General features: G+C 71.1%; 94 protein-coding genes, 1 tRNA gene and 2 pseudogenes (2 of these 97 only partly in view). 58 read left to right on the forward strand and 39 right to left on the reverse strand.

What is annotated here, in order from left to right; translation table 11 throughout:
- Both ACH4SP_RS17585 and ACH4SP_RS17590 read left to right on the forward strand, forming a co-directional pair.
- Positions 1-84, forward strand: a pseudogene (locus tag ACH4SP_RS17585) (TIR domain-containing protein); its annotated part reaches 3,567 nt to the left of the window's first position; the annotation flags it as partial.
- A gap of 199 nt (positions 85-283) precedes the next feature.
- On the forward strand, positions 284-2,446 hold the full coding sequence (locus ACH4SP_RS17590; protein ID WP_398415712.1) for a WD40 repeat domain-containing protein: 2,163 nt from the start codon (positions 284-286) through the stop codon (positions 2,444-2,446).
- On the opposite strand, the gene ACH4SP_RS17595 is transcribed toward ACH4SP_RS17590, so the two are convergent.
- Positions 2,370-3,185 (reverse strand): hypothetical protein, encoded by an 816-nt coding sequence (locus ACH4SP_RS17595; RefSeq protein WP_398415714.1) that lies wholly within the window; start codon positions 3,183-3,185, stop codon positions 2,370-2,372. The genes ACH4SP_RS17590 and ACH4SP_RS17595 overlap by 77 nt on opposite strands.
- On the opposite strand from ACH4SP_RS17595, the gene ACH4SP_RS17600 reads away from it, so the two are divergent.
- From ACH4SP_RS17600 to ACH4SP_RS17610, 3 genes are all read left to right on the forward strand, one after another.
- The gene (locus ACH4SP_RS17600) at positions 3,124-4,275 is read left to right on the forward strand and encodes an RNA-guided endonuclease InsQ/TnpB family protein (protein ID WP_398415716.1); all 1,152 of its coding nucleotides are present in this window, start codon (positions 3,124-3,126) and stop codon (positions 4,273-4,275) included. The genes ACH4SP_RS17595 and ACH4SP_RS17600 overlap by 62 nt on opposite strands.
- Positions 4,276-4,376: 101 nt before the next feature.
- Positions 4,377-5,486 carry a hypothetical protein gene (locus tag ACH4SP_RS17605; protein WP_398415718.1) on the forward strand — a complete coding sequence of 370 codons (1,110 nt, stop codon included), beginning with the start codon at positions 4,377-4,379 and terminating at the stop codon, positions 5,484-5,486.
- 197 nt (positions 5,487-5,683) lie between these two features.
- Positions 5,684-6,145 carry a GNAT family N-acetyltransferase gene (locus tag ACH4SP_RS17610; protein WP_398415720.1) on the forward strand — a complete coding sequence of 154 codons (462 nt, stop codon included), beginning with the start codon at positions 5,684-5,686 and terminating at the stop codon, positions 6,143-6,145.
- Between the two features lie 99 nt (positions 6,146-6,244).
- On the opposite strand, the gene ACH4SP_RS17615 is transcribed toward ACH4SP_RS17610, so the two are convergent.
- Together ACH4SP_RS17615 and ACH4SP_RS17620 are read right to left on the reverse strand one after the other, a co-directional pair.
- On the reverse strand, positions 6,245-6,979 hold the full coding sequence (locus ACH4SP_RS17615; RefSeq protein WP_398415723.1) for an SDR family NAD(P)-dependent oxidoreductase: 735 nt from the start codon (positions 6,977-6,979) through the stop codon (positions 6,245-6,247).
- Positions 6,976-8,100, reverse strand: a complete 1,125-nt coding sequence (locus ACH4SP_RS17620) for an LLM class flavin-dependent oxidoreductase (protein WP_398415725.1) — start codon at positions 8,098-8,100, stop codon at positions 6,976-6,978. The genes ACH4SP_RS17615 and ACH4SP_RS17620 overlap by 4 nt, the downstream gene beginning before the upstream one ends.
- 101 nt (positions 8,101-8,201) lie before the next feature.
- On the opposite strand from ACH4SP_RS17620, the gene ACH4SP_RS17625 reads away from it, so the two are divergent.
- A complete protein-coding gene (locus ACH4SP_RS17625; protein WP_398415727.1) occupies positions 8,202-8,822 on the forward strand; it encodes a PadR family transcriptional regulator in 621 nt (206 codons plus the stop codon).
- Positions 8,823-9,027: 205 nt separating this feature from the next.
- Here the strand turns inward: ACH4SP_RS17625 and ACH4SP_RS17630 are convergent, their stop codons facing one another.
- Positions 9,028-9,543 (reverse strand): flavin reductase family protein, encoded by a 516-nt coding sequence (locus tag ACH4SP_RS17630; protein WP_398415729.1) that lies wholly within the window; start codon positions 9,541-9,543, stop codon positions 9,028-9,030.
- Positions 9,544-9,646: 103 nt separating this feature from the next.
- Between ACH4SP_RS17630 and ACH4SP_RS17635 the strand changes: the two genes are divergently transcribed.
- From ACH4SP_RS17635 to ACH4SP_RS17650, 4 genes are read left to right on the forward strand one after another with little or no spacing between them, the layout of a single operon-like run.
- On the forward strand, positions 9,647-11,266 hold the full coding sequence (locus tag ACH4SP_RS17635) for a FadD3 family acyl-CoA ligase (RefSeq protein ID WP_398415731.1): 1,620 nt from the start codon (positions 9,647-9,649) through the stop codon (positions 11,264-11,266).
- Positions 11,263-12,426: an acyl-CoA dehydrogenase family protein gene (locus tag ACH4SP_RS17640; RefSeq protein WP_398415733.1), complete on the forward strand. Its 1,164-nt coding sequence runs from the start codon at positions 11,263-11,265 to the stop codon at positions 12,424-12,426. The genes ACH4SP_RS17635 and ACH4SP_RS17640 overlap by 4 nt, the downstream gene beginning before the upstream one ends.
- A gap of 42 nt (positions 12,427-12,468) precedes the next feature.
- Positions 12,469-13,185 (forward strand): vWA domain-containing protein, encoded by a 717-nt coding sequence (locus ACH4SP_RS17645; RefSeq protein ID WP_398415735.1) that lies wholly within the window; start codon positions 12,469-12,471, stop codon positions 13,183-13,185.
- A complete protein-coding gene (locus tag ACH4SP_RS17650; protein ID WP_398415737.1) occupies positions 13,182-13,748 on the forward strand; it encodes a HutD family protein in 567 nt (188 codons plus the stop codon). The genes ACH4SP_RS17645 and ACH4SP_RS17650 overlap by 4 nt, the downstream gene beginning before the upstream one ends.
- Before the next feature lie 75 nt (positions 13,749-13,823).
- On the opposite strand, the gene ACH4SP_RS17655 is transcribed toward ACH4SP_RS17650, so the two are convergent.
- From ACH4SP_RS17655 to ACH4SP_RS17675, 5 genes are all read right to left on the reverse strand, one after another.
- Positions 13,824-14,048, reverse strand: a complete 225-nt coding sequence (locus ACH4SP_RS17655) for a hypothetical protein (RefSeq protein WP_398415739.1) — start codon at positions 14,046-14,048, stop codon at positions 13,824-13,826.
- A gap of 117 nt (positions 14,049-14,165) precedes the next feature.
- On the reverse strand, positions 14,166-14,543 hold the full coding sequence (locus tag ACH4SP_RS17660; RefSeq protein ID WP_398415741.1) for a VOC family protein: 378 nt from the start codon (positions 14,541-14,543) through the stop codon (positions 14,166-14,168).
- Between the two features lie 45 nt (positions 14,544-14,588).
- The gene (locus tag ACH4SP_RS17665; protein ID WP_398415743.1) at positions 14,589-15,533 is read right to left on the reverse strand and encodes an acyl-CoA dehydrogenase family protein; all 945 of its coding nucleotides are present in this window, start codon (positions 15,531-15,533) and stop codon (positions 14,589-14,591) included.
- A complete protein-coding gene (locus ACH4SP_RS17670) occupies positions 15,533-16,678 on the reverse strand; it encodes an acyl-CoA dehydrogenase family protein (RefSeq protein ID WP_398415746.1) in 1,146 nt (381 codons plus the stop codon). Before ACH4SP_RS17670 ends, ACH4SP_RS17665 begins: the two co-directional genes overlap by 1 nt.
- 5 nt (positions 16,679-16,683) lie before the next feature.
- Positions 16,684-17,559: an enoyl-CoA hydratase gene (locus ACH4SP_RS17675; RefSeq protein ID WP_398415748.1), complete on the reverse strand. Its 876-nt coding sequence runs from the start codon at positions 17,557-17,559 to the stop codon at positions 16,684-16,686.
- Positions 17,560-17,608: 49 nt separating this feature from the next.
- Between ACH4SP_RS17675 and ACH4SP_RS17680 the strand changes: the two genes are divergently transcribed.
- The 6 genes from ACH4SP_RS17680 (at position 17,609) to ACH4SP_RS17705 (ending at position 23,687) form a co-directional block, all read left to right on the forward strand.
- Positions 17,609-18,754 (forward strand): acyl-CoA dehydrogenase family protein, encoded by a 1,146-nt coding sequence (locus ACH4SP_RS17680; protein ID WP_398415751.1) that lies wholly within the window; start codon positions 17,609-17,611, stop codon positions 18,752-18,754.
- Positions 18,751-19,536 (forward strand): SDR family oxidoreductase, encoded by a 786-nt coding sequence (locus tag ACH4SP_RS17685; protein WP_398415753.1) that lies wholly within the window; start codon positions 18,751-18,753, stop codon positions 19,534-19,536. The genes ACH4SP_RS17680 and ACH4SP_RS17685 overlap by 4 nt, the downstream gene beginning before the upstream one ends.
- 21 nt (positions 19,537-19,557) lie before the next feature.
- Positions 19,558-20,172, forward strand: coding sequence for a TetR/AcrR family transcriptional regulator (locus ACH4SP_RS17690; protein WP_398415755.1), 615 nt, complete (start codon positions 19,558-19,560; stop codon positions 20,170-20,172).
- Between the two features lie 23 nt (positions 20,173-20,195).
- Positions 20,196-21,353 (forward strand): acetyl-CoA C-acetyltransferase, encoded by a 1,158-nt coding sequence (locus tag ACH4SP_RS17695; RefSeq protein ID WP_398415757.1) that lies wholly within the window; start codon positions 20,196-20,198, stop codon positions 21,351-21,353.
- A 274-nt stretch (positions 21,354-21,627) separates the two neighbouring features.
- A complete protein-coding gene (locus tag ACH4SP_RS17700; RefSeq protein WP_003969786.1) occupies positions 21,628-21,831 on the forward strand; it encodes a cold-shock protein in 204 nt (67 codons plus the stop codon).
- 149 nt (positions 21,832-21,980) lie between these two features.
- On the forward strand, positions 21,981-23,687 hold the full coding sequence (locus ACH4SP_RS17705; RefSeq protein WP_398415760.1) for a DEAD/DEAH box helicase: 1,707 nt from the start codon (positions 21,981-21,983) through the stop codon (positions 23,685-23,687).
- Positions 23,688-23,715: 28 nt separating this feature from the next.
- On the opposite strand, the gene ACH4SP_RS17710 is transcribed toward ACH4SP_RS17705, so the two are convergent.
- The 5 genes from ACH4SP_RS17710 to ACH4SP_RS17730 are packed head-to-tail and all read right to left on the reverse strand — an operon-like array spanning position 23,716 to position 28,182.
- Positions 23,716-24,645, reverse strand: coding sequence for a tyrosine-protein phosphatase (locus ACH4SP_RS17710; protein ID WP_398415762.1), 930 nt, complete (start codon positions 24,643-24,645; stop codon positions 23,716-23,718).
- A gap of 30 nt (positions 24,646-24,675) precedes the next feature.
- Positions 24,676-25,743 carry an NAD(P)H-dependent flavin oxidoreductase gene (locus ACH4SP_RS17715; RefSeq protein ID WP_398416308.1) on the reverse strand — a complete coding sequence of 356 codons (1,068 nt, stop codon included), beginning with the start codon at positions 25,741-25,743 and terminating at the stop codon, positions 24,676-24,678.
- Positions 25,744-25,763: 20 nt separating this feature from the next.
- Positions 25,764-26,519, reverse strand: coding sequence for a CoA-transferase subunit beta (locus tag ACH4SP_RS17720; RefSeq protein WP_398415764.1), 756 nt, complete (start codon positions 26,517-26,519; stop codon positions 25,764-25,766).
- Positions 26,516-27,370: a CoA transferase subunit A gene (locus ACH4SP_RS17725; protein ID WP_398415766.1), complete on the reverse strand. Its 855-nt coding sequence runs from the start codon at positions 27,368-27,370 to the stop codon at positions 26,516-26,518. Before ACH4SP_RS17725 ends, ACH4SP_RS17720 begins: the two co-directional genes overlap by 4 nt.
- A complete protein-coding gene (locus ACH4SP_RS17730; protein WP_398415768.1) occupies positions 27,367-28,182 on the reverse strand; it encodes an enoyl-CoA hydratase family protein in 816 nt (271 codons plus the stop codon). The genes ACH4SP_RS17725 and ACH4SP_RS17730 overlap by 4 nt, the downstream gene beginning before the upstream one ends.
- Positions 28,183-28,249: 67 nt before the next feature.
- Between ACH4SP_RS17730 and ACH4SP_RS17735 the strand changes: the two genes are divergently transcribed.
- From ACH4SP_RS17735 to ACH4SP_RS17785, 11 genes are all read left to right on the forward strand, one after another.
- Positions 28,250-29,020: an SDR family oxidoreductase gene (locus tag ACH4SP_RS17735; protein WP_398415770.1), complete on the forward strand. Its 771-nt coding sequence runs from the start codon at positions 28,250-28,252 to the stop codon at positions 29,018-29,020.
- A 1-nt stretch (position 29,021) separates the two neighbouring features.
- Entirely contained in the window at positions 29,022-29,930 is a 909-nt protein-coding gene (locus ACH4SP_RS17740; RefSeq protein WP_398415772.1) for an SDR family oxidoreductase, read from the forward strand.
- Between the two features lie 107 nt (positions 29,931-30,037).
- Positions 30,038-30,817, forward strand: a complete 780-nt coding sequence (locus ACH4SP_RS17745; RefSeq protein WP_398415774.1) for a class I SAM-dependent methyltransferase — start codon at positions 30,038-30,040, stop codon at positions 30,815-30,817.
- A gap of 256 nt (positions 30,818-31,073) precedes the next feature.
- Positions 31,074-32,099: an aminoglycoside phosphotransferase family protein gene (locus ACH4SP_RS17750; protein WP_398415776.1), complete on the forward strand. Its 1,026-nt coding sequence runs from the start codon at positions 31,074-31,076 to the stop codon at positions 32,097-32,099.
- Positions 32,100-32,255: 156 nt separating this feature from the next.
- On the forward strand, positions 32,256-33,044 hold the full coding sequence (locus ACH4SP_RS17755) for a 2-keto-4-pentenoate hydratase (protein WP_398415778.1): 789 nt from the start codon (positions 32,256-32,258) through the stop codon (positions 33,042-33,044).
- Between the two features lie 11 nt (positions 33,045-33,055).
- Complete coding sequence (locus tag ACH4SP_RS17760) at positions 33,056-33,994, forward strand: acetaldehyde dehydrogenase (acetylating) (protein WP_398415780.1); 939 nt, start codon at positions 33,056-33,058, stop codon at positions 33,992-33,994.
- On the forward strand, positions 33,994-35,043 hold the full coding sequence (gene dmpG / locus ACH4SP_RS17765) for a 4-hydroxy-2-oxovalerate aldolase (protein ID WP_398415782.1): 1,050 nt from the start codon (positions 33,994-33,996) through the stop codon (positions 35,041-35,043). The genes ACH4SP_RS17760 and dmpG overlap by 1 nt, the downstream gene beginning before the upstream one ends.
- A gap of 10 nt (positions 35,044-35,053) precedes the next feature.
- On the forward strand, positions 35,054-36,259 hold the full coding sequence (locus ACH4SP_RS17770) for a Rieske 2Fe-2S domain-containing protein (RefSeq protein ID WP_398415784.1): 1,206 nt from the start codon (positions 35,054-35,056) through the stop codon (positions 36,257-36,259).
- Positions 36,259-36,486, forward strand: coding sequence for a hypothetical protein (locus ACH4SP_RS17775; protein WP_398415786.1), 228 nt, complete (start codon positions 36,259-36,261; stop codon positions 36,484-36,486). The genes ACH4SP_RS17770 and ACH4SP_RS17775 overlap by 1 nt, the downstream gene beginning before the upstream one ends.
- Entirely contained in the window at positions 36,483-37,553 is a 1,071-nt protein-coding gene (locus ACH4SP_RS17780; protein ID WP_398415788.1) for a 2Fe-2S iron-sulfur cluster-binding protein, read from the forward strand. Before ACH4SP_RS17775 ends, ACH4SP_RS17780 begins: the two co-directional genes overlap by 4 nt.
- Before the next feature lie 111 nt (positions 37,554-37,664).
- Positions 37,665-38,084 carry a ribonuclease domain-containing protein gene (locus tag ACH4SP_RS17785; RefSeq protein WP_398415790.1) on the forward strand — a complete coding sequence of 140 codons (420 nt, stop codon included), beginning with the start codon at positions 37,665-37,667 and terminating at the stop codon, positions 38,082-38,084.
- Positions 38,085-38,139: 55 nt separating this feature from the next.
- Here ACH4SP_RS17785 and ACH4SP_RS17790 read toward each other — a convergent pair whose 3' ends face one another.
- A complete protein-coding gene (locus ACH4SP_RS17790; RefSeq protein ID WP_398415792.1) occupies positions 38,140-39,084 on the reverse strand; it encodes an IclR family transcriptional regulator in 945 nt (314 codons plus the stop codon).
- Between the two features lie 323 nt (positions 39,085-39,407).
- On the opposite strand from ACH4SP_RS17790, the gene hsaA reads away from it, so the two are divergent.
- From hsaA to ACH4SP_RS17815, 5 genes are all read left to right on the forward strand, one after another.
- Positions 39,408-40,589, forward strand: a complete 1,182-nt coding sequence (gene hsaA, locus ACH4SP_RS17795) for a 3-hydroxy-9,10-secoandrosta-1,3,5(10)-triene-9,17-dione monooxygenase oxygenase subunit (RefSeq protein ID WP_398415794.1) — start codon at positions 39,408-39,410, stop codon at positions 40,587-40,589.
- Positions 40,586-41,470, forward strand: coding sequence for a 4,5:9,10-diseco-3-hydroxy-5,9,17-trioxoandrosta-1(10),2-diene-4-oate hydrolase (gene hsaD / locus ACH4SP_RS17800; RefSeq protein WP_398415797.1), 885 nt, complete (start codon positions 40,586-40,588; stop codon positions 41,468-41,470). The genes hsaA and hsaD overlap by 4 nt, the downstream gene beginning before the upstream one ends.
- A gap of 158 nt (positions 41,471-41,628) precedes the next feature.
- The gene (locus ACH4SP_RS17805; protein WP_398415799.1) at positions 41,629-42,537 is read left to right on the forward strand and encodes a VOC family protein; all 909 of its coding nucleotides are present in this window, start codon (positions 41,629-41,631) and stop codon (positions 42,535-42,537) included.
- The gene (locus tag ACH4SP_RS17810; RefSeq protein WP_398415801.1) at positions 42,525-43,142 is read left to right on the forward strand and encodes a flavin reductase family protein; all 618 of its coding nucleotides are present in this window, start codon (positions 42,525-42,527) and stop codon (positions 43,140-43,142) included. The genes ACH4SP_RS17805 and ACH4SP_RS17810 overlap by 13 nt, the downstream gene beginning before the upstream one ends.
- Positions 43,139-44,866 (forward strand): FAD-dependent oxidoreductase, encoded by a 1,728-nt coding sequence (locus ACH4SP_RS17815; RefSeq protein ID WP_398415803.1) that lies wholly within the window; start codon positions 43,139-43,141, stop codon positions 44,864-44,866. The genes ACH4SP_RS17810 and ACH4SP_RS17815 overlap by 4 nt, the downstream gene beginning before the upstream one ends.
- Here ACH4SP_RS17815 and ACH4SP_RS17820 read toward each other — a convergent pair.
- Positions 44,849-46,567, reverse strand: a complete 1,719-nt coding sequence (locus tag ACH4SP_RS17820) for an ankyrin repeat domain-containing protein (RefSeq protein WP_398415805.1) — start codon at positions 46,565-46,567, stop codon at positions 44,849-44,851. The two genes, ACH4SP_RS17815 and ACH4SP_RS17820, sit on opposite strands and share 18 nt — an antisense overlap.
- A 132-nt stretch (positions 46,568-46,699) precedes the next feature.
- The gene (locus tag ACH4SP_RS17825) at positions 46,700-47,596 is read right to left on the reverse strand and encodes a hypothetical protein (RefSeq protein ID WP_398415807.1); all 897 of its coding nucleotides are present in this window, start codon (positions 47,594-47,596) and stop codon (positions 46,700-46,702) included.
- A gap of 203 nt (positions 47,597-47,799) precedes the next feature.
- On the opposite strand from ACH4SP_RS17825, the gene ACH4SP_RS17830 reads away from it, so the two are divergent.
- Complete coding sequence (locus tag ACH4SP_RS17830; RefSeq protein WP_398415809.1) at positions 47,800-48,609, forward strand: S1 family peptidase; 810 nt, start codon at positions 47,800-47,802, stop codon at positions 48,607-48,609.
- A 322-nt stretch (positions 48,610-48,931) separates the two neighbouring features.
- Here ACH4SP_RS17830 and ACH4SP_RS17835 read toward each other — a convergent pair whose 3' ends face one another.
- Positions 48,932-50,713 carry a beta-galactosidase family protein gene (locus ACH4SP_RS17835; protein WP_398415811.1) on the reverse strand — a complete coding sequence of 594 codons (1,782 nt, stop codon included), beginning with the start codon at positions 50,711-50,713 and terminating at the stop codon, positions 48,932-48,934.
- A 208-nt stretch (positions 50,714-50,921) separates the two neighbouring features.
- On the opposite strand from ACH4SP_RS17835, the gene ACH4SP_RS17840 reads away from it, so the two are divergent.
- From ACH4SP_RS17840 to ACH4SP_RS17875, 8 genes and pseudogenes are all read left to right on the forward strand, one after another.
- Entirely contained in the window at positions 50,922-51,800 is an 879-nt protein-coding gene (locus ACH4SP_RS17840) for a helix-turn-helix domain-containing protein (protein ID WP_398415813.1), read from the forward strand.
- Between the two features lie 20 nt (positions 51,801-51,820).
- Positions 51,821-52,207, forward strand: a complete 387-nt coding sequence (locus ACH4SP_RS17845) for a chorismate mutase (RefSeq protein ID WP_398415815.1) — start codon at positions 51,821-51,823, stop codon at positions 52,205-52,207.
- Between the two features lie 312 nt (positions 52,208-52,519).
- Positions 52,520-55,201: an aminopeptidase N gene (gene pepN / locus ACH4SP_RS17850; RefSeq protein WP_398415817.1), complete on the forward strand. Its 2,682-nt coding sequence runs from the start codon at positions 52,520-52,522 to the stop codon at positions 55,199-55,201.
- A 1,254-nt stretch (positions 55,202-56,455) separates the two neighbouring features.
- Positions 56,456-57,856: pseudogene (locus tag ACH4SP_RS17855) on the forward strand (pyridoxal phosphate-dependent decarboxylase family protein); the annotation flags it as partial.
- 221 nt (positions 57,857-58,077) lie between these two features.
- The gene (locus ACH4SP_RS17860) at positions 58,078-59,493 is read left to right on the forward strand and encodes a lysine N(6)-hydroxylase/L-ornithine N(5)-oxygenase family protein (RefSeq protein ID WP_398415819.1); all 1,416 of its coding nucleotides are present in this window, start codon (positions 58,078-58,080) and stop codon (positions 59,491-59,493) included.
- A gap of 190 nt (positions 59,494-59,683) precedes the next feature.
- The gene (locus tag ACH4SP_RS17865) at positions 59,684-60,064 is read left to right on the forward strand and encodes a hypothetical protein (RefSeq protein WP_398415821.1); all 381 of its coding nucleotides are present in this window, start codon (positions 59,684-59,686) and stop codon (positions 60,062-60,064) included.
- 4 nt (positions 60,065-60,068) lie between these two features.
- Complete coding sequence (locus ACH4SP_RS17870) at positions 60,069-61,961, forward strand: alpha/beta hydrolase (RefSeq protein ID WP_398415823.1); 1,893 nt, start codon at positions 60,069-60,071, stop codon at positions 61,959-61,961.
- A 14-nt stretch (positions 61,962-61,975) separates the two neighbouring features.
- Positions 61,976-62,503 carry a hypothetical protein gene (locus ACH4SP_RS17875; RefSeq protein ID WP_398415825.1) on the forward strand — a complete coding sequence of 176 codons (528 nt, stop codon included), beginning with the start codon at positions 61,976-61,978 and terminating at the stop codon, positions 62,501-62,503.
- Between the two features lie 81 nt (positions 62,504-62,584).
- Here ACH4SP_RS17875 and ACH4SP_RS17880 read toward each other — a convergent pair whose 3' ends face one another.
- The gene (locus ACH4SP_RS17880) at positions 62,585-64,402 is read right to left on the reverse strand and encodes a 5'-nucleotidase C-terminal domain-containing protein (protein WP_398415827.1); all 1,818 of its coding nucleotides are present in this window, start codon (positions 64,400-64,402) and stop codon (positions 62,585-62,587) included.
- A gap of 237 nt (positions 64,403-64,639) precedes the next feature.
- On the opposite strand from ACH4SP_RS17880, the gene ACH4SP_RS17885 reads away from it, so the two are divergent.
- Both ACH4SP_RS17885 and pyk read left to right on the forward strand, forming a co-directional pair.
- Positions 64,640-65,350 carry an SIMPL domain-containing protein gene (locus ACH4SP_RS17885; protein WP_398415829.1) on the forward strand — a complete coding sequence of 237 codons (711 nt, stop codon included), beginning with the start codon at positions 64,640-64,642 and terminating at the stop codon, positions 65,348-65,350.
- A 175-nt stretch (positions 65,351-65,525) separates the two neighbouring features.
- Entirely contained in the window at positions 65,526-66,959 is a 1,434-nt protein-coding gene (gene pyk / locus ACH4SP_RS17890) for a pyruvate kinase (protein ID WP_398415831.1), read from the forward strand.
- Between the two features lie 10 nt (positions 66,960-66,969).
- Here the strand turns inward: pyk and ACH4SP_RS17895 are convergent, their stop codons facing one another.
- Both ACH4SP_RS17895 and ACH4SP_RS17900 read right to left on the reverse strand, forming a co-directional pair.
- Positions 66,970-67,731 (reverse strand): transcriptional regulator, encoded by a 762-nt coding sequence (locus ACH4SP_RS17895; RefSeq protein WP_398415833.1) that lies wholly within the window; start codon positions 67,729-67,731, stop codon positions 66,970-66,972.
- Positions 67,732-67,840: 109 nt separating this feature from the next.
- A tRNA-Leu gene (locus ACH4SP_RS17900) sits at positions 67,841-67,913 on the reverse strand.
- 99 nt (positions 67,914-68,012) lie between these two features.
- Here ACH4SP_RS17900 and ACH4SP_RS17905 point away from each other — a divergent pair.
- On the forward strand, positions 68,013-68,669 hold the full coding sequence (locus ACH4SP_RS17905; protein ID WP_398415835.1) for an ANTAR domain-containing response regulator: 657 nt from the start codon (positions 68,013-68,015) through the stop codon (positions 68,667-68,669).
- A 97-nt stretch (positions 68,670-68,766) separates the two neighbouring features.
- Here ACH4SP_RS17905 and ACH4SP_RS17910 read toward each other — a convergent pair whose 3' ends face one another.
- The 6 genes from ACH4SP_RS17910 to ACH4SP_RS17935 form a co-directional block, all read right to left on the reverse strand.
- A complete protein-coding gene (locus tag ACH4SP_RS17910) occupies positions 68,767-69,483 on the reverse strand; it encodes an ABC transporter ATP-binding protein (RefSeq protein WP_398415838.1) in 717 nt (238 codons plus the stop codon).
- The gene (locus ACH4SP_RS17915; RefSeq protein ID WP_398415840.1) at positions 69,480-70,370 is read right to left on the reverse strand and encodes an ABC transporter ATP-binding protein; all 891 of its coding nucleotides are present in this window, start codon (positions 70,368-70,370) and stop codon (positions 69,480-69,482) included. The genes ACH4SP_RS17910 and ACH4SP_RS17915 overlap by 4 nt, the downstream gene beginning before the upstream one ends.
- A gap of 5 nt (positions 70,371-70,375) precedes the next feature.
- Positions 70,376-72,169, reverse strand: a complete 1,794-nt coding sequence (locus tag ACH4SP_RS17920) for a branched-chain amino acid ABC transporter permease (RefSeq protein ID WP_398416310.1) — start codon at positions 72,167-72,169, stop codon at positions 70,376-70,378.
- Positions 72,170-72,174: 5 nt separating this feature from the next.
- Positions 72,175-73,104 (reverse strand): branched-chain amino acid ABC transporter permease, encoded by a 930-nt coding sequence (locus ACH4SP_RS17925; protein WP_398415842.1) that lies wholly within the window; start codon positions 73,102-73,104, stop codon positions 72,175-72,177.
- A 99-nt stretch (positions 73,105-73,203) separates the two neighbouring features.
- A complete protein-coding gene (locus tag ACH4SP_RS17930; RefSeq protein ID WP_398416312.1) occupies positions 73,204-74,430 on the reverse strand; it encodes a branched-chain amino acid ABC transporter substrate-binding protein in 1,227 nt (408 codons plus the stop codon).
- Positions 74,431-74,913: 483 nt separating this feature from the next.
- Positions 74,914-75,312: a hypothetical protein gene (locus ACH4SP_RS17935; RefSeq protein WP_398415845.1), complete on the reverse strand. Its 399-nt coding sequence runs from the start codon at positions 75,310-75,312 to the stop codon at positions 74,914-74,916.
- Between the two features lie 283 nt (positions 75,313-75,595).
- Between ACH4SP_RS17935 and ACH4SP_RS17940 the strand changes: the two genes are divergently transcribed.
- Positions 75,596-77,560 (forward strand): Xaa-Pro dipeptidyl-peptidase, encoded by a 1,965-nt coding sequence (locus ACH4SP_RS17940; RefSeq protein ID WP_398415847.1) that lies wholly within the window; start codon positions 75,596-75,598, stop codon positions 77,558-77,560.
- Here ACH4SP_RS17940 and ACH4SP_RS17945 read toward each other — a convergent pair.
- Both ACH4SP_RS17945 and ACH4SP_RS17950 read right to left on the reverse strand, forming a co-directional pair.
- On the reverse strand, positions 77,550-78,023 hold the full coding sequence (locus ACH4SP_RS17945; protein WP_398415849.1) for a PaaI family thioesterase: 474 nt from the start codon (positions 78,021-78,023) through the stop codon (positions 77,550-77,552). The two genes, ACH4SP_RS17940 and ACH4SP_RS17945, sit on opposite strands and share 11 nt — an antisense overlap.
- 43 nt (positions 78,024-78,066) lie before the next feature.
- On the reverse strand, positions 78,067-80,358 hold the full coding sequence (locus tag ACH4SP_RS17950; protein ID WP_398415851.1) for an FdhF/YdeP family oxidoreductase: 2,292 nt from the start codon (positions 80,356-80,358) through the stop codon (positions 78,067-78,069).
- A gap of 147 nt (positions 80,359-80,505) precedes the next feature.
- Here ACH4SP_RS17950 and polA point away from each other — a divergent pair, with 147 nt between their 5' ends.
- Positions 80,506-83,244: a DNA polymerase I gene (gene polA, locus ACH4SP_RS17955; RefSeq protein ID WP_398415854.1), complete on the forward strand. Its 2,739-nt coding sequence runs from the start codon at positions 80,506-80,508 to the stop codon at positions 83,242-83,244.
- A gap of 57 nt (positions 83,245-83,301) precedes the next feature.
- On the opposite strand, the gene ACH4SP_RS17960 is transcribed toward polA, so the two are convergent.
- Positions 83,302-84,180: a DUF4184 family protein gene (locus ACH4SP_RS17960; RefSeq protein WP_398415856.1), complete on the reverse strand. Its 879-nt coding sequence runs from the start codon at positions 84,178-84,180 to the stop codon at positions 83,302-83,304.
- A 246-nt stretch (positions 84,181-84,426) separates the two neighbouring features.
- Here ACH4SP_RS17960 and ACH4SP_RS17965 point away from each other — a divergent pair, with 246 nt between their 5' ends.
- The 3 genes from ACH4SP_RS17965 to ACH4SP_RS17975 all read left to right on the forward strand — a co-directional run bounded on the left by ACH4SP_RS17965 (position 84,427) and on the right by ACH4SP_RS17975 (position 87,644).
- Positions 84,427-86,199, forward strand: a complete 1,773-nt coding sequence (locus ACH4SP_RS17965; protein WP_398415858.1) for a lytic murein transglycosylase — start codon at positions 84,427-84,429, stop codon at positions 86,197-86,199.
- Positions 86,200-86,455: 256 nt separating this feature from the next.
- On the forward strand, positions 86,456-86,593 hold the full coding sequence (locus ACH4SP_RS17970) for an SPW_0924 family protein (RefSeq protein ID WP_398415860.1): 138 nt from the start codon (positions 86,456-86,458) through the stop codon (positions 86,591-86,593).
- Between the two features lie 16 nt (positions 86,594-86,609).
- Positions 86,610-87,644 (forward strand): DUF3068 domain-containing protein, encoded by a 1,035-nt coding sequence (locus tag ACH4SP_RS17975; RefSeq protein ID WP_398415862.1) that lies wholly within the window; start codon positions 86,610-86,612, stop codon positions 87,642-87,644.
- Between the two features lie 174 nt (positions 87,645-87,818).
- Here ACH4SP_RS17975 and hrpB read toward each other — a convergent pair whose 3' ends face one another.
- Positions 87,819-90,341 carry an ATP-dependent helicase HrpB gene (gene hrpB / locus ACH4SP_RS17980; RefSeq protein WP_398415864.1) on the reverse strand — a complete coding sequence of 841 codons (2,523 nt, stop codon included), beginning with the start codon at positions 90,339-90,341 and terminating at the stop codon, positions 87,819-87,821.
- 57 nt (positions 90,342-90,398) lie between these two features.
- A complete protein-coding gene (locus tag ACH4SP_RS17985) occupies positions 90,399-91,271 on the reverse strand; it encodes a class I SAM-dependent methyltransferase (RefSeq protein ID WP_398416314.1) in 873 nt (290 codons plus the stop codon).
- A 398-nt stretch (positions 91,272-91,669) separates the two neighbouring features.
- Between ACH4SP_RS17985 and rpsA the strand changes: the two genes are divergently transcribed.
- From rpsA to coaE, 3 genes are all read left to right on the forward strand, one after another.
- Positions 91,670-93,184, forward strand: coding sequence for a 30S ribosomal protein S1 (rpsA, locus tag ACH4SP_RS17990; RefSeq protein WP_398415866.1), 1,515 nt, complete (start codon positions 91,670-91,672; stop codon positions 93,182-93,184).
- A gap of 244 nt (positions 93,185-93,428) precedes the next feature.
- Complete coding sequence (locus ACH4SP_RS17995; protein WP_398415868.1) at positions 93,429-94,367, forward strand: PAC2 family protein; 939 nt, start codon at positions 93,429-93,431, stop codon at positions 94,365-94,367.
- 31 nt (positions 94,368-94,398) lie between these two features.
- The gene (gene coaE, locus ACH4SP_RS18000) at positions 94,399-95,004 is read left to right on the forward strand and encodes a dephospho-CoA kinase (protein ID WP_398415871.1); all 606 of its coding nucleotides are present in this window, start codon (positions 94,399-94,401) and stop codon (positions 95,002-95,004) included.
- Between the two features lie 64 nt (positions 95,005-95,068).
- Here the strand turns inward: coaE and ACH4SP_RS18005 are convergent, their stop codons facing one another.
- From ACH4SP_RS18005 to ACH4SP_RS18020, 4 genes are all read right to left on the reverse strand, one after another.
- Positions 95,069-95,842 carry an ABC transporter ATP-binding protein gene (locus ACH4SP_RS18005; protein WP_398416315.1) on the reverse strand — a complete coding sequence of 258 codons (774 nt, stop codon included), beginning with the start codon at positions 95,840-95,842 and terminating at the stop codon, positions 95,069-95,071.
- A gap of 145 nt (positions 95,843-95,987) precedes the next feature.
- Entirely contained in the window at positions 95,988-97,037 is a 1,050-nt protein-coding gene (locus ACH4SP_RS18010) for a glycine betaine ABC transporter substrate-binding protein (RefSeq protein ID WP_398415873.1), read from the reverse strand.
- Positions 97,038-97,162: 125 nt separating this feature from the next.
- A complete protein-coding gene (locus ACH4SP_RS18015; protein WP_398415875.1) occupies positions 97,163-98,029 on the reverse strand; it encodes an ABC transporter permease in 867 nt (288 codons plus the stop codon).
- On the reverse strand, positions 98,026-99,234 hold the full coding sequence (locus tag ACH4SP_RS18020; RefSeq protein WP_398415877.1) for an LLM class flavin-dependent oxidoreductase: 1,209 nt from the start codon (positions 99,232-99,234) through the stop codon (positions 98,026-98,028). The genes ACH4SP_RS18015 and ACH4SP_RS18020 overlap by 4 nt, the downstream gene beginning before the upstream one ends.
- Positions 99,235-99,843: 609 nt before the next feature.
- Here ACH4SP_RS18020 and ACH4SP_RS18025 point away from each other — a divergent pair.
- From ACH4SP_RS18025 to ACH4SP_RS18045, 5 genes are all read left to right on the forward strand, one after another.
- Complete coding sequence (locus ACH4SP_RS18025; RefSeq protein WP_398416318.1) at positions 99,844-100,743, forward strand: acyltransferase domain-containing protein; 900 nt, start codon at positions 99,844-99,846, stop codon at positions 100,741-100,743.
- Positions 100,744-100,842: 99 nt separating this feature from the next.
- The gene (locus ACH4SP_RS18030) at positions 100,843-101,283 is read left to right on the forward strand and encodes a hypothetical protein (RefSeq protein WP_398415879.1); all 441 of its coding nucleotides are present in this window, start codon (positions 100,843-100,845) and stop codon (positions 101,281-101,283) included.
- A gap of 247 nt (positions 101,284-101,530) precedes the next feature.
- Complete coding sequence (locus tag ACH4SP_RS18035) at positions 101,531-104,503, forward strand: DEAD/DEAH box helicase (RefSeq protein WP_398415881.1); 2,973 nt, start codon at positions 101,531-101,533, stop codon at positions 104,501-104,503.
- A 140-nt stretch (positions 104,504-104,643) separates the two neighbouring features.
- The gene (locus ACH4SP_RS18040; RefSeq protein ID WP_398415883.1) at positions 104,644-105,798 is read left to right on the forward strand and encodes an SWIM zinc finger family protein; all 1,155 of its coding nucleotides are present in this window, start codon (positions 104,644-104,646) and stop codon (positions 105,796-105,798) included.
- A gap of 527 nt (positions 105,799-106,325) precedes the next feature.
- On the forward strand, positions 106,326-108,317 hold the full coding sequence (locus ACH4SP_RS18045) for an NB-ARC domain-containing protein (RefSeq protein ID WP_398415885.1): 1,992 nt from the start codon (positions 106,326-106,328) through the stop codon (positions 108,315-108,317).
- Between the two features lie 13 nt (positions 108,318-108,330).
- On the opposite strand, the gene ACH4SP_RS18050 is transcribed toward ACH4SP_RS18045, so the two are convergent.
- From ACH4SP_RS18050 to ACH4SP_RS18060, 3 genes are all read right to left on the reverse strand, one after another.
- Positions 108,331-109,980, reverse strand: a complete 1,650-nt coding sequence (locus ACH4SP_RS18050) for a translation initiation factor 2 (protein ID WP_398415887.1) — start codon at positions 109,978-109,980, stop codon at positions 108,331-108,333.
- 214 nt (positions 109,981-110,194) lie between these two features.
- Positions 110,195-110,785: a hypothetical protein gene (locus ACH4SP_RS18055; RefSeq protein WP_398415889.1), complete on the reverse strand. Its 591-nt coding sequence runs from the start codon at positions 110,783-110,785 to the stop codon at positions 110,195-110,197.
- 166 nt (positions 110,786-110,951) lie between these two features.
- On the reverse strand, positions 110,952-113,153 hold the full coding sequence (locus ACH4SP_RS18060) for a UvrD-helicase domain-containing protein (protein WP_398415891.1): 2,202 nt from the start codon (positions 113,151-113,153) through the stop codon (positions 110,952-110,954).
- Between the two features lie 101 nt (positions 113,154-113,254).
- Between ACH4SP_RS18060 and ACH4SP_RS18065 the strand changes: the two genes are divergently transcribed.
- On the forward strand, positions 113,255-115,343 hold the 5' portion of the coding sequence (locus ACH4SP_RS18065; RefSeq protein WP_398415893.1) for a DUF262 domain-containing protein. Its footprint extends 503 nt past the window's final position; the window shows 2,089 of its 2,592 coding nt (coding positions 1-2,089); it begins with the start codon at positions 113,255-113,257; its stop codon lies beyond the right edge, outside the window.

Here is a 115,343-nt window from a genome sequence, read left to right on the forward strand (position 1 = left end):
GACCTCACGGATGCGACCCTCGTCGGCGCCCGCCTCGACCGCGCCGACCTCACGGGCGCGAACCTCTCCCGCGCCGACCTCTCCCGCGCCCGCCTCACCCGCACCCGCCTCGAAGGCGCCCGGCTGACCGGCAGCAGGTGGCCGCGCGCCGCCCTCATCGACGTCCGGATGGACGAGGCCGTGCGCACCGCCCCCCCAACTGCGGCGCGCGGCCGTCGCGCCCGGCATGCCGGTGGAGGCCGGTTTCCGGCCGTCCGCCGTGGGCGTCCCGTACGGCTTCGACATGCGCACGAGCCGACTCCCCGAGCCCATCGCGTACAGCCCCGACGGCGAACTCCTCGCCGTCGGCAGCGAGGACGGCGGCGTCCTGCTGTGCGGCACCGACAACGGCCTCGCGCTGCGCACCCTCCAGGGTCACGTCGGCCGGGTGTACGCGGTGAAGTTCCGCCCCGACACCATCGCGACGGGCGGCGCGGACGGCACCGTACGCCTGTGGGACCCGGTCTCCGGGCGCATCAGGCACCGCCTCGACGTCCACCCCGACGGGGTGTGGCCCGTCTCCCTCGACACGGCGGGCGGCCGCCTCGCCACCGGCGACCGGGAGGGCCTGGTCACCGTCTGGGACACCGCCACAGGACAGCCCCTGCACCGGCTGCCGGGGCACACCGCACCCGTCTACACGACGGTCTTCAGCCCGGACGGCAGGCTCCTGGTCACCGGCGACGCGGGAGCCCGGGTCCGGATCTGGGACCTGGCCACCGGCCGCTGCGTCCAGGAGGCCCCGGGCCACCAGGGGGCCGTCTACCGGGCCAGGTTCAGCCCGGACGGCTCCCTCCTCGCCACCGCCGACATGGGCGCGGAAGAAGCGGGCGGGCACGGCACGGTCCGTATCTGGGCCACCGAGGGAATCCGCCTCCTGCACGAACTCAACGGCCACGCCGGACGCGTCTACACCCTCGACTTCCACCCCTCGGGAACCCTCCTCGCCAGCGGCGACACCGAAGGCCGGATCCGCCTCTGGGACCCCGTCGTCGGCACCCCGGCCGGGGCCCTGGAGAGCTTCACCGGAGCCGTCTACCAGGTCCTCTTCGGCGACGATGGCAGGCTCCTCGCCGCCTGCGACAGCGACGGCGCCGTCCGGGTGTGGACGGTCGCCGACCGCCGCAGCGGCGGCCACACCGTCACGCTGCGCCCCCGCCAGCCCGCCGAGCACCGGGGCGCCGCCTGGGCGTGCGCGTTCCGCCCCGGCGACAGCCAGCTCCTCACCGTCGGCAACGACGGCGGCGCGCGCATCTGGGACGCAGCGACGGGGCAGGGCAAGCGCATCCTGCGCGGTCACGGCCGCCGGGTCGCCGGGGTCGCGTTCAGCGCGGACGGCGGCCAGCTCGCCGCCACCGGCAACGACGGCGTCGTACGCCTGTGGGACACCCGCACCGGGCAGCGCAGCCACGAACTCACCGGCCGCGGCGACCGGTTGGTGTCCGCCGCCTTCAGCCCCGCCGAAGCCGTGCTCGCCACCGCGAGCAACGACGGCGACATGTACCTGTGGAACCCGGCGGGCGGCGAGTACCTCCGCGAGTTCGACGCGGAGACCGAGCACATCTGGGCGGTCGCCTTCAGCAGCGACGGCGTCCTGCTCGCCACCGCCAACGACGACGACTCCGTACGCCTCTGGTACCGCTCCACCGGCGCCCACGTCTCCCACCTCGACCAGCACCGGGGCCGGGTCCGCTCGATCGCCTTCCGGCCCGGCGGCGGAATCCTCGCCACCGGCTGCGACGACAGCCACGTACGGATCTGCGACGGTACGAACGGCGAGCTGCTCGCCGACCTGGCCGGGCACACGGACCGGGTGTACGGGGTGGCGTTCGGGCAGGGCGGCCGGGGCTCGGGTGCTCGGGGCCCGGATGCTCAGGGCTCGGGTGCTCAGGGCGAGTGGCTGGTCAGTGCGGGCTGGGACGGCACGGCCCTGATCTGGCGGGACGGCGAGGTGGCCCACCGGCTCGAAGGGCTCGGCGGCCGGTTCTGGACGGTCGCCGCCCATCCCACCCGCCCGCTCGTCGCGGCGGCCGGCGACGACCGCCGCATCCTGCTCTGGGACGCCGACACCGGGGAGCAGGTCGCCGACCTGGCCGGGCACACCGGCCGGGTGCTGTCGGTCGAGTTCTCCCCGGACGGTACGACGATGGCCAGCGGCGGCGAGGACGGCACGGTCCGGCTGTGGAACCTGCGGCCCGACGGCTCCGCCACGCTGCGGGCCATCCTCGTCGGCGTACCCGACGCGTGGGCGGCGCTCACTCCGGGCGGCGGGTACAAGAGCGAGGGGGACGTGGACGGCGAGTTCTGGCACGCGGTCGGCATGGCCCGCTTCACCCCCGGTGAGCTGGACGAGTTCCTGCCAGGGGTGCACCGGCTGCCGCTGGGCGAGGAGCTGCCGGGACGGTGAGCGGCTCTGCGTCGAGGGGCCGGGCGGCGAGCGGCCGGGAGTCGAGCGGCCGGGTGGTGAGCGGCTGGGTGGTGAGCGACTGAGGGGTGAGCGGCTGGGCGTCGATCGGCTCGGGTACGGGGCGGAGCATCCACCGCACGAGGAGCGCGGCTCCCGTCATGACGACCGCCACCACGGCCAGCGCGAGCTTCCACGCGTAGGTGAACTCGGCTGCCAGCACGGCCTGTCGGGCCCCTTCCAGCTTGCCCGCCGCCACGTCCGCCGCGAGCTTCCCGTCACCGAGCCGCGTTCCGAGCAGCCCGATCAGGGCCGCCCCGAAGACGGCCAGCATCAGCGAGTTCGAGCCGGCCCGGACCGTGCTGAGGAGGCCGGACGCCATCCCGATGCGGGACTGGTCGACCATGCTCATCGCCTGGCCGTCGACCAGCCCCATGGCGAGTCCGTTCGCGATGCCGATCAGGGCGAGGGGCGCGGCCAGCTGCGCCGCCCCGATGCCCGGGTGCAGGAACGCGACGAGGAGCGCGTTGCCGGTGGCGGACAGCGAGAGGGCGGTGACCAGCAGGTGGCGGGTGCGGTTAGGCGGCAGTATTGCGGCCCGGCGAATGTTCGAATTCCGTTCCCCTCGCGGTGCCCCACGGTGCGTTGTTAGCGTGCGGGGCGTGAAGCTGGTGGTGCGGGTGAAGCTGCTGCCAACGCCCGCACAGGCGTTGGCTCTTGAGGCGACCCTGCGCGCCTGCAATGAGGCGGCGATCTGGCTGGCCGCCCAGGCTTTCGAGTGCAAGGTGACGTCCCGGGCCGGGTTGCAGGTGCTGGCGTACGTGGAGTTGAAGGCGCGCGGTCTGTCCGCGCAGCCCGCGCTGCATGTGCTGCGCAAGGTTGCCGACGCCTACACCACGCTGCGGGCGAACGTGAAGGCCGGGAACCTTGGCAAGCCCGGCTCGAAGCGGCGCGCCAAGGCGACCGGCAAGCCGGTGACCTTTCGGGCGGGTGCGGCCCAGCCTTTTGACGATCGCTGCCTGTCCTGGCAGCACCAGGACCGCACGGTGTCCATCTGGACCACCACCGGCCGCATGAAGAACGTGGCCTTCACCGGCCGGGCCGAGCAGCTCGCCGTCCTCGCCGCACACCGCAGGGGCGAGACGGACCTGCTGTGCCAGGACGGGCAGTGGTATCTGGTCGCCACCTGCGAGATTCCCGAAGCCGAGCTGAACACCGAGCCCGACGGGTTCGTCGGGGTGGACCTGGGGATCGTGAACATCGCCTCCACCTCCACCGGGAAACGGTTCTCGGGTCGGCGTCTGAACCGGCGGCGGGAGGCGGACCGCAGGCTGCGGTCCAAGCTGCAGAAGAAGGGCACGAAGTCCGCGAAGCGGCGGGCGAAGCGGCATGCGGGCAAGGAGGCCCGGCGGGCCCGCGACATCAACCACAAGATCAGCAAGCAGATCGTGGCGGAGGCTCAACGCACCGCACAAGGGGTCGCCCTGGAGAACCTCACGGGCATCCGCGAGCGGGCACGGCTACGCAAGCCCCAACGCGTCACGCTGCACTCCTGGACCTTCCACCAGCTCGGGACCTTCCTCGCCTACAAGGCGCGGCGTGCCGGGGTTCCGGTGGTGTACGTGAACCCTGCGTATTCCAGCCAGGAATGCTCCCAGTGCCATCACATCGACAGACGCAACCGGCCCGCACAGGCCCGGTTCGCGTGCAGGTCCTGCGGCTTCGTTGAGCACGCGGACCTGAACTCGTCCCGGATCCTCAGCCAACGCGGCTGGGCAGCCTGGGTCTGCGGGGCCGAGTCACAGGCCCCTGCCGTCACGCTCATCGCGTGACGGCTGGACGCAGCCGGGCCTCGCCGAAGCCATCGACGACCCGAGCAGCAAACCCGGGACTTCAGCCCCGGGCAGTTGACGTGAGACGGAGTTCCGACACCATGGACAAGCTCCGCAACCGGGCCGAGGCCCAGAAGATCGCCGCCCTGCTCGGCCTGGGCGAGGACCCCGACAGCCTCGCCTTCCTGTACGCCCTGCCCTCCGCCGACGTACGAAAGCTGCGCGAGCAGACCGCGGCCGCCCTCTTCGACGGGCAGCCGGAGATGCTCGACCGCATCGCGAAGGCCACCAAGCTCGTCCCCGCGGGCGTCGCCGCCGCCATCTCCCAGAAGGCGCTCGGCCCCCGCCTGGCCGCCGCCGTCGCGGGCCGCCTCGAACCCCACCGGGCCGCCGACATCATCGAGAAGCTGCCGGTCCCCTTCGCCGCCGAGTCCTGCCCGCACCTGGACCCGCGCCGCATCGCCGGCATCGTCGACAGCCTCGACGAGAACCTCCTCGTCCGCATCGCCGTCGCCCTCGCCGAACGCGGCGACCACCTCACCATGGGCCGCTTCGTCGGCGACATCCGCGACTCCGCCCTGGAGCGCATCCTTCCGCAGATCTCCGACGACCTCGTCCTGCGCACCGGAGTCGTCGTCGACCGCCCCGAACGCCTCGGCCAGATCATCGAGTTGATGGGCGAGGAGCGCCTCGCCAAGGTCGTCGGTGCCGCCTCCGCGAGCGGTCTGTGGCCCGAAGCCCTCGCCGTCGCGGGTCTGGTCACCGGTGAACAGCGCGTCCGCATCGCCCAGTTGGCCGCCGCCCAGCCGCCCGACGCACTGGACTCCCTGGTGCGGGCCACGGCCGAGCAGGACCTCTGGGAGTCCCTGCTGCCGCTGGTCGCCCTCCTCGACGAGAAGGAGCGCCGCGCCGTCGCGGTCCTGCCCTCGCTGCGCTCGCCCGAAGTGCTCGCCCAGGTCGTACGCGCCGTGGTCGCGACCGGTCTGTGGAGCGAGTTCCTTCCTCTGGTGGAAGTGCTCCCCGACGACTCCCGCAAGGTCGTCGCCGACGCGGCGAGCGCCCTCGACGGCACGGAGCTCGACGCGCTCGCCCGCGAGGTCGGCCGGCACGACCTGTGGGAGACGGTGCTGCCGCTGGTCGAGCTGATGGACGACGGAGCGAAGCAGCGCATCTTCGAACTCCCGGCGTTCCAGGAGCAGTCGGCCCCCTGACGCCGCCCCTGATTCCACCCCTTGATTCCACCCCCTGATTCCACCCCCGACCCCGGTGCTGGAGCTGGACAGAACGTCCGTCGGCGAGTACACCCAGTGACAAGGTTCGTGCACAGTCACTGGGGGGCGAGGGGAATGAGGACGGAATGTGGCCTCAAAAGGAGAGTTTCTTACCGAAGTGCGCCGAATCGGCGGAAGTGCGATCCGCTACGGAACGTGACCTCCCCCGGCTGGCGGCGCTGGACTGCGCGGCCTACGGTGCCGAGGCCTACGGGTATCCCGTACTGCGCCAGCTCCTCGACGTGCACGGCGGCGGGCTGCTGGTGCTCGACGGCGGTACCGAGAGCAACGGCCTGGCCGGATACGTACTGATCGCCAACGCGGCCCGCTCCTGGGAGAGCTGGCTCCTCAGCCTGGTCGTCGACAAGCGCTACCAGGGGTGCGGCCACGGCCGCAGGCTGCTGTCCGAGGCGGTACGGCTGGCCGAGCGCAGCGGAGTGAGCGAGATCCGGGGGAGCGTGGAGCCGGGCAACCGTGCGGCTGTCGGGCTCCTCCGCTCCCTCGACTTCGTCGTGGAGGCCGACGTGGCGGACTACTCGGGCCCCGGTGAGCACCGGCTGGTGATGTGCCGGTCGATCAGCCGGTACCCGATGAGGTGAGCGGGGGCGGCGTCCTCGTGCGGCCGTGCGCCAGGATCGTACGGCCGCGCACCCGCGTCATCGGGCCGCGCACCCGCGTCGTCGGGCCGTGCGCCCGCGTCATCCGGCCGTGGATCCGCCGTCGACGGTGAACTCCGTTCCCGTGATGTACGACGACGCGTCCGACACCAGGAACCGCACCAGCTCGCCGACCTCCTCCGGGCGCCCGATCCGGCCCAGCGGCAGGTGCGACCAGTCCCGGCCGGCCGTGGACGCGATCATCGGGGTGTCGATCGCCCCGGGATGCACGGAGTTGACCCGGACCCGGTACTTCGCCAGGTCCAGCGCGGACGAGCGGGTCAGCCCGCGCAGGCCGAACTTCGTCGACCCGTACGCCGCGTGGCCGGGGATGCCGACCAGGCCCGCCGTCGACGACACGTTGACGATCGAGCCGCCGCCCGCCTCCTTGAGTGCGGGCAGCACCGCCTGGATGCCGAGGAAGGGGCCGAGGAGGTTGACCCGGATCAGGGCCTCGAAGTTCTCCCGCGTCTCCGTCTCGACGGACGCGGTGCGCCACAGGGCGGCGTTGTTGACCAGGGCGTCGATCCGGCCGAAGGTCTCCCGCGCGGCCGCCGTCACCTCCGCCCAGCTCGCCGCGTCCGCCACGTCGTGCCGTACGAAAAGGCCTTGCCCGTCAAGGGACTTGACGACCTCGCGGCCCTCCGCCTCCCGGATGTCCGTGACGACCACCCGCGCCCCTGCCTCGGCGAACAGCCGGGCCTCGGCCGCACCCTGGCCGCGACCGGCACCGGTGACGACGACGACCTTGCCCTCCAGCGTGATGCCCGTGCTCACTTGCCCTCCAAAGCCCTGAAGTGGGGAATCACGGTCTCGCCCCACTGGCGGATGGTCTCCATGCACGCCTCCTGCGGGACCGTGCCCATCTGGATCAGGCACATCACCTCGTCGACGCCGATCTCGCGCAGCTGCTCGACGTAGCCGATCGCGGTCTGCGCGTCGCCGTACGCGTGCTCGGCGTTGAACGTGCCGGTGTCGACCGGGCGGGCCGGGATGTTCGCCTCGTGCAGCCTGGCGACCAGCTCGTCACGGTTCTTGGCGAGGGCGGCGACGTGGTCCTCGTGCTCCGCGTGACCGGTGGGCGCGGGCCCGTTTCCGTACCAGTGCGCGATCGACTCGGCGAAGAAGCGCTGGCCGCGCGTACCGATGCGCAGGGCCCGCTCGGCGTCGTCCAGGACGATCGTCGGGCAGAGCGCGGAGAGGTGGTCGTTGACCTCGGTGGAGACGGAGCGCTCCCCGCTGCGGGTCGCGATCGCCTCGTCGTACACCTTGCGCATCTCGCGCACGTCGTCGGCACCGGCGAAGCCCATCACCAGTGCGCCGATGCCGAGTTCGGCCGCCAGCTTGAGGGTGTCGTGCTTCGAGCAGGCCATGAAGAGGGGAGGGTGCGGGTCCTGCACCGGGCGGGGCAGGACCGCGCCGGGGCCGATGTCGATCGAGCCGTGCCACTCGAACCGCTCCTCGCGCCAGGCGCCGGAGAAGATCCGCAGGGCCTCCTCCATCTGCGGGTAGGTGTCCTCCGGCCGGACGCCGTACATGGACATCTCCTGGCGGGTGGCCCCGCGCCCCGCGCCGATGTCGACCCGGCCGCCGGAGAGCACGTCGAGCATCGCCGCCCGCTCGGCGACGCGCACCGGGTGCTGGTAGCCGAACGGCATGGTGACCACGCCGTGGCCGATGCGGATCCTCGACGTACGGGCGGCGACCCAGGTCAGGAAGATCTCGGAGGCACTCATGTGCGCGTACTGGGAGAGCGAGTGGTGCTCGACCGCCCAGATGCGGTCGAAGCCCATCTCCTCGGCGAACACGGCCTGTTCGACGCAGTCGTTGATGACCTGGCGCTCGCGTTCGGGGGTGGGGTCGGCGAGCTGGGCCTCGAAGATCATCGAGAACTTCATGCTGTGATCCTCCCTCGGTTATTTCGAATAGGAATACTTCTAGCAGGCATACACCGGCCTGAGGAAGAGGGCGTGCGGGGTCCGCCCGTAGACTGCCGGGCGTGGCGAAGAAGGAAGCGGCAGACGACGGCGTGCGCGACGGCGGGGCGGAGACGGCCCTCCCGGGGCTGCCCGCGACGAGCTGGGCGGTGCTGGGACTGCTCTCCTTCGGTGAGGAGCTGTCCGGCTACGACCTGAAGAAGTGGTCGGACTGGTCGCTGCGGTTCTTCTACTGGAGCCCGTCGTTCAGCCAGATCTACAGTGAGCTGAAGCGGCTGGAGAAGGCCGGTTACGCCTCCTCGCGCCTGGTCGCGCAGGAGACCGGGACGCGCGACAAGCGGGTCTACCGGATCACCGGCTCGGGCCTGGACGCGGTGCGCCGCTGGGCCCGCGAGGCCCCGGTCGACCCGCCGGTCCTCAAGCACGGCCCGATGCTGCGGCTCTGGCTCGGCCATCTGCTGGAACCCGAGCAGATGCGCGAAGTCCTCGCTCAGCACCGGGAGTTCGCGGAGAAGATGCGCCGCCGCGCGGTCGCGGACGTGGAGGGCGCGAAGGGCGAGGCGGCCTGGGCGTACCCGACGCTGACCCTGAAATGGGCCGAGCGCTACTACGCGTCGGAACGCGACCTGGCCGACGAGATGCTCACCGACATCGAAAACCTGGAACGCGACACCCGGTCATAGGGGGCGCTCCAGAAGGGGCGCCCTCCAGGGGCGCGGGGCTGTGTTGACTGTGCGGCTCCGCTGCGTGGGCGCGCCCAGCCACGAACAACCCGCACATCCCCAACCACCCGCTAAGGGGCGCGGGGCTGTGCTGACCGTGCGGCTCCGCCGCGTGGGCGCAACCAGCCACACTCAACCCGCACATCCTGCCCCCCCCCGGCAGGGGTCACCGCACCACCCGCCCGTACCCCCGCCGAAAGTAGACCAACGGCTCACCTTCCCGCCGCACGGCGAGATCCGTGACCCGCCCCAGCACCACCGCATGGTCGCCCCCGTCGAGCACGTCCCCCAGCTCGCACTCGATCGTCGCCAGCGCCCCCTCGATCAACGGCGCCCCGTACGCCCCCGGCGTCCACCGCACCCCGGCGAACTTGTCCCCGCCCGTCACCGCGAAGCGCACGCACAGCGACTGCTGGTCATGGCCGAGGATGTTCACCGCGAAGCGCCCCGCCGCCCGGATCCTCGGCCAGGTCGACGACGTGTGCGCCGGGCAGAAGCAGATCAGCGGCGGGTCGAGCGAGACCGAGGAGAAGGACTGCACGGCCATGCCGACCGGCCGCCCGTCCGGTCCGAGTGCGGTGACGAGGGCGACCCCCGTGCAGAAGGCGCTCATCGCGGTCCGCATGTCGATTCCCTCGACTGTGCGGTGCGGGTCGGCGAGGGTGGGCGTTGCGGTGGCCATGATGAACCTCCGGTTTATGTCTACTAGGTATATGCCTAACCGAAACACCTGTGATTGGATACCGGCCACGCTCGCACGTCAAGTAGGCACGTAGGAGGGTTCCTTGAGCAGCTCCCCGCATCAGCAACCCCGGCCCCCCTCGACACTCGCGGCCCTCCCGCAGTACGCCGCCGACGCGTACGGGCAGCGCGAGGCGCTCGCCGACGGAGAGGTCCGCTGGACCTTCGCCCGGCTGAACGAGGAGATCGCCGCGGCCGCCCGTGCCGCCGTCGCCCACGGCGTCCGCCCCGGCGACCGCGTCGCGGTCTGGGCCCCCAACAGCCGCCAGTGGATCACTGCCGCACTCGGCGCGGTCGGCGCGGGCGCCGCCCTCGTCCCCGTCAACACCCGGTACAAGACCGCCGAGGCGGCCGACATCGTCCGCCGCAGCGGTGCCACCGTCCTGTTCGCCGAACGCGGCTTCCTCGGCACCGACTACGTCGCCGCCCTCCACGGCTCGGGCGAGGACCTGGGCGCCCTGCGCTCCACCGTCGTCCTGCGCGGCGAGCCCGGCCCACGGACCACCGGCCGGACCACCGCCTGGGCCGACTACCTCGCCGCGGGCGAGCGCGTCGACGACGCCGAGCGCCTCGCCCGTATCGCCGCCGTCGCCCCCGACGACCTCTCCGACATCCTCTACACCTCGGGAACCACCGGGCGCCCCAAGGGAGTCACCACCACCCACGCCCAGACCGTCCGCCTCTACGACGACTGGTCGCGCCTGGTCACCCTCCGCGAAGGTGACCGCTACCTCCTGGTCAACCCCTTCTTCCACGCCTTCGGCTACAAGGCCGGTGTCATCGCCTGCCTGCTGAGGGGCGTGACGATGCTCCCCGAGACCGTGTACGACGCCGACCGCATCCTGCACCGCATGGCCGCCGAACAGGTCAGCTGTCTGATGGGCCCGCCGACCGTCTTCCACGGCCTGCTGAGCCACCCCGAACGCGCCTCCCACGACCTGTCCGCGCTGCGCCTGGCCGGCACGGGCGCCGCAGCCGTCCCCACCGAACTCGTCGAGCGGATCCGGAACTCCCTCGGAGCGCCGGACGTTTTCACGGCATACGGACTCACGGAGTCGGGCGGCGTCGTCTCCGTCTGCCCCACGGACGCCGACGCCCGGACCGTCGCACACACGGTCGGGCTGCCCGTCCCCGGCACGGAGGTGCGCATCACCTCGCCGCTGGGCGATGCGCTGCCCCCGGGCGAGCCCGGCGAAGTACAGGTGCGCGGGTATCACGTCACCCACGGCTACCTGGACGACGAGGCCGCCACCGCGGAGGCCGTCCTGCCCGACGGCTGGCTGCGCACCGGCGACATCGGCGTCCTCGACGCGCGCGGCTACCTCACGATCACCGACCGCCTCAAGGACATGTACGTCGTCGGAGGCTTCAACGCCTACCCGGCCGAGGTGGAGAACGTCCTCCTCGGCCACGAGGCCATCACCGACGTCGCCGTGGTCGGCGCCCCCGACGACCGCCTCGGCGAGGTCGGCGTCGCCTTCCTCGTCACGACCGCACCCCTCACCCCGGAAGCACTGACCGCGTGGACGCGCGAGCGCCTCGCCAACTTCAAGGTCCCGCGCCGCTTCGTCACCGTCGAGTCCCTGCCGCGCAACGCGGGCGGCAAGCTCCTCAAGGGCGAACTGCGGCGCGCAGCAAGAGGAGAAGGAGACCGGATCGCATGAACTCTCACACCCCGAAAGCCCACAGCCCGAAAGCCCACACCCCGAAAGCCGACACCCACACTCTGAACCCCGGCGCCGAGCAGGAAGAACTGCGGACGGCCGTGCGCTCCGTCCTCGCCCGGCACGAGGGCCACGCCGCCTGGGCGCCCCTCACCCGCGACATCGGCGTCGCCGCCCTCACCGTCCCCGAGGAGTACGGCGGCCTGGGCTGCACCGGCCGCACCGAGGTCCACGTCGTGATGGAGGAACTGGGCCGGGCCCTGAGCCCCGTCCCCTACCTGGGCTCGGCGGTCCTCGCCACGGAAGCGCTCCTCGCCTCCGGCAACGAGGACGCCTGCGCCCGTCTCCTGCCGTCCCTCGCCGACGGCACCTCCGTCGCCGCGCTCGCCTGGGCGGAAGCGGCGGGGGAGGGCGACGGCAGCCGCGGCAGCTGGGCGGCCGCCGACCTCGCCACGACCGCCGAGGAGTCCCGGACCAGCGGCGACTGGCTGCTGACGGGCACCAAGGAGTACGTCCCCGCCGCGGAGCGCCCGGACGTCCTCCTCGCCTTCGCCCGCACCCCGGCCGGCCCGGCGCTCTTCGAACTCCTGCCGGGTGCGGGGGAGTTCACCGCGCTGCCCGCCATGGACCGCACCCGCCCGCTCGCCCGGATCACCCTGGACCGGGCCCCCGCCCGCCTCCTGTCCACCGACGGCGCCCGCATCCTCGCCCGGGTCCGCGACCTGGGCTGCACCGCGCTCGCCGCCGAGCAGGTCGGTGCGGCGGCCCGCGCACTGGAGATCACCGTCCAGTACGCCAAGGACCGCGTTCAGTTCGGCCGCCCCATCGGATCCTTCCAGGCGGTCAAGCACCGACTGGCCGACCTGTACGTCCTCGTCGAGGCGGCCCGCTCGCTGGCCCTCGCCGCCGCGGACTCGGGAGCCGCCGCCGCACCTGCCGCGGCCGCCAAGGCCGCGTGCTCCGAGGCGTACGAGAAGGTCGCGGGCGAGATGATCCAGCTGCACGGCGGCATCGGCATCACCTGGGAGCACCCGGCCCACGACTTCTTCAAACGGGCCCACGGCACTGCCCACTTCCTCGGCTCGGCAGCCGGTCACCGCCGCCGCCTGGCCAGGCTCCTGGGTTTCGACGCCCCGGCCCGCCCCACCGTGATCGCGTAACCTCGGCAGCCGGGAACGTACGCAAGGAAAGCGGGTCCGCGCATGCCCATCGACCTCCGCAAGATGGAGGCGACCGCCCCCGCGCTCGTCAGCCTCTACAAGAGCGCCGGCGTCAGCCTGCACAAGCACCGGCTGGCCGGGCAGCGCGCGGCGGTCTACCTCGTCGTCGACCACTCGGGCTCCATGAAGCCGTACTACAAGGACGGCAGCGTGCAGGCCCTCGCCGACCGGGTCCTCGGCCTGGCGGCGCACTTCGACGACGACGGCACCGTCCCCGTCGTCTTCTTCTCCACGGAGGTCGACGCGGTCACCGACATCGGCCTCGCCAACCACCGGGGCCGCGTCGAGGAGATCGCCGCGGGCCTCGGCCACATGGGGAGGACCAGCTACCACCTGGCCATGGACGCGGTCATCGACCACTACCTGGACAGCGGGTCCGCCCACCCCGCCCTGGTGATCTTCCAGACGGACGGCGGGCCGATCAACAAGCTCGCCGCCGAACGGTACGTCTGCAAGGCGGCAGGGCTCCCGCTCTTCTGGCAGTTCGTCGGCTTCGGCAACACCCGCAGCAACCAGTTCGACTTCCTCCGCAAGCTCGACGAACTCGCCGTCCCCGAGAAGCGGTTGGTCGACAACGCGGGCTACTTCCACGCCGGCGAGAACCCGTCAGAGGTCCCCGAAGCGGACCTCTACGACCGGCTGCTGGGCGAGTTCCCGGCCTGGCTGACGGCGGCCCGCGCACAAGGGGTGCTCCGATGAGGGTCCTGCGCGCCGCCGACCGCACCGCCGTCCCCTGGAAGAACGGCGGCGGCATCACCCGTGAGATCACCGGCTTCCCCGCGGGCGCGTCGGCAGCCGCCTTCGAGTGGCGCGTCAGCCTCGCCGAGGTCGCCGCCGACGGCCCGTTCTCCGTGTTCCCCGACGTCGACCGCATCCTGACGATGGTCGAGGGCGCGGGCATGGCCCTCACCCTGAACGGCACCGAACCCCGTCTCGTCGAAACGCGCCACGTCCCCCAGCACTTCCCCGGCGACGTCCCCACCGACTGCCGCCTCCTCGAAGGCCCGGTGGCCAACCTCAACGTCATGTACCGCAGGGGCACGGACGTCACGGCGCACGTGGAGGTCGCAGGCGGGCGGGTCCGGCCGGTGACGCTCCCGCCGCACGGCGGCACCGTGGTGATCGTGGCGCTGGACGCCCCGGCGGCCCTCCCCGGAGCGGGCCTCACCCTCGGCCCGTACGACGCGGTGGTGTGCACGGAGGACCCGGGCGTCCTGCACACGGACGGCCGTGCGGCGGTCATCACGGTGCGGCACGGCTGAACACGGCTGCGCCCCCGCACCAGGGGTCCTGGAGTGCGGGGGCGCAGAGGCGAGTTGCGGACCAGCCGGTACGGACTACTGGTTCCCGGCGGCGGACTGTCCCGCCCGGGCGACGTCCGTCGCGGCCTGGGCGGCGGTCTGGGTGACGGTCTGCGTCGTGGAGCCCGTCACCTCGTCGAACAGCTCGCCCGAGACCGGCAGCGAACCGAGCTGGTCGGCGGGCTCGGCGGCGTGCGCACCCGGGGCGGGGGAGACCAGGGCGGCGACAAAACCGGCGGCGAGGGAGGCAACGGCAGCCACGCTTCGTTTCTTCATGCCCTGCCCAACGCGCGGCGGGCCGAACGGTCACGCCCTCGGTGGGCGACCAGGCGGAACGGTCACGCCCTCAGTGGGCGACCAGGCCGAACGGTCACGCCCTCAGTGGGCGACCAGGCAGAACGGGTGCCCCGCCGGGTCCGCGTACACGTGGAACCCGCGGCCGGACGCGACACGGTCCAGCACCGTCGCACCCAGCGCCACCACCTCCGCGTGCGCGGCGCCCAGGTCCTCGACCGCCAGGTCCAGGTGGAACTGCTGGGGAGACTCCGGGTCCGGCCAGCGCGGCGGGCGGAAGTCCGCGGCACGCTGGAAGGCGAGGACCTGGCCGTCCGGGGTGTGGACGGTCGACCAGTCGTCGTCCAGGGACCACTGCGGGTCCGGGCGGTTGACCGCTCCGCCCGTCAACGCCGCGTAGAAGCGCGCGAGTCCGAGCGGGTCGGGACAGTCGAGAACGGTGCACTGAAGTCTGGCGATCATGCGCCGAGGATAGGGGCTCGCGCGGCGCGATCCGCGGGGCAGGTCCTACCCCGCCACCACCCGTCCCCTGCACCGCGCAGGCGTCCCCCACGCGTCCCGCAGGGGCCTGGCCTTGCGCAGCCACAGCGAGAGGTCCAGCTCCTGGGTGTAGCCGACCGCCCCGTGCAGCTGGAGCGCCGTGCGGGCCGCCGCGTACGCCGCCTCGCCCGCCGTCACCTTCGCCGCCGCGATGTCGGCGGGGGCCATGCTCAGCGCCGCCCCGTACAGCAGCGGCCGGGCGAATTCGAGCCCGACCAGGGTGTCCGCCAGCCGGTGCTTCACCGCCTGGAACGCGCCGATCGGCGTCCCGAACTGGGTGCGCTGCTTCGTGTACGAGACCGTCTGCGCCAGCAGCGCGTCACCGACGCCGAGCACCTGCGCGGCGGTCAGGAAACACGCGAAGTCCCGTGCGGCGGCGGTCGTTTCGGGCGTCACGGAGACCGGCTCACCCGCCGCCGGACGGTACAGCCGCCGCGCCGGGTCGGCCGACACGTGCGGCTCCCCGCCCGGCGGGGCGAGGGCGGGCTCCGGCGACAGTACGAACACGGCGTCGGCGGCGTCCGCGTCCAGCGCGTACCCACCCTCCTCCGCCAGCGACACCATCGCCGAGCCCGCCGCGATCCGCGGCAGCCACTCCTTCGCCAGGGCGGGGCTGTCGGCGAGCAGCACCGCCGCCGCAGCCGTCTCCACGTACGGTCCCGGCACGGCGTGCCTGCCCAACTCCAGGAAGGCAACGGCGAGTTCGACAGGCAGCACGCCCATTCCTTCGTGCGTCTCCGGCACGGCCAGCGCGAAGACGCCCGCCTCCGCGACCCGCGCCCACAGCTCGCGGCCGGGGCCGTGGTCCCCGGCCTCCCAGGCCCGTACGGCCGCCGGGGTGTCGGCCGAGGTCAGCATCGCGTCGAGCGAGCGGGCGAAGTCCTTCTGTTCACGGCTCTGCAGGAAGCGCATCAGCGGCGGCCCTTCGGGAGGCCGAGCAGGCGCTCGGCGATGATGTCGCGCTGGATCTCGTTCGTACCGGCGTAGATCGGGCCGGCGAGCGAGAACACATACCCCTCCGCCCACTCGCCCTCGGCCAACTCGCCGTCAGGACCCAGGAGTTCGAGCGCGGTCTCGTGCAGGGCGATGTCGTACTCGGACCAGAAGACCTTGTTCAGGCTGGACTCGGCGCCGACGGTCTCCCCGGTGGCGAAGCGCGAGGCGGCCCCCCAGGTGAACAGCTGGTACGCGCGCGCCCCGATCAGCGCGTCCGCGACCCGGTCGCGCAGCGCGGTGTCGGACGGGTCGGCCCGCGTGCGCCAGTCGGCGGCCAGCCGGTCGGCGGCGGCCAGGAAACGGCCGGGGGAGCGGAGCATGAGACCGCGTTCGTTGCCGGTGGTCGACATGGCGATCCGCCAGCCCTGGCCGACCTCGCCGATGACGTCCTCGTCCGGTACGAAGACCTCGTCGAGGAAGAGCTCCGCGAAGGCGGGCCTGCCGTCGAGCCGCCCGATGGGACGGACGGTGACCCCGGGCGCCCGCAGGTCGAACATCAGATAGGTCAGCCCCCGGTGCGGCCGGTCCGCGTGCGGGTCGGTGCGGAAGATGCCGAAGGCCCGGTCGGCGAACGCGGCGCGCGAGGACCAGGTCTTCTGGCCCGAGAGCAGCCAGCCGCCCTTCGTCCGCACGGCAGTCGAGCGAAGGGACGCCAGGTCGGAGCCGGACTCGGGTTCGGACCAGGCCTGCGCCCAGACGACCTCACCGGTCGCCATCGACGGCAGCACCCGCGCCCGCTGCTCCTCCGTCGCGTGGTCGAAGAGGGTCGGCGCGAGGAGGTTGATGCCGTTCTGCGAGACCCGCCCCGGCGCGCCCGCCGCGAAGTACTCCTCCTCGAAGATCAGCCACTGGAAGATGTCCGCGCCCCGGCCGCCGTACTCCTCGGGCCACGACACGACCGACCAGCGGTCGGCGGCCAGGCGGGCCTCCCACGCGCGGTGGGCGGCGAAACCCTCCTCGGTTTCGAGGGAGGGGAGCGGGGCGGCCGGGACGTGGGCCGCGAGCCACTCCCTGGCCTCGGTGCGGAAGGCGTTCTGCTCGGCGCTGAAGTCCAGGTCCATGGGGGTCAGTTGCCCGCCTTCTTCTTCATGGCGGCCACGTCCATGCCGCCCAGCGAGTCCTTCGCGGTCTCCGCGTTGTGCGCGTGCGCGAGGTGGTGCAGGCCGAAGACGGAGTCCATGCCGGTGTGCAGGCCCTGGAGGTCCTCGGCCTGGTTGACGGCACGCTTGGTGAGGGCGAGACCGAGGCGCGGCATCTCGGCGATCCGCTCCGCCAGTTCACTTGTACGTACGGCCAGTTCGGACCGCTCCACGACCCGGTTGACCATCCCGACCTCGTACGCCCGGCGTGCGCTCATCCGGTCGCCGGTGAACAGGAACTCCTTCGCGATGCGCGGCGGCATCACCCACGGGTGTGCGAAGTACTCGACGCCCGGAATCCCCATCCGTACGACGGGATCGGCGAAGAACGCGTCGTCCGACGCCACGATCAGGTCGCACACCCACGCCAGCATCAGCCCGCCCGCCACGCACGCCCCCTGCACGGACGCCACGACCGGCTTCGGCAGCTCGCGCCAGCGCCTGCACATCCCCAGGTACACCTCGGACTCGCGGGCGAACCTGCTCTCCGCCCCCGCCTTGTCCGAGTGGTCCCACCACAGGCCCGCCCTCCGCTCGAAGGGGAGGTGGGCGTCGCGCTCGGGGGTGCCGATGTCGTGCCCCGCGGAGAAGTGCTCGCCCGCGCCGGCCAGGACGACCACCTTGACCTCGTTGTCCTCCGACGCCCGGTAGAAGGCGGCGTCGAGGGCGTACGTCATCGCGGAGTTCTGGGCGTTGCGGTAGCGGGGCCGGTTGAGGGTGACGTACGCGACCGGGCCCCGGCGCTCGTACAGAACGGGCTCGGAAGCGGGGGTACCGGATGTGTCGGGCGTCTCGGCTGTCATGGTGGAACCATCCTTCCCTAACAAGTGTTTGGTAGGTTAACGTACGGCCATGAGCAGCGTCGAGGAGTTCCGCACCGAGATCCGGAACTGGCTACGGGACCAACTCGGCGGCGAATTCGCCGAGTTGAAGGGCCGGGGAGGCCCCGGAAGGGAACACGAGGCGTTCGCCGAGCGCCTCGCCTGGGAGCGGCACATGGCCGCCCACGGCTGGACCTGCGTCGGCTGGCCCGAGGAGTACGGCGGCCGGGGCGCGAGCGTGGCGGAACAGATCGCCTTCCACGAGGAGTACGCCCTCGCGGACGCTCCCGCCCGCGTCAACCACATCGGTGAACAGCTCCTCGGCCCGACCCTCATCGCGTACGGCACCGAGGAGCAGAAGGCCCGCTTCCTGCCGCCGATCGTGGCGGTGGAGGAACTGTGGTGCCAGGGCTACAGCGAACCCGACGCGGGCTCCGACCTCGCGAACGTCCGCACCAGGGCGGCGCTTTCGCCCGAGGGGGACGCGTGGGTGGTCAACGGCCAGAAGATCTGGACGTCCCTGGCCCACGAGTCGCAGTGGTGCTTCGTCGTCGCCCGCAGCGAACCGGGTTCGCGCCGGCACGCGGGGCTCTCGTACCTCCTGGTCCCCATGGACCAGCCGGGCGTCGAGGTCCGGCCGATCGTCCAGCTGACCGGGACGTCCGAATTCAACGAGGTCTTCTTCGACGACGCCCGCACCGACGCCTCGCACGTCGTGGGGGAGCCCGGCGACGGCTGGAGCGTCGCGATGGCCACGCTGGGCTTCGAGCGCGGCGTCTCCACCCTCGGCCAACAGGTCGGATTCCGCCGGGAGCTGGAGTCACTGGTCGAAGTGGCCAGGCGCAACGGCGCCCTCGCCGAACCCCGCGTGCAGGAAGGCCTCGTACGCGCCTGGACGGGGCTCGAAGCGATGCGCGCCCACTTCAGGCGCGGCGACGTCGAGCCTTCGGTGGCCAAGACGTACTGGGCGACCTGGCACCGCGACCTCGGCGAACTCGCCATGGAGATACGCGGCGCGGCCTCGCTGCTGGCCGAGTCGGCGCCGTACGAACTCGACGACTGGCAACGGCTGTTCCTCTTCTCCCGCGCCGACACCATCTACGCGGGATCGGACGAGATCCAGCGCAACATCATCGCCGAGCGCGTGCTCGGACTTCCCAAGGAGGCACGGGCGTGAGCACAGCACCCGCATACGTGAAGGGGCACGGGCTCCTGGCCGGCCGCAGCGCCGTCATCACCGCGGCGGCCGGCGCCGGGATCGGCGGCGCCACCGCGCGCCGCTTCCTGGAGGAGGGCGCCCGGGTCGTCATCGGCGACGCGCACGCACGGCGGCTGAAGGAGTCGGAACAGGCGCTCACCGAGGAGTTCGGGGCCGACAGGGTCACCTCCCTGCCGTGCGACGTCACCGACGAGACCCAGGTCCAGGCACTCTTCACCCGGGCCGCCGAGATCCACGGCGGCCTCGACCTCGTCGTCAACAACGCCGGGCTCGGCGGCACCGCCGACCTCGTCGACATGACCGACGACCAGTGGTCGAAGGTCCTGGACGTCACCCTCAACGGCACCTTCCGGTGCACCAGGGCCGCCCTGCGCGCCATGAAGGAGGCCGGCAACGGCGGCGTGATCGTCAACAACGCCTCCGTCATCGGCTGGCGCGCCCAGGCAGGACAGGCCCACTACGCCGCCGCGAAGGCGGGCGTCATGGCGCTCACCCGGTGCGCGGCGGTCGAGGCGGCCGACTTCGGCGTACGCGTCAACGCCGTCGCCCCCAGCCTGGCCATGCACCCGCACCTGGTGAAGGTGACCACCCCCGAACTCCTGGCGGAGCTGACCGCGCGCGAAGCCTTCGGCCGGTACGCCGAGCCCTGGGAGGTCGCCAACGTCATCGTCTTCCTCGCCAGCGGCTACTCCTCGTACATGACGGGGGAGACGGTCTCGGTCAGCAGCCGGCATGCGTGAGCGCTCGACCACAATGAGCGGGTGCCTACCAAGAAGAAGCCCCAGGTGACCGCATCCCCCGAGCGCCGTCGCGAACTCCTCGACACGGCGGCCGAGGTGTTCGCCGCGCAGGGCTACAACGCCACCACCGTCCGCAAGATCGCCGACGCGGCGGGGATGCTCGCCGGCAGCCTCTACTACCACTTCGATTCCAAGGAATCGATGCTCGACGAGATCCTCTCGACCTTCCTGACCGAGCTGTGGGAGGGCTACGACACCGTACTCGCCTCCTCGCTCGGCCCCAGGGAGACCATCGAGGCCCTCGTCACCGAGTCCTTCCGGGAGATCGACCGGCACCGCGCCGCCGTCGCCATCTACCAGAAGGAGTCCCGGCACCTGTCCGCGCAGCCCCGCTTCCACTACCTCGCCGACTCGCAGACCAAGTTCGAGAAGGCCTGGCTGGGGACGCTGGAGCGCGGCGTCGCCGACGGGGCCTTCCGGGACGACCTCGACATCCGCCTCACGTACCGCTTCGTGCGCGACACGGTGTGGGTGGCGGCGTCCTGGTACCGGCCCGGCGGCCAGCACAGCCCCGAGGAGATCGCCCGCCAGTACCTGTCGATGGTGCTGGACGGAATCGCCGTACGCACCGAATGAACCCCTGAAACGGAGACCCCGTCATGGCCGAGGCCTACATAGTCGAAGCGGTACGCACCCCCGTCGGCCGGCGGAAGGGCGGACTCGGCGCCGTCCACCCCGCCGACCTCGGCGCACACGTCCTGAAGGCCCTGGTCGAGCGCTCCGGCATCGACCCGTCCGCCGTCGAGGACGTCGTCTTCGGCTGCCTGGACACGGTCGGCCCGCAGGCCGGCGACATCGCGCGCACGGCCTGGCTGGCGGCCGGGCTCCCCGAGGAGGTGCCGGGCGTGACCGTCGACCGCCAGTGCGGCTCCTCGCAGCAGGCGGTCCACTTCGCCGCGCAGGGAGTCCTCTCCGGCACCCAGGACCTGGTCGTCGCGGGCGGCACCCAGAACATGACGCAGATCCCGATCGCCTTCGCCTCGCGGCAGGCCGCCGAACCGCTGGGGCTGACGCAGGGCCCGTACGCCGGGTCCGAGGGTTGGCGCGCCCGGTACGGCGACGCTCCGGTCAACCAGTTCCACGGCGCGCAGCTGATCGCCGAGAAGTGGGGGATCTCGCGCCGCGACATGGAGGAGTTCGCGCTCCGCTCGCACCTGAGGGCGCTGCGGGCGATCGACGAGGGCCGCTTCGCGCGGGAGACGGTGGCGTACGGGGACGTGACGGTCGACGAGGGCCCGCGCCGGGACACCTCGCTGGAGAAGATGGCGGGACTCAAGCCGGTGATGGAGGGCGGCACGATCACCGCCGCGTGCTCCTCGCAGGTGTCCGACGGCGCGGCGGCGATGCTGATCGCCTCCGAGCGGGCCGTACGGGAACACGGGCTGACCCCGCGCGCCCGCATCCACCACCTCTCCGTACGGGGCGAGGACCCCATCCGCATGCTGTCGGCGCCGATCCCCGCGACGGCGTACGCGCTGAAGAAGACCGGGATGTCGATCCAGGACATGGACCTGGTCGAGATCAACGAGGCGTTCGCACCGGTCGCCCTGGCGTGGCTGAAGGAGACGGGCGCGGACCCGGAGCGGGTGAACGTGAACGGCGGAGCGATCGCCCTCGGTCACCCGCTGGGCGCGACCGGCGTCCGGCTGATGACGACGCTGCTGCACGAGCTGGAGCGCACGGGCGGGCGGTACGGCCTCCAGACGATGTGCGAGGGCGGCGGGCAGGCGAACGTGACGATCATCGAGCGGGTATAGCGGCGGAATTCCGGGCGAACGACCGGAGACCGGCCATGTGGCGCCTGACTTGGCAAGTTCCACCGCGCGCCTGCCGCGGGGGCGTGCTACGGTAGACGAGTTGCAGTTTTGGTACCCATGAACTTTATGTGCGCCTGACGAGAACGCTTCGACAGGTGCACATTTGTTTTTCCGGTCATTGCCGGTTTCCGGCTCTCCGGATGGGGTCATTGCGGCGACGAGGAATTCGTAAAGTGCGGATTTCCGGCTCTGCCCCTGTTTTAGGAGATTTAAAATGGCTACTGGCACCGTGAAGTGGTTCAACTCGGAAAAGGGCTTCGGCTTCATTGAGCAGGACGGCGGCGGCGCCGACGTCTTCGCCCACTACTCCAACATCGCCACCTCGGGCTTCCGCGAGCTCCAGGAAGGCCAGAAGGTTTCCTTCGACGTCACGCAGGGCCAGAAGGGCCCGCAGGCGGAGAACATCGTCCCGGCCTAATCGCCCGGACGCGAACCTCTAGCCGGGGCCCGCACCGTGAAGGTGCGGGCCCCGGCTTGTTGTTGTGTTCGCAAGGCCCCGTGCCGAGCGCGTCGCGGGCCGCGACGCAGCCGTTCCCAGGCTGTCCCCAGGAAGAAGGCAATTACTGCATGACCCGTTTCGAACGATCCTCCTCCGAGCGCACCGGCCGTCCGGCGCGCAACCGACCGTCGAGTGCCGCCCCGTCCCGGGGCCGCGGCAAGGCTTCGACGAAGAATTCCGGAAAGGGCCCTGCCCGCCGGTCCACGCCGCCCCAGGGTGAATTCGCACTGCCGGAGACCATCACCCCCGCGCTGCCGTCGGTCGAGGCTTTCGAAGCGCTGGACATGCCTGCCGCACTCCTTAAGACGCTCGCCGCGCAGGGGGTGACGGAGCCGTTCCCGATCCAGGGCGCGACGCTGCCGAACTCGCTCGCCGGCCGGGACATCCTGGGCCGCGGCCGGACCGGCTCCGGCAAGACGCTGGCCTTCGGCCTGGCGCTGCTGGCCCGTACCGCAGGACGACGCTCCGAGCCGCACGCGCCGCTCGCGCTCGTCCTCGTACCGACGCGTGAACTCGCCCAGCAGGTCACGGACGCGCTGACGCCGTACGCGACCGCCGTCAACCTGCGGCTGACCACGGTCGTCGGCGGCATGTCGCTCACCAAGCAGGCGAACGCGCTGCGCCGGGGCGCCGAGGTGCTCGTCGCCACGCCCGGCCGCCTGAAGGACCTCATCGAGCGGGGCGACGCCCGGCTCGACCAGGTCGCCATCACCGTCCTCGACGAGGCCGACCAGATGGCCGACATGGGCTTCATGCCGCAGGTCGTCGCGCTGCTCAAGCAGGTCGAGCCGGGCGGGCAGCGGATGCTGTTCTCGGCGACGCTGGACAAGAACATCGACAAGCTCGTGAAGATGTTCCTGACCGACCCGGTCGTGCACTCGGTGGACCCGTCCGCCGGCGCGGTCACGACGATGGAGCACCACGTGCTCTACGTCATGGACGAGACCGAGAAGAAGGCCGTCGCGGCCCGGATCGCCGCCCGCGAGGGCCGCGTGATCATGTTCGTGGACACCAAGAGGGCAGCCGACCGCTTCGCGAAGCGCCTCCTCGCCGCCGGTGTGTACGCGGCCGCGCTGCACGGCGGGCGCTCCCAGCCGCAGCGCAACCGCACGCTGGAGCAGTTCAAGACCGGCAAGGTCACCGCGCTCGTCGCGACCAACGTGGCGGCCCGCGGCATCCACATCGACGACCTCGACCTGGTCGTCAACGTGGACCCGCCGACCGACCACAAGGACTACCTGCACCGCGGCGGCCGTACCGCCCGTGCCGGTGAGTCCGGCTCCGTCGTCACGCTCGTCCTCCCCGAGGAGAAGCGCGAGATGACCCGGCTGATGAGCGACGCGGGCATCGCGCCGCACACCGCCCGGGTCAAGTCCACCGACGAGGAGCTGGCGACCATCACGGGCGCGCGCGAGCCGTCCGGTGTCGCCGTGGTCGTCGAGGTGCCGGTACCGGTGCAGCAGCAGCCCGCGAAGCGCCGTCCGTCCGGCTCCGGCGGCGGCTCCGGCCGTCCGTCGTCCGACGGACGCAGCCGGACCCGCGGCCGTCGTGGCGGCGGCGGTGGCACCGGCGCCCCTGCCGGTGGCGGCGGTACGGCGACGGGCGGGCGTCCGTCCCGTCCGGCGCGTGCCGGATCCGCCTCCGGCGGCGGCCAGGGCCAGTCGCGCGGCACGGGTCAGCCCCGTACCGGCGGCGGCCAGTCCCGCACCGGCGGCGGACAGGGCCAGTCGCAGCGGCGGCAGGGCGGCGGCCAGGGCGGCCGCCGCGCCGCCTGAGGACGTGGGACAGGGGGCTGACGGTTAGTCAGCCGACCAGCTGGGCCTGGAGCTTCGCCAATGTGCGGAGGTCCAGGCCCAGCCCCTTCTGCAGATACCCGTGCAGGCTGCCGTAGCGTGCCTCGACCTCCGCGAGGGCGGTGTCCAGGTATCCGTCGCGGACCTCCTGGAGGGGGATCAGCAGGTCCGGGTTCTGCATCAGGCCGGCCTGCTTGAGGCCGTCGCGGACCTTCTTGTCTGCCGCGGCCCGGATGGCGTTCGAGGCGAGGTAGTCGCCGCGGGCCGTCGCCTCCGGCACACCCAGGGCGCGCAGCAGTACGTAGGTGGTCCAGCCCGTACGGTCCTTGCCCGACGTGCAGTGGAAGAGGACCGCGCTCCTCGACGTGCTGTTCGCGATGTCGCGGAAGGTGGCCGCGAACTGCGCGGTGTTCGCCGGGTCCGAGATCAGCGTGCCGTAGACCCGCTTCATCAGGTCCGAGCCCTTGCTGCCGCCGAGCGCCTCCTCCTGCTTCACCGGGTCCCTGGTGGCGATCGCCGCCATCATCTGCCCGTACAGACCACTGTCGTTGACCGGGCGCGCGGTGACCGTGAGGCCCGGCGGGAGGCGGTCCTGGCCGTCGTACTGGATCTCGACCGGCACCCGGTAGTCGATCACCCTGCCCAGCCGCAGGCCCGCCAGGGTCACCAGGTCCTGGTCGGTGAGCCTGCCGAGGGCGTCCGCACGGTAGACACGGCCGTGGCGGACGGTGTCGCCGCCGTAGGTGCGGTAGCCGCCGACGTCGCGGACATTGACCGCGCCCTGCAGGGGTATCTGGCGGGCGGTGCTGCCGTGCTGGCGGGCCTGCGCGGCGGCGGCCGGCTGCGCGGGTGCCCCGGCGAGGGCCGTCGCGGGCAGTGCGCCGAGAGCGAGAGCGGAAACGACCGCGCCTGTGGCCAGCCGGACTCGGTTGCGGCTCATCGGGTCAACTCCTGTGAGGGGAAAGGGCGATCACCCTGGTGATGGCAGGGCGTGGAGCGCGTGCAGCTCTGCGAGTGCGGCCTCGGCCTCACTCATGACACGTGCCACTAGCTCGGCACAGCTCGGCAGGTCCTCGATCAGACCCGCGACCTGCCCCGATGCCATGACGCCGAGATCGGTACGACCGTCGACCATCGAAGCCTTCAGCAGCATGGGGGTGTTGGCGGCCAACAGGACCTGACCCCAGGACAAACTCTTGCCGTGCTTCATGGCGAGCCCGTCGCGGACCATCTGCGACCAGGTCAGTCCGGAGAGCTTCTTGAAGGAGGCCGCGCGCAGCACCGCCTGCGCGAGCGCTCTCGTCCGCCCCGACCGCTCCAGGGACTCGACGAGCTCCGAGCGGAGCATCCGGTGCGGGAGGCCGTCGACGGCGGTGGTGACGGTGACGTCCTTGACCGTCGCCGCCAGGTACTTCGCCTTCACGGCGTCCGGCACGGTGGAGTCCGAGGTGAGCAGGAAGCGGGTGCCCATGGCGACGCCGGCCGCGCCGTACGCGAGGGCCGCCACCAGGCCGCGTCCGTCGTGGAAGCCGCCCGCCGCGACGACGGGGATGTCGACCGCGTCCACCACCTGCGGCAGCAGCACGGTCGTTGCCACCTCCCCGGTGTGCCCGCCGCCCTCGCCACCCTGCACGAGCACCGCGTCCGCACCCCACGCGGCGACCTTCTCCGCGTGGCGGCGCGCCCCGATCGACGGAATCACGACGACGCCCGCGTCCTTCAGCTCGGCGATCAGCTCCTTGGACGGGGCGAGCGCGAAGGACGCCACCTTCACGCCCTCGTCGATGATGATCCGCACCCGGTCGCGGGCGTCCCCCGCGTCCGCCCGCAGGTTCACGCCGAAGGGCGCGTCGGTGCGGGACTTGACCTCCTTGACGGCCTGCCCCAGCTGCTCGACGGTCATCGTCGCGGAGGCGAGGATGCCGAGCGCCCCCGCGTTCGCGGTCGCGGAGACCAGGCGGGGGCCCGCCACCCACCCCATGCCGGTCTGGACGAGGGGATGGCGGACACCGACGAGGCGGGTGAGCGCGGTCTCCATGACGGGCGCCGGCTGCTCGCTCATACGGGCTTCACCTCGCGCTCGCGCGTGTTCTCCGGGTCGATGACCTCGCGGATCAGCCGGAGTTCCCCCGGGGTCGGTTCACGGGTGTACGGAACGCCCCCTTCCGGTACTGCGAGCGCGAAGCCGGTCGCCCCGCGGACCTCGTCGACGGTGACGCCCGGGTGCAGGGAGGCGAGCCGCATCGCGCGGTCGGGGGTCTCGAAGTCGAAGACGCCGAGGTTGCTGACGACGCGGGGGAGACGGTGGTACCGGGTCGCGGCGGGACCGGCCGCGGCGGCGCTGTCGTAGCCGACGCCGCAGATCATGTCGACCTTGTCGACGAAGACCCGGGTGGAGTGCTTGGGAACCCAGTAACTCGTCGGATTGTTCAGGGAGTTGACGGGTGCGCCGCGCACCCCGAGGAGCTGTCGGGCGGGCTGCTGCCAGTCGCCGATGCAGGAGATGTTCTGGTTGCCGAACCGGTCGATCTGGCTGGCACCCATCATCACGTGCCGCTTCCCGCCGGTCACCATCGTGAGGTGCAGGCGGTACGGCAGCCAGCCCTCGGGCGTCCCGTCGAGGCCGACGACCAGGGCCTCGCCGTCGGTGAGGAGCAGGTCGGGGGAGAAGGTGCGCTTGGCGAGGCGGGCGCCGATGCCGGGGATCAGACCCATGGGGCTGGCCAGGACCTCGCCGTTGTCGCGCCAGGCCTCGGCGCAGGCGATCACGCAGTACTCGGCGCGGGAGACGGACGTCGTCGTCGCGGTGTTCACTTCTGCAGCTCCTCGTGCCAGGTCTGAACCGCGGTCCGGTACGCCGACTCGTCCTCGCCGGAGAGGAAGCGGGCGGCGAACTCGGGCCAGGGGGTGGTCGCGTACAGCTTCTGGAAGGCCTCGTCGCGCCCGTGGTCGGGGGCGCAGGAGGTGAAGTGGGCGCCGTTCGGGGTCTCGACGACTCCGGTCACGGAGGTCCGCTTGAGGAGGAGGGACTGCGGGGCCGCCTCCTTCGTCAACTCCGCGGTGTCGACGAGCCGTTCGCAGGAGACGTACGCCTCGTCGGCGGCCTCGCAGAACAGGTCGTCGAAGTACGGGTCGGGGCCCAGGTACTGGCCGTTGCCGAGGCGGTCCGCGCGGTTCATGTGGACCAGGGCGGCGTCGAGCCGCAGGGCGGGCATCGCGACGAGGGTCTCGCCGTCCTCGTACGGTGAAGTGACCGTCCGCAGACCGGGGTTGACGCGCATGACGTCGGAGCCGATACCGGCCCGGACGGGCAGGAACGGGAGGCGGTTCGCGGCGGCGTGCAGGCCCCACATGAACATCGCCTCGTCGACCTCGGTCAGCTCGAAGCCGCCGTTCTGGCGGGCGGTGCGGAAGTGCGGCTCCAGGGCGACGGTGTCGAGCGTCACGAAGGCCGCGACCAGCTTGCGGATCCGCCCCGCGGCGGCGAGCAGCCCCACGTCCGGGCCGCCGTACGAGACGACGGTGAGATCGGTGAGGTCGCTGCGCAGGATCGCGCGCACCAGGGCCATCGGCTTGCGGCGCGAACCCCAGCCGCCGATGCCGATCGTCATGCCGCTGCGCAGGCGGGAGACGACCTCTTCGGGGGTCATCGTCTTGTCGGTCACGAGCGCTTCTCCTTGCTGTTCCGGCTGCTTGTGCCGTTGTCCCGGCCGGTCGTGCCGTCCTTGCCGAAGGAGTCGCGGACGCGGTCGGCGGTGCCGCTGAGGTTGGCCTCGAAGGTGAAGCCCTGCTCGAAGCGGTAGCTGCGGCGTACGTCCACGGGGTCGATGCCGTTGATGGCGGCCTTCGCGAGGCGGATCAGATATCCGTCCTTGAGGGCGATCTCACACGCCAACTCCAGGGCCGCCTCGCGGAGTTCGTGGCGCGGGACGACCTTCCAGACCGAGCCGTGGTGGTGCAGTTCCTGCGCGGTGGCGGTGCGCGAGGTGTAGTACAGGGCGCGCATCAGGTGCTGCGGGACCAGCCGGGAGAGGTGGGTGGCGGCGCCGAGGGCACCCCGATCCAGTTCGGGCAGGCCGAAGGTGGCGTCGTCGGAGGCGACGACGGCGTCGGCGTTGCCGACGAGACCGATGCCGCCGCCGAGGCAGAACCCCTCGACCGCCGCGACGACCGGGACCTCGCACTCGTACACGGCGGCGAAGGCCTCCGCGCAGCCGCTGTTGGCGCCGATCAGGGCAAGGTGGCCGCCGCCGCTCGCGGTCTCGCGCTGCATCTCCTTGATGTCGACGCCCGCGTTGAAGCCGCGGCTCCCCGGCGGGGCGGTGAGGACGACGCAGCGCACGTCCGGGTCGCGGCCGGCGGCGCGGACCGCGTCGGCCAGGTCGTACCAGCCCCGCACGGGCAGTGCGTTGACCGGCGGGAAGTCGGTGGTGATGACGGCGATGCCCCTTTTCGGGCGGGAGGTGGAGACACCCATGTGCGGATCAGCTACCTTTCCACCAAACATTTGTTAGGTGCGTGTTGAGTCAGGAAGGTAGCAGCGAATGGAACTGGACGGGAGGGTTGCCGTCGTCACAGGTGGCACCCGGGGGGTCGGCGCGGGCATCGCGCGGGCCTTCCTGGAGGCGGGCGCGGAGGTTCTGGTCTGCGCCCGCAGACCACCGGACGGGCCGGTCGAAGCGGGCGGGCGGAAGGCCGGGTTCAGGCCGGTCGACCTGCGCTCGGCGGATGCGGTCGAGGGCTTCTTCGCCGGGGTCGCGGAGTCGTACGGACGCCTGGACGTGCTGGTCAACAACGCCGGAGGCACCCCGTACCGGCTGCTGGATGACGGCGGCGCCGACCGGCACGCACGGGTGATCGAACTGAACCTCGTCGCGCCGTTGAACGCCTCCCTCGCCGCGTATCCGCACCTGAAGGCGGTGCGCGGGTCGATCGTGATGATCGGCAGCGTGAGCGGCACCCGTCCGTCACCGGGGACCGCCGCGTACGGGGCGGCGAAGGCGGGCCTGGAGAACCTGACGCGCTCGATGGCGGTGGAGTGGGCCCCGGACGTACGGGTGAACACCCTGGTGCTGGGGATGGTGCGGACCGAGCTGTCACACCTCCACTACGGGGACGAGGAGGGGCTGGCCTCGGTCGCCCGGACGATTCCGGCGGGCCGGATGGCCGAGCCCTCCGACATCGGCGACGCGGCGGTCTTCCTCGCCTCGGACAGGGCGGCGTACGTGAACGGCGCGTCGCTGCTGGTGCACGGGGGCGGGGAACGCCCCGCCTTTCTTGACGCGGCAACTGTGAACAAGTCGGAGGAGGACTGAGATGGGTATCGCTGAGGGGCGTGTCGTGGCGGTGACCGGTGCCGGCCGCGGGCTGGGGCGTGCGCACGCACTGGCTTTCGCCGCCGAGGGCGCGAGGGTCGTGGTCAACGACCTGGGTGTGAGCGCGGACGGGGCGGGCGCGTCGCAGAGCCCGGCGGACGAGGTCGTCGCGGAAATCCGTGCCGGGGGCGGGGAGGCGGTCGCGCACGGCGGCGACATCGCCGCCCCGGAGGGCGCGGCCTCGCTGATCGCGACGGCCGTGGAGACCTTCGGCGGCATCGACACCCTGGTCAACAACGCGGGCTTCCTGCGCGACCGGATGCTGGTCAACCTCGACGAGGACGACTGGGACGCCGTCATGCGGGTCCACCTGAAGGGCCACTTCCTGCCGCTGAAGCACGCCGCGCAGTGGTGGCGGGCGGAGGCCAAGGCAGGGCGGCAGCGGGCGGCGCGGGTCGTCAACACCAGCTCCGGGGCCGGGTTGTTGGGAAGTGTCGGCCAGGGCAACTACTCCGCCGCGAAGGCCGGGATCGTCGGGTTGACGCTGGTCGCCGCGGCGGAGATGGGGCGGTACGGGGTACAGGTGAACGCCCTCGCGCCGGCGGCGCGGACGCGGATGACCGAGCAGACCTTCGCGGAGACGATGGCGGCACCGGCGGAGGGTTCGTGGGACGCCATGGCCCCGGAGAACGTGTCGCCGCTGGTGGTGTGGCTGGGCTCGGCAGGGTCCGACGGCGTCACCGGCCGGGTCTTCGAGGCGGAGGCGGGCCGGATCACGGTGATGGAGGGCTGGCGACCGGGCCCGACGGCGGACAAGGGGGCGCGCTGGACCCCTGCGGAAGCGGGGGAGGCGGCGGCGAAGTTGCTGGGGGAGGCGGAGGTGCCGCAGGGGGTGTACGGGGCGAGGTAGGGGACGGGGCGGTGGTCGCTCCTGTGCAACGTCCGTCACTTCCCGGGGAGTTGGACAGGATTCGTGATCGCCCCGCCTGCAGTTTTCGGCGCGGTTATGGTGACCGGGTGGATCAGGACGAACAGTTGCTTCATGCCTCGTCATTCGGTGCGGCGGCGGTCCAGTACGCCGAGCACCGTCCGGACTACGCGCAGAACGCGGTGCGTTGGGCGCTCGAACCAGCGCCCGGCCCACGCGTGCTCGACCTCGGTGCCGGCACCGGCAAGCTGACCGCCACGCTGGTCGCGCTCGGCGCCGAAGCCGTCGCGGTCGAGCCCGACCCGGCCATGCTGGCCGAGCTGCACCGTTCACTCCCGGGCGTCCGTGCCCTGCCGGGCAGCGCAGAGGGGATTCCGCTGCCGGACGCCTCCGTCGACGCCGTGCTGGCGGGCAACGCCATGCACTGGTTCGACATGGCCGTCGCGGGACCCGAGATCGCCAGGGTCCTCGCGCCCGGCGGCATCCTGGCCGGGCTGTGGAACCTCATGGACGACCAGGTCGAGTGGGTCGCCGGGCTCGCGCGGGTCAGCGGGAGCGCGGCCGTCGGCCCACGCGACACGCCCGCCGCCTGGCGGGCCGCGACGACCGGCATGCACCTTCCGAAGAACGGGGCGGCCGCCCGGTTCGGCTCGCCGGAGCAGGCGGAGTTTCCGCACGGGCAGCGCCGTACGGCCGACTCTCTCGTGGCGACGCTGGCGACGCGGGCGGGGATGCTGGTCATGCCGGAGGGGGAGCGGGGGGAGGCGGTGGGGCGGATCCGCGGATACCTGGCGGGTGTGCCGGAGACGGCGCGCGGGGAGTTCAGTCTGCCGATGCGGACGGGGGTGCTGCGGGTGCGGCGGGTGTGAGGATCGTCGACGCGGGGAGGGGCGGTGTCGGGGGCGTGCGGTCGGGGGAGGGTGCGCTCCGCGTGGGGGCCGCCCCCTTGCCCACCCGTTCCGCCCCGGGGGGCGGCCCCGCTGCCCAAGAGGGCTAGGGGGGTAGGGGGCAGGCATTTAGGGGCGCGGGGAACTGCGCGACCAGCCACGACGCACCCGCACGACGACCACCCGCGAAGCGGAAATCCGGTCGAGAGGGCGCCCCGCCAGGTGATGGGATGCCCCCATGAACGCCGCGCACGCAGAAACCACCCTCGACCAGGGCAACTACGCCGGGACCCCCACCCCCTGGGATCACCCCGACTGGCGCCGGGAAGCCCTCGCCTGGGCCGAGCAAGCCCTGCACGAGTCCGGCCTCCGGGCGGCCTCGGCCCCACGCACCGTCCGCGTCCGACCCTGGTCGATCCTCGTGCGACTCCCCCTGGAAGCCGGCGCCGGTGCCTGGTTCAAGGCCAATCCCCCCGGTTCCGCCTTCGAGGCCGGCCTCGGCGAGGCCCTCGCCCGGTGGGTGCCCGAGCACGTCCTGCGTCCGTACGCCGTCGACCCCGAGCGCGGCTGGGCGCTGTGGCCCGACGGAGGCACGCTCTTCGCGGACGTACTCAACGGGGGAAGCCGGGCAGAGGCGGACGCGCGCGCCTGGGAGGAGCCGCTGCGGCAGTACGCCACCATGCAGCAGGCCCTGATCCCGTACGCCGACCGGGCCGAGGCCCTCGGCGTGCCGAACATGCGGGTGGGCGTGCTGCCGCAGACGTACGAGCGGATGGTGACCGACAGCACCGCACTCGACGCGGCGGAGAAGCACCAGCTGCTCACGAGGGTCCCCCAAGTCGTCGAGTGGTGCGGTGAGTTGGCGGGGATCGGGGTGCCCGACTCCATCGACCACTCCGACCTGCACGAGGCACAGGTCTTCGCGCCCGGCGCGGACCACCCCGGCCGGTACGCCTTCTTCGACTGGGGCGACGCCGTCGTCGGACACCCCTTCGGCAGCCTGCTCGTCAACGCGCGGGCCGCCCGCGGCCGGTACGGGGCCGACGCGCTGCCCCGGCTGCGCGACGCCTATCTGGAACCGTGGACCGGCAACGGGCACACGGCCGCCGAGCTGCGGCGGGCGGTGAGCCTGGCGTGCAGGCTCGGCGCGGTGGCGCGTGCGGGGTCCTGGGGCCGGCTCTTCCCCGAGGCGGGCGCGGGCCCGGGGGACGGGGCCGACGTGCTGCGCTGGCTCCGCGAACTGTTCGCGGAACCGCCGCTGTAGAGGGCGCCGAAGCAAGGGGGCGGGGCGGGACAGAGCGTGCTTCTGTCCCGCCCCGCCCCCTTTCCCGGTCAGTGGGAAATCGGCCTCCCGGGCGGCAGCCACTCCCGCTTAGCCTCGCCGCAACGCACCGCCCCACCGCCCCTGGAGGACCGCCCCATGCTCGACGACCGCAGGAGGCAGGAGGCCGCGGAGCTGCTGCGCTCCGCCGAGCACAGCCGTACGCCCGTCCCCCCGCTCGCCGCGAGCGGCGCCCTGCCCGGCATCACCACCGAGGACGCGTACGAGATCCAGCTCCTCAACATCCGTCACCGCACCGCCGCGGGCGCCCGCGTCACCGGGCACAAGGTCGGGCTCTCGTCCCCGGTCATGCAGCAGATGATGGGCGTCGACGAGCCCGACTACGGGCACCTCCTCGACGACATGCAGCTGTACCAGGACCGGCCCGTGCCGGCCGCCCGCTTCTGCGCGCCGCGCGTCGAGGTCGAGGTCGGGTTCGTACTCGGGGACGACCTGCCCGGGGACGGGTGCACCGTCGCTGACGTGCTCGCGGCCACCGAACTCGTCGTCCCCGCACTGGAGTTGATCGACAGTCGGATCGTCGACTGGAAGATCGGCATCGTCGACACCATCGCCGACAACGCCTCCTCGGCGGGATACGTCATCGGCGAGGGCCGCGACCCGCGCGAGCTGGACCTGCGGGCCGTCGACGCCACCCTGCACTGCGACGGCGACCTGCTCGCCGAAGGCCGCAGCGACGCCGTCCTCGGCGACCCCGCCTCCTCCGTCGCCTGGCTGGCCCGTACCGTCGCCCGCTTCGGCGTGCCGCTGCGCAAGGGGCACCTGGTGCTCCCGGGGTCCTGCACCCGCGCGGTCGACGTGGTCGCGGGCCGGACCTACACCGCCGGGTTCTCCGGGCTCGGCTCCGTCTCCCTCTCCTTCTGCTGAGGTACGCAACGATGACCAAGAAGAAGGCCACCGCCGCCATCGTCGGCTCCGGCAACATCGGGACCGACCTGCTCTACAAGCTCCGGCGCTCCCCGCACATCGAGCCCCGCTGGATGATCGGCGTCGACCCGGAGAGCGAAGGCCTCGCCCGCGCCCGGAAGTTGGGCATCGAGGCCGGTCACGAGGGGGTGGACCGGCTGCTCGCCCAGGACGAGCTGCCGGATCTCGTCTTCGAGGCGACCTCCGCGTACGTGCACCGGGCGAACGCCCCGCGCTACGCCGCGCTCGGCATCAAGGCCGTCGACCTCACCCCGGCCGCCGTCGGACCCGCCGTCGTACCGCCCGCGAACCTCACCGCGCACCTCGACCGGGACAACGTCAACATGATCACCTGTGGCGGGCAGGCCACCATCCCCATGGTGTACGCCGTCTCGCGGGTCGTCCCCGTCGCCTACGCCGAGATCGTCGCCTCGGTCGCGTCCGTCTCCGCCGGGCCGGGGACCAGGGCCAACATCGACGAATTCACCCGCACCACCTCGCGCGGCATCGAGGAGATCGGCGGCGCAGAGCGGGGGAAGGCGATCATCATCCTCAACCCCGCCGACCCGCCCGTCATGATGCGGGACACCGTCTTCTGCGCGATCCCCGAGGGCGCCGACCGCGAGGCGATCATCACGTCCGTCAAGCAGGTCGCCGAGGACGTCGCCACGTACGTACCCGGCTACCGGCTGCGCACGGAACCGCAGTTCGACGAGCCTTCCCCAAGTTCTCGGCTTCGCTCGAACAGGGGAGACCCCATCCCCATGAACGGGGGGATGGCGCGCGTCGCGATCTTCCTGGAGGTCGAGGGGGCGGGGGACTTCCTGCCGCCGTACGCAGGAAACCTCGACATCATGACCGCCGCCGCCACCAAGGTCGGCGAGGAGCTCGCGAAGGGGATGCACACGTGATGACGTACTCCGAGAACCTGGACATCCGCATCACCGACTCCTCCCTGCGCGACGGCTCGCACGCCAAGCGCCACCAGTTCACCGCTGCGGACGTACGGAACATCGTCGGCGCCCTCGACGGTGCGGGGGTCCCCGTCATCGAGGTCACGCACGGCGACGGGCTCGGCGGGTCCTCCTTCAACTACGGCTTCTCCAGGACGCCCGAGCAGGAGCTCATCAAGATCGCCGCCGACACGGCGCAGCAGGCGAGGATCGCCTTCCTGATGCTGCCGGGACTCGGCGTCAAGGACGACATCCGGGCGGCCCACGGCAACGGCGGCTCCGTCTGCCGCATCGCCACCCACTGCACCGAGGCCGACATCTCCGTCCAGCACTTCGGACTCGCCCGGGAGAGGGGTCTGGAGACGGTCGGGTTCCTGATGATGGCGCACTCGACGACGCCCGAGAACCTCGCAGGGCAGGCCCGCATCATGGCCGATGCCGGGTGCCAGTGCGTGTACGTCGTCGACTCGGCCGGGGCGATGGTCATGGACGACGTGACGGACCGGGTCGCGGCGCTCGTCGCCGAGCTGGGCGACGACGCACAGGTCGGCTTCCACGGGCACGAGAACCTCGGCCTCGGGGTGGGGAACTCGGTGGCAGCCGTGCGCGCCGGTGCGCTGCAGATAGACGGCTCCACCCGGCGGTTGGGGGCCGGGGCGGGCAACACCCCCGTCGAGGCGTTCGCCGCCGTCTGCCAGAAGATGGGGATCCGTACCGGCATCGACGTGCTCAGGATCATCGACGCGGCCGAGGACGTCGTCCGGCCCGTCATGGACGACGAGTGCCTGCTCGACCGCATGTCGCTGATGATGGGGCACGCCGGGGTGTACTCCAGCTTCCTCAAGCACGCCTACCGGCAGGCCGAGCGCTACGGCGTCTCCGGGGCCGAGATCCTGCTGCGCGCGGGCGGACGCGGGCTCGTCGGCGGCCAGGAGGACCAACTGATCGACATCGCCCTGGAACTTGCCGCAGAATCCACCCAGTCGCACGCCGCGACCGTCAAGTAGGGGGAGAGCCATGTCAGTTCAGCAGTCCGAGAAGACAGCGCCGGACGAGGAAGTACGCGTCATCGAAGCGGCAGCCCTGCCCACCCGCTACGCCCGCGGCTGGCACTGCGTCGGCCTCGCCGCCGACTTCCGGGACGGCGAGCCGCACGAGATCGAGGCCTTCGGCACCAAGCTCGTCGTCTTCCGGGGCGAGGACGACGGCGAACTGCACGTCCTCAACGCCTACTGCCCGCACATGGGCGGCAACCTGGCCCACGGCACCGTCAAGGGCAACGCCGTCGCCTGCCCCTTCCACGACTGGCGCTGGGCCGGAAACGGCAAGTGCGCGGGCATCCCGTACGCCCGCCGGGTCCCCCCGCGCGCCAAGACCCGCGCCTGGCCGACGCTGGAGCGCAACAGGCAGCTCTACGTCTGGAACGACCCCGAGGGCAGCAAACCCACCGAAGACGTCACCATCCCCGAGATCGAGGGCGTGCACGGCCCCGACGCGGGCGAGTGGAGCGACTGGTCCTGGCACACGATGCGCGTCGAGAACTCCAACTGCCGCGAAATCGTGGACAACGTCGTCGACATGGCGCACTTCTACTACGTGCACTACGCGTTCCCCGAGTACTTCAAGAACGTCTTCGACGGGCACGTCGCCACCCAGTACATGGAGTCCTCGCCGCGCCCCGACATCGACCTGGGGACGCTGTCGGCCCAGGGCGGGCTGCGCTCCGACGCCTCGTACCACGGCCCCTCGTACATGATCGACAAGCTGTGGGCGGACGTCGGCGGCGGCGCCGAGATGGAGTCCGTCCTGATCAACTGCCACTACCCGATCGACGAGAACAGCTTCATGCTGATGTACGGGGCGATCGTCAAGAAGCTCCCCGGCATGACCGACGAGCAGGCGGCCGACGCCGCACGCGCGACCTCCGAAGGCCTCGCGGTCGGCTTCGAGCAGGACGTCGAGATCTGGCGGAACAAGACCCGGATCGACAACCCGCTGCTGACCGAGGAGGACGGCCCGGTCTACCAACTCAGGCGCTGGTACGAGCAGTTCTACGTCGACGTCGCCGACGTCAAGGACGAGATGGTGCGCCGCTTCGAGTTCGAGATCGACACCACCCGGGCCAACGAGGCGTGGCGCGCCGAGGTGCAGGCTCACATCGCCGCACGCGAGGCGGCCGAAGCGGCCGAAGCCGCCGCGGGTGCCGCGGGGGCCGGCGCGTGATGCGCGCCGTCGAGTGCGCCGCCTGCGGAAACCAGGTGCTGTGCGAGAAGTTCAGCCCCGCCCACACGCAGATCCAGTGGACGGACGAGGCCGCCGAGGTCTGCCCGCGGATACGGGAGAAGGTCGCGGCGGGCGAGCTCAGCGCCCGGGTCCGCTCCTGCGGCGAGCTGCGCACGTCGATCGACGCGGCGGTCCGCTCGGGACTGCTGGAGGTGGGCGGGCCGTGAGCGCGTCGGTGGAGGGGCGGGCCGCGGGCACGTCTGTGGACGGGCGGGCCGCGGGTGCATCGGTGGACGGGCGGGCAGCCCGGGGCGCGTCGGTGAAGGTGCGGGTCGCGGAGGTCGTACGGGAGACGGACGACGCGGTGTCGCTGGTCCTCGACGCCCAACTCCCCTACACACCAGGTCAGTTCCTCACGGTCAGGGTCCCGGGCGGAGCCGCCAGGTGCTACTCCCTGGCCAGCTCCCCGCACACCGGGGAGCCCATGAAGGTCACGGTGAAGAGGGTGGCCGGCGGACTCGGCTCCGGCTGGGTCTGCGAGGAGGTGACGGCCGGCGACGAGCTGGAGGTGCTCCCGCCGGGCGGCACCTTCACCCCCGGCGACCTGGACCGGGACGTGGTCCTGGTGGCAGGGGGCAGCGGCATCACCCCGTGCATGTCGATCCTCAAGTCGGTGCTGAGTGCGGGGCGGGGGCAGGTGGCGCTGCTGTACGCCAACCGCGACCAGGGCTCGGTCATCTTCCGCGACGAACTGTGGGGGCTCGCCGAGGCCCACCCCGGGCGGCTCGCCGTCGTGCACTGGCTGGAGTCCCTCCAGGGGCTGCCCACGGCCGGGATGCTCGGCGCGGCCCTCGCCGCGTACGCCGGCCGCGACGCCTACCTGTGCGGGCCCGCCCCGCTGATGGACGCCGCGGAGCAGGCGCTGCGGGCGGCCGGGGCGGACGCCGTGCACCGGGAGAAGTACTTCTCGCTGGCCGACGACGTCTTCGACCTCGACCCGGTGACGGTCGCGTCCGACGGTTCGTACACCGCCGGGGTCTCCCTGGACGGCGAGGAGCACGAGGTGGGCTGGGCGGCCGAGGTCCCCCTGCTCGACGCGATGCTGGCGGCCGGGGTCGACGCACCGTTCTCCTGCCGCGAGGGCGCGTGCAGCGCGTGCTGCTGCCGGGTCGTGTCGGGCGAGGTGAAGATGCTGCGCAACGACGTGCTGGACGAGGAGGACCTGGCCGAGGGGTACGTACTGGCCTGTCAGACGGTGCCGCTGAGCACGCGGGTGGAGATCGCCTACGACTGATCCTCCCGCTGGCGCGCACGATTCTTTGCCTGGTGCGCACGAAGTGAACGTCCGGGGAATTCAAGGTAGTTGGCGTTGACCCCGGTGCGCTCTACGCGCATCAATGAACGCATGCGAATCCCCCCACGAATCGCCGTACTCGGCGGCGCCTTCGCCCTCACGTCCGCTCTCCTCGCAGGTGGCGTCGCCACCGCCTCGACCCCCGTCGCCCATGCCTCGGTCTCCACCGCCCAGGGCATCAAGGCAGTCGGTGACATCTGCTACTCCAAGCTGCCGTCCCAGGCGCACGACACCCTGACGCTCATCGAGAAGGGCGGCCCCTTCCCGTACGAGCAGGACGGGACCGTCTTCAAGAACCGCGAGGGCATCCTGCCGAGCCAGACCAACGGGTACTACCACGAGTACACCGTCGTCACGCCGGGCGCGCCCACCCGCGGCGCCAAGCGCATCGTGACGGGCGACAAGGTGCAGGAGGACTACTACACGGCCGACCACTACAAGTCGTTCGACCTGGTCAAGTACGGCTGCTGACAGCCCGGTTCACAGTCCGGTCCGCAGCCCGGTTCACAGTCCGGGCCGCAACCGCTCACATCCACTCGCTGCGGCTCAGCCACCCCATCATGTTGTCCATCGCCTGCTCCGACATCCGGGGCTGCGGCACGGGCGGCACGGGCGGGGTGGCTGCTGCCGTACGGGACCGGGCGCGGCCCGGACCGTACAGCTCGCGCCACACGGCGCGCGAGCAGGCGAGGACGGCCGGCGCGAGGCGTTCCAGCTCACGGTGGACCGTCGCCCCGCCCTTGCAGGACACGGAGATCGCGGCGACTGCCCGGCCCGCGCCGCGCAGCGGGGCCGCCACGCAGGCAACCGAGCGGAAGGCCTCCTCGCGGTCGAAGGCGATGCCCCGGTCGCGGGCGGCGGCCAGCTCCTGCCGCAGGAGGGCGGGACGGGCCAGGGTGGACGGGGTGCGCGGGCGCAGACCGGCGGCGATGACGCGCTCGGCGGCGTCCGGCTCGCTGAACGCCAGGACCGCCTTGCCCGCCGCCGTGCAGTACGCGGGCATCCGGCCGCCCACCCGGGAGGGGACGGACGCGTCGTCGAGGCCGCCGATCCGCTCCAGGTAGACCACCTCGGTGCCGTCCAGGACCGACAGGTGGACCAGGTGGCCGGTCTGCTCGTGCAGGGCGTGCAGTCGGGGGAGCGCCGCGCGGCGCAGCCGGTTGTGGTGCGAGGCGAGCGCGCCCAGCTCCAGCATCCGCATCCCCATCCGGTAGTCGCGGCCCTCGCGGTCCAGCCAGCGCAGCCCGACCAGCTGGTCGAGGATGCGGTGCGCGGAGGAGCGGGGGATGCCGGAGCGGCGGACGACCTCGGTGAGGGAGAGCCTCGGCTCGGGCCCGTCGAAGGCACCGAGCACCTCGGCGGCCTTTTCGAGCAGGGACAGCGGAGGATCGCCGGGCCGGGAATCGCCCGGCTTCGGTCGCCCCGAACTGTCACGTGTCAACATCTCCGCGATCGCGGTCTGCTCAGACATGAGAGGAACCCCTGTGTGCGGTGCGCATCCGCGACATTGCGGACACGCTGGCGGCCTTGGGGCGACCTTGTCACGGGGGTCGGTACGGGGGGAAGGGGTCGTACTGAGGTATTTCGTTTCGGAATACATTGCGGGGGTGCGGCGAGAGTGCGGCGGAGGTGCGGCGGGGGACGCGACAGGGGCGTAACAGGGGCGCGACGGGGTTCGCGTCGGCCGTCGGCCGTGCTTCCCGCTGAGTGGGAACCCGGTATTTCGTGCCCGCACGGCGGGGCGTACGTTCCTGCCACTCCACTCGATCCCGCACTTCCCGAGAGGCGACACGCATGGGTGACGAAGAAGTCCTCGAAGTCCTCGCAGCGGTCCGCGCCCTGGCCCCCGCACTGCGCGAGCGAGCCGCCGAGGCCGAGGCGCAGCGCAAGGTCCCCGAGACCAGCATCAAGGAACTGGAGTCCACCGGGTTCTTCCGTCTCCTCCAGCCCAAGCGGTACGGCGGCCTCGCCGCGCACCCCGCCGCCTTCTACACGGCCGTCAAGGAGATCGCCAAGGCCTGCGGCTCCACCGGCTGGGTCTCCTCCGTCGTCGGCGTCCACCCCTGGCACGTCGCCCTCTACGACGTACGCGCCCAGGACGAGGTGTGGGGCGAGGACCCCCGCACCCGCATCTGCTCCTCGTACGCCCCCACCTGCAAGGTCACCGTCGTCGACGGCGGCTTCAGGGTCACCGGGGCCTGGCACTTCTCCTCCGGCTGCGACCACACCGACTGGGCCCTGCTCGGCGGCATGGTCAACGACGCCGAGGGCCGCCCCGTCGACATGCGGACCTTCCTCGTCCCGCGCACCGACTACCGCGTCAACGACGTCTGGGACACCGTCGGCCTGCGCGGCTCGGGATCCAACGACATCGTCTGCGAGGACGTCTTCGTACCCGAGCACCGCGCCCTCAGCTTCGGCCCGGTCACCGCGCTGAAGACGCCCGGCCAGGAGGTCAACCCGGAGCCGCTGTACAGGCTCCCCTATGCCTCCGTCTTCACCACCACCATCTCCACCCCGATCGTCGGCATCGCCGAGGGCGCCTACGAGGCGTACGTCGCCGCCACCCGCGAGCGCTTCCGCGTCTCGTACGGCCAGCAGGTCGCCGAGGACCCCTTCGCCCAGGTCAGGATCGCCCGCGCGGCCAGCGACATCGACGCCTCCTGGCTCCAACTGGTGCGCAACATCACCGACTTGTACGACCTCGCCGCGCGCGACGAGGAACTGCCGACCGAACTGCGCACCCGGGCCCGCCGCGACCAGGTCCTCGCCACCGAACGCTCCGTGGCCGCCGTCGACCTGCTGATGGAGAACGCAGGCGGCAGCGCCATGCGCAACAAGGCCTCCAACGTCGTCCAGCGCGCCTGGCGCGACGTCCACACCGGCCGCGGACACGCCGCCAACGACCCCGAGCGGGCCCTGGTCCTGTTCGGCCAGGGCGCCCTCGGCCTCGACATCCAGGACACGATGCTGTGAGCAACCCGACCGTGCCCGCCGAGATCACCTACGGGTCCAGCTCCCGCACCGCCAAGGCCGCCGGGCTGACCCTGCACTACCACGAGGCCGCTCCCGCCGACGCGACCCCGGACACCCCCGTCGTGATCATGCTGCACGGCGGTGGCCCCGGCGCCTCCGGCTGGTCCAACTTCGGCGCCAACCTGCCCGTCTTCGCCGAGCACTTCCGTACGCTCCTCGTCGACCAGCCCTGCTACGGCAAGTCCGACAAGCCGGAGCCCGACAAGGACTTCTTCTCGTACGCCGCCGACGCCGTGGCCGCCCTGATGGACGAACTGGACATCGCCCGCGCGCACTTCCTCGGCAACTCGCTCGGCGGCGGCACCTCCACCCGGATGGCGCTCAACCACCCGGACAAGGTCGCCAAACTGCTGCTGATGGGCCCCGGCGGAGTCTCCCTGAACCTCTTCCACGCCGACCCCACCGAAGGCATCAAACGGCTCTTCGAGTTCAGCGGCGCGGCCACGCCCACCCGCGAGCAGATGCGGACCTTCCTCACCACCCTCGCGCACGACCCGGGAACCGTCACGGACGAACTGATCGACGAGCGGTACGCGCAGGCCACCGACCCCGAGGCGGCCCTCGGCAACGCCCGCATGGGCGCGTCCTTCGCCAAGTGGCCCGAGGACACCATGCTCTGGCGCGAGGCGCACCGCATCACCCAGCCGACGCTGCTCACCTGGGGCCGAGAGGACCGGGTCAACCCCCTCGACGGCGCACTCGTCGCCCTCAAGGCCATCCCCGACGCGCGGCTGCACGTCTTCCCGCACTGCGGGCACTGGGCGCAGCGGGAGCAGGCGGCCGAGTTCAACCGCCTCGCCCTCGACTTCTTCCGCCACTGACCGACCCGTCCTGTCCCGAGCAGTGCAGTGCAGTGCAGTGCCGTGCCGTCGCGTGCCATCCCGTGCCGTGCCGTGCCGTGCATTGCCATCCCGTGCCGTGCCGTCTCGCTCCACCTCCTTCCGTCTCGTACTTCCGCCTCGAAGGGCCGCCAACTCCCATGGACATCCGCGCTCTTGGCTATCTGCGCCTCGAAACCACCAAGCTCGACGAGTGGCGCACCTACACCCTCGACATCCTCGGCATGGTCGAGGCCGAAGGCTCCACCGAGCAGCAGCTGAACCTCCGGATCGACGACCGGATCCACCGCTTCCAGATCGTCGCCGGCGAGACGGACAAGCTGCTCGCCGCCGGCTTCGAGGTCGCGAACGCGGCAGCCCTCGCCGCCACCGCCGCCGAACTCGAAGCGGCCGGAGTCGTCGTCAAGCAGGGCGACGCGGCCGCCCTCGCCGAACGCCGGGTCCAGGGCCTCCTGCACCTCCAGGACCCCAGCGGAAACCCCCTGGAGATCTTCTGGGGCCAGGCCCAGGACCACAGCCCGCTCGGCACCCCGTACGGCAACCGCTTCGTCACCTCGACCCCGAAGGCCGGGAACCTCGGGCTCGGGCACGTCGTGGTCCCCGCACCGGACACCGCCGAGACCCGTGCGTTCTACGAGAACGTGCTCGGCTTCCAGCTGCGCGACTCGATGAAGCTGCCGCCCGTCGCCGTGCCCACGGGCAGGCCGGGCGAGGACTTCTACACGATGCACTTCCTCAGCCCCAACCGCCGCCACCACAGCCTGGGCCTCTACCCGGGCGCGCTGCCGCCCGGCATCGTGCACTTCATGGTCGAGCTGGAAACCCTCGACGACGTCGGTTACTGCCTGGACCGCATGCAGAAGGCCGGAGTGCCGATCGCCTCCTCTCTGGGCCGTCACTCGAACGACCACATGGTCTCCTTCTACGCCCAGGCGCCGGGTGGCTTCCAGGTCGAGTACGGCTGGGACGGACTGATCGTCGACCCCGCCGACTGGGTGGCGAAGGAAATGACTTCGGACAGTTTCTGGGGACACCAGTGGAACGGCTGACGGGCGGCAACCACCCTGCAGGCGACAACCACTCCACGGGCGGCAACCACTCCACGGGCGGCAACCACTCCACGGGCGACAACCACTCCACACAGGAAGAACGGCCGGGAGCCGCAGGGGAGTTCCCGACAGATCCAGAAAAGTTCCGAGATGTGCTGGGACGTTTCGCCAGCGGCGTCACCGTCGTCGCCGCCCTCGACGAGGACGGGAAGCCGGTCGGCCTCGCCTGTCAGTCGTTCGTCTCGCTCTCCCTCGACCCGCCGCTGGTCCTGCTCTGCGTCGGCAAGGCCTCCAGCAGCTGGCCCAAGGTCGAGCGGGCGGGCCGGTTCGGGGTGAGCATCCTCGCCGACGACCAGGCCGACACCTGCGCGGCCCTCGGCCGCAAGGGCTCGGACAAGTTCGCCGGGGTCGACTGGGCCCGCACCCGGAACGGCACAGTCCGCATCAACAACGCGCTGGCCACGGTCGATTGTGAGCTGTACGCCGTCCACGAAGCGGGTGATCATTACGTGATCACCGCCCGCGTCCTCGATCTCCACGCGCGCGACGACGGAGCACCCCTGCTCTACTTCCGCAGTGACTACGCCACCGGAGTGTTCTCATGACGGCACCGCAGACGGCACCTCAGGCATCAGGACCGCACTGGGACCACACGTACGACGTCGTCGTGGTCGGCTCCGGCGCCGCCGGCCTGGCAGCCGCCCTCACCGCCCGGCTGCGCGGCCTGTCCGCCCTCGTCGTCGAGAAGACCGACAAGTACGGCGGCTCCACCGCCCTGTCCGGCGGCGCGATATGGGTGCCCACCAACTTCCACCTCGACGAGGCGGGCCTCGGCGACACCCGCGAGAAGGCCCTCGCCTACCTCGACGCCACCGTCGGCGACCGCGTACCGGCAGCCCGCAAAGAGGCGTACCTCGACCACGGGACACGCATGGTCAGGGAGTTCCACGACCGCACCGACGTCCGGTTCATGTACACCCCCGGCTACTCGGACTACTTCCCCGAGGCCATGGGCGGCATGGCCATGGGCCGCTCCATCGAGCCGTGCATCGCCGACCTCAGGAAGCTCGGACCGCTGGCCCGCGACATGCGCCGCGCGGGCCTGCCCACGTACGGCCTCACCATCACCTCGTACGACTTCCGGTACGTGAACATGATCGGCCGCACCTGGGCGGGCCGGAAGGCCTCCCTCAAGGTCGGCGTCCGGGCCGCGAAGGCGCTGGTCACCGGCAAGAAGCTGGTCTCGCTCGGCGAGGCGCTGATCGCCAGGCTGCGGCTCTCCCTGGAGAAGCACGGCGCCCACCTGTGGCTGTCCGCGCCGCTGACCGCCTTCGTGCGGGAGGAGGAGGACGGCGGCCGGATCACCGGTGTGCGCGTCACCCGGGACGGCAAGGAGGTCACCGTGCGGGCAAAGGGCGGCGTCGTCCTCGCGTCCGGGGGCTTCTCGCACAACCAGGAACTGCGCGAGAAGCACCTCCCGGCACCCACGTCGAGCGCCTGGACGCACGCCTCCGAGGGGCAGGTCGGCGACGCGCTGCGGCTCGGTGAGGAACTGGGCGCGGCGACGGACCTGCTGGACAAGGTGTGGGGCGCACCGTCGGTCTGTCCGCCGGGCGAGCCTTCCTTCTTCCTGGTCGCCGACCGCGGTATCCCGGGCATGGTGATCGTCAACGCAGCGGGGGAGCGGTACGCCAACGAGGCGGCGCCGTACCACCGGTTCGTCGACGCGATGTACGAGGCGGACCGGCCGGAGGCGACGACCGTCCCGTCCTGGCTGATCCTCGACGCCCGCTCCAAGTCCCGCTACCTCTTCGCGGGGCTCTTCCCCGGCCAGCCCTTCCCCAAGTCCTGGACACGGACCGGCTTCCTGAAGCAGGCCGCGACGATCGAGCAGCTCGCGACCCTGATCAAGGCACCCGAACTGCCCGCCTCCGTACGGCGCTTCAACCGCTTCGCCGACGCGGGCAAGGACGAGGACCACGGCCGCGGCGACAGCGTCTACGACCGCTACTACGGTGACCCGACCCTGCCCAACCCCAACCTCGCCCCGCTGGAGAAGGGCCCGTACTACGCGATCCCCGTCCACCCCGGCGACATCGGCACCAAGGGCGGCCTCGTCACGGACGCCGACGCACGCGTCCTGCGCGAGGACGGCACCGCCATCGAGGGCCTGTACGCGTCGGGCAACTGCTCGGCGGCCGTCATGGGCGAGACATATCCGGGACCCGGGGCCACCATCGGGCCCGCGATGGCGTTCAGCTGGGCGGCGGTCAACGACATCGCGGTCAAGGTGGCGTCGGGAGGGGGTATGTCACCGGATCCGCGGTGACGTCCACTCCAGGCGGAGCCTGAGCGCTTCGTCGCGTACGTCGTCGAGCGCGGCCACGGCGACGGCGCGGGCGGCACCGTCCGGGCCGCCGTCCGAGAGCACCCGGAGCAAGGCTTCGGCCGCCCGGGGATCCTGGCGAACGGCCAGGCCCCGGGCGGCTTCGGCGTAGGCGGGGTCGGCGGGGGAGAGGGGCGCGGGTGCGTTGGTGACGCGGGTGGCCTGAGGGGCGGGTGGTCGTCGTGCGGGTGCGTCGTGGCTGGTCGCGCAGTTCCCCGCGCCCCTAAATGCCTGCTCCCAAGCCCCTTGGGCAGCGGGGCCGCCCCCCGGGGGCGAGTGGGGTCTCCCCTGCTTGAGCGAAGCCGAGAGCTTGGGGAAGGGTGGGCAAGGGGGCGGCCCCTCGCGCGGAGCGCCACCTTCCGCGACGGCTCCGACCTGTTCGGCCAGTACGTCCCGGACCTTCGCCGTGTCGGCCCCCGCCCGCGACAGTGCGACGACCGCCGCGCGCCGGACCCCGAGGTCCTCGTCCCGGGTGAGCGCGATCAACGCCTCGGCGGGGGCCGCGGACCCGTACCGCCCCAGTGCCCGCGCCACCCTCTCCCGTACCCCCGCATCCCCATGGCCCGCCCGCCCCACCACCTCCGGCAGCGCCGACGGATCGGCATGACGGCCGAGGGCCCGTATCGCCGCCCGCGTCAGGTGGGCGGGACCCTCGCGCCGCGCCAACTCCCGCAGCAGCGGCACCGCCTGGGCCGCCGGCACCGCCCTGGCCAGCACATCCGCTGCGAAGGTTTGGTGCAGAGACGAGGAGCTTTCCGCGCACCACCCCGACGCCGCCCGCAGCGTCCCGACGTCCGCCCGCTGCCACAGAGCGGCCACCGACTCCCGCCAGTCGTTGCCCTCCGGAGACCCCGACCGCACCGCCCGTTCCGCGAGCACCTCAAGAGGCGTTTCGATGCCGAGTACGCACTCCAGGCGCGTGACCACGGCCGCATGCCCCGTCTGCTGCTCCTCCACCGCCACCGGCCGGCCGCCCCGCAGCAGCTCGACCACCACCGTCGTACCTCCTTCCTCCACCACCTCACGCGCCACGAACTCGTCCCCGTCCCGCGCCCCGTACGTTTGTCGCAGCCCCGCCCGCAACGCGTCCGCCACGTCGTTTTCAAGCCACCACCGCGCCTCCGCCAGCGCGGCTTCCCGCGCCGCCGCCCGGTGCCGCAGCAGCACCCGCACCGTCGCGGGTGAACCGCGCCGCGCCGCCAGTACCAGTGGCGGCTCCCCGCCCGGACCCGGCAGGTCCGGATCGGCGCCGTGCGCCAGCAGCACCTCGGCGGTCGCGGCATGGCCGCGGCCCGCCGCCCACGCCAGCGCCGTGAACCCGAAGTCCTCGCGCAGGTCCGGCCGCGCCCCCGCCACCAGCAGGGTCCGCACGACCTCGGCATGACCGCCCACCGCCGCCGCGCACAGCGGCAGGTCCCCGCCCGAAGGACCGCTCGGCCGGTCCGGGTCGGCACCCGCGGCGAGCAGCAGCCGCACCATGCCGCGGCGGTCGTTCACCGCCGCCTCATAGAGGACGGTCGTCCCGTCCTCGTCGGTGGCCTCGGCCGGGGCGCCCGCCCGAAGCAGCCGTACAACAGCGTCGTCCTCGTCACCGTGCACAGCCTCGAACAGGTCCCGCAGGCCCGCTGTCGGCTTGTCGTCCATCCTTTGACCCTACGCGCCCCGCCCACCATTGCCGCAGGTCAGGGGCTACGCGGGCCAGCCGGGCCAGACGGGCGGGTGTGGCCTGCGAGACCCGCGGCCTGCGAGATCTGCGGCCTGCGAGACCCGCGGCCCTCAGGTGTCGCAGTCCAGCACGGTGCGGCACAGCCCGCAGCGGGCCCGCAGCCCGCCGCGCACCGGCACCCGCAGCCGCTGGTGGCACGTCGGGCACGGGAACGAGACGCGCAGCGCACCCGGTTCGCCCTCGAAGGCGTACGCGGCTAGGGGCCCCGGCTTCCCGGTCGCGCCGTGCTCCTGGGCCTGCCGCCGGTCCTTCGCGTACCGGTGCCGGGCGAGCCTGCCAGCCGCGGCGAGGGGAGGCTGCTGGGTGTCCCGGCGGGCCTGCGCCATGCCCTTCGTGTACGCCGTGTACGCCTCGGCACTGGTGAACCAGGGGGCGGGATCCTCGCCGAACGCCAGCGCCCGCTTGGCCAGCACGTATCCGAACTCCTCCGGCGTGAGGTAGCCCAGCTTCTGGCTCGACGCCCCGTCCTGCCGGTACGCGTCGAGCAGCAGCCAGCCCGCACCGAGGTACGTCGTCACCGTGTCGGTCAGGATCTCGTTGTCGGGGGTGCCCGGGAAGGACAGGTCCAGCCGGTGCAGCAGGACATGGGTGATCTCGTGCGCGAGGGCGGCGCCGATGTCCTTGCGGTGGCTGCGGAAGCGCTCGTTCAGCTCGATGAAGTACTCCGGTCCCGCGGTCAGTTCGACGCCCGCGGCGTGCTCCATCTCCCGGTAACTGACGATCATCCGGGCGTCGGGCAGATGCAGGTGCGAGACGAGGGCACGGGCCACGGACTGCGCGCCCAGATGCGGGTCCTCGTCGTCGGAGAACGCCACGTCGACCGGGAAGACGCTCGGTGCGTACGACCGCACCCCGTCCTCGCCGATCCGCCGGTACAGCGCGGTCAGTGCCGAGCGCACCGTGCCCAGGTGGGGAAAGCCGTGCTCGACCTCGCTGCCGATGCCCACGTTCGTACCCTCTCGTGCTTTCTCGTACCTTCGCGTGCTCTTGCGGCTTCTTGTACCCCCTTGGCCGGTGGCCGAAAAGGGACCCTTGTCGACCGGTCGATCAACTCCACATAATCCAACAGCGCGTTGACCGGCGCATGCCACCGTCGCACAGAGTGCGTCAGTGCCCGCGCCCACCCCACAGCGACACATCAACGCGCGTCATGGCAACCCCCCACGAAAGGCACCCCGTGAACAACGTACTCAGTGCCATCAAGAGAGCTGCAGTCGTCGGCGCAGTCGCACTCGCCGCCGTCAGCCTCCAGCCCGCCGGAGCCTCCGCGAGCACCGCCGCCGGCACCCCGCCCGTCGTAGGAGGAACGCGCGCCGCCCAGGGCGAGTTCCCGTTCATGGTCCGTCTCTCCATGGGCTGCGGCGGATCCCTCCTCGCCAAGGACATAGTCCTCACCGCCGCCCACTGTGTGGACGGCTCCGGCGACAACACCTCGATCACCGCCACCGGCGGCGTGGTCGACCTGGAGAGCCCCGACGCCATCAAGGTCAACTCCACCAAGGTCCTCCAGGCCCCCGGCTACAACGGCCGCGGCAAGGACTGGGCGCTCATCAAGCTGGCCAAGCCCATCGACCAGCCCACCCTGAAGCTCGCCACCGACGCGAGCCTCAACAGCGGCGACTTCACCATCGCCGGCTGGGGCGCCGACAAGGAGGGCGGCAGCCAGCAGCGCTACCTCCTCAAGGCCACCGTGCCGTTCGTCGACGACGCCAGCTGCACCAAGGCGTACGGCGACCTCATCGCGGGCGAAGAGCTCTGCGCCGGCCTCCCCGAGGGCGGCACCGACACCTGCCAGGGCGACTCGGGCGGCCCGATGTTCCGCAAGGACAACGCGGGCGCATGGGTCCAGGTCGGCGTCGTGAGCTGGGGCAACGGGTGCGCGCGCCCGGACTTCCCCGGCGTCTACACCGAGGTGTCCACCTTCGCGGCGGACATTGAGAAGGCGGCAGCGGGGCTCTAGCTCCGCGGAGGCATGAGGGGCGGGGCGCGTGGGTGCGGGTCGGCATTTCCCGCGTCGCCGCCCCGCTTTGCTGTGGAGCGGGTGGGTTGTACGTGCGGGCCGCTTGGGCGCGGGGCGGCGGGTGGGCTCCGTGCGGGCTGCTCGGCGCAGGGCGGCGGGTGGGCTTCGTGCGGGCTGCTCGGCGTAGGGCGGCGGGTGGGCATGTGCGGGTGCGTCGTGGCTGGTCGCGCAGTTCCCCGCGCCCCTAAATGCCTGCCCCCCACCGCGGCAGGCCCTCCACCGCGACCGCACGCCCTCGCCACCGCCCCACCCCGGACCCGTCCTACCCCACCCGCCCCGCCAAGTCCTCCGCGCTGCCCTCCACCTCAAGCACCCACACCTCGTTGGCCCCCTCCCGCAAGATCGGCCCCGGCACATAGAGCGCCTCCTGCGGCCCCGCCCCCGGCCAGTACCGCCCCAGGCAGAAGCCGTTCACCCACACGAACCCCCGTGTCCACCCCGGGAGTTCGAGTCCCGCGCCCCTGGCAGTAGGGACCGCGCCGGCTGCCGGGACGGCGAACTCGCCCACGTACAGCCCCGCCGCACCCCCCACCGCCGCCCGCACCGGAACCTTCCGCACCGCCGCCGCATCGTCGAACGCCTCCAGGCCCAGACCCCGCGACCGCACCCCGTGCAGATACTGCCGCTCGTGCAGGACGCCCCCGGTCAGCCCCTTCGACTCCCCGACCCGCGGCCCGTAATTGACCCGGCCCAGCGACTCCACCCACAGCTCCACCGCCGCGGGCCCCGCCACCGGCTCCGCCAGATACGCGTCCTCGGCCGTCAGCACCCCCGCCCGCACCCCGTCGACGTACACCACAGCCCGGTCCCGCAGCCCGCGCACACCCAGCGGGTACGGCTGCCGCGGCCCCGGCACGTCCACCCGGTAACGGACCAGGCCACGGCCCACCCCCAACTCCTCGAACGTCGCCGGAATCCCGCGCTCCGTCTCCTCCCCGCCGAGCGCCTCCACGACATCGCCCAGCGGCGCCCACCCCGTGAAGTCCACCCGCACGGGAGCCTCAAGCACCGCCTCAACCACCGCCACAGGCTCCGGCACCTCCGGAAGCGGACCCTCCGCGTACTCCTCAAAAACCTCCCGGAACCGCCAGAACTTCTCCGTCGGCCGCCCGAACTCGTCCACCGGCGCACCGTAGTCGTACGAAGTCACCGTCGGCTGAAGCTCACCGCCGTGCAGCTCACCGGCCCGGTTCGCGCCGGCCCAGCCCGCGAAGTTCGTACCGCCGTGCGCCATGTAGAGGTTCACCGACGCCCCGCACTCCAGGATCTCGCGCAGCGCCGCCGTCGCGTCCCCGGCATCCCGTACGACCTTCTCGGCGCCCCAGTGGTCGAACCACCCGCACCAGAACTCCATGCACATCAGCGGCCCCGACGGCTGGTGCGCCCGCAGCACGTCGAAGGCGGCCCGCGCACCGGAACCGAAGTTCGCCGTCGCCAGCACCCCCGGAACCGACCCGCCCGTCAGCATGTGGTCCTCGGGCCCGTCCGACGTGAAGAGCGGAACGGTCACGCCCACTTCCCGCAGAAAGCCCGCGAGACGGCCGAGATACACCTGGTCGGAGCCGTAACTCCCGTACTCGTTCTCCACCTGCACCATCAGCACAGGACCGCCCCGCGTGATCTGCCGCTGCACCACCTGCGGCAACAGCCGCCGGAACCACCGCTCCACCTGCCCCAGATACGCACCGTCGCGCGTGCGCACGCGCGTGCCCAGCGGGCCGGTCAGCCAGTGCGGCAGCCCGCCGTTCTCCCACTCGGCGCAGATGTACGGGCCGGGCCGGACGATCGCCCACAGCCCGGCCTCCTGCGCCGCGTCCAGGAACCGGCCCAGCGCCTCCACGTCGTGGAACCGCCCAGGCGCCGGCTCGTGGAGGTTCCACGGGACGTACGTCTCCACACAGTTGAGCCCCATCGCCCGCAGCATCGACAGCCGGTGCCCCCACTGCTCCTCGTGCACCCGGAAGTAGTGCAGCGCACCGGACAGCAGCCGCACCGGCCGCCCGTCCAGCAGAAAGTCCGTCCCACCCACCGTGAAATCAGCCACGGTCCCCGCCCATCCTCGGTACGTCAACAGTGGCTCACCCTCCCCTCTGGCGGGCCGGCCGGTCCATGGACAAAGATCAACGGAAGTTGGACGGTTGGGTACGACCGTGCGGCACGCCGTGCGGCGCGCTGTACGGGACACCGTGCCGTGCGCCGTACGCAACACCGTGCGGCGACCGCGCGGGACGAACGGATGACGAGGCAAGCGGATGTACCACACCTGGATGCGCTACTTCACCCCCAGCCCCACCCACCACAAGCTGGGCCTGGTCTGCCTCGGAGTCGGCCTCCAGCACGGCGCACTGCCCACCGTCGGCCCCCGCACCCTCGACCACCACGTCGCCGTCGTCATCAGCTCAGGATCCGGCTGGTACCGGGGCGCCGACGGCCGCCGCACCACCGTCACCGCACCCGCCCTCCTCTGGGTCACCCCCGGCGTCCCGCACCACTACGGACCCGACCCGGAAACCGGCTGGGACGAGAGCTTCGTCGACTTCACGGGCCCCGCCACCGCCACGTACACCGAACTCGGCTACATAGAACCGGACCGCCCCGTCGTCCCCCTCGCCGACACCGCCGGCGCCCGCGCAGCCGTCGGCCGCATCGCCCGCGCCGCACGCCGCGGCAACCCGCTCCTCGAAGTGGAGACCGGCGCCGCCGTCCATGAGCTCCTCGTCGCCCTGCGCCGCGCCCGCGCCGACCTCGGCGCCGACGGCGACCCCGTACTCCAGGCACTCGCCCGCGACGCGTTCCAGCCGCTGTCCGTCGCCGAACACGCCTCCCGGCACGGCATGACCCCCGCCGAACTCCGCACCGCAGTACGCCGCGGAGCCGGCTGCAGCCCCAAGGACTACCTCCTCGGCATCCGCCTCGGCCGCGCCAAGGAACTCCTCGCCGCCACCGAACTCCCCGTCGCCGCCGTCGCCCGCCGGGTCGGCTACGACGACCCCGCCTACTTCTCCCGCCTCTTCACCCGACGCGTCGGCACCGCCCCCGTCCGCTTCCGCGAACAACAGGGGCGCACCGTCCCCGGCGGCTGGAGCAACCAGATCCCCGATCCCGAACATCCGCCGACGATCACCACGTGAGGGTCGTAAGCTCGCTGACCATGACGACCAGCTTCAGGGGTCCCAACGACCCCGCCGACCCCGCCGCCACCTCCAGCGTCTCGACCGTCTCCTCCGACGTGGACCCGGCCGTACGTGCCGAACTCGGCAGGCTCCGCGACAGCATCGACAACATCGACGCGGCAGTCGTCCACATGCTCGCCGAACGCTTCAAATGCACCATGCAGGTGGGCCACCTCAAAGCCGAACACCACCTGCCGCCCGCCGACCCGGCCCGCGAATCCCGCCAGATCGAGCGGCTGCGCGCGCTCGCGGAGAGCGCGAAACTCGACCCGGCCTTCGCGGAGAAACTCCTCAACTTCATCATCGCGGAAGTAATCCGCCACCACGAACAGATCGCGGACCAACCAACAGCCGACACGGACTGACCGGGCGGGGGGGGGCCGGTGGTCTCCGTGCGGGCGCGTCGTGGCCGGCCGGTGGTCATCGTGCGGGTACGTCGTGGCTGATCGCGCAGTTCCCCGCGCCCCTAAATGCCGACTCCTCAGCCCCCTGGCCCCCTAGCCTCCTTGGGCAGTGAGCCCGCCTAGCCTCCTTGGGCAGCGGGGCCGCCCCCCGGGGGCGGGACGGGTGGGCAAGGGGGCGGCCCCCACGCGGAGCCCCGCCCACCCGACCGCACGCGCTCGCGACCGCTCCGCCCCTCCCGCCCCGCCCCGCCACCCATCAGGCAGCATGTCCCCATGCCCGCACTGACGCGCGACGAAGCGCAGACCCGAGCCCGACTCATCGACGTACAGCGCTACACGATCGACCTCGATCTGAACCGCGGCGACGCCACCTTCGACTCCCGTACCGTCATCCACTTCACGGCGCACGCGGCAGGCGACACCTTCCTTGAGATCAAGCCCGCCACCCTGCGTTCCGTCACCCTCGACGGGCACCCCCTCGACCCGGCCGCCCTCACCGAGAACCGGTTCCCCCTCACCGGCCTCACCCCCGGCGAGCACGAGCTCCGCGTCGACGCCGCCATGCACTACTCCCGCACCGGCGAAGGCATGCACCGCTTCACCGACCCCGCCGACGGCGAAACGTACCTCTACACCCAGCTCTTCCTCGACGACACCCAGCGCGTCTTCCCCACCTTCGACCAGCCCGACCTCAAAGCCGTCGTCGAGACGACCGTCACCGCCCCCACCGGCTGGACCGTCCTCGGCAACAGCATCGCCACCCACCAGGGCGCCGGAAAGTGGACCCTCGCCCCCACCCCCCGGATCTCCACCAACCTCGTCGCCGTCGCCGCAGGCCCCTGGTACTCCGTCACCACCGAACACGCCGGCCTGCCCTTCGGCATCCACTGCCGCCGCTCCCTGGCCCCCCACCTCGACGCGGACGCCGAAGAAATCCTCGGCATCACACAGGCCTGCTTCGACCGGTACCACGAGAAGTTCGACGAGCCGTACCCCTTCGACTCGTACGACCAGGCCTTCGTCCCCGAGTTCAACGCGGGCGCCATGGAGAACCCCGGCCTCGTCACCTTGCGCGACGAGTACGTCTTCCGGTCCGCCGTCACCGACACCCAGCGCCAGTCGCGCGGCGTGACGATCGCGCACGAGATGGCGCACATGTGGTTCGGCGACCTCGTCACCCTCCAGTGGTGGGACGACATCTGGCTGAACGAGTCCTTCGCCGAGTACATGGGCTACCAGACCCTGACCGAGGCGACCCGCTTCACGGACGCCTGGACCGCCTTCGCCGTCTCCCGCAAGGGCTGGGGCTACGACGCCGACCAGCGCCCCTCCACCCACCCCGTCGCCCCCGACCCGGAAGCCGTCCCCGACACCGCATCCGCCCTCCTCAACTTCGACGGCATCTCCTACGCCAAGGGCGCCTCCGCACTGCGCCAACTCGTTGCCTGGATGGGCGAGAAGGACTTCCTGGCCGGCATCAACACCCACTTCGCCCGCCACAAGTTCGCCAACGCGACCCTCGCCGACTTCATCGACAACCTGGCCTCGGCCACGGACCGCGACGTCCACGCGTGGGCCGAGTCCTGGCTCCGCACGACGGGCGTCGACACCCTCACCCCGACACTCACCGACACGGACGCCGGCTGGACCCTCGACATCACCCGCACCGGCACCCGCCCGCACCGCATCACGGTCGGCGCGTACGACCAGGACCTGGTCGACCCGGACGCCCTGGTCCTGCGCGAACGCTTCGAAGTGGACGTACCGGCAGACGACCCGGCCGCACTGACGGGTGGACCGGACACACCGGCCGAGAATCCGGCGGGCGGACCGGACGCCCCGGCAGCCGAAGCAGACGGCCCTGCCTCCGCAGCAGGCGCCCCGGCCGCCCAGGCAGGCGACTTGGACGCACCCGCCACCGCACCTGCTGCCGCCCCTGCCGCCACTCCGGGCACCCACCCCCGCTCCCACCCCAGGCCCGGCCGCCGCCCCGCCCTCCTCGTCCTCAACGACGGCGACCAGACCTACGCCAAGGTCCGCCTCGACCCCGTCTCCTGGGACACCGCCCTCCGCGCCCTCTCCGGAATCCCCGACCCCCTCACCCGCGCCGTGATCTGGAACGCCGCCCGCGACTTGGTCCGCGACGGTCAACTCCCGCCCACCGCCTACCTCGAAGCCGCCCGCACCCACCTCCCGTACGAAACCAACCTCGCCGTCGTCCAGGGCGTACTCGCCTTCGCCGCCGATCAGATCGCCGACCGCTACCTCGCCCCCGCCGAACGCCCTGCCGCCCTCGCGACCCTCACCGACCTCTGCCGCGACCTGATCCGCCGCACCGAGGACGGCAACCACCCCGGCCTGCGCCTCACCGCCGTACGCCACTTCATCAACGCGGCCACCCAGCCCGACAGCATCCAGGACTGGTACGACTCCGACAGCGTCCCCGGCGGCCCTCTCCTCGACCCCGAACTCCGCTGGAGCATCCTGCACCGCCTCGCCGTACTCGGTGCCATCGACGAAACCGCCGTCGCAGCCGCACTCGACCGCGACCCCAGCGCCACCGGCCAGGAAGGCGCCGCCCGCTGCCGCGCCGCCCTCCCCACGGCCGAGGCCAAGGCCGCCGCCTGGGCACGGCTCTTCACCGCCGACGGCCTCTCCAACTACCTGTTCGCCGCCACCGCCCAAGGCTTCTGGCAGCCCGAACAGGCCGACCTCGTCAAGGAGTACGTCGCCGAGTACTACCCGGCAGCGGCCGCCCTCGCCACCCGCCGCGGCCCGGCCATCGCCGCAGCGGCCGGACGCGACGCCTTCCCCGTCCACGCGGTGTCACAGGAAGCCCTCGCCCTGGGCGAGACCCACCTCCGCGACACGGACCTCACCCCGGCGCTGCGCCGAAAACTGGTCGACCAACTGGCGGACCTGCGAAGGGCGCTGACGGTACGGGGCGAAGCGTAAGCAGCCCCTCCGCCGCAGGCCGGTGGGGTGCGACGACGCCCGGGGCGGGAGGCTCGAAGCCTCCCGCCCCGGCCCTCCCCGCCCCACCCGCCGCGTATATCAGTCCCGCAAAGTCCAACTCTCCTTCCCCGTACGGCAGTACCACTTTCGAGTTGAGATCGTTGTCCTCTCCGGACACCTGACCCGATCCCCGTACAGGCTGGTGTGTCTGCCCCAAGCACACACTCCGAAGGACCCCGCATGAGCACGCCGCAGCCCGGCACCAGAACCGGCCCCGGCCCCGGCGCCCCCCACCCCGGTGCCCACTCCCACACAACACCGGGCACGGAACTCACCCCCGACGCGGCCGCCACCTTCCCTACGGCACAACTGTCGGAAACGAACGACTCCGACCCCCAAGCCACACCGGAGAACCGTGGGAAGGGTCCCACCCACACTCCCGACTTCGGCTCGGGGCCCGCCCACGCCCCCGACACTGGCCAGGAGTCCGCTCCCGACTTCGGTCTGGGATCCGCCTACGCCCCGGACCTCGGCGGGGGGCCCGCTCCCGACTCCGGCTCGGGGCCTGCCCACGCCCCCGACGCTGGCCAGGAGTCCGCTCCCGACTTCGGTCTGGGATCCGCCTACGCCCCGGACCTCGGCGGGGGGCCCGCTCCCGACTTCGGCTCGGGGCCCGCCCACGCCCCCGACGCTGGCCAGGAGTCCGCTCCCGACTTCGGCCTGGGATCCGCCTACGCCCCCGACCTCGGCGGGGGGCCCGCCCCCGCCCCCGCTCCCGACTCCGGCTCGGGGCCCGCCCGCGCCCCCGACACTGGCCAGGAGCCCGCGCCCGACTTCGGCCTGGGATCCGCCTACGCCCCCGACCTCGGCGGGGGGCCCGCTCCCGACTTCGGCTCGGGGCCCGCCCACGCCCCCGGTTCCGGCCAGGAGTCCGCTCCCGACTTCGGTCTGGGATCCACCTACGCCCCGGACCTCGGCGGGGGGCCCGCTCCCGACTTCGGCTCGGGGCCCGCCCGCGCCCCCGACGCTGGCCAGGAGCCCGCGCCCGACTTCGGCCTGGGATCCGCCTACGCCCCCGACCTCGGCGGGGGGCCCGCCCCCGCTCCCGACTTCGGGGCGGGTCCTACCCAGGCCCCCGACTCCGACTCCGGGCCCGCCCGCGCCCCCGGCTCCGGCCCGGAGCTCGCCCCCGCCCACGCCCCTGGCCCGGGTCCCGCCCACGGGCCGGGCGCAAGTTCCGCCCCCCGCGCTCTCCCACCCCTCTCCGGTGGCGAATCCGGTCCCGCCTCCCTCCGTCCTCTCCTCAGTACCGTCCTCACCGCCCTCTCCACCGGCAGCGCCGCCCGCCCCGGACCGCTTCCCTCCGGTGGGCCCCGTGTCACCGCCGAACGTCTGCGCGGTGCCGCAGGACCGCTACTCCCCGCCACCGGCACCGGCCCGCGCGTTGCCCTCCGCACCCTCGTGCACGCCCTCGCCGCAGGCGCCGCCGACCCCGCCCACCCCCACTGCGCCGCCCACCTCCACTGCCCGCCCCTCGCCGTCGCCGTCGCGGCCGACCTGGCCGCCTCCGCGCTCAACCCCTCCATGGACTCCTGGGACCAGGCCCCCGCCGCCTCCGCCCTCGAAGAGACCCTCACCCGCACCCTCGCCGCCGAGATCTACCCGTACGAGAAGCACCCCGACGCCCTCGTCACCACCGGCGGCACCGAGTCCAACCAGCTCGCCCTCCTCCTCGCCCGCGAGAAGCACGCCGACCACGGCCCCGTCCAACTAGTCGTCGGCGCCAACGCCCACCACTCCCTCAGCCGCGCCGCCTGGCTCCTCGGCCTCCCCGAACCCGTCGTCGTACCCGCCCCCACCGGCACCCTCGAGCTCGCCGCACTCGACGGAGCCCTCACCCGCCTCCACCACCGCCCCCTCCTCGTCGCCGCCACCGCCGGCACCACCGACACCGGGCAGATCGACCCGATCCCCGAGATCGCCGACCTCTGCGACCGGCACGGCGCCGACCTCCACATCGACGCCGCCTACGCCGGACCCCTCCTCTTCAGCCCCACCCACCGGCACCTCCTCACCGGCCTCGACCGCGCCCACACCCTCACCCTCGACCTGCACAAACTCGGCTGGCAGCCCGTCGCCGCAGGGCTCATCGCCGTCCCCGACGCCACCGTCCTCGCCCCCCTCGCCCACCAGGCCGACTACCTCAACGCCGACGACGACACCGACGCGGGCCTCCCCGACCTCCTCGGCCGCTCCCTGCGCACCAGCCGACGCCCCGACGCCCTGAAGATCGCCGTCACCCTCAAATCCCTGGGCCGCGACGGACTCGCCGAACTGATCGACCGCACACTGGCCGCCGCCCACCACCTGGCCGACCTCGTCGAAGCCCACCCCGACCTGGAGCTCTACGACCGCCCCACCCTCAGCACCGTCCTCTTCCGCCCCACCGGCTCCACCGACGAAGACGTGGCGGAGATCCGCCGCCGCCTCCTCACCGAGGGCCGCGCCGTCCTCGGCCGTACACACACCGCCGGCCACCTCTGGCTGAAGGCCACCCTCCTCAACCCCCACACCACCCCCGACGACCTCGAAGCCCTGCTGGAGCACGTCGGCCCACTCAGCCCGTCCGACACCCTCAGCCCGTCCGGCGTTTGAGGACGCGCGGCGCAGCCGTGCACCGGGCGTAGCCCGGGACCCCAGCCCCCACCGGGAGAAACGTGAACCGGGTCCGGGCGAAGCCCGGGAAACGGCGAAAGGGCGGGTGGGGGAGCAGCGCCGCAGGCAACCCCAGCCACCAGCCCACCCGCACCGACCCACACCCACACCCCTCACCCACACCCCACACCCCCGCCCACCCCCGAAAGGCACACCCACCGATGACCGCCGACCACCCACCCCAGCCCCCCGCCCCCACCGACCCCCACGACCTCGTCGGCATCGGCATCGGCCCCTTCAACCTCTCCCTCGCCGCCCTCGCCGACGGCATCCACGGCGGCCTCACCACCGCCTTCTACGAACAGCGCCCCACCTTCCACTGGCACCCCGGCCTCCTCATCGAAGGCGCCACCCTCCAAGTCCCCTTCCTCGCCGACCTCGTCACCCTCGCCGACCCCTCCAGCCCCTGGACCTTCCTCAACTACCTCCGCGACCGAGAACGCCTCTTCCCCTTCTACTTCGCCGAGCGCTTCCACATCCAACGCACCGAGTACGACGCCTACTGCCGCTGGGTCAGCGACCACCTCACCGGACTCCACTTCGGCCACCAGGTCGACGCCGTCCGCTGGAACCCCGAACGCACCGCCTTCGAAGTCGACTTCACCCAACTCGACACCGACGGCGAAGCCGAAGCCCTCGGCCGCACCTACACCCGCAACCTCGTCCTCGGCGTCGGCACCGCCCCCCACATCCCCGAACCCCTCAAACCACTCGCCGAAGCCCCCACCGTCCCCGTCATCCACTCCGCCGACTACCTCACCCACCGCACAAACCTCACCACCGCCGAACACGTCACCGTCATCGGATCAGGCCAGTCCGGCGCCGAAGTCTTCCTCGACCTGCTGCGCGCCCGCCCCGTCGGCCGCGAAAAGCTCACCTGGCTCGCCCGCACCGAAGCCATCGCCCCCATGGAGTACTCCAAGCTCGGCCTGGAACACTTCACCCCCGACTACACCCGCTACTTCCACGCCCTCCCCGAAGGCGTACGCGACGAACTCCTGCCCCGCCAATGGCAGTTGCACAAAGGCATCGACGCCGACACCATCGCCGCCATCCACGACGAGCTCTACCGCCGCACCCTCGACGGCGGCTGGCCCGACGTCACCATCACCCCCGGAGTCCACGTCCGCACCGCCGGACGCGTCGCCACCACCAAGGTCGAACTCCACCTCGAACACGCCCAGCAGGGCACCCGCTCCCGCCTCACCACCGACGCCGTCGTCCTCGCCACCGGCTACCGCGAACGCCCCGTCGACCGCATCCTCGCCGCCCTCGACCCCTACATGAAGCGCGACTCCTCCCAGCGCCCCCGCATCGACGAACAGCAACGCCTCCTCCTCGACCCCGTCGTCCAGGGCTCCGTCTACGTCCAGAACGCCGAACGCCACACCCACGGCGTCGGCGCCCCCGACCTCGGACTCGCCGCCTGGCGCAGCGCCCTCATCCTCAACTCCATCACCGGCACCGACGCCTACCCCCTCCCCGCCCGCACCGCCTTCACCACCTTCGGCCTCAACACCCCGCCCCGCTACCCACTCCCCAGCCAGCGCGAAGGTCTCGTACAGCTGAAGGTCTGATGTGGTTACGCCTGCGAATGATGGCGAGAACTCGGTGCTGCCCCGAAGATTCAGAAGCCGCCGCCCCTTCTTGTTAGATTGATCAAAATCTGCCCGCTCAGCGGGTGGTTTACGGGGAAGGGGACGGCCAGTGGCATGGGACGAATGGGTCCATCTGAGGGCAGAAGTAGCTGCGGAACAGAATGCGCACATGCAACTCTCGGGTGTGGACGACGGCAACGGAGGCCGCGGCGGTCCAGCCAGCGGTGACCGCCTGAAGCACTCGGACAAGCCGTGGAGCGACGCGGCGACGACCGCCCGGTCACTGGCCACGAGCATGGCCTCGGCCAAGACCGAACTGGCCGCCGGGAACAACGGCGTGGCCAAGGGAACGGAAGGACTGGCGAGTGCCGCCGCACTGAAGGACGTACTCGCCTCCTGGGACAAGCGGCTGGAGTCGGCGCGGGCCGAATGCCAGTCGCTCTCCCCGAAGCTCCGCCAGGCCGCGGGCATACAGGGAGCGTCCGACACAGGCGTCAAGAGCGACATGGACGGCATACGCGTACCGGCCACCAACGGCAAGGAGCGGTGACCCGGTGCTGACGTGGCAGCAGCTGAGGGACCTGGACTGCGCCGAACTGGACAGTGCCGCCGACGGCTGGGGCAAGGCCAGCAACCGGGCCGACGCGGCCCAGGACCGGGTGAACGCCCAGATGACCGCGAAGCTGACCGCCTCGCAGGAGGGCGAGGCGGCCCGGGCCGCGGTCGGCAGGCTGAAGGACCTGAACCGGAACTTCGCCTACATCCACACCGAATGCGGCCTCGTCCGCACCTCCCTCAACAGCCTCTCCTTCGAACTCAGAACCCCACAGCGAAACTTGAAGGACGCCCTGGAGGAGGCCGGGACACTGGGCTTCACGGTGAACCCGGACGGCTCCGTCAGCTATCCGGCCGCCACCCCCAAGAGCCAGTTCAACCTTCCACCCGGCCCCGAAGCACCCGGAGGTTCGGCCAACGGACGCGCCTACCTGCTGGAACCCCGCCCCGGCCCGAACGGAATGCTGGGAACCCCCACCCCGGGACTCCTCAACGCCAACCCGAACCAGGCGAAGGCCGAGGACATAGCCGACCGCATATCCCGCGCCCTGCGCGACGCGAACGACATCGACGGCCGGTTCAGCAGAACCTTGGCCAAACTCAAGGCCGAGCCGGGACTCAAGGTCAGTGACGCCACCTGGGCCGACGCAGCCAAGGACGCCGCCGCCGTAAGAGAAGAAGCCAACAAGTACCTCAAGGCGGACATCCCGGTCGACAAGACCCCGGCAGAACGCAAAGCCTGGTGGACGTACCTGACACAGGAGCAGCGAGAAGAACTGCTGGCGGTCTACCCGGACGTGATCGGCAACCTGGACGGCATCCCCTCCGCCGTACGCGACCAGGCGAACCGGGACAACCTCCCCCTCCTGATCGGAAAGCTGGAGGGCAAGGACGACGAAGCGTCGAAGACCATGCTGGCCGGACTACAAGCCATCGACACCAAACTGCAGGAGCCCAGCAAGCCACCGCTCTACCTGCTCGGCATCGGCGACCAGGGCAACGGCCGCGCCATCCTCTCCTACGGAAACCCCGACACGGCGAAGAACGTCTCGGCGTACGTCCCCGGCCTGGGCACCAAGCTCAACACGGACTTCGCGGACGGAACCCTCAAGCGCGCCAAGGACACCGCCCGCGGCGCCCTCGGCGTCGACAGGGAAAGCAACCCCGCGTCCATCGTGTGGCTGGGCTACGACGCACCACAGCTGGGCACCTCGGACCTCATGGACAACTTCGACGTCATGTCCCGGGACAACGCCGAAGCCGGTGCTCCCGCGTACAACGAGTTCATGTCCGGAATATCCGCCACGAACGAGGGCAAGGACCCGCACATCACAGCCATCGGCCACTCCTACGGCTCACTCACCGTCGGACTCGCCGCACAGGAGCAGGGCGGAATCCCGGGGGCGGACGACATCATCCTGGTCGGCAGTCCGGGCACCGGAGCCGACTCCGCCGACCAACTGGGCGTCGGCAAGGAACACGTCTACGTCGGAGCAGCCGAGAACGACCTGGTGACCAAACTCCCCACCCAGAACGAGGCGGGCGGCATCGGCGCCGGAGCCGCCGGCGGCGGCTCGGCGGGGGCGGTACTGGGACTGAGCCTCGGCCCAGTAGGAGGCCTGCTCGGCGGGGTGGGGGGCGCCGTGGCGGGAGGCATCGCCGGATACGCGGCACAGGACGACCCGAGCAAGATCTACTTTGGCACGGACCCCGCACACAAGGACTTCGGTGCGAACCGCTTCCGGGTGGACGACGGCCCCACATTCTCTGAGGATCCCATGCAAGCGCACTCGAACTATTTCGACCCTGACGAGGACAAGTATTCACCCCACAACATCGCCCGCGTCGTGGTGGGTCAGGGCGAAACCGTCACCCGGCAGCAGCCGCGATGAGGCCCTACGCAACCGTGTTCGTCATCGGCGCGGCACTGCTGATCTCCGGCTGCACCACACCCGGAGGGCCGAAGGAGGAAAAGCCCACAATGAACATGCAACAAGCCGCAGAACGCGCGGACGCCATCCTCGACAAGACCTTCGCCGCGATCAAACCGCCCGTCAACTGGACGCATGCGGAGGGCTCCGAGGGCAGCTGCGACGTCTCGCGGGCCAGGCAGGTGATGACCATCATCTCGCCAGAGCGCCGGGGCAACCTCTTCGGAGTCGTGGAACGCCACTGGAAAGAGCAGGGATACAAGCACACGTCTTCCAACAACAGTAAGATCCCGGCAACCTACTTCCAGACCCAGGACGGTTTCCAGATCTCGCTCCTGGTCGGTCTCCAGGGCCATGCGACCTTCGAGGTGACAACCCCCTGCGTCGAACATTCCGACGTAGCCCCGCCCAAATCGAAGACCGTCGGCCCCGACTACTCGGGCGGCGAGCTTCCGCTTCCGCTCCCCAACGTGCGCTCGGACTTCTGGTCCAGCGCGGGCTGAATCCCCACGCAAAAGGGGAGGGGCCACCCGCACCGTGAACCCGAAGGTCACGGTGCGGGCGACCCCTCCCCGCACCAGGCACTAGAACACCGGCTTACCGTCCCGCGTCAGCTTCCACCCCACCGAAGCGAACACCTTCGGATCGATGGTCCCCTTCGCCTTCACCCACGTGATGATCGTGTTCCGGATCTCCTCCGAATTCGCCCACAGCTGCTTCGACCCCGCGATGTGCGGGAACGCACCGCCACCGGACGCCCGGTAGTTGTTCACCGCGAACACGAACTGCGCCTTCGGATCCAGCGGCTTCCCGTCGTACGAAAGCTTCGCGATCCGCGCCCCCTTCGGCTTCGCGATGTCGATCTCGTACGTCAGACCCAACACCACGTCGTAGTTGTAATCCGGAGTGTTCTCCGCATTCGTCAGCTTCGACGTGTCCACCGGACCACCCGCAGCCGTCTGCACGTAGTACTTCGCCGAGTACTCCAGGTACTCCTTCACCTGCGCACCCGTCAGCAGCCGCGCCTCAAGCGTGTTCTCGAACGGGTACAGACCCGCCGCGTCCTTGATCGTGATCTGCCCCGCCGGCACCTTCGCCGTCCGCGAGAAGCACGACGCCTGCGACAGAACCGGCAGCTTCGCGTACTCCCCGCCCGCCAGAGCCGCCTTCACCGTCTCCACCTGCACCAGGTTGATCAGATCGATCAGCGGCTCGTCCTTCCACGCCGCCTCGGCCGTCGTCATCGCCGCCGTCGACGTACCGATCACCTGGTTCACATACGCGACCACCTTCTTGTGCTCATCACTGAGCATCCCGGTGATCCGCGGGTCCTCCTCCACCACATTCGAATTCAGGACCCGCGCCCCGACCTTCTCCACCGACCAACGACCCCTGCCCCACACCAGCTCGAAGTCGAACAGCGTCAGCCGCTGCCCCCACTTCAACGGCTCCGACAGCACGACCTTCTTGCCCGTCGCCTTGTTCTCGACGAAGTACTCCGGAATCTCCGTGTGCGCATGACCGACGAGAATCGCATCGATCCCCGGCACCTGCTCCGCCACCAGACCGGCCGCATTCTCCACGTACGGCAGCTGATCACCGTACGAAGAAGTCCCCGACGAACCCGAGTGCGCCGACACGATCACGACATCCGCACCCATCGACCGCAGCTTCGGCACCCACTTCGCCGCCTGCTCCTCAAGGCCCGGGAAAACCATCTTCCCCTGCACGTTCTGCTTGTCCCAGATCGCGATACCGGGATTCGTCAGCCCCAGCACCGCCACCTTCACATCCCGACCGTGCGGCGTACGGAGACGGTGCATGCTGTACGGGCGGAAAGCCGGCCGCAGCGTCTTCGCATCCAGCGCGTTCGCCCCGAGCAGCGGGAAATCACACTGCTCCTCGAATTTCCGCAGCACCGGAATTCCATAATTGAACTCGTGGTTTCCGAGCGCCGCCGCGTCATAACCCATCTTGTTCATCGCCTGCGCCATCGGATGCACCGGACCACGCTTCGCCGTGATCGGGTCGACCTTCGCGTAGTAGTACGACAGCTGCGTGCCCTGAATCGTGTCGCCCGCGTCGATCAGAAGGGTATTGCGACGGCCCTTCTCCTTGCGGACCGCATTCACCAGCGTCGAGACCTTCGCCAGGCCCACATCGTTGTGGTCCTTGTCGTCGAACTCCTTGTCCGTGAAGTAGTCCCAGTTGAAGACGTTCCCGTGCAGATCGGTCGTCCCCATCACCGTGAAGGAGTACCGCTTCGGCGGCCGGCCATGACCGTGCCCACCCCCGTGCCCGTGCCCCGCGGCCTCCGCGGACCCCGCGACCCCACCGGCCAGCGCCACACCCGCACCGGTAGCAGCGGCCTGCCCCAGAAACTTCCGTCGATTCAGCGGCATTTGAACTCCTTCGTCCCCGCGTTGCCCATGCACAACGCGCGTAGATTCTGACCCAGACACGCCAAACGCGACACCCCCTACAGGTTTCGATCCGATGACTCCCCGATGTCACACCCGGATGCCACAGTGGTCCGTACGAAACCGGCAGCGCCCGCACACCCTGCACGAGCCGTACGCACGCCACGCCCCACGCCAGCCGTCCGTACGCCACGCACACGCCCACCGAGGGAGCCCGCAGTGACCACCGAAACCCACACCCCCGCCACCCCCTACGGCACCCCCGAAGCACCCCGCGTCGCCGTCCGCGGCGAAGCACGCCTCGAAGTCGACCCCGAAATCGCCGGCATCGCCATCACCATCAGCGCCCGCGGCACCGACCGCCGCACCGCCCTCGAAGACCTCACCCGCCGCAACGCCACCGCACTCGACCTCGTCAAGACCTACGGAGAAGCCGTCGAGAAACTCGAAACCGGCGCCTTCTCCATCAACCCCGAACTCACCCGAAGGGGCCGCGGCGAACACATCCGCGCCTACCACGGCCGCGTCCGACTCACCGTCGAACTCACCGACTTCACCGCACTCGGCGAACTCACCACCCGCCTCTCCGACCTCGAACTCACCCGCGTCGACGGCCCCTGGTGGGCCCTGCGCCCCACCTCACCCGTCTACGCCCAGGCCCGCACGGCAGCCGTCCGCGAAGCAGTCGTCCGCGCCCGCGAATACGCCGAAGCCCTCGGCACCCACCTCGTCGCCCTCCTCGAACTCGCCGACGACGGCAGCGAAAACACCTCCATGGACACCAGCTACCCCGTCGCCGCCGGCTACGGCGGCATGATGCGGGGCGCCGCCGCCCCCGAAGCCGCCCCCGCCCTCGACCTCGAACCCCAGCGCCAGACCGTCCACGCCCACGTCAACGCACGCTTCACGATGGCCCCGCCGCAACTCTGAGCCGCAACTCTGAGCCGCAAATCCGAGCAGCAACTCCGATCAGCACAGCCAGAATTGCTCATTAGAGCGCCCCTGTGCACAATTCAACACTTGTCAATAACCTTTCACTCAAAGGTTGTTGAGTCGTCATGCACCGCCAATTACCTACCCACCGGTAAGGCCTAGGCTCGGAGGTATGCGCCGAGCAAAGATCGTCTGTACCCTGGGCCCAGCCACCGACACATACGACCAGATCAAGGCACTGGTCGAAGCCGGAATGGACATCGCCCGCTTCAACCTCAGCCACGGCACCTACGCCGAACACGAGGAGCGTTACCACCACGTACGCAAAGCAGCCGACGAAACCGGCCGCAGCGTCGGAATCCTCGCCGACCTTCAAGGCCCGAAGATCCGCCTCGGACGCTTCCGCGAAGGCCCCGTACTCCTTGAACGCGGCGACGACTTCACCATCACCGTCGAACCCATGGAAGGCGACCGCCACACCTGCGGCACCACCTACGACGGCCTCAACACCGACGTCACCACCGGCGAACGCATCCTCGTCGACGACGGCAAGGTCACCCTCGAAGTGACCTCCGTCGACGGCCCCCGCGTCCACACCACCGTCATCGAAGGCGGCATGGTCTCCGACCACAAGGGCCTCAACCTCCCCGGAGTCGCCGTCTCCGTCCCCGCCCTCTCCGAGAAGGACATCGAAGACCTCCGCTGGGCCCTCAACACCGGCGCCGACATCATCGCCCTCTCCTTCGTCCGCAGCGGCCGCGACATCGAAGACGTCCACCGCATCATGCGCGAGGAGAACCGGCGCCTCCCGGTCATCGCCAAGGTCGAAAAGCCCCAGGCCGTCGAGAACATCGACGACATCGTCGCCGCCTTCGACGGCATCATGGTGGCGCGAGGCGACCTCGGCGTGGAAATGCCCCTCGAACAAGTCCCGATCGTCCAGAAGCGCGCCATCAAACTGGCGAAGCGCAACGCGAAGCCGGTCATCGTCGCGACCCAGATGCTCGACTCGATGATCGAGAACTCCCGCCCCACCCGCGCCGAAGCCTCCGACGTCGCCAACGCGGTCATCGACGGCACGGACGCCGTGATGCTCTCCGGCGAAACAAGCGTCGGCAAGTACCCCATCGAAACGGTCCGCACCATGGGCCGCATCGTCGAAGCGGCGGAAGAAGACATCCTCGCCAAGGGCCTCCCTCCCCTCACCGAGCGGAACAAGCCCCGCACCCAGGGCGGCGCGGTGGCCCGAGCGGCCGCCGAAATGGGCGACTTCCTCGGCGCCAAATTCCTGGTCGCCTTCACCCAGTCCGGCGACACGGTCAAACGCCTCTCCCGCTACCGCTCGCCGATCCCCCTCCTCGCCTTCACCCCGGAACCGGCCACCCGCTCCCAGCTCAACCTCACCTGGGGCGTGGAGACCTTCCTGGGCCCGAAGGTCGACTCGACGGACGAGATGGTCGCCCAGGTCGACGAGCAGCTGCTGCGCATCGGCCGCTGCCAGAAGGGCGACGTGGTCGTCATCACGGCGGGCTCCCCGCCGGGAGTCGCAGGCTCGACGAACCTGGTGCGGATCCACCACATCGGCGAGGATGACAGCCCCAAGTAGGGGTGTACGACTAGTACTTGGGCCCGACGTGGGCGTCCATGAGGGCTACGGACGCGCGTCGGGCCACGGAGATGTTGAACGGGTCGCTACCGCGGGCGAGGGTGCTCCACTCCACGCCGACTTGGGTGAGGGTGTCCGAGAAGAGTTTGCGGATGTCGTCCGACTTCTGGCTGAAGAAGTAGCGCGGATATTCGTAGCGCTTGCGCTCGCCGCGCACCATCTTGGTTGTCCAGTTGATGATTCGGCATCCATCGGAGTGGTAGAGGCCTCGGATGAACTCCCAAGGTTGTTCGTCCACGATGCTCTGCTGCCACGGCGCCAGGATGATGCGTCGATTGTGCTTCTTGCCTGGTCCGTGCTGCGGGAATAGATGGGGCCAACTACGGCTGTAGCTCGTCACGTTGACGCAACCCGGTCGCTGGACGATGTAGACCTTGCTCGCAGGATGGACGTCTGTGATTGCCGTCCGGCACGCCTCGATGAGGCCGGGCCAGGCGTCGGCGCATGCGATGCGGAGGTAGTGGCCCTTGCCTCGCGGGTGCTCGCTGAGGCATCCGTCGCCCAGATAGAGGCCGAGGAGGTACGAGTACGCGGCCGGGTCCGCCGGTGTGTCGCGGATCGGCGCTCCGGTGATGCGGGGCAGCGGCTCGATCCGAGTCTGCCAGGCTCGGATGGCGTACCGGGATATTCCGGTTTCCTTGCTCACGGAGTTGAGGCTGCGCCCCTGGGCGACCAGGGAGAGGGCTCGCTTGCGCGTTTCGACGTCGTACACGAGGCCGATCGTGCGCGCACTTGGTCATGCGGACACGAAAATGGCGACACGCTCACACATTCGTGTGTTGTGTCGCCATTCTCACGTGACCTTGGAATTAAAGGGAGAGTGCCCCGAGTCGGATTCGAACCGACGCTGTATGGGTTTTGAATCCATGGCCTCTGCCGCTGGGCTACCGGGGCTCCTTCGAAACGAAGGAAGGGATGGACCCTCCGTGCCCTAACCATACCGCAGCTAGGTACGCTCATGGGAAGCCGTATCGCCCCGTATCGAGGAGCCCCGTGACCACCCCCGAGTCGCCCCAGCCCGTCGCCGACGACGACAAGTCGCACGTCCCGCCGCTGACGACCCGCGTCGTCATCGCCGAGGACGAAGCCCTCATCCGGCTCGACCTCAAAGAGATGCTGGAGGAAGAGGGCTACTCGGTCGTCGGCGAGGCCGGAGACGGTCAGACGGCCGTCGAGCTCGCCCGGGAGCACAAGCCGGACCTCGTCATCCTCGACGTGAAGATGCCGATCCTGGACGGCATCTCCGCCGCCGAGCAGATCGCCGCCGAGTCCATCGCGCCCGTACTCATGCTGACCGCGTTCTCGCAGCGCGACCTCGTCGAGCGGGCGCGGGATGCCGGTGCGATGGCGTACCTCGTGAAGCCGTTCAGCAAGAGTGACGTCGTACCGGCGATCGAGATGGCCGTGTCCCGCTTCGCGGAGCTGAAGACGCTGGAGAACGAGGTCGCGGACCTCACGCTCCGGCTGGAGACGCGCAAGCTCGTCGACCGGGCGAAGTCGATTCTGCAGACGCAGTACGGGCTGACGGAGCCGGCCGCGTTCCGGTGGATCCAGAAGACGTCGATGGACCGTCGGCTGTCCATGCAGCAGGTCGCGGAGGCGGTCATCGAGGACGCCGCGGAGAAGAAGGCTGCGGCCAAGGAGCAGTAGGCCGTACGTACCCGTATGACGAAGGGGTCCGACCGCGTGAGGAACGCGGCCGGACCCCTTCTCCGTACAGCAAGCGCAAGCGCGCATGCGGCAGCGGTCAGTCCTCGCCGAGGTACGCCTTGCGGACGGACTCGTCGTGGAGGAGGTGCTGGCCGGTTCCGGAGAGGACGATCTTGCCGATCTCCATGACGTGGCCGTGGTCGGCGAGGGAGAGCGCCGCTTGGGCGTTCTGTTCGACGAGGAGGATCGTCGTGCCGGTGGAGCGGAGTTCGACGATGGTCTCCATGATCTTCTGCATCATGATCGGGGAGAGGCCCATGGAGGGTTCGTCGAGCATGAGCAGTTTGGGCTGGGACATGAGGGCGCGGCCCATGGCGAGCATTTGTTGTTCGCCGCCGGAGAGGGTGCCTGCGGCCTGCTTTCGGCGTTCGCCGAGGATGGGGAAGAGGTCGTAGGCGCGCTTGATGTCCTTTTCGATGCCTTCTTTGTCGTTGCGGAGGAAGGCGCCGAGCTGGAGGTTCTCGGTGATCGTCAGCCGGGGGAAGATGTGCCGGCCTTCGGGGGAGTGGGCGAGGCCCAGGGCGACGATCTTGTGGGCGGGGATTCCGGTGAGGGGTTTCCCGTCGAAGAGGATCTTTCCGGAGGTGGGCTTGAGGAGTCCGGAGATGGTGCGCAGGGTGGTGGTCTTGCCTGCGCCGTTGGTGCCGATGAGGGTGACGACCTGGCCGGCTTCGACGGAGAAGGTGATGCCCTTGACGGCTTCGATCTTGCCGTAGGAGACGCGGAGGTCCTCGACCTCCAGGAGGGCGGTCACTGGGCGTCTCCTTCGGTGCGGGTGGTGCTCTCGGTGGTGCTCCGCGTGTCTGCCTGTGCTTCGGCTGCGGCGACTTCGGCTGCTTCGTCGGCGCCTGGGGCGCCTTCGAAGGGGGTGCCGAGGTAGGCGGCGACGACGCGTTCGTCGCTCTGGACGGTGTCGGGGGTGCCTTCGACGAGTTTTTCGCCCTGGACGAGGCAGGCGACGCGGTCGCAGAGGTTGAAGATGAAGCGCATGTCGTGCTCGATGACGAGGACGGCGATGCCTTGGTCGCGGATGGCGAAGATGAGTTCTTCGGCGGCGCGGGTTTCCTGCGGGTTCATGCCGGCGGTGGGTTCGTCGAGGAGCAGCAGGCCCGGGTCGCTCGCCAGTGCGCGGGCGATTTCGAGCTTGCGCTGTTCGCCGTAGGGGAGGTTGCGGGAGAGGTGGTCGGCCTTGTGTGCGAGGCCGATGAACTCCAGCAGTTCCATGGCGCGTTCGTGGGATGCCTTTTCGGCCTTCTTGAAGCCGGGGCCGCGCAGGAGGGCGGAGAAGAGGCCTTCCTTGGTGCGGGTGTGGCGTCCGACGAGGACGTTCTCCAGGACGGTCATGTTGGAGAAGAGCCGGATGTTCTGGAAGGTGCGGGCGATGCCGGCCTGGGTGACGAGGTGGGGTTTGGGTGGGAGGACGGTGCCTTTGTAGCTGACCTTGCCTTCGGTGGGGACGTACAGCCCGGTGAGGCAGTTGAAGAAGGTGGTCTTGCCAGCGCCGTTGGGTCCGATGAGGCCGACGATTTCGCCGGTGTTGACTTGGAGGCTGACGTCGCGGACGGCGGTGAGGCCGCCGAAGCGCATGGTGACGCCGCTGGCGTCGAGGACGGTTGTGGTGGTGGCTGTGGGAGTTGCCATGGTGTTCACGCCCCCGCCTTCGTGGCGCCGGTGGCCGTGCCGGACAACGCGTCGTCCGGGGTGGCGAGTTGGTCCGTCTCGTGGAATTCGAGTTTCTTGCGGCGGTCGGCGACGAGGCCTTCGGGCTTGAAGCGCATCAGCAGGATGAGGGCGAGTCCGAAGAGGACGAGCTGGTAGTCCTGCATGAAGGCGAGTTTGGCCGGGATGAGGTAGAGGAGTGCGGCGCCGATGAGGGGTCCGGCGATGGTGCCCATGCCGCCGAGGATGACGGCGGCGAGCAGGAACGCGGAGTTGGGGGCGACGGATCCGGCGAATTGGTACTGCTCGGGGGTGACGCTGTAGCCGAGGTGTGCTTGTACGGAGCCGGCGAAGCCGGCGAGGGAGGCGCCGAGTGCGAAGGCCATGAGCTTGAGGCGGAAGCCGTTGATGCCCATGGCTGTGGCGGCGGTCTCGTCCTCGCGGATGGCGACCCAGGCGCGGCCGATGCGGGATTCGGCGGAGCGGCGGAAGACGAGGACGACGATGACGGTGAAGAGCAGCATCAGCAGGAAGTAGTTGGAACTCCTGGTGAGGCTGAAGCCGAGGATGTCGTGTTGGGTGCCGAGGTCGAATCCGAAGATGTTGAGGTCGGGGACGTTGGTGACGCCGTTGGAGCCGTTGGTGATGTCGGGTCCTGTGACGCCGTTGAGGTTGAGGACGGTGATGCGGAAGATCTCGCCGAAGCCGAGGGTGACGATGGCGAGGTAGTCGCCGCGCAGTCGCAGGGTCGGTGCGCCGATGATGACGCCGAACAGCAGTGAGGCCGCGGCTCCGGCCAGTGCGGCTGCCCAGAAGGGGAACTGGATGTCGAAGGCGGAGCTGGCGGTGCCGGAGACGAGGGCTGCGGTGTAGGCGCCGACGCCGAGGAAGGCGACGTATCCGAGGTCGAGGAGTCCGGCGAGGCCGACGACGACGTTCAGGCCGAGGGCGACGGTGGCGAAGATGAGGACTTGGGCGCCGATGAGGGCGTACTGGTCGTTGGTCTGGGTGAAGGGGAAGCAGATCGCGGCGACGAGCGCGGCGAGCATGGCGACCTTGCGGTGCTTGCCCGCGAGTTGGCTGGCGCGGCGGGGGAGGCCGGCTTTGCCGAGGGCGGCGAAGGTGAATCCGGCGGTGATGAGGAACCCGACGAAGAGCTGGGGTTCTTCGCTGTCGATGTCGATGCCGTAGGCGAAGACGAAGAGGCCGGCGGCGAAGACGCCGGTGATGACGAGGATTTCGGTCCAGCCGGGGAGTTGTTTGGGGGTGCCGGGGGCGGGTGCTTTGAGGCTGTATCGGAAGCGTTCCCAGGTGCTGGTGGCGGGTCCTTCGCCGTGTGCGTCGTCGGGGAGTGCGAAGGCTCCGACGGTGGCGACGAGTGCGCCGACGCCGGAGATCCAGGCTCCGGGTTCGAGGTTGACGAGGCCGCCGAGGACGACGGAGATGGCGCCCATGGTGAAGCCGGTGGTGGCGAGGGTGCCGAGGGCGGCGAGTCGCACGGGGCTGTGGTTGCCGCCGGGGGTGAGCCAGCGCAGGCCTTTGATTCCGTGCCCGGAGAGGGTGAAGAGGAGGGTGAGGAGTGCGCCGACGAGGGTGAGGGTCTGGAGTCCGCCGGGGTAGCCGGTGACGGTGAGGTTGCCCGGGAATTCCTGGCTCCAGGTCCAGGCGAGGAAGGTGCCGGCGAGGGCGACGGCGGATCCGGCCAGGGCGAGGATGCGGGCGGTGTTGGTGGGGAGCGGGATGAGCGGGGCGCCGGTGGTCTTGGTGAGGTTGGTGGTCATGGTGCTCACGCCCGATCCGCGACGCGCTCGCCGAGCAGGCCCTGGGGCCTGACGAGGAGGACGATGATGAGGAGGCTGAAGGCCCAGACGTCTTTCCAGCTGCCTCCGCCGAATAGTTCCATGCCGGGGATTTCGGCGATGTATCCGGTGGCGAGGGCTTCGGCGACGCCGAGGACGAGGCCTCCGAGCATGGCTCCGTAGATGTTGCCGATGCCGCCGAGGACTGCGGCGGTGAAGGCCTTGAGGCCGAGCAGGAAGCCCATGCGGAAGCTGACCTGGCCGTTGTGGAGGCCGTAGCCGACTGCTGCGACGGCGGCGAAGGCGGCGCCGATCGCGAAGGCGGTGACGATGATGCGGTCGGTGTTGATGCCCATGAGTTTGGCGGTGTCGGGGTCCTGGGCGGTGGCCTGCATGCCGCGGCCGGTGCGGGTCTTGTTGACGAAGAACCCGAGGATGAGCATGGACAGTGGGGCTGCGATGAGCAGGAACAGGCCGCCGGGCTGGATGTTGGCGCCGAAGAGGCTGACGGCTTCGCCCTTGAGCTGGGGGAAGACGTGGTCCTTCTTGGCGTCGGGGTACCACTGCCAGACGAGTTGTTGCAGGACGATGGAGAGCCCGATCGCGGTGATCAGGGGGGCCAGCCGTGGTGCGTTTCGCAGGGGGCGGTAGGCGAAGCGTTCTGCGGCGGTCGCCACGGCGACGGATACGGCCATGCCGCCGATGATCATGAGCGGGATGGCGGCGCCGAGGGAGAACCCGGCGGGGAGTATGAGGTAGACGGTCAGGGCGCCGAAGCCGCCGACCATGAATATCTCGCCGTGGGCGAAGTTGATGAGCTGGACAATGCCGTAGACCATCGTGTAGCCGATCGCGATGAGACCGTACATCGCGCCGAGGATGAGTCCATTGGCCAGCTGTTGCGGCAGTTCGTGCACCGCAGGGCCTCCGTCAGTGGTTCGGAATATGGCACCGCGCGGGAGCGCTGGTGGCGCGCCCGCGCGGTCTGGGGGTGTCGCGTGGTGCGAGTGCCGTGGTTACGGCTTGTACGCCTCGCTGAACTTGGGCGCCCACTTGCCCTTTTCGACCTCGTAGGCGGTCATCATGGTGTTGGTGGTGTCGCCGAATTCGTCGAAGGAGACGGGTCCTGTGACGCCGTCGAACTTGACCTTGGCCATGGACTCCAGGACCTTGGGGCGCAGGTCGTCGGGGACCTTGCCGCTGTTGTTCGCGACGGCGATCTTGACGGCCTCGATGATGGACCAGGTGGCGTCGTAGGTGCCGCCGCCGTAGGCCTCGTAGTCCTCCTTGTAGCCGCCGGCCTTGTAGTCGGCGATGAACTTCTTGGCGGATTCGAGCTGCTCGACGGGCTTGCCGACGGAGGTGGCGAAGTCGCCCTCGGCCTTCTTGTTGAGCTTCAGGAAGTCGGCGCTGTAGATGCCGTCTCCGCCCATGAGCGGGATCTTGGTGCCGCTGTCCTTGAGCTGCTGGCTGAGGGGGCCGGCTGCCGGGTACTCGCCGCCGTAGTACAGGGCCTTGGCGCCGGACTTCTTGACCTTGGTCACGATGGAGTTGAAGTCGCGCTCTTCGGGGACGACGTGGTCCTCGCCGACGATCTTGCCGCCGAGCTTGGTGAACTGGTCCTTGAAGGACGCGGCGAGACCTGCGCCGTAGGTCTTCTGGTCGTCCATCAAGTAGACCTTGTCGATCTTCTTGGTTTCCTTGAGGTACTTCGCGGCGAAGGCGCCCTGTACCTGGTCGGTGGTGGCGGTGCGGAAGAAGGCGTTGAAGGGGCGCTTCTTGTTGCCGGTCTTCCAGCCGTCGCCCTGGGTCAGTTCCGTTCCGGTGTTGGCCGGGGAGACCTGGGTGAGCTTGGCGTCGGTGAAGGGCTTCTGCATCACCTGGGAGATGCTGGAGTTCAGCGGGCCGACGACGCCGACGACCTTTTTGTCGCTGATGAACTTGGCGGCGTTCTGCTGGCCGACGTTGGGCTGCCCCTGGTCGTCGAGGGGCTGGGCGACGAACTCGACGCCGGGGACGGTGTTGTTCTTGTTCGCGGTCTTGATGGCGAGGTCGGCGGAGTTGCGGATGCCGAGGCCCAGTGCGGAGAGGTCGCCGCTGAAGGGGGCGTCGACACCGATGACGACCTTGGTCTTGGCGCCGCCGCCTCCGCCGCCTCCGCCGGTGGTGCCCTTGTCGTCGCGGGAACCGCAGGCGGTGAGGGTGAGCGCTCCGGTGGTGAGCACTGTGGTGAGTATGAGCAAAGAACGGTGTCGCACGAAGGGGTCCTTTCCCTGGCGCGGCTTCCTCGGCGTGAGGTGCCGTGTCGTTCGCCGGGCCGTACTTGGGCGTTGTGGAGTGCGGTGGTGCTGCGACGCGCCCGGCGGCGCGGTGACTGGCCGTGACTCTAGGCGTAGGTGAAGGCGGCGGGGAGCGGCGTGCGCAGGATGTGACGCTCTTGTTATGCCGTGGCCAGGAGTGGGTGGAACAGACCGCGCTTTTCGGCCTTTTCCGGTGGCGTTCGGATTCTGCAATACCGAGAACTCCCAGCTGAATTAAGGGGCTTGGGGGGTTCATGGTGCTGACAGTCCGCTATGCGGACAACTTGTGCAGGAAGGGCTCTGCAGGGGGTGCCGAGGCGTGCTGGAGGGTCTGATTCCGCTCCTTGTCGTTGCTACGGTGCGTAACATTCTTGCGGCATCCGAACGCGGTATCCCGGAAAACGGTCACTGTCCGGCGGGGCCGGGTCAGTGCCAGGGGGTCCCGCTCGGGGTTGCGTTGCGGTAGCGCTCGGAGCAGTCGTGCTTCGTGCGTTCGGTGATGAGCTTCTCGGCCGCCGCGTCGCCCGCGCGCTTGCGTTCCTTGCGTGCGGCCTCCATGACGGAGATGACGATGTTGTTCTGTGCGTTGGACATGCCCTCCTTCATGTAGTCGCCGGTGCCGCGTCCGGCGAGTCTCTCGCGGACCCAGTAGGAGGTGAGCTTCGCGCAGATCTCCGCGGGCGGGGTGGTGCTCAGCGGGGGGAAGGAAGGGGTCTGCGCGGCGGGTGGCGGCTGTGCCCGGTCCGGAGTGCCGCAGCCGGCCAGGAGGGCTGCTGCGGAGAGGGCGGCGACGAGCGCGAACCGGTGGCGCGAGGACGACTTCACTTCCCTGACTCCCTTCCACGGGCATCCGGGTGTCCGGGTGTCCGTGTGTCCGGTATTCGGTGTCCGGGTGTCCGGGTTCCCCGGGCCTCCTGGATATCAGGACGTGCCGGGTTTCGGAATCGTCGTTACGAGCCATCTCAACTCTCCCTGATCGTTGGCCTGTTGAGGGCGTGCGGTACTGCGTGGCAGGTGCCGCCCTCTGGTGTGCCCGGGGCCGGAGAGGTGGAATGTGGGCGCGCTTCGCGCGTGATCGTCACCCACCCGCGCCCCTGGAGGCAGCTCGATGGCGAGACCGAACGGAATACGTACCCGGACGAGTGCTGTCCGCAGGGCGAGTGCCGTACGCAAGGCGACTTCCGTACGCAAGTGGGGCATGGCGGCGCTCGCCGCCTCCCTCCTCACCGCTCTGCCCACGCCCGCCGCCGCGCAGGCGGACCGGGCTCCGCAGCCCGCCCTGAAGATCGTCGACAACCGTACGGAGCCCGTCTTCTCGCGCGCCGACGCCGTCCACCAGCAGGTCGACGTCGAGACCGAGGCGGACAGCGACCGCGACGGGAAGCGCGACACGATCCGGATGCGGATCCTGCGTCCCAAGGAGACCGACGCCGGGCTGAAGGTCGCCACCATCATCGAGGCCAGCCCGTACTGGGGCGGCGGTCCGGACGTCCCGTTCCACAACGTCGACCTGGACGAGGACGGGCTGCCGCTCGGCGGGCAGCGGCTGACCGGTGACGCGCGCCGGCCGTCCCTCGCCGCCGCGGGCCCGGTGACGTACGGCGGGTACTACGACAACTACTACCTGCCGCGCGGCTATGCGGTCGCCGAGGTCGACAGTGTCGGTACGGGGGCGGCGACCGGCTGTTCCACCTCCGGCGGGCGCAACGAGACGCTCGGCGCGAAGGCCGCCGTGGACTGGCTGGCGGGGCGGGCCCGCGGCTGGGACCCGGACGGGAAGCCGGTCGGGGCCACCTGGTCGACGGGCAACTCCGCGATGATGGGCATCTCCTACAACGGGACGCTGCCCACCGCCGTCGCCTCGACCGGCGTCAAGGGACTGAAGGCGATCGTGCCGATCTCCGGGATCTCCTCCTGGTACGACTACTACCGGGCCGGCGGCGGTGTCGTCGCGCCGGGCGGCTACCAGGGCGAGGACACCGACATCCTCGCGAAGGGCGTCACCAGCCGGGCCAACCCGGAGGTGTGCGCACCGGTCCATGACGCGCTGACCGCTCAACAGGACCGTACGACCGGGGACTTCGGGCCGTTCTGGAAGGAGCGGGACTATCTGCGGGACGTCGGGAGGATCAAGGCCGGTGTCTTCGTCGTGCACGGCTTCAACGACTGGAACGTGAAGACCAAGAACTCCGTCCAGCTCTGGGACGCCCTGAAGCGCAACGGTGTGCCGCGCAAGATGTGGCTGCACCAGGCGGGTCACGTCAATCCGATGCCGCTGCGGATGGAGGAGTGGCTGCGCCAGACCCACCAGTGGTTCGACTTCTGGCTGTACGGGCTGGAGAACGGTGCGCTCGACGAGCCGAAGGTGGATGTCGAGCAGGCGGACTTCAGCTGGAAGCGGCAGCCGGAGTGGCCGGCGCGCGGGACGCGGGACGAGACGCTGCGGCTGAATTCCGACGGCCTGTCGCCGTGGCCCGGAGCGCCGGTCAGGCAGTCGTTGACGGACGCGGGGCGCACGGTGGCGGCCGAGCGGCTCGTGGCGGAGCCGGAGGCCGCGAACCCGAACCGGCTGGCGTACACGACGGGTGCTCTGCGGAAGGACCTGCGGGTCAACGGGGTGCCGAGGATGTCGGTCCTGGCGTCACTGAAGGGGACCTCGCCGTATGTGACGGCGCTGCTGGTGGACTACGGGAAGGACACCAGGGCGACGGCGGGCACGGCGTCGGACACCTCGCGGCCCGCGGTCTGCTACGGGCAGGGCATCCCGGGGGACACCGGATGCGCCTACCGCAGCAAGCACCGTACGGAGAGCGCCGACTTCAGAATCGTGTCGCGGGGGTGGCTGGACGTCCGGAACCGGAATTCCCTCTCCCGTCAGGACAGGGTCGTGGAGGGACGCGAGTACGCGCTGAAGTGGGACATGCAGCCGCAGGAGTACGTCTTCAAGAAGGGGCACCGGCTGGGTGTGGTGCTGATCTCGACGGACTTCGACTACACGCTGCGGTACCCGGCCGGGACGACGATGTCGGTCCGGGCGGGGTTCAGCAGCGTGACGCTGCCGGTCAGCCGGTGAGCGTCTGGGGTGCGGAGTCGCGGAGCATGCAGGTGAGGCGGGCGCTGCAGACCCGGTTGTCCTGCTCGTCGGTGATGACGATCTCGTAGGTGGCGGTGGAGCGTCCGCGGTGGACGGGGGTGGCCACACCTGTCACCAGTCCGCTGCGGGCGCCCCGGTGGTGGGTGCAGTTGAGGTCGACGCCGACGGCGAGCTTCTTGCTGCCGCCGTGCAGCATCGCGCCGATCGAGCCGAGGGTCTCGGCGAGGACGGCGGAGGCGCCGCCGTGCAGGAGTCCGTACGGCTGGGTGTTGCCCTCGACGGGCATGGTGCCGACGACGCGGTCCGAGGACGCCTCGACGATCTGGACGCCCATACGGGTGCCGAGGTGCCCGGCGGAGAAGAGCGCGGGCAGGTCGACGCCGAGCGCGGCGTACTCGTCGAGGACGTCCTGCGGGAACTTCGCGGTGGACTGCTCACCCATGGGCCAGGCTCCGTTCGGTGTACGTGACCGTGTGGTCCGTTGTCTAAGCGGACGCGTCGACGGTTGGTGATTGTTCCAGACGGACGACGACGGACTTGCTGGCGGGGGTGTTGCTGGTGTCCGCCGTCGCGTCCAGCGGTACCAGGACGTTGGTCTCGGGGTAGTAGGCGGCGGCGCAGCCGCGGGCGGTCGGGTAGTGGACGACGCGGAAGCCGGGGGCGCGGCGCTCGACGCCGTCCTTCCACTCGCTGACCAGGTCGGTGTACGAGCCGTCGGCGAGGCCGAGCTCGCGGGCGTCCTTCGGGTTGACGAGGACGACGCGGCGGCCGTCCTTGATGCCGCGGTAGCGGTCGTCGAGGCCGTAGATGGTGGTGTTGTACTGGTCGTGGGAGCGCAGGGTCTGCAACAGCAGCCGCCCGGCCGGGAGTTCGGGGTGCTCGACGGGGGCCGCGGTGAAGTTGGCCTTCCCGGTGGCGGTGGGGAAGCGGCGCTCGTCGCGCGGGCCGTGCGGGAGGGTGAAGCCGCCGGGGGCGGCGACGCGGGCGTTGAAGTCCTCGAAGCCGGGGACGACGCGGGAGATCCGGTCGCGGATGAGGGCGTAGTCCTGCTCGAACTGTGCCCAGGGAGTGGTCGACCGCTTGCCGAGGGCGGCCTGTGCCATGCGGGCGACGATGGCGGGCTCGGACAGCAGGTGCGGGCTCGCGGGCGGGAGGTTGCCGCGCGAGGCGTGCACCATGCTCATGGAGTCCTCGACGGTCACGAACTGCTTGCCGCTCTTCTGCACGTCCTTGTCGGTGCGGCCGAGGGTGGGCAGGATCAGGGCGCGGGTGCCGGTGACGACGTGCGAGCGGTTGAGTTTGGTCGACACGTGGACGGTGAGCCGGGCCTCGCGCATGGCGGCCTCGGTGACGTGGGTGTCGGGGGTGGCGGCGACGAAGTTGCCGCCCATCGCGAAGAACACCTTGGCGTCGCCGTCGCGCAGCGCCTGGATGGCGCGGACCACGTCGTACCCGTGGCGGCGGGGCGAGGTGATGGAGAATTCCTTGTCGAGGGCGTCGAGGAAGGCGGGCGCGGGGCGCTCGAAGATGCCCATGGTGCGGTCGCCCTGGACGTTGGAGTGGCCGCGGACGGGGCAGACTCCGGCGCCGGTGCGGCCGATGTTGCCGCGCAGCAGGAGGAAGTTGACGACTTCGCGGATGGTCGGCACGGAGTGCTTGTGCTGGGTCAGGCCCATGGCCCAGCACACGACGACCCTCTTCGAGGCGAGGACCATGCGCAGTGCCCGCTCGATGTCGGCGCGCTCAAGGCCGGTGGCGGTCAGGGTGCCGTCCCAGTCGGCGGCCTTCGCGGCGGCGGCGAACTCCTCGAATCCGTGGGTGTGTTCGCGTACGAACAGTTCGTCGACGGCTCCTTCGGTCTCCAGTATCAGCTTGTTGAGGAGGCGGAAGAGGGCCTGGTCGCCGCCGAGGCGGATCTGCAGGAAGAGGTCGGTGAGGGCGGTGCCCTTGAGCATGCCCTGCGGGGTCTGCGGGTTCTTGAAGCGTTCGAGGCCCGCCTCGGGCAGGGGGTTCACCGAGATGATCTTCGCGCCCGCGTGCTTGGCCTTCTCCAGGGCGGTCAGCATGCGCGGGTGGTTGGTGCCCGGGTTCTGCCCGGCGACGATGATCAGGTCGGCCTGGTGGAGGTCCTCCAGGCTCACGCTGCCCTTGCCGATGCCGATGGTCTCCGTGAGGGCGGAGCCGGAGGACTCGTGGCACATGTTGGAGCAGTCGGGCAGGTTGTTCGTACCGAATTCGCGGGCGAAGAGCTGGAGCAGGAACGCCGCTTCGTTGCTGGTGCGGCCGGAGGTGTAGAAGACGGCTTCGTCGGGGGAGTCGAGCGCCTTCAGCTCCTTGCCGATGAGGTCGAAGGCGTGCTCCCAGGTCACCGGCAGGTAGGTGTCCGAGCCCTCGTCGAGGAGCATCGGTTCGGTGAGGCGGCCCTGCTGGCCGAGCCAGTACCCGCTGCGCTCCGTGAGGTCGGAGACCGGGTGGGCGGCGAAGAAGGCCGGGGTGACCCGGCGCACGGTGGCTTCCTCGGCGACGGCCTTCGCGCCGTTCTCGCAGAATTCGGCGGTGTGCCGCTTGTCCTCCTCGGGCCAGGCGCAGCCGGGGCAGTCGAAGCCGTCCTTCTGGTTGACCTTGAGGAGGGTGCGGGCGGTGCGGACCGTGCCCATCTGCTGCTGGGCGATGCGCAGGGTGTGCGCGATGGCGGGCAGGCCGGCGGCGGCGTGCTGGGGGGCCGCGACCTGCGGCGCGTCCTGGACCGGGTCCCCTGCGGGCGGCTTCGCTGCCATGGCACTCCCCTTCGAGCGTTCGAACCCGTGAGCTTGCTTCGGTACGTCTTCGATCCTGTCACGGAGCACTGACAGCGAGTTCCGCCGGGTCGGGGTGCGCATGCCGTGCGGAGGGGATTGTCAGTGGCGCGGCCTAGGATCGGGGGCGTGGCAAAGACAGCAGCGAAGAAGACCGCAGACAAGACCTCAGAGAAGCCGGGCGGGCGTCCGCGCCTGCTCCTCATGGACGGGCACTCCCTGGCGTACCGTGCGTTCTTCGCGCTGCCCGCGGAGAACTTCACGACCGCGAGCGGCCAGCCGACGAATGCCGTCTACGGCTTCGCGTCGATGCTGGCGAACACCCTGCGTGACGAGGCGCCCACGCACCTCGCGGTGGCGTTCGACGTGTCCCGCAAGACGTGGCGCTCCGAGGAGTTCCCGGAGTACAAGGCGAACCGCTCCAAGACCCCCGACGAGTTCAAGGGGCAGGTCGAGCTGATCGGCGAGGTCCTCGACGCGATGCGCGTGGAGCGGTTCGCGATCGACGGGTTCGAGGCGGACGACGTGATCGCGACGCTCGCGACGCAGGCCGCGGAGGCCGGGTTCGACGTGCTGATCGTCACGGGCGACCGCGACTCGTTCCAGCTGATCACCGAGCACGTGACGGTGCTGTACCCGACGAAGGGCGTCTCCGAGCTGACCCGGTTCACTCCGGAGAAGGTCGAGGAGAAGTACGGGTTGACGCCCCAGCAGTACCCGGACTTCGCCGCGCTGCGCGGTGACCCGTCCGACAACCTGCCCGGCATTCCGGGCGTCGGCGAGAAGACCGCCGCGAAGTGGATCAACCAGTTCGGTTCGTTCGCGGAGCTGGTGGAGCGCGCCGACGAGGTCAAGGGCAAGGCCGGGCAGAATTTCCGCGACCACCTGGACGCCGTGCAGCTGAACCGCAAGCTCACCGAGATGGTGCGCGACGTGGAGCTGGCCAAGGGCCCCGCGGACCTGGAGCGCGCTCCGTACGACCGGGAGGCCCTGGCCGGCGTCCTGGACGTGCTGGAGATCCGCAACCCGTCGCTGCGGGAGCGGCTGCTGGCCGTCGACCCGGGCGCCGCGGAGGAGGAGGCGGCGGCTCCGGCCGCCGGGATCGAGCTGGACGGTGCGGTGCTGGGCTCCGGCGAGCTGGCCCCCTGGCTCGATGTGCACGGCGCGCAGCCGCTGGGCGTGGCCACGGTCGACACCTGGGCGCTGGGCACGGGCAACGTCACGGAGGTCGCGCTGGCCGCGGCGGACGGGGCGGCCGCCTGGTTCGACCCCGCCGAGCTGTCCGAGGGCGACGAGAAGGCGTTCGCCGGGTGGATCGCGGACGCGGACCGCCCCAAGGTGCTGCACAACGCCAAGGGTGCGATGCGGGTCTTCCCGGAGCACGGCTGGCAGGTCGCCGGGGTCACCATGGACACCGCGCTCGCCGCGTACCTGGTGAAGCCGGGGCGGCGGTCCTTCGCGCTGGACGCCCTGTCGGTGGAGTACCTGGGCCGTGAGCTGGCCCCGGCGGCGGTCGCCGACGGGCAGCTGGCCTTCGGGTCCGAGGAGGACGAGCGGGCGGAGGCCGACGCGCTGATGACGCAGGCCCGGACGATCCTCGACCTGGGCGAGGCGTTCGGGGAGAAGCTGGGGGAGGTCGGCGCGGCCGAGCTGCTGCACGACGTGGAGCTGCCCACCTCGCTCCTGCTGGCCCGTCTGGAGCGGCACGGCATCGCCGCCGACCGGGACCATCTGACCGCCATGGAGGAGCAGTTCGCGGCCGCGGTGCAGCACGCCGTGGGCGAGGCGCACGACGCGGCGGGCCGCGAGTTCAACCTCGGTTCGCCCAAGCAGCTCCAGGAGATCCTCTTCGGCGAGCTGGCGCTGCCCAAGACGAAGAAGACCAAGACCGGTTACACGACGGACGCGGACGCGCTGGCCTGGCTGGCGGCGCAGACCGAGCACGAGCTGCCGGTGATCATGCTGCGCCACCGTGAGCAGGCCAAGCTGCGGGTCACCGTCGAGGGTCTGATCAAGACGATCGCCACCGACGGCCGCATCCACACCACCTTCAACCAGACGGTGGCGGCGACCGGACGGCTGTCCTCCACCGAACCCAACCTGCAGAACATTCCGGTCCGCACCGACGAGGGCCGGGCCATCCGCCGCGGCTTCGTCGTCGGCGAGGGCTACGAGTGCCTGATGACGGCCGACTACAGCCAGATCGAACTGCGCGTGATGGCCCACCTGTCGGAGGACGAGGGCCTTCTTGAGGCGTTCAGGTCCGGCGAGGACCTGCACACCACGGTCGCCTCCCAGGTGTTCGCGGTGGAGCGCTCCGCGGTCGACGCGGAGATGCGCCGCAAGATCAAGGCGATGTCGTACGGCCTGGCGTACGGGCTGTCCGCGTTCGGTCTCTCCCAGCAGCTGAACATCGACGCGGGCGAGGCGCGCGGTTTGATGAACACGTTCTTCGAGCGGTTCGGCGGGGTGCAGGACTACCTGCAGCGCGCCGTCGAGGAGGCCCGTGCCACGGGCTACACGGAGACGATGCTGGGCCGCCGCCGCTACCTCCCGGACCTCAACAGCGACAACCGCCAGCGCCGTGAGATGGCCGAGCGGATGGCGCTCAACGCCCCGATCCAGGGCACCGCGGCGGACATCGTCAAGGTCGCGATGCTGAAGGTGGACGCGGCGTTGGAGAAGGCCGGGCTCACCTCGCGGATGCTGCTCCAGGTGCACGACGAAATCGTGCTGGAGATCGCGAAGGGCGAGCGGGAGACGGCCGAGGAGATCGTCCGCCGCGAGATGGCGGGCGCGGTCGAACTGCGGGCGCCGCTGGACGTGTCGGTGGGTGTCGGCGCGGACTGGGAGTCGGCGGCGCACTGAGCCCGCGGGGTTTGCGGAGGGCGTTCCGGCGGGGCCCGTCCCCGCCCCTGTGCGCGATCAGTGCGATCGGGTACGGGGGCGGGCCTGTGCCGTGTCGTCGGTGCCGTCGGGCGCCGGGGGTCCGGCCGTTCCGGTCGAGGCCCTCCGCCACCGGCACACGAGTGCCGCGTACAGCACCAGCCCCACCAGGAGTCCGGCGCCCGCGCCGAAGCAGATCGTCGGCACGTAGTCGAACGGGCGGATCGGGACGCTCTGGTGGGCCGCCCAGCGCACGCACCGTGCGACCGCGGCGACCGTCGCGCACCCGAGGAGCAGGGCCGCCCCCGCCGTGCGCTGTCGCGAGGTCAACCTCACTACGGCGTCCGGGGCTTCGCCCCCGCCCGGCTGCCGCCGCAACGCCGCCACCAGGAACCAGCCCAGCCCGACGGCGGCCAGCGCCGAAGTCCCGTACTGCGCATAGGTGTAGAGCGGCAGCCCGGCGTACCGCTGCCCGAGCTCGGGGAAGAGCTCCATGCCCAGCCGCCCCGGATGTGTGAACAGGTCCCACGCCACATGGGTCACCGCCCCGACCACCGCGGACAGCACGAACCGTCCCGCCAGGGACACCGACGCACCGTCCCAGCGGGCGCCGCGCACCGTTCCGTACACCCGCCCCTGCCAGCCGCGCGGCAGCAGTGCCACCAGCGGTGCCCGCACCAGCAGCCACAGCCCGACCAGCACCGCCGTGCAGACGACGTCCACGGTGAGGATGCCCGGCAGCGAGTGCGTGAAGTCGCCGAACGCCATGCCGCCGGGCACCACGGAGGCGGCGTAGTAGGTGAGGTCGGGGGCGAAGGACCCGGCCACCAGGGCCGAGGCGAGGAAGGGGCCGCGCCCGGTGCCGTCCCGTCGGATCCCGGGCAGGACGGCTGCGGCATGGCTGAGGGTAAAAGGCACTCTTGTCCCCTTGGCGATATGTGCGGAGTGCTTGATCTGCTCGGCAATGGGCGTACAAGTGACCCTTAGCGATCAATATCGCTCAGTATGTGGGACTGTTGCGGCCGGTTTCTCAGGAGTTTCTCAGGTGTCGAACTGGTGAAAAGCACGCAGAAGCCGGTGTTCGGGCGCCAAGAGTTGTCGTAGTGTCACGTGGGTCGTCGCGCTGGGGAGCGCGTCTGCCGCCGATGGGGAGGGACCACTCGCATGGCAGCACAATTCGGTCGCCGGTTGCGCAAGGGGGCGACCACGACGGCGGTCGCGGCGATAGCCGTGGCCGCCCTGTCCGCGTCGCAGGCCCCCGGGGCCGCGGGGAACCCGGCGTACGACGGGCGGACGGCAGGTGCGAAGCCGGCGCCCGAGAGTGCAGCCTCCGGCAACTCCCCCTACTACACGGACCTTCCGCCGCTGACCACCCCCGGTGCGCCGGACGCGAGCATCGGCACGCCCGGCACCGGCGGCGGCTCCACACCGGTCGGGGAGGCCGAGGCGGGCCTCCCGGCGACCGTGCTGGACGCGTACAAGAAGGCGCAGACGGCAGTCGAGACGGCCGATCCCTCCTGCCGTCTCCCGTGGCAACTCCTCGCCGCGATAGGCAAGGTGGAGTCCGGTCAGGCGCGCGGCGGTCAGGTCGACGCCCAGGGCAACACCACCAAGCCGATCCGCGGGCCCGTCCTCAACGGCATCGGCTTCGCGAACATCTCGGACACCGACAACGGCGAGTTCGACGGCGACGCCACGTACGACCGGGCGATCGGCCCGATGCAGTTCATCCCGTCGACCTGGGCGCGCAACGGCAAGGACGGCAACGGGGACGGCCGCAAGGACCCCAACAACATCTATGATGCGGCGCTGGCCGCCGGGCACTACCTCTGCGCGGGCTCCCGCGACATGACGAACCCCAAGGACCGCGACAAGGCGATCCTCAGCTACAACCACTCGCAGGAGTACCTGCGGACCGTCCTGTCCTGGTTCGAGTACTACCAGCGCGGCACCCACGAGGTCCCCGACGGCAGCGGCGTCCAGCCGACCGCGCCCGGACCCGACAGCCACCGCGTCACCCCCGCGGGCAACGGCGGCAGCACGGCCCCGACCGCTCCCACCACGCCGGTCCCGGGCGCCACCAAGCCGCCGACCGCCCCCAAGCCGACCCAGCCAGCCAAGCCGGACCCGACCAAGCCGCCCACCACTCCGGCCGGCGCCGTCAAGCTGCAGCAGACCAGCGACCGGAAGCTGGCGGCGGTCGCGGGCGGGAACTTCGCGGGCCGCCCGGCCGTGCGCGCGCTGAACGCGGCGGGCAAGCCGGTCGCGGGCGCCAAGGTCGACTTCACCGTCATCGGCGCGACAGGCGCCCGCTTCCCGGGCAACACGCTGCGCACCACCGTCACCACGGGCAAGGACGGCACCGCCACCGCGCCGGTCCTTGCGGCGGGCCGCCAGGCGGGCTCGTTCGTGGTCCGGGCGAGCGTGCCGGGCGCACCGGCGGCCGAGTTCTGGGCGACGGTCAAGGCCGATCCCGCCCCTGCGCCGAAGGCCGACGCGCTGGCCCGTACGTCGGACGTCGCGCTCAAGGCCGAGACCGGTGGTGAGTTCGCGACCGCCGTCGAGGTGAGGGCGAGCGCCGACGGCAAGGCGCTCGCGGGCGCCACGGTGTCCGCGGTGGTCACCGGCACCAAGGGCCCGTACTTCAAGGCCGCGGACGGCACGGCGGTACGCACCGTGGGCGGTCTCACCACGGGCGCGGACGGCACGGTGAAACTGCCGAAGCTGTACGCGGGCGACACGGCCGGCACGTACGTCCTGCGGATCGTCGCGGACGGCGTCGCGCTGAACGTCCAGCTCACGGTCGCGGCGGCACCGACGACGCCGCCCACGACGCCTCCGACCACACCGCCCACCACGCCCCCGACGACGACCCCGACCACACCGGGGACGACGCCGACGGGGACCCCTTCGGGGACGGGCACGCCGAAGCCGTAACCGGGGGAGCGGACTGGGAGCGGGAGGGGGCCGGGGAATCCGGCCCCCTCCCGCTGTGTCCGGCCCCGCTGTGTCCGGCCCCGCCGTGTCCGGCCCCGCTGCGTCCGGCCCAGGGGCTTGCGGTCCCAGGGCTTGCGGTCCCGGCGGAGAAGCCCCCGTCCGACCTGTTCCCCTCTTGCGCGGCCGTTGCTACGGTGCCCCCTCCCCGACGTCCCTGACGGAACGTCAGAAACCCTTACCGGGAGGGAGACGGGTCATGCGCGCCCTCATCGCCGCCGCCGTAGGACTGGCCGCCGCATTCGCCCTGGTCCTCGCCATCACGGCCGTCGGCACCCCGACCGGCGAAACCTCGCCGAAGCCGCTGCTGACCACCGTCCCGGGCCCGAAGAAGTAGCGGGGGCGAGACGCGCATGCGACGCAAATCCAGCCTGGTCCTGCTCGCCCTCGCGGTGTTCTTCGCCGCCCTCTCCCCGCTCTTCCGCTGGTACGCCTTCCCGCGCCTGGCCAAGATCCCGCCCAGCCAGTACCAGGAGGCGGTCCTGGAGGCCAAACCGGCGACGCTCGTCGACTACGGCACGATGCAGTCCAAACAGGTCGAGAAGCTCACCATCGTGCAGACCCTCAAGGGCAACGTCGAGGAGTCCGAGAAGATCGGGGCGACCGCGGACCGCGACGTCGTCGTCTGGGACGCCCTGTCCTTCGTCGCGGGACCCGACGGGAAGATGGTCTCCACCATCCCCGAGCGCTACATCTTCGACGCGCACTCGCAGGACCCCGTGCACGCCACCGGCGAGTCGGTCGACGGCGATCCCGTGCAGCGCCGCGGCATCGAGTTCAAGTGGCCGTTCCTGACGGAGAAGCGCGACTACGAGTACTACGACTCCCGCGCCCGCCGCACCGCGCCCATCCACTACCGGGGCACGCAGGAGTTCCGGGGCCTGGAGGTCTACTACTTCGAGCAGACCGTCCCCTGGACCAAGGTGCCCTACCCCAAGCAGATGCCGATGCCGGGCATCGACTCCACCAAGCTGGAGAAGCAGACCGGCACGAGCATGTGGTACACGACGAAGCGGATGTTCTGGATCGACCCCGTCACCGGTGCCCCCGTCAACGGCGAGGAGATTCACCGGGAGGAGATGCGGGGCGGCAGCCTGCTCGGCGGTCGCGAGAAGGTCACGGCGTTCGCGGGGCACGTCAAAATGCGGTCCGACTACGTCGACTCCACGGTCGCCCTCGTGAAGTCCAACCGGACGCTGATCCTGCTGCTGACCTCGTACCTGCCGTGGGGCTTCCTGGGGCTGGGCCTCGCGCTCCTCGCCCTCGCGCTGTGGCTGGAGGCGCGGGGGCGGCGGGCGGGTGCGGAGGGCGCTGGGCGCGGCCCGGACCTCGGCGAGCGGGAGGGTGAGCCGCTGCGCCCAGCAGTCCCCTCCCCACCCCTTCCCTGAGCCGCTGGCCGCGGGGCGGGTACGTGGTCGTCGTGCGGGCTGCTGGGCGCAGGGCGGTGGGTGGGTTGTACGTGCGGGTGCGTCGTGGCTGGCCGCGCAGTTCCCCGCGCCCCTAAGTGCTTGCCCCCGAGCCCTCTGCACGACCGCACGTGCCCGCTACCACCCCACCGCCCCCTACCTCTGCAACCGCGCCTTGGTGAAGCGCGTCGCTTCAAAACTCCCCGGATCCTCCGGCCAAGGATGCTTCGGATACCGTCCCCGCAACTCCGCCCGCACCGCCCGGTACCCCTCCTTCCAGAACGACTCCAGATCCGCGGTGACCGCCGCCGGCCGCCCCGCAGGCGACAGCAGATGCACCAGCACCGGCACCCCCGCCGCACCCCCCACCCGCGGCGTCCGGGCCAACCCGAACATCTCCTGCAACTTCACCGCCAGCACGGGCTGTTCACCCCCGTAGTCCACCCGGATCCGCGACCCGCTCGGCACCTGGATCCGTTCCGGTGCCAGCTCGTCCAGCCGCGCCGCGTCCCCGCTCGCCCACGGCAGCAGCCGCTGCAGCGCCTGTCCCGCGTCGATCCGTCCCAGGTCCGCCCGCCGCCGCGCCCGCGACAGCTCCGGCTCCAGCCAGTTGTCCGTATGTCCGGACAAACTCTCGTCCGACATGTCCGGCCAGGGCGCCCCCAACTCCCGGTGCAGGAAGGCGAGCCGCTCCCGCAGGGACTCCGAGTCCCGCGTCCACCGCAGCAGCCCGACACCCTCGCGCCGCAGCCCCTCCAGGAGCGCCTCGTGCACGCGCGCGCGTGCCGCGTCCTTCAGCGGCCGTACGGTCAGCTCCACGGCACCCAGGCGGTCCACCCGGCGTGCGACGACGTCCCCGCCCTCCCAGTGCACCTCCTCCCCGGAGACCCGCAAGTGCTCCGCCGCCAGCAGCGCCGTGTCCTCGTCGACGACGGCGGCGAGCCGCACCCTCGCGGACGCCGAGTGCGAGGGCCGGTCCGCGACCGCGACCGCCAGCCACGGCGCACTGCGCAACCGCGATCCCTCGCCCACCTCCGCCCCGGTCCCGGACACCATGAGGAAGGCGCCCGCGCCTCGCGCCCGCGCCACCCGCTCGGGAAACGCGAGCGCCGCCACCAGCCCGGCCACCGCGTCGTCGCCCCCGCCGGAGCCGTCACCCCCGCCGGAGCCGCCCGCACCCCCGACCCCGGAGGCCAGCCTCCGCGCCTCCTGGCGCCACCGCGCCCCGTACCCGTCGTTGCCGCGCCGTGCCGCCCGCCACGCGCCCGCCAGGTCGTCCCCGTACTCCCGCGGCGGCTCCTCGCTCAGCAGCGCCACCACCTCCGCCGCCCGGCGCGCGCCGACCTCCCGGGCACCGTCCAGCAGCGCCCGGCCCAGGCGGGGGTGCAGTCCGAGGCGTGACAGCCGTACGCCCCGCTCCGTCGCCCGCCCCTGGGCGTCGACCGCGCCGATCGCGGACAGGACCTCCCGCGCCGCCGCCATCGCCCCGGCCGGAGGCGCGTCGAGGAGGGCGAGCCCGGACGCGTCCGGATCGCCCCAGCAGGCCACCTGGAGCGCGAACGCCGTCAGGTCCGCCACCTTGATCTCCGGGTTCGGGAAGCGCGCCATCCGCACTTCCTCCGCCTCGTCCCAGCAGCGGTACGCCGTCCCCGGAGCCTCGCGCCCGGCCCGGCCCGCGCGCTGCCGTGCCGCCGCGCCCGACGCACGTACCGTCGTGAGCGCGCTCAGCCCCCGCGCATGGTCCGTGCGCGGCTCACGGGCGAGCCCGGAGTCCACCACGACCCGCACCCCCGGCACCGTCAGGCTCGACTCGGCGACGGAGGTTGTCAGGACAACACGACGTCCTGACGAGGAACCGGCGAGTACAGCGTCCTGCACGGCTGCGGGGGCGCGTCCGTGCACCTGGAGCACCTCGGCGTCCACGCCCCCCAACTGGCCCGCCACCCGGGCGATTTCGCCCACCCCGGGCAGGAAGCACAGCACGTCGCCCGTGCGCTCGGCGAGCGCCCGCCGCACCACCGACGCCACGTGCGTCAGCTGGGCCGGGTCGACGCGCATCCCGTGCGGCGGCCGCACCGGCCGCGCCGGCGGCACCCACACCGTTTCGACGGGGTACGAGATTCCCTGCGCCTCCACCACGGGCGCGCCGCCCAGCAGTTCGGCCCAGCCCGCCGCGTCCGTCGTCGCCGACGCCGCCACAAGCTGCAGCTCCGGTCGCAGCGCGGCCCGTACGTCCAGCAGGAAGGCCGCCACCGTGTCCGCATCAAGATGCCGCTCGTGGCACTCGTCCAGGACGACGACGTCGACGCCGGGCAACTCCTGGTCGCGCTGCAGCCGTTGCAGCAGCACTCCCGTCGTGACGACCTCCACGACCGTCTCCGCGCCCACTGTGCGCTCGCCCCGCACGGTGAAGCCGACCCGCCCGCCGACCTGCTCGTCCAGCAGCCACGCCATCCGCCGGGCCGCCGCCCGTGCGGCGATCCGCCGCGGCTCCGCGACGACCACCCGCCGCACCGGACCCCCGCCCACCAGCCCGGCCAGCACCAGCGGCACGAGGGTCGTCTTGCCGGTGCCGGGCGGCGCGCACAGCACCGCGGTGCCGTGCGCGGCGAGCGCCTCTTTGAGGGCGGGGACGGCGGAACGTACGGGCAGCCGGTCAAGGGCGTCGGTGCGGATCACGCCCCCAGTGTCGTACGGGGCCGTGCGCGGCGGTCCCGTGGGAGTCGTGCGCGGCGGTCAGTCCCGTACGCAGACGAAGATCGCCGACCCCGGGATCAGGTTCCCCCGCAGCGGGGACCAGCCGCCCCACTCCGAGCTGTTCCACGCGGGCCACTCCGGCTCCACGAGGTCGACCAGCCGGAAGCCGCCGGCCACCACGTCCCGGACGCGGTCGCCGAGCGTCCTGTGGTGCTCGACGTACACCGCCCGCCCCTGCTCGTCCTGCTCCACATAGGGGGTGCGGTCGAAGTACGAGGCGGAGACCGAAAGGCCCTCGGGGCCCGGCTCGTCCGGGAACGCCCAGCGGATCGGGTGCGTCACCGAGAACACCCACCGCCCGCCGGGCCGCAGCACCCGGTGCACCTCGCGGAACACCTTCACCGGGTCCGCGACGAACGGCACCGCGCCGTACGCCGAGCAGGCCAGGTCGAAGGAGCCGTCCCGGAACGGCAGCACCCCGGCGTCGGCCTGCACCAGGCCCACCCCGTCCTCGCCGCCGCCGATCCGCAGCGCGTGCTGGAGCTGCCGGTGGGAGAGGTCCACCGCGACCGGCCGGGCACCCTGGGTGACCAGCCAGCGGGAGCACTGTGCGGCGCCCGCGCCGATCTCCAGCACGTCGAGCCCCTTGAGGGAGTCGGCGGGGCCGAGCAGCTCCGCCTCCACCTCGTCGAGGCCCTCGGGGCCCCACACGAAGCGGTCGTCCCCCAGGAAGGTCCCGTGGTCCTGCTGGTACTCGTCCGCGTTGCGGTCCCACCAGCCGCGGCTGGCCCGGCTGCTCTCCGCGTCCCCGGCGTCACGCCGGGTGGCCTCGGGCTCGGCGTCGTCCTGGAGGCTCAGTGCGTCCAGTGCGTCGAGAGAGGCGAAAGCGTCGGAGGCTTCGTCTTCGTGGATCATTGCGCCCGTCTGAATCGTCTGAGTAGGCTCCGCCGAAACCCTCCCCGGGTACCCTCCCGCGGACCTGCCGGGAAGTGGTCGAGGAGGAGCGGGGCGGCCATTGTGGCCTCGCCAAACCTGAGTTGTGCCGGGTATGAGGCGTTCCGCCCCGGGTGTATGCCTTCGCGCATTGACCCTGCCCGGCAGCCCCCGTATGCTACAAGTTGCGCTGCGAGCCTGCGCGCCTCAGACCTAGCAGGCCGCGCTCGTATCTGTAGGTATGTCTCCTCGGTTTTCGAGGCGCCTGGTGGTGTGTTTCAGCCCGGTGCTTCTTCGGCTGTCCGGCTTCTGCAGAGCGACAGGCTCACGGCGTAGCAGTACCTACGATTTCTGTCCGTACCGGAGCCCTTTCCCACATGACGAGCAGCACCGAGACCACCGCCACCACTCCGCAGGTTGCGGTCAACGACATCGGCGACGCGGACGCGTTCCTCGCGGCGATCGACGAGACGATCAAGTACTTCAACGATGGCGACATCGTTGACGGCGTCATCGTCAAGGTCGACCGCGACGAGGTTCTCCTCGACATCGGTTACAAGACCGAAGGCGTGATCCCGAGCCGCGAGCTCTCGATCAAGCACGACGTCGACCCGAACGAGGTCGTCGCCGTGGGTGACGAGATCGAGGCCCTGGTTCTCCAGAAGGAGGACAAGGAAGGTCGCCTGATCCTCTCGAAGAAGCGCGCACAGTACGAGCGCGCCTGGGGCACCATCGAGAAGATCAAGGAAGAAGACGGCATCGTCACCGGTACCGTCATCGAGGTCGTCAAGGGTGGTCTCATCCTCGACATCGGCCTCCGTGGCTTCCTGCCGGCCTCCCTCGTCGAGATGCGCCGTGTCCGCGACCTCCAGCCCTACGTGGGCAAGGAGCTCGAGGCCAAGATCATCGAGCTGGACAAGAACCGCAACAACGTGGTCCTGTCCCGCCGTGCCTGGCTCGAGCAGACCCAGTCCGAGGTTCGCCAGACGTTCCTCACGACCCTCCAGAAGGGTCAGGTCCGCTCCGGCGTCGTTTCCTCGATCGTCAACTTCGGTGCCTTCGTGGACCTGGGCGGCGTCGACGGTCTCGTGCACGTCTCCGAGCTGTCCTGGAAGCACATCGACCACCCGTCCGAGGTTGTCGAGGTCGGCCAGGAAGTCACCGTCGAGGTCCTCGACGTCGACATGGACCGCGAGCGTGTCTCCCTGTCGCTGAAGGCGACGCAGGAAGACCCGTGGCAGCAGTTCGCCCGTACGCACCAGATCGGCCAGGTCGTTCCCGGCAAGGTCACCAAGCTGGTTCCGTTCGGTGCGTTCGTCCGCGTCGACGAGGGCATCGAGGGCCTGGTCCACATCTCCGAGCTGGCCGAGCGCCACGTGGAGATCCCGGAGCAGGTCGTCCAGGTCAACGACGAGATCTTCGTCAAGGTCATCGACATCGACCTTGAGCGTCGCCGGATCTCGCTGTCGCTGAAGCAGGCCAACGAGTCCTTCGGTGCCGACCCGGCCTCGGTCGAGTTCGACCCGACGCTGTACGGCATGGCCGCGTCGTACGACGACCAGGGGAACTACATCTACCCCGAGGGCTTCGACCCCGAGACGAACGACTGGCTCGAGGGCTTCGAGACCCAGCGTGAGGCCTGGGAGGGTCAGTACGCCGAGGCGCAGACGCGCTTCGAGCAGCACCAGGCCCAGGTCATCAAGTCCCGCGAGGCCGACGAGGCCGCCGCTGCCGAGGGTGCGGCCGCTCCGGCCGCCGCCGCCGGTGGCAGCGCCAGCGCCGGTATCTCGGGCGGTTCGTACTCCTCGGAGTCGGACGACAACTCCGGCGCCCTGGCGTCGGACGAGGCCCTGGCTGCCCTGCGCGAGAAGCTGGCGGGCGGCCAGAGCTGAATGCTCTGACCCTCACCGGTCGCGTGGCCGTCTGACCTGTCACAGGACGGCGGCCGACAGCTGAACTGGCTGAACAGCGAGGCCCGTTCCCCTTCGGGGGAGCGGGCCTCGCTGCGTTGTGCCGCCCAACACCGGTTCCCGCCTGCGGGATTGTCCACTCGTACGAGGGATGAGGGCACGGGAGGGAATGCCTGTGCCCCGCTGCACGTTCTTGACTATGAAACGCGAGGAGGTAGCGGGAATCGTGCTTGATCCGCAGGGTTTGTACGCATGGGAGCCGAAGGGGCTTGCCGTCGTCGACATGGCGCTGGCCCAGGAGTCGGCCGGACTTGTCATGCTCTACCACTTCGACGGCTACATCGACGCGGGCGAGACCGGCGACCAGATCGTCGACAAGCTCCTCGACACACTGCCCCACCAGGTCGTGGCGCGCTTCGACCACGACCGGCTGGTGGACTACCGGGCCAGGCGCCCCCTACTGACGTTCCGGCGCGACCAGTGGACGGACTACGAGACGCCGTCTCTTGAGGTGCACCTGGTGCAGGACGCCACCGGCGCCCCGTTCCTGCTCCTCGCCGGTCCCGAGCCGGACGTGGAGTGGGAGAGGTTCTCGGTGGCCGTGCAGCAGATCGTGGAGCGGCTCGGAGTGCGGCTGGCGGTGAACTTCCACGGGATACCGATGGGCGTCCCGCACACCCGTCCCGTCGGCCTCACCCCGCACGGCAACCGCACGGACCTGGTGCCCGGACACCGCAGCCCGTTCGACGAGGCGCAGGTGCCGGGGTCGGCGGAGTCACTGGTCGAGTACCGGCTGTCGGAAGCCGGGCACGACGTGCTCGGCGTCGCCGCACACGTGCCGCACTACGTGGCACGCTCCGCCTACCCGGACTCGGCGCTGACCGTCCTGGAGGCGATCACCGCGGCCACCGGCCTGGTGCTGCCCTCGGTGGCGCACGCACTGCGCACGGAGGCGCGGCGCACCCAGGACGAGATCGACCGGCAGGTCGGCGAGGGCGACGAGGAACTGGTCGCACTGGTCCAGGGCCTTGAGCACCAGTACGACGCGGTGGCGGGCGCGGAGACGCGCGGCAGCCTCGTCGCGGAGGCCAAGGACCTGCCGTCGGCGGAAGAGATCGGCCTGGAATTCGAGAAGTTCCTCGCGGAGCGGGAGGGCGACGTCTAGGGCCCGGGGCGGGCGTTCTAGGCTGCCGGGCATGCTGAAAGTGGGCCTGACCGGTGGTATCGGCGCCGGCAAGAGTGAAGTGTCGCGGCTTCTCGCGTCGTACGGCGCGGTCGTCGTCGACGCCGACAAGATCGCGCGTGAGGTCGTCGAGCCCGGGACTCCCGGGCTCGACGCCGTGGTGGCCGCGTTCGGCGAGGGCATCCTCGCGGCGGACGGCACGCTGGACCGGCCCGCGCTGGGTGCGATCGTCTTCGCGGACCCGGAGCGGCTCAAGACCCTCAACGCGATCGTGCACCCGCTGGTCGGGGCCCGTTCGGCGGAACTGGAGGGGGCTGCTCCGGCCGATGCCGTCGTCGTCCACGACGTGCCGCTGCTCGCCGAGAACGGGCTGGCGCCGCTGTACGACCTGGTGGTGGTCGTGGACGCGTCGCCCGAGACCCAGTTGGACCGGCTCGTACGACTGCGGGGGACGAGCGAGGCCGACGCGCGCGGTCGGATGGCTGCGCAGGCCACGCGCGAGCAGCGGCTCGCCGTCGCCGACCTGGTGATCGACAACGACGGGCCGCTGGAGGTTCTGGAGCCGCAGGTGCGGAAGGTGTGGCGGGAACTGGGGGAGCGGGCCGGGCAGGGCGGCTAGCCCTCCCCGTCGGTCAGCGGGTGCCCAGGTCCGCACCTCATGGAGGTGCGGACCTGGGCACTTGTCATGCGGGGAGTGTCGCCGCCTCCCGCATCGTGGCCGTCAACCCGCCCCGCAGACGGGCGAATTCCGGGGTGGCGCGCAGGGCCGCCGGGTCCGTGCCGGGGTCGCGGGGAAGATCCACGGGCAGTTCCGCGACGATACGGCCAGGGGCGCCCGCCGGCGCCGCCATCACCAGGACCCGGGTGCCGAGCAGCACCGCCTCCTCCGCGGAGTGCGTCACGAACAGGACCGTCGTCCCCGAAGACGCCGCGAGGGTACGGACCTCCTCCTGGAGGCGCTCGCGGGTGAGCGCGTCCAGGGCGGCGAACGGCTCGTCCATCAGCAGCAGCCGGGGCTCGCCCGCCAGCGCACGGGCGATCGCGACCCGCTGCTGCTGGCCGCCCGACAGTTCCCACGTGCGGCGCCTGCCCATGCCCGCGAGCCCGACCCGCTCCAGCAACTCCGCGATGCGGGAGGGGCGTTGCTCGCGGGGGACGCCGTGCCTGGCGAGGGCGAAGGCGAGGTTTCCGCCGACGGTGCGCCACGGGAAGAGACGTGGCTGCTGGAAGACGATGCCGGTGCCGCCGCCCGGGGCGGGCGTGGAGTCCCGTACGAGAGCGGTCCCCTCCGAGGCCCGCTCGAAGCCCGCGACCACGCGCAGCAGGGTCGTCTTGCCGCAGCCGGAGGGGCCCACGAGAACGGTGAACTCGCCGTCCGCGAGGGTGAGGGAGACGCCCTCGACGGCGGTGGTCAGGGCGCGGGCGTGGCGGCCGTAGCGGACGGTGACGTCCTTCAGCAGGACCTCGGGCCGCGCTTCCGGGACGGCCTCGGGCTCGGCCGTCTGCCCGGTCCCGGTCGTCTGCCCGGTCCCGGCCTTCTGAACGGTCCCGGCCTTCTGCGCGGGCTCGGCCTCCTGCACGGGGCCGGACTGCGGCACGGGTTCAGCCTGCGGCACGGGACAGCTCCTTCGTGGCGAGGGCCTGCTGGAAGGCGGCGAGCGGAGGCACCGCGTCCACGGCCTTCTGGTCCTTGAGGAATCCGGCGGCGTCACGCAGGCTCGCGGCCAGCCGTCCCGGTGCGCCGGGACGGCCCAGATAGGCGGGCCCCGCCTGCTCCTTCGCGCTGAGCAGCACCAGCTGGCCGAGCTGGCGCCTGGCGTCGGCGGGCGACACGTTGAGTTCCTTGCCGATGGACGCGGCCGCCTTCGCGGGGTCCGACCTGGTCTGGGCGACGGCCCGGTCCTGGGCCCCCAGCCACGCGGTGACGATCTCGGGGTGGCTCTCTGCGAAGGCGTTCGTGACGATGCCGAGGTCGGCGGTCGGCTTGCCCGCGTCGGCGACCCTGCGGCTGGTGGTGAGGACCTTGCCGTCCTTGGTGAGTTCGTCCAGGGTCGGGGTCCACACGTACGCCGCGTCGATGTCGCCGCGCTTCCAGGCGGCGAGCGCGTCCTGCGGCTGGAGGTCGAGCACCTGGACCTTGTCCGCGGGCACGCCCGCCGACTTCAGGGCGGCGAGCAGCGAGTAGTGGGAGGTCGAGCCGAAGGGGGTGGCGATCTTCTTGCCCGCCAGGTCCTTGACGCTGTCGATGCCCTTCTTCGCGACGAGCGCCTCGTTGTCGCCGATCAGGTCGTGGATCCAGAGGACCTTGTACGGGATGTTGAGGGGCGCCGAAAGACCCTTGGTGACCGGGCTGGTGCCCGCGAGGCCCAGGTCCACCGATCCGGCGATCACCGCGGTGTTGACGTCGCCGCCGGAGTCGAACTTGACCCACTTCACGGACACGTCGGGCAGTGCCTTCTCCAGCAGCCGCTGGTTCTTCACCACCAGATCGGCGTTGGGTATCGCCTGGTAGGCGATGCGGACGACCGTCTTCCCCGACGCGTCCGTACTGCCTGCGCCGTCGGACCCGCCGAAGCCGCAGGCGGTCGCGGTGAGGGCGGTGAGCGCGGTGACGGCGGCCAGGAGGACGGTGCGGCGGCGGTACGCGGGCATGGCGGGGCTCCGGTGGGTGTGGTGGGGCGGGACGGTGGGCACCGGGCGCGGGCCGCCGCTGTGCAGTGGGCGTGGGTGGCCGGTGCGCACCGGGCGTGGGTGGCCGGTGTGTTCCTGGTGCGGGGTCACTTCTGGCCGCGCCAGGGAACGAGGCGGCGTTCGGCCGTTCTGAGCAGGGTGTCGAGGAGGATGCCCGACAGGCCGATGGCGATGATGCCGACGATGACGACGGCGGTCTGGTTGTAGCGCTGCGCGTCGCGGATCATGCCGCCGATGCCGGGGACACCGTTGATGGTCTCGGCGGCGACCACCGACGTGTACGCGACGCCGACGGCGATCCGTACCCCGGTGAGGATCTCCGGCAGTGCGGCGGGCAGCCGTACGGACAGCAGCAGCGACAGCTGTCCCGCCCCCAGTGCGCGTGCCGCCTCTATGAGGTGCTCGGGAACCGTCCGTACGGCTGCGGCGGTCGCGGCGGCGATCGGTGGCAGGGCGGCGATGATCAGCAGCCACACCTTGGGCGACTCGTCGATACCGAACCAGATCACGAGCAGCGAGAGGTACGCGAGCGGCGGCAGCGTCCGCAGAAACGTCACGGCCGGTTCGAGTACGACGGCGATCGGGCGGACCGCGCCGATGAGGAGCCCGAGCGGCACCCCGGCGAGGACCGCGTACCCCGTGCCGATGCCGATCCGGCGCAGGCTGACGCCGAGGTGCTCGATCAGGAGGTGGCCGCTCTGTCCGCGTACCCCGTCGTGGACGGTCGACGACAGCAGGAACTGGTGCCACACCTCGCCGGGCGAAGGCACCAGCACCCGTGGCCACACTTCCGCCAGCACCACCAGCTGCCAGGCGGCGAGGAGCACCGCCAGGGCGACGGCGCGCAGCGCGGCCCAACGGAGGGCGGCGAAACGGGGGTTGCGGCGGGCGGCGGGAGGTGCCGGGGCGGGTGCGGTGACGCCTGCCGTCCCGGTCGGTGCGGTGAGGGTCATGCGCCCGCCGCCTCTTTGCTGCGTGCTGCCTCGTCCTGGGAGCGTGCTGCCTCGTCGACGAGCGCGCGCAGCCGGGGCGCGACCTCTTCGCCCACCCGGTAGGCCTCTTCGAGGTGCGGGTAGCCGGACAGCACGAACTCGTCGACGCCCAGCGTCCGGTACTCGTACAGCCGCTGTGCGACCTCGTCGTGCGAGCCGACGAGCGCGGTGCCCGCCCCCTCCCGTACGAGGCCGATGCCCGCCCAGAGGTTGGGGGCGATCTCCAGCTTCGCGGCGTCCGGGGAGCCGCCGTGCAGGGCGGCCATCCGGGCCTGCCCCACGGAGTCCATGCCGGCGAACCTGGCCTGGCTGGCACGTACCGCCTCGGGGTCGAGCCGGGACAGGATCCGGTCCGCCTCGGCCCATGCCTCGGCGGCGGTGTCGCGGGCGATGACGTGCAGCCGCAGCCCGAACCGCAGCGAGGCGTGCTCGCCGCGTACCGCCTCCGTCTTGGCCCGCAGCCTCTTGATGCGCTCGTCGATCGCCGACGGCGGCTCTCCCCACAGCAGTTGTACGTCGGCATGGCGCGCGGCGACGTCCTCGGCCGCGGGGGAGGCGCCGCCGAAGTACAGCGGTACGGGGTGTTCCACGGCGGGGTCGACGAGCCGTGCTCCCCGGAGCCGGAAGTGGGCGCCCTCGCGGTCGGCGTCGCTGCCTTCGAGCAGGGCGCGCAGGGCCGCCATGAGCTCGGCGGTCCGCGCGTACCGCTCGTCGTGCGCCAGGTGGTCGCCGTAGGCCTGCTGCTCGGCGGGGTCGCCGCCGGTGACGACGTTCAGGCGCAGCCGGCCGCCCGCGAACCGGCGGAACGCGTCCGCCTGCTGGGCGAGCAGGGTGGGACTGGCGAACCCGGCCCGGAAGGCGACCAGGAAGCCGATCCGGTCGGTGTGCTGGGCGAGGGCGGCGGTGAGTATCCACGGATCGACGCAGCCGAGGCCGACGGGCGTCAACAGCGAATGGAATCCGGCCTGTTCGGCGGCGCGCGCCACCTGGGAGAGGTAGCCGATGTCGGCGGGGCGCCGGGTGGCGGCTCCGGTCCGGCCCTGCACGGCGGTGACGCCGCCGGGATCGCGGCCGTCGCCGCCGGTGGGAAGGAACCAGTGCAGCAGGGGCTGGGCGGGGGCGCCGGGCAGGATTCCGGGCACGGCTGCGGGCACGGTGGTGGGCATGGGGAGACCTCGGAGGCAGCGGGGAGCCCCGCACGGCACAGGGGTGCGGCGGGATTCCGTGAAGGGAGATGCGAAAGGGAGAAACGAAAGGGAGAAACGAAGGGCAGGAATGCCTCTGCTGCGGACGCGCGGAGGCCCTCGTCCTCTATGAGGAGGACGGGGGACGCGTCAGTGGAGGCGGTGCGTCAGCAGCCGGACGTACGGCAGGAAGAGGCCCGACAGAGCATGGTCGAGACACGCAGCAGATCCACGTGGCGACGCGATACGAGAACAGGGGCCATGTCCGCATCCTTGCCGCCCGTGGTGCTGCCCGACAACTACGGTCCGCATGCTGGATGAATGCGTCTTGCGGACCGGACATCAATGCCGGTGCGTCCTGCGGCGGCCCGGGTGATGATGGGGCTTCGCGCAGGACTCACGCAGGACTCGCGAAGGACTTCGGGCAGAACTTCGCGCAGGGCGACGGAACAGGGACGGTGGGCAGTGGCGCAGATGGTGGCCGTACGGGAAGTGCTCCGGTCGGACGCGCAGTTGGCGGAGTGGCTGAAGAGGCTGGAGTCACTGGAGGGTGCTGGGGGCGGGCCCCAGGCCGGGCCCGGGGGCGAGGCCGTGCTGCCGACGGCCGACGAGCTTCCCGCCGTACTGCTGGACCTGGCGGTTCCGCACGAGGACATCAACCCGCTGGTCGCGCTGCGGCGCACGATGGCGGAGGATCCCGAGTGGCGGTGGCTGCTGGAGCGCTGTGTCCGCGGCCTGGTGCAGGACATGGGGGTGCCGGACGACGGAGTGGAACTCCCGCTGCTGCCCGACGAGTTGGGGGAGGAGGGCAGATACTTCCCGGTGTACGTCTTCGTCGCGGCACTGGATCAGGCGCGCGCCTACCACCGAAGCATCGGAATTCCAGAGGAGGTGTCCCGGCGGACGCTGGCCGATCTCGGGCGGAACATGGCGGTGCACCGCAGGCGGCTGGGTACGGGCGGACTGCTGGTGCCGTACTGGATCAGGCTCCATTTCCGGGGCGAGATCTACCAGTTGGGCCGCCTGCAGTTCCAGCGCACGGTGCTCCGGGAAAGGGCCGCGGCCTCCTTGGCGGAGGCGGGTCGGCCGGGAGAGGCGGGTGAGCCCTGCCTGAGCATCCACATTCCGGACTTCTCCGGCCCGCTCTCGCCGACCGCGTGCGAGGAGTCACTGGCCGCCGCCCGCGCCTTCTTCCCCCGCCATTTCCCCGAGGAGGGGCACCGGGTCGCCGTCTGCGACTCCTGGCTGCTCGATCCGCAGTTGCGCACATGCCTCTCCGACCGGTCCCGCATCGTCCGGTTCCAGGACCTCTTCGAGCGGATCGCCGGAGGGGACGACGAGTGCGACAGCGGAACGCTCTCCTTCGTCTTCGGCACCACGGACATCCCGGTGGCCGACCTGCCGCGCCGTACGTCGCTGGAGCGCGCGGTCGGAGACCGTCTCCGTGCGGGCGGGCACTGGTACGGCGGCTTCGGATGGCTCACCCTCTGAGATTCCTCTTGAGGTGAAGGGCGTGCCCCGGAGCGCGGATCGGCTCTACGGTTGCCTGGCAGCGTACGGAGATTCTCAGCGACACCCCAAGGGGGAACGGTGGAACCGGAATTGGTGGCACTGGCGACAGCGGGCGCGACCGCCCTGGTGCAGCAGATGGCCACGGACGGATGGGCCCAGGTACGGGGCCGGCTCAGCGGATTCTTCTCGCGGGGCAACGGCGCCACGGACGAGGAGACGCTGGCGGGCGAACTGGAGGCCACCCGTGGCGAGCTGGCCGCCGCGCTGGCCGACGACGACCGGCAGTTGGCGGCCGACCTGGAAGGCGCCTGGAGGCTGCGCATCCGCCAGACCCTGGCGGCGGACCCGGCACGCGCGGACGTGCTGCGCGAGATCCTGACGGAGCTGGAGCCGGTGGAGTCGGGGAGCGGGGTGCGGGTGCACTCGGTCCACAACGAGTTCTCGGGCACGGCAGAGGGTGCCCCGGTCATCCAGGCCGGTGTGGTGACCTCGCCGACGATGGGGCAGGGCCGGGGCTGAGGGGTTCCGGGGCGGGGCGTTCGGCCCCGCCCCTTCAGGGGCGCGGGGTACTGCGCGACCAGCCACGACGCACCCGCACGACAACCACCCGCACGAGAGCGGAGCGCCCGGTGTGCTCCCTCCGCCACGCACCGCCGCACCGCCCGCCCCACCCTCACTGTCAGACCTCGCCCGTAGACTCGCAGGTCCACGCAGAAACCCTGCGCCCACCTGCGCAGATCACACCCGGACGGGAGGCGGCGGCACGATGGTCGCACCGCGCACACCCCACGCACCGCGCCGCCGCCTGCCCCCGTACGCCGCCGCGCTCTACCTCCCCGCGCCCCTGCCACGGGACGCCCGCATCGCCCTCTGGGCCCCGGACGGCACTCCGCTGTCAGACGCCGGTGACGCCCTCGACGCCACCTCCACCACCCTCACCGTCGTCCGCCGGCACGGCGCCGTCGTCCGTACCCGCACCGTCCCCGCCCTCCACCTGCCGCTCGCGGACGCCCTGCCCCTGCTCGCCGCCGCCCGGCACGATCCCGTCGCGCACCCGGCGACCCGTTGCTGGGGCGCCGCCGCCCTGCACGCCCTGCACCTGGCCGCGCGCGGGCTGCTCCTGCCGGGTCTCACCGCGGCCGACGAAGACGCCTGGCGGGCGGGCCCGCCCGACGCCGCGGACATCGCGCACCTGAGGGCGATCGCCGCCGCCCTGCCGCCCGAGGGGTACGCGGTGCCGCTCCCCGACCGCACGCCCCTCCAGGTCCCCGACCCCGCCCACCTGGTGAAGTCCTTCGTCGACGCCGTCGCCGACACCCTGCCGCGCACACCCGCGGCGGCCCTCGCCCTGGGCGGCCCCTTTGCCGCGCGGGAGGCACAGCACCTGCCAGGACTGCGGGAGTGGGCCGCCGAGGTCGCGGCCGGGGCGGACGCGGGGGTACGGGTCTCGCTCCGGCTGGACCTCCCCGCGTACAGCCTCTTCGACACCAGGGACGAAGACGCCCAGGGCGGCAGGGACGCGGGCCAGCGCCGCGCGGGCGCCGCCGTCGTGCAGGTGCACAGCCTCGCCGACCCGACCCACCTGGTGGACGTGGCGGACCTCTGGGGCGGTGAGGGCGGCGACCACTTCGGCCCGCGCGCCCGCATCGACACCGTCCTCGCCCTGCGCCGGGCCGGCCGGGTGTGGCCGCCGCTCGCCCGGCTCCTGGAGCAGCCCGTCCCCGACGTACTGCCCTTGTCCGACGACGAGTTGTACGACCTGCTCGGCGCCGCCTCGCACCGGCTGGAGGCGGCGGGCGTCGCTGTCCACTGGCCGCGCGAGCTGGCCCGTACGCTCACCGCCACCGCGGTGGTGCGACCCGCGCCCGGCTCCGCCACCGACGGCACCCCCTTCTTCGAGGCGGACCAGCTGTTCGCGTTCAGCTGGCAGCTTGCGGTCGGCGGCGAGGAACTCACCGAGGCGGAAATGGACGCCCTGGTCGAGGAGCACCGCCCGGTGGTCCGGCTGCGCGACCAGTGGGTGGTGGTCGATCCCGCGCTCGTACGCAGGGCCCGCAAGCGGCAGTTGGGTCTCCTCGACCCGGCCGACGCGCTCGCCGTGGCGCTCACCGGCACGGCGGAGGTCGACGGGGAGCGGGTCGAAGCGGTCCCGGCCGGAGCCCTGGCCGCCCTCCGCGACCGGCTCGCCCGGGGCGGCGCGGACACGCTCCCGCAGCCACCCGCGCTGAACGCCACCCTGCGCGACTACCAACTGCGCGGACTGGCCTGGCTCGACCTGATGACCTCGCTCGGCCTCGGCGGCTGTCTCGCCGACGACATGGGCCTCGGCAAGACCATCACCGTCATCGCCCTCCACCTGCACCGCGCCCGCACCGCCCCCACCCTGGTGGTCTGCCCCGCCTCCCTCCTCGGCAACTGGCAGCGCGAGATCGAACGCTTCGCGCCCGGTGTGCCCGTCCGCCGCTTCCACGGCACGACCCGCACCCTCGACGACCCGCTCGACGCGGGTGCCGACTCCGAATCGCCGTCCGGCTCCGGATCCGAATCCCCGTCCGGCTCCGGAGTGCGCGGCGGCGGCTTCGTCCTCACCACGTACGGCACCATGCGCACCAGCGCGGCCGAACTGGCCTCCCGCACCTGGAGCATGATCGTCGCCGACGAGGCCCAGCACCTGAAGAACCCCCGCTCGTCCACGGCGAAGGCGCTGCGTACGATCCCGGCCCCGGCCCGGATCGCCCTCACCGGCACCCCCGTCGAGAACAACCTCTCCGAGCTGTGGGCCCTCCTGGACTGGACCACCCCCGGCCTGCTCGGCCCGCTCACCACCTTCCGTGCCAGGCACGCGCGCGCGGTCGAGGGCGGCGAGGACCCGGAGGCGGTGGAACGCCTCTCCCGTCTCGTTCGTCCCTTCCTGCTGCGCCGCAAGAAGTCCGACCCGGGCATCGCGCCCGAGCTGCCGCCCAAGACGGAGACCGACCACCCCGTCTCGCTCACCCGCGAGCAGGCCGCCCTCTACCAGGCGGCGGTGCACGAGACGATGGCCGCCATCGAAGCGTCCGAGGGCATCGCCCGCCGCGGCCTGATCATGAAGCTGCTGACCTCCCTCAAGCAGATCTGCAACCACCCCGCGCAGTATTTGAAGGAGGGGGGCCCGAAGGAGGGGGGATCGAAAGAGGGTGGTCCGAAGGGGAGCCCGGCCCGCCTCACGGCCCGCTCCGGCAAGCTCGCCCTCCTCGACGAACTCCTCGACACGATCCTCGCCGAGGAGGACTCCGTACTGATCTTCACGCAGTACGTGACCATGGCCAGGCTGCTCTCCCAGCACCTGTCCGCCCGCGCGATCCCCTCCCAACTCCTGCACGGGGGCACGCCGGTGGCGCATCGCGAGGAGATGGTCGACCGCTTCCAGTCCGGCGAGGTCCCGGTCTTCCTGCTCTCCCTCAAGGCGGCGGGCACCGGTCTGAACCTCACCCGTGCCGCCCATGTCGTCCACTTCGACCGCTGGTGGAACCCGGCGGTCGAGGAGCAGGCCACCGACCGCGCGTACCGCATCGGCCAGACCCAGCCCGTCCAGGTCCACCGCCTGATCGCGGAGGGCACGGTCGAGGACCGTATCGCCGAACTCCTCGCATCCAAGCGGTCGTTGGCGGACGCGATCCTGGGTACGGGCGAGGCCGCCCTCACCGAACTCAGCGACCGCGAACTGGCCGACCTCGTCTCTTTGAGGAGGTCGTCGTGACACCGCCGCCCCCGCCTCCGCCCCCGCCTCCGCCCCCGCCTCCGCCTCCGCCCCCGTCTCCTCAGGCGGACCACCGCCGTACGTTCCCCCCGTCCCCGGAGACGAGCGGCCCCGCCACCACCTGGTGGGGCAAGGCCTGGGTGGCCGCCCTCGAAGCGCTCTCCCTGGACCCGGCCCGGCTGGCCCGCGGCCACGCCTACGCCGACGCGGGCCACGTCGACACGATCACGGTCACCCCCGGCCGGGTCGTGGCGTACGTACGGGGCAGCCGCGCCCGCCCGTACCGCGCGGACCTCCGCCTGCGCACCCTCGCCGACGACGACTGGGACGCCTTCCTGGACGCGGCGGCCGAGCACCCGGCCCACCTGGAATCGCTGCTCGCCAAGACCATGCCGCAGGCCCTGCTGGACCCGGACTCACCGCTCTCCGACGTCCCGCTCCTGCCCGCCACGGCAGGCGACCTGCTGCCCAGTTGCACCTGCCCGGACGCCGGCCGCCCCTGCAAGCACGCGGCGGCCCTCTGCTACCAGGTGGCCCGCCTCCTCGACGAGGACCCGTTCCTCGTCTTCCTGCTCCGCGGCCGGGACGAACGCGAAATCCTCGACGCCCTCTCCCGCCGCAACGCCGCCCGCACCGCCACGGAAACCCGCAAACCCGCGTCCGTCCCGGCGATCGGCGCCCGCGCAGCACTCGACCCGGCCCGTTCCCTCGGTCTGCTCCCGGCGCCCCTCCCGCCGCCCGCCCACCCCGGCACCCCGCCCTCGTACCCGCAGACCAGAGGCGCCCCCGACCCGCTCGCCCTGGACCACCTGGCCACCGACGCGGCGATCCGCGCGCACACGCTCCTCACCACCGGCACCGACCCGATCGCCGGTCTCACCCCCTGGCAGGACGCGGTCCGCATCGCCGCGGCCCAGCCGGGATCCGGTCTGACCGCGGCGACCCGTTCGCTCTACACGTCCCTGACCAGGGCGCTCGGCCGCACCCCCAGCGAACTGGCCAAAGCGGTCGCGGCCTGGCGGCAGGGCGGAGCCACCGCCCTCGAAATCCTCGACGAACCCTGGGACCCGCCCGCCGGCCCCTTCGACCGCGCCCGCTCCACCCTGCTCGCCCTCGGCCACCAGGACTTCCGCCCCTCGCGCAACCGCCTCACCGCCGACCGCTTCCAGCTCCGCTACGGCCGCGACGGTCTCTGGTACGGATACGAGTCGGACAGCGGCAGTGACGACTGGTGGCCCGGCGGACCGGCGGGAAACGATCCCGTTCGCGTACTCGCGCTCCTGCTGGACTCCTGACAGGCGGAGGCGTCCCCGGCCCGGCCCGTAGCGCACCCGGCGGCGACGGCGCCGCGGGCGCGGGCAGCGCGATCAGATCGCCCATCCCGCCCACCTGCTGCAACGTACGGGCCAGCCCCTCCAGAGCCTGACGCCGCGACTCGTATACCGCCAGCCCCGGATGCCATTCGGACAGCAGCGGGCGCAGCACCCGGTTCAGTACGGTCATGGCCAGCACACCGAAGCTCGGACGGCCCGGCTCCAGCGGCGCCGCCGGCGATCTCGGGGCGGACTTCGGGGTGACGACAGCGGGGTGACGACCCGCGAGAGGTGCGCCGTCCGGTGATGTACCGTCAAAGCCCTTGCGGGGAAGTGCTGTTCCGTGTGTGCCGCGCTCCACCTACAGTGAGCGTGTGCCCGATCAGACGTGGAACAGCGTAGGCGGACAGGCTCAGGTGGAAGCTGTCGTTCAGGCAAGGCAGATCGAGGTGCTGAACCTGTACACGGCATCGGGTTCCACGGCCGGGGGGACCGCGCGGAAGACGCCCTTGGCCAACATCCCCCTGCAGCCGGTTCACTTCGAGGACCGGACCGCCGAGCAGAAGCTGTTCCACCAGGTCGTGCACTCGCGCGGGCACAACGGTCTGCTGATCGCCAATGTCGTCGGTGTGGACGGCGTCGGCCGGACCACGCTCGCCTTCCGGCTCGCCCTGACCCAGTGCGAACGCAGTGTGGACGGCGTGATCCACGTCAATCTCGACGACCACCGGGTGGACGGGGGAGTCGACCGGTCGGCCGTACTCGGCGCGCTGCTGCGTGGTCTCGGCGTGCGGGGCAAGTGGCGCAAGGGCCCGTACAAGAAACGGCGCGAGCAGTACGAGAAGCAGACCCGGGAGCTCCGGCTGGTCGTCGTACTCGACAACGTGCGCACCGGAACGGAACTCGTCGGCTGTCTGCCGACCGGCCCCGACAGTGTGGTGTTCGCCGTCAGCCGTCAACGGCTGGCCGACTTCACGAACCCGCCGGTCCTCGACCTCCCCGTGGCCCCGCTGGAGGAACAGGACGCCGTCCGCCTCCTCCAGCACCTCGTCAAGGGGGAAGGGGAGCAAGCGGGCGAAGGCGCCCCGCGCTTGACGGGTGATCCGCGCCTGACCGGTGAGCCCGCCGCCGTTTCCGCGCTGGTCAGGGCCTGCGGGGGTCTCCCCGCCGCACTGCACATTGCGGCCGGCTGGCTGCGCGGACACCGGCGCAGCAGCATCGCCCGCCTCCTCGCCGAACTCGAAGGACTCGAAGGGAAGGGGCTCTCCATGGTGGAGGCCGTCTGGACAGCCTCGTACGAGGGTCTCGGCGAAGGAGCCGCCGCGCTCTACCGGGCACTCGCGGTCCACCCCGGCCCGTACCTCACCGAGGGTGCGGCGGCGGCCCTGCTCGGGGCGGGCAAGGGGCCGGCGGGCGAAGCGCTCGACGAGCTGGAGGGCGCCGGGCTGCTCCTGCCCGACGTCGCCGAACGCCGGATGCTCCGCCTCCCCGACCTCCTGCGCGACCATGCAGCCCACGTCGCCGACCGTGACAACGCGCCCGGCGAGGCGACCGCCGCCCGTGAAGGACTGCTGCGCTGGTACGTGCGCCAGGCCCGGCGCGCCGACGAGGCGGCGGCAGGCAGGCGGATGACGTTCGGCGCAGAGATTCCGCTTCTGCGCCACGCCCCCGACGTGCCCTTCAAGGACGAGGCCGCGGCGATGGCCTGGCTGGAGGAGGAGCACCTGGTCCTCTTCGGCTGTGTACGCACGGGATACGCGCACGCCCTCGACGCCGAGACGTGGGCGCTCTGCGAACCGTTGTGGACCTTCCACCTCGACCACCTGCACCCGACCGAGACGACCGAGGCGTTCCGCATCGGGCTGGCCGCCGCACGAAGGTCCGGCGACGCGCGCGCCACGGCACGCATGGGCTGCCAGCTCGCCCGACTGCTCTGGGAGCAGGAGGAATACGGGCAGGCGGGCGAGGAACTGGCACAGGCGGCAGTAGCGGCGGCCACCACCGCGGACCGTAAACTGCACGCCTCCGTCGCCGAGTTCCGCGGCAAGCTCCTCGCCGTGCAGAAGCAGTGGGAAGCCTCCCTTCCGTACTTCGAGGAGTCCCGCCACGTCCACCGTGAGATCGGCAACGACTACGGCGTCATGCTCCAGACCTACCTCCTCGGCTGCTCCGCCCGGGGCATGGGCGACCAGGACCGCGCTGCCGCGCTTCTCGACGAGGCGCACACGGAGGCCCGCAGCCTCCGGCGCGAACGGATGACGGCCCGCACCGGCTTCGCGCTGGGCCAGGTCCTGCACACCCTCGGCCGCACCGGTGAGACGTGGGAACTGTACGAAGCGGCCCTGGCGAGCGCGCGGCGACGCGGCTCCACCTTCGACGAGGCCAGAGTGCACGACGCGCTGGCCGCGCTCGCCACAGAGACCGGCGACACCGAACGGGCAGCGACGCACGCCGAATCCGCCACCGCGATCCGGAAGGCGGCGGGGGCGCTGGAACCGTAGTCCGCAGGAGGCGTCAGCAGGTCCGCTCTCCCACACCCGCCACGTTGTCGCCGACGGGGGTGAGGGCCGCCTCGTAGTCGCGACCCGCCACGACGCACCGTATTCGGTACGCGGCCGGCTCGGTTTCGAGAGGGAGCGATCCGCTTCCGAGCAGGGCGTGCACGGCGGACAGCACCGCAGCCGGGTCGGTACGGAACGCCCTGCCACCCTCCCGGCACGGCGCGATCCGCACCTCCCACAGCGTTCCGCCGGCACGACGCGCCACGCAGTGCCCGGGGCCGAGGACGACGGCGGCGGTGCGCCCCTCCCCGTACTCCTCCAGCATCCGGTCGATCCACCCGCGCACGGTCCACTCCTCGCCGTACGTCCCCCGGGGCGCGGGAGCGGCCCGCCGGAACAGCAGCCCCGCACTCTGCACCTGCCGGGCGGTCGCCCGGTCCACCTCGGCGGCGAGGTGGTGCACGCCGTCCCGCCCGCCCGCGTACGTCCGCTCCACGTGTACGACGTGGTCCCGCTGCTCGATCCGTACACCGAAGGCGGCGAGGGCAAGCCCGGTGGATCCGGGGGCGGGCAGGGTACGGGCCCCGCACCAACTCCCGTCGGGAGGAGCCAACTCCAGCAGCCCGTACAGCTCGCGCCGAAGCCCTTCGAGTACGTTGCCCTGCTCGGCGAAGGCGGAGCCGGCGAGGGCGGCGACATCCACGCCGTACGTGTCGAGGATCTTCCCGAGGCCGACCGGATCACCCAACTCCGGTATCTGCCCCAGTACGTCGGCCATCGGGCTGCCCGGGATGAGCTCCGGCCCGCCGTCACAGGCGGCGATGAGCGGGCGCCCGGCGCTCGCCGCGTACAGGGCCGTGGAGCCGTGATCGGTGATCACGGCGTCGGCGGCGACGAGCAGTGCACCCCACTCCTCGTACGGTCTGGCGAGCACCAGACCGGCGTCGAGGGCGGGCGCGAGGCGCTCCTCGAACTCCCGCCGATCCAGCTCGCTGCGGATGTTGGGGTGGGCTATCAGTGCCAACTGGTAGGCGTCGCAGGGGAGTTCGCGCGCGAGGCGGTGGGGCAGGCGCGGGTGCCGCGCCAGTAGCGACTCGGGCCCCCAGGTGGAAGTCAGCACGACGAGCCTGCGCCCGCCGGTCCCCAGCGCGTCCCGGTAGTGGTCGCGCTGCTGGAGCGAGGCGAGTATTCGTTCCAGCGTCGGATCGCCCACGACCACCGCACGAGCGGCGGCGGAGGGCGCCCGGCGGGCGAGCCGGTCGACCTGGCTGGGGTGGGCGAGGGCATGCAGGGCTGCGACGGCCCGCCCGTCGCCGTCGAGCAGGAACTCCGGATCGAGCCCCGAAGCGGACTCGGCCGCGCCCTCCTGGGGCAGCGTCTTGCTGAACCCGGCCCCGTGCGGCAGCAGCACCTTGGGCCCGCGCAGCAGGCTCAGCCCACCCTTGGGACTGGCGGCGACCACCAGGTCGTACTCCTCGGCGAGCGCATCCTCCCAGGGCACCACCTGCCCGCCGAACCGCTCGACGGCAGCCGAGGCGTCCGCCCCGAACGCGGAGCCGGGCACGAGCGTGAACCATCGCCGAATGCGCGAATCCCCGGCGAAAACCGGAAGGGTGTCGAAGAGCCGGTGCAACGCCCCCGCCGACCGAGCCGCGAACAACACCCGCTTCTCACCGCTGCCCGCTGCCCGCTGCCCGCTGCCCGCTGCCCGCTGCCCGCTGCCCGCTGTATAAGGGTTAATCCTACTTTGCTCCGATCTGCCCGGCAGCGGGTTTCCCGCAACTGCCCCCTCTCGCGAGGAGGTTCCAGGAAGGTCCGACGGCATGGCGAAGATCGTACGCGCCAAGGCGACGGCGCGGCGGTCCTCGGGACCGGAACTACGACAGCACTCCACCGGCCCCCACCCCCCGCTCCCTGAGCTGCCGCCTGCACTCGTCCGCAAGCCGCGGGTACCGGGCAGCGATCGCCCCGTACACCCGGATCCTGAGCAGCTGTTCCGCCTCGGCCCGCCCCGTCGCGCCGTACAGCCCGTCCAGCAGGTCGTCGTACCGAGTCAGCGCATGGCGCAGATAATTGACCTCCCACCTCCCACCTCCCACCTCACACCAGGGCGCCGGGCTCCGCACTCCCCACCGTCGCAGGCTCGGGAAGGTGGTCGCTGCGACACCGGCCCGCAGCTTGTCCAGCTCATTGCGCCACCGCACGGCCCGCTCGGCCAGTTCGCGGTCGGCCATCCCCGGAACCTCGATCTCCACGGCCCGCACTGCGGCGAGCACGGCCTCCCTCCTCTTCCCCGCCGCCTTCCCGGCGGCAGACCTCCGCTCGGCAGCGGCCCGCGCCACCTCGAACTCCTCGCTCCGCTCAGCCTCTTGAACCCGCGCGACCGCATACAGCCGTATCGGCGGCGCCGACCGGTAATAAGGATTCGGCGCCCGCTTGTCCGGCTCGCACAGCAGATCCCGCACCATGGCACGCGTCCCACCACGTGCGTTCAGCCCCGCCAACGACACATGGGTCGGCACCCACCCCTCGCGCCCACTGCTCTCCGTTATCACCCCCCCCGCAATACTCACGGATAGTGATGACTCCAGTTAAGTGCACGCCACTGACAACGTCCTTTCCAGCCAGGACGGTTCAGCTCTTCCTAGCAGCGTCGAGGAACGGGCTGGGTGCGCCGTGCCAGGACACGTACAGCGCCTCGCGTGCCCGGGTGCAGGCGACGAAGAGGAGGCTCAGCTCGCCCAGCAGGTCCTCGCGGTTCTGCTGCGCGTCCACCTCCACCGCGGTGACCGCGCTCCGCATCGGTACGACACCGTCGTTCACTCCGGCGACCGCCATACAGCGGAACTCCAAGCCCTTCATACGGTGCATCGTGCCGATATGCACACCGTCGCCCGTTCCTGTCGACGTACCGAGGACCACGGAGGGGATCCCGGCCCGCTGCAATGCCTGGGCGATGTCCTTGCCGAGTTGCACGAAACGTACGGCGATACCGATCTCGCGCGGTGCCACGTTTACCCGGGACCACTCGGTTACCTGCCTCACCAGGCCCGCGATCTCCTCGGCCTTGCTGTTCGCGCCGTGCACCCGCGGGTGCTCGCCGTGCAGGGTGGACCGGTATCCGGTGAGGGACTCGTCCCCGCCGTCCATGTCGTCGACCTGTTCGCCGGTGAGCAGGGCGGTGGACCAGCTCAGGACTTCCTTGGTGGTGCGGTAGTTGACCCGCAAGCGGGTGGAGCGGCCGGTCACCGGGATGCCGAGGCTGCGCAGCGAGACCTTGTTCCCGTAGATCCGCTGGTAGGTGTCACCCGCGATGAAGAGGTCGTCAGGGCCGGGCTCGGTGCAGGCCCGCAGCAGCCGCCACTGGGTGGGGTGCAGGTCTTGAGCCTCGTCGACCACGACATGGCGGTACGGGCGGTTGGTGCCGCGCTCGTCGAGCAAGCGTGCGGCCTCCGTGCACACTTGGAGGAAGGTCCACTCCCCGGCATTGCGGAGCTCGCCGGTGAATGCCTCGACGGCGCGCCACACCTGTGCCCGTTTCAGTGGGCCGAGAGCCGTTCCCCGCCCGGAGCGGGAGGCCTTGAGGTACTGCTCGGGAGAGAGAAGATTCTGCGCGAGTACGACATGCCGCCATTCCTGGTCGAGGAACGCGTCGGTGAAGTCGATGCCGAGCCGTCGGGCGATGCGTGCCCAGCGTGTGGTGATCTCCTTCTGGTCGGCGAGGATCGACAGGTTCTGCGAGCGGTCCTTGCGTACTACCTCATTGGCCAGGGCGTCCACGTTCACCACACGGATCTTCGCCCGCACCCCTGCTTCGGGGATGAGGATTTCGAGGCTACGGCGAAGGTCCGCGGCAAGATCCCGGGTGAACGTGGTGAGCAGGATCGACTCGTCGGGTGCATCGGTGGGCAGCTGCCTGGCCAGATGGAGTGCGCGGTGGAGGGCGACAACTGTCTTGCCGGTGCCAGGCCCGCCGACGACCCGGGCGGGTCCCTTGTAAGAGGGCCGGTAGGCCACGCGACGCTGGCTCGGGTGCAGGAAAACCCGCCAGGCGTCAAAGGGCCGGCCCAGGATTTCCATCAGCTCGTCGGGGCCGGAGACCAGGGCGATCCGCCCCTGGGAGCGGGACATCGCAGCAGCCAACTCGTCCTGCCCCGATACCGTCGTGCCCGAGGCTGGAGGCATCGACTCGTCGCGGTCCGGTACGACGCTGACCTGCTGCGAGACGTTTGTCGAGCCCTGCTCCAGCTGGAACAGCACCACCTCGCGCCAGACCTCCTCCGGAGACATCCCGGCGGCCAGGCCCGCCAGGACGTCGTACTGCTGTTCGGGAAGGATCTTTTGCAGAGCGTCGAGGTGCGACTCGTCGCTCAGTTGCCTTACGAGGGGAAGCAGGTCGGCATCGATGCCGAGCCGGACGAGCTCCTTGTCGGGGACGTCTCCGAAGAGCCGCTCGGGTACTGTCTCGGCGAGTCTTCGCACACCGGCCGTCGCACGTTCGAGAGCGACGTCGTTGCGCAGTTCGATGCCTTTGGTGGCGGAGTTGACGGTCGCGCGGTGCTTGACGGCCCAGGCGATGGCGTCGTCATGGGGCATGACCTTCAGCAGTAGGAAACTGTCGCCCGATTCCGGGGCCAGCACGACGCCGCGCATGAAGGAATTGATGCGGATGGTCCGGATGCGGGGGTCGCGGGCCTTTTCCAGTTTTTCGAGGTGGAGTCCCGCGTGCCGGTGCTCGTGGAACTTGTCGAACACCTCGTGTACCCGTTTTTGCACGGGTTTTTCCAGCTTGGCGAATTCCATCAGGAAGTCCTTGTGGATTCCCAGCTTCGCCATCGGCGCTCCTACCTCGTCCGGTTGGTCGGTTCTCCTGGTCACCGTACCCGGGTACGGAACAATGGAGACCCGGCCCTCAAACCTTGGTGGAGTTGACGCGAGTGCACGCTCAGGAGACCACGTTCAGCAAACTCGTCCAGGGCGAGAAGCAGTTCCAGGTCCCGCTTTATCAGCGGACGTACAGCTGGCAGCGCGAGGAGCTGCAGCAATTGTGGGACGACGTGCTGGAGCTGGTCGAGGAGCAGGCGGAGGGCAGACCACCCGCCGCGCACTTCCTGGGATCGGTGGTACTGGCGCCGGGGCGGGTCACCGCGAGCAACATGCAGCGGTGGCTCGTGGTCGACGGACAGCAGCGGCTGACCACCCTCATGCTGGCTTTCACCGCGTTGCGGGACCGCCATCGCGAGCGTGGTGCGGACAAGAAGGCCGCACGCATCCATGACCTGCTGCTGGTGAACAGCTACCGGGACGGCGACGACCGCTACCGGCTGCTGCCGACCCAGGCGGACCGGGACGCCTTCACGGCATGCGTGGAGTCCGCACCGAAGGCGGGCGGGCCGGGCAATGTGGGTGCTGCCTACCGGTTCTTCCTGGGTGCCCTGGCAGAGGGGGAGGAGAGCGGCGGAGAAGCATGGACGGACGGGGTCGAAGCCGTACTGAGTAATCTGCTGACCATCGTCGAGATCACCGCGGCCGAGGGCGACAACGTCTACCGGATCTTCGAGTCGATCAACAACACGGGTGTCGGGCTCAGCCAGAGCGACCTGCTGCGCAACTACCTCTTCATGTACCTTCCGCACCGGGGCGAGTCCGTCTACCGCAATCTCTGGCTGCCCATGCAGGATCTGCTCGGTCCGGAGAGCCTGGAGCTGCTCGTCTGGCTGGACCTGGTCGTGGCCGGCAACAGCAGGGCCAAGCAGAGCGAGATCTACCGCGACCAGAAGAAGCGGCTGGAGCCGCTGAGCGGTGACGAAGCGGCGATCCAGAACGAGATCGCCGCTCTCGCTGCGCAAGCCGAACGCCTGATGCGGATCCTGGAACCCGAGCGGGAACCCGACCCGGCCCTGCGCGACGTACTGGAACGCCTGTCCCGCTGGGGCGGTCAGACCCACTACCCGCTCGCCCTTCACCTCCTGAATCGAGTTGACTGCGGCCGTGCCACGGCCCAGGAGGCGGCCGAGGCCTTGGAGTACGCAGAGAGCTATGTGGTGCGGCGCCTGATCGCCGGGCTCTCCACCACCGGCAGCAACCGCGTCTTCATGGAACTCCCCAAGGAGATCGACAAGGAGAGCTCCCCGGCGGAAGCCGTACGCCGCCTCCTGTCGCGGAACACGACGGGAGCCCGGGTCTGGCCCGGCGACGACGCACTGCGCGAGGCGGTCCGCACCCGCCCCTTCTACAAGGCGGGCCGCAGCAACCAGCGCTTCCAGGTGCTGCGCAGGCTGGAGGAGAGCTACCGGTCGAGCGAACCGGTCGACTACACCAAGGCCCACCTCACCGTGGAGCACGTGCTCCCGCAGAACCCCGCCGACCAGTGGTACGACCTCCTTGCCGAGGAGACCGAGGACGGCCAGAGCGCGAGCGATCTCCACACCCTCCTCGTCCACACCCTGGGCAACCTCACCCTCTCCGCCGACAACGCACGCCTCTCCAACCATCCCTTCCGCCGCAAGCAGGAGATCCTCGACTCCAGCGCGCTGCGCATGAACCAGGGCATCGCCGCCAAGGAACGCTGGGGCAGAGCGGAAATCTTGGCCCGCGCCGACGAACTGGCCGAGCGGGCCGTCCAGCTGTGGCCCGGCCCCATCGAGGGAATGCTGTACGCCGACGACGAGTGGGCGGGCTGGAAGGACCTGCGCGCTGCTCTCCTCGCCATGCCGGCCGGCACCTGGACGACGTACGGGGACGTCGCCGCCCTCATCGGTACCCACGCCGTCGCCGTCGGCAACCATGTCGGCACCAAGGCCGGGCTGCACGGCGCCTACCGCATCCTGACCGCCGACGGTCGCATCTCAGCGGGCTTCCGCTGGACCGACGACCAGCACTCGGGAGACCCGCGCACCCTCCTAGAATCCGAAGGCGTTCCTTTCGACGAGGCGGGCCGGGCCCGGCGCTCTCACCGTCTCACCACCGCGGACCTTGCCACCCTGCTGGGCAAGGAGGTTGCCGAGGACGTCGAACCGGCCCCGG

Origin of the sequence: Streptomyces sp. NPDC021093 (assembly GCF_044333135.1) — a bacterium.
GTDB lineage: Bacteria > Actinomycetota > Actinomycetes > Streptomycetales > Streptomycetaceae > Streptomyces.

Excerpts from the sequence above, each read along its gene's own strand:
- ACH4SP_RS17620 (WP_398415725.1), bottom strand. The coding sequence starts at position 8,100 with ATGAAGTTCTCGATGATCTTCGAGGCCCAGCTCGCCGACCCCACCCCC.
- dmpG (WP_398415782.1), top strand. The coding sequence starts at position 33,994 with ATGACGTACTCCGAGAACCTGGACATCCGCATCACCGACTCCTCCCTG.
- ACH4SP_RS17860 (WP_398415819.1), top strand. The coding sequence starts at position 58,078 with ATGACCGCCGACCACCCACCCCAGCCCCCCGCCCCCACCGACCCCCAC.
- ACH4SP_RS17715 (WP_398416308.1), bottom strand. The coding sequence starts at position 25,743 with ATGGAGACCGCGCTCACCCGCCTCGTCGGTGTCCGCCATCCCCTCGTC.
- ACH4SP_RS17730 (WP_398415768.1), bottom strand. The coding sequence starts at position 28,182 with ATGGGTGTCTCCACCTCCCGCCCGAAAAGGGGCATCGCCGTCATCACC.
- ACH4SP_RS17760 (WP_398415780.1), top strand. The coding sequence starts at position 33,056 with ATGACCAAGAAGAAGGCCACCGCCGCCATCGTCGGCTCCGGCAACATC.
- ACH4SP_RS17915 (WP_398415840.1), bottom strand. The coding sequence starts at position 70,370 with ATGGCAACTCCCACAGCCACCACCACAACCGTCCTCGACGCCAGCGGC.
- rpsA (WP_398415866.1), top strand. The coding sequence starts at position 91,670 with ATGACGAGCAGCACCGAGACCACCGCCACCACTCCGCAGGTTGCGGTC.
- ACH4SP_RS17770 (WP_398415784.1), top strand. The coding sequence starts at position 35,054 with ATGTCAGTTCAGCAGTCCGAGAAGACAGCGCCGGACGAGGAAGTACGC.
- ACH4SP_RS18060 (WP_398415891.1), bottom strand. The coding sequence starts at position 113,153 with ATGGCGAAGCTGGGAATCCACAAGGACTTCCTGATGGAATTCGCCAAG.
- ACH4SP_RS17920 (WP_398416310.1), bottom strand. The coding sequence starts at position 72,169 with ATGACCACCAACCTCACCAAGACCACCGGCGCCCCGCTCATCCCGCTC.
- ACH4SP_RS17755 (WP_398415778.1), top strand. The coding sequence starts at position 32,256 with ATGCTCGACGACCGCAGGAGGCAGGAGGCCGCGGAGCTGCTGCGCTCC.
- ACH4SP_RS17775 (WP_398415786.1), top strand. The coding sequence starts at position 36,259 with ATGCGCGCCGTCGAGTGCGCCGCCTGCGGAAACCAGGTGCTGTGCGAG.
- ACH4SP_RS17945 (WP_398415849.1), bottom strand. The coding sequence starts at position 78,023 with ATGGGTGAGCAGTCCACCGCGAAGTTCCCGCAGGACGTCCTCGACGAG.
- ACH4SP_RS17700 (WP_003969786.1), top strand. The coding sequence starts at position 21,628 with ATGGCTACTGGCACCGTGAAGTGGTTCAACTCGGAAAAGGGCTTCGGC.
- ACH4SP_RS17740 (WP_398415772.1), top strand. The coding sequence starts at position 29,022 with ATGGGTATCGCTGAGGGGCGTGTCGTGGCGGTGACCGGTGCCGGCCGC.
- ACH4SP_RS17880 (WP_398415827.1), bottom strand. The coding sequence starts at position 64,402 with ATGCCGCTGAATCGACGGAAGTTTCTGGGGCAGGCCGCTGCTACCGGT.
- ACH4SP_RS18035 (WP_398415881.1), top strand. The coding sequence starts at position 101,531 with ATGGTCGCACCGCGCACACCCCACGCACCGCGCCGCCGCCTGCCCCCG.
- ACH4SP_RS17845 (WP_398415815.1), top strand. The coding sequence starts at position 51,821 with ATGACGACCAGCTTCAGGGGTCCCAACGACCCCGCCGACCCCGCCGCC.
- ACH4SP_RS17680 (WP_398415751.1), top strand. The coding sequence starts at position 17,609 with ATGAGCAGCGTCGAGGAGTTCCGCACCGAGATCCGGAACTGGCTACGG.
- ACH4SP_RS17670 (WP_398415746.1), bottom strand. The coding sequence starts at position 16,678 with ATGGACCTGGACTTCAGCGCCGAGCAGAACGCCTTCCGCACCGAGGCC.
- ACH4SP_RS17695 (WP_398415757.1), top strand. The coding sequence starts at position 20,196 with ATGGCCGAGGCCTACATAGTCGAAGCGGTACGCACCCCCGTCGGCCGG.
- ACH4SP_RS17865 (WP_398415821.1), top strand. The coding sequence starts at position 59,684 with ATGCAACTCTCGGGTGTGGACGACGGCAACGGAGGCCGCGGCGGTCCA.
- ACH4SP_RS17805 (WP_398415799.1), top strand. The coding sequence starts at position 41,629 with ATGGACATCCGCGCTCTTGGCTATCTGCGCCTCGAAACCACCAAGCTC.
- ACH4SP_RS17640 (WP_398415733.1), top strand. The coding sequence starts at position 11,263 with ATGAACTCTCACACCCCGAAAGCCCACAGCCCGAAAGCCCACACCCCG.
- ACH4SP_RS17940 (WP_398415847.1), top strand. The coding sequence starts at position 75,596 with ATGGCGAGACCGAACGGAATACGTACCCGGACGAGTGCTGTCCGCAGG.
- ACH4SP_RS17970 (WP_398415860.1), top strand. The coding sequence starts at position 86,456 with ATGCGCGCCCTCATCGCCGCCGCCGTAGGACTGGCCGCCGCATTCGCC.
- ACH4SP_RS18020 (WP_398415877.1), bottom strand. The coding sequence starts at position 99,234 with ATGCCCACCACCGTGCCCGCAGCCGTGCCCGGAATCCTGCCCGGCGCC.
- ACH4SP_RS17735 (WP_398415770.1), top strand. The coding sequence starts at position 28,250 with ATGGAACTGGACGGGAGGGTTGCCGTCGTCACAGGTGGCACCCGGGGG.
- ACH4SP_RS17840 (WP_398415813.1), top strand. The coding sequence starts at position 50,922 with ATGTACCACACCTGGATGCGCTACTTCACCCCCAGCCCCACCCACCAC.
- ACH4SP_RS17965 (WP_398415858.1), top strand. The coding sequence starts at position 84,427 with ATGGCAGCACAATTCGGTCGCCGGTTGCGCAAGGGGGCGACCACGACG.
- ACH4SP_RS17750 (WP_398415776.1), top strand. The coding sequence starts at position 31,074 with ATGAACGCCGCGCACGCAGAAACCACCCTCGACCAGGGCAACTACGCC.
- ACH4SP_RS17705 (WP_398415760.1), top strand. The coding sequence starts at position 21,981 with ATGACCCGTTTCGAACGATCCTCCTCCGAGCGCACCGGCCGTCCGGCG.
- coaE (WP_398415871.1), top strand. The coding sequence starts at position 94,399 with ATGCTGAAAGTGGGCCTGACCGGTGGTATCGGCGCCGGCAAGAGTGAA.
- ACH4SP_RS17785 (WP_398415790.1), top strand. The coding sequence starts at position 37,665 with ATGCGAATCCCCCCACGAATCGCCGTACTCGGCGGCGCCTTCGCCCTC.
- ACH4SP_RS17950 (WP_398415851.1), bottom strand. The coding sequence starts at position 80,358 with ATGGCAGCGAAGCCGCCCGCAGGGGACCCGGTCCAGGACGCGCCGCAG.
- pepN (WP_398415817.1), top strand. The coding sequence starts at position 52,520 with ATGCCCGCACTGACGCGCGACGAAGCGCAGACCCGAGCCCGACTCATC.
- ACH4SP_RS18015 (WP_398415875.1), bottom strand. The coding sequence starts at position 98,029 with ATGACCCTCACCGCACCGACCGGGACGGCAGGCGTCACCGCACCCGCC.
- ACH4SP_RS17790 (WP_398415792.1), bottom strand. The coding sequence starts at position 39,084 with ATGTCTGAGCAGACCGCGATCGCGGAGATGTTGACACGTGACAGTTCG.
- ACH4SP_RS17660 (WP_398415741.1), bottom strand. The coding sequence starts at position 14,543 with ATGATCGCCAGACTTCAGTGCACCGTTCTCGACTGTCCCGACCCGCTC.
- ACH4SP_RS17975 (WP_398415862.1), top strand. The coding sequence starts at position 86,610 with ATGCGACGCAAATCCAGCCTGGTCCTGCTCGCCCTCGCGGTGTTCTTC.
- ACH4SP_RS17650 (WP_398415737.1), top strand. The coding sequence starts at position 13,182 with ATGAGGGTCCTGCGCGCCGCCGACCGCACCGCCGTCCCCTGGAAGAAC.
- ACH4SP_RS17820 (WP_398415805.1), bottom strand. The coding sequence starts at position 46,567 with ATGGACGACAAGCCGACAGCGGGCCTGCGGGACCTGTTCGAGGCTGTG.
- pyk (WP_398415831.1), top strand. The coding sequence starts at position 65,526 with ATGCGCCGAGCAAAGATCGTCTGTACCCTGGGCCCAGCCACCGACACA.
- ACH4SP_RS17590 (WP_398415712.1), top strand. The coding sequence starts at position 284 with ATGCGCACGAGCCGACTCCCCGAGCCCATCGCGTACAGCCCCGACGGC.
- ACH4SP_RS17675 (WP_398415748.1), bottom strand. The coding sequence starts at position 17,559 with ATGACAGCCGAGACGCCCGACACATCCGGTACCCCCGCTTCCGAGCCC.
- ACH4SP_RS17665 (WP_398415743.1), bottom strand. The coding sequence starts at position 15,533 with ATGCGCTTCCTGCAGAGCCGTGAACAGAAGGACTTCGCCCGCTCGCTC.
- ACH4SP_RS17815 (WP_398415803.1), top strand. The coding sequence starts at position 43,139 with ATGACGGCACCGCAGACGGCACCTCAGGCATCAGGACCGCACTGGGAC.
- ACH4SP_RS17830 (WP_398415809.1), top strand. The coding sequence starts at position 47,800 with ATGGCAACCCCCCACGAAAGGCACCCCGTGAACAACGTACTCAGTGCC.
- ACH4SP_RS17645 (WP_398415735.1), top strand. The coding sequence starts at position 12,469 with ATGCCCATCGACCTCCGCAAGATGGAGGCGACCGCCCCCGCGCTCGTC.
- ACH4SP_RS17710 (WP_398415762.1), bottom strand. The coding sequence starts at position 24,645 with ATGAGCCGCAACCGAGTCCGGCTGGCCACAGGCGCGGTCGTTTCCGCT.
- hsaA (WP_398415794.1), top strand. The coding sequence starts at position 39,408 with ATGGGTGACGAAGAAGTCCTCGAAGTCCTCGCAGCGGTCCGCGCCCTG.
- ACH4SP_RS18010 (WP_398415873.1), bottom strand. The coding sequence starts at position 97,037 with ATGCCCGCGTACCGCCGCCGCACCGTCCTCCTGGCCGCCGTCACCGCG.
- ACH4SP_RS17605 (WP_398415718.1), top strand. The coding sequence starts at position 4,377 with ATGGACAAGCTCCGCAACCGGGCCGAGGCCCAGAAGATCGCCGCCCTG.
- ACH4SP_RS17630 (WP_398415729.1), bottom strand. The coding sequence starts at position 9,543 with ATGGCCACCGCAACGCCCACCCTCGCCGACCCGCACCGCACAGTCGAG.
- ACH4SP_RS18055 (WP_398415889.1), bottom strand. The coding sequence starts at position 110,785 with ATGGTGCGGGATCTGCTGTGCGAGCCGGACAAGCGGGCGCCGAATCCT.